Origin of the sequence: Streptomyces sp. NPDC005898, from assembly GCF_040629635.1 — a bacterium.
In the GTDB taxonomy this organism is placed as follows: domain Bacteria; phylum Actinomycetota; class Actinomycetes; order Streptomycetales; family Streptomycetaceae; genus Streptomyces.
On sequence record NZ_JBEXWC010000017.1, the window covers coordinates 1 to 111,236 of the forward strand.

At 72.5% G+C, this 111,236-nt stretch carries 109 protein-coding genes and 2 pseudogenes; 53 read left to right on the plus strand and 58 right to left on the minus strand.

Going from position 1 to position 111,236, the window contains the following annotated elements; all coding sequences use genetic code 11:
* Window positions 1–637: HAD-IA family hydrolase (locus ABZ385_RS22150; RefSeq protein ID WP_358912773.1), on the plus strand; the 637-nt coding region annotated here is incomplete at its 5' end.
* A gap of 197 nt (window positions 638–834) precedes the next feature.
* Window positions 835–1,494, plus strand: coding sequence for a helix-turn-helix domain-containing protein (locus ABZ385_RS22155; protein WP_358912775.1), 660 nt, complete (start codon window positions 835–837; stop codon window positions 1,492–1,494).
* Here the strand turns inward: ABZ385_RS22155 and ABZ385_RS22160 are convergent.
* Window positions 1,482–2,984 (minus strand): hypothetical protein, encoded by a 1,503-nt coding sequence (locus ABZ385_RS22160; RefSeq protein ID WP_358912777.1) that lies wholly within the window; start codon window positions 2,982–2,984, stop codon window positions 1,482–1,484. The genes ABZ385_RS22155 and ABZ385_RS22160 overlap by 13 nt on opposite strands.
* Before the next feature lie 213 nt (window positions 2,985–3,197).
* Between ABZ385_RS22160 and ABZ385_RS22165 the strand changes: the two genes are divergently transcribed.
* Window positions 3,198–3,833: a DUF305 domain-containing protein gene (locus ABZ385_RS22165; RefSeq protein WP_358912914.1), complete on the plus strand. Its 636-nt coding sequence runs from the start codon at window positions 3,198–3,200 to the stop codon at window positions 3,831–3,833.
* Window positions 3,834–3,930: 97 nt separating this feature from the next.
* Window positions 3,931–5,289: an FAD-dependent oxidoreductase gene (locus tag ABZ385_RS22170; protein ID WP_358912779.1), complete on the plus strand. Its 1,359-nt coding sequence runs from the start codon at window positions 3,931–3,933 to the stop codon at window positions 5,287–5,289.
* A gap of 4 nt (window positions 5,290–5,293) precedes the next feature.
* Here ABZ385_RS22170 and ABZ385_RS22175 read toward each other — a convergent pair whose 3' ends face one another.
* Window positions 5,294–5,659 carry a helix-turn-helix transcriptional regulator gene (locus ABZ385_RS22175; protein WP_358584438.1) on the minus strand — a complete coding sequence of 122 codons (366 nt, stop codon included), beginning with the start codon at window positions 5,657–5,659 and terminating at the stop codon, window positions 5,294–5,296.
* A gap of 141 nt (window positions 5,660–5,800) precedes the next feature.
* On the opposite strand from ABZ385_RS22175, the gene ABZ385_RS22180 reads away from it, so the two are divergent.
* Window positions 5,801–6,880, plus strand: a complete 1,080-nt coding sequence (locus ABZ385_RS22180; RefSeq protein WP_358699093.1) for an NADH:flavin oxidoreductase/NADH oxidase — start codon at window positions 5,801–5,803, stop codon at window positions 6,878–6,880.
* Window positions 6,881–6,913: 33 nt separating this feature from the next.
* Here ABZ385_RS22180 and ABZ385_RS22185 read toward each other — a convergent pair whose 3' ends face one another.
* Window positions 6,914–7,297 (minus strand): VOC family protein, encoded by a 384-nt coding sequence (locus ABZ385_RS22185; protein WP_358584436.1) that lies wholly within the window; start codon window positions 7,295–7,297, stop codon window positions 6,914–6,916.
* Window positions 7,298–7,383: 86 nt separating this feature from the next.
* Here ABZ385_RS22185 and ABZ385_RS22190 point away from each other — a divergent pair, with 86 nt between their 5' ends.
* The 6 genes from ABZ385_RS22190 (at window position 7,384) to ABZ385_RS22215 (ending at window position 12,493) form a co-directional block, all read left to right on the plus strand.
* Window positions 7,384–7,647: a WhiB family transcriptional regulator gene (locus ABZ385_RS22190; RefSeq protein WP_358584445.1), complete on the plus strand. Its 264-nt coding sequence runs from the start codon at window positions 7,384–7,386 to the stop codon at window positions 7,645–7,647.
* Between the two features lie 22 nt (window positions 7,648–7,669).
* Complete coding sequence (mmuM, locus tag ABZ385_RS22195) at window positions 7,670–8,575, plus strand: homocysteine S-methyltransferase (RefSeq protein WP_358699095.1); 906 nt, start codon at window positions 7,670–7,672, stop codon at window positions 8,573–8,575.
* A gap of 104 nt (window positions 8,576–8,679) precedes the next feature.
* Window positions 8,680–9,765 carry an exo-alpha-sialidase gene (locus tag ABZ385_RS22200; RefSeq protein WP_358584434.1) on the plus strand — a complete coding sequence of 362 codons (1,086 nt, stop codon included), beginning with the start codon at window positions 8,680–8,682 and terminating at the stop codon, window positions 9,763–9,765.
* Between the two features lie 33 nt (window positions 9,766–9,798).
* Complete coding sequence (locus ABZ385_RS22205) at window positions 9,799–10,476, plus strand: uracil-DNA glycosylase (RefSeq protein ID WP_358699096.1); 678 nt, start codon at window positions 9,799–9,801, stop codon at window positions 10,474–10,476.
* On the plus strand, window positions 10,473–11,453 hold the full coding sequence (locus ABZ385_RS22210; protein WP_358912781.1) for a BadF/BadG/BcrA/BcrD ATPase family protein: 981 nt from the start codon (window positions 10,473–10,475) through the stop codon (window positions 11,451–11,453). Before ABZ385_RS22205 ends, ABZ385_RS22210 begins: the two co-directional genes overlap by 4 nt.
* Before the next feature lie 95 nt (window positions 11,454–11,548).
* On the plus strand, window positions 11,549–12,493 hold the full coding sequence (locus tag ABZ385_RS22215; protein WP_358912783.1) for a hypothetical protein: 945 nt from the start codon (window positions 11,549–11,551) through the stop codon (window positions 12,491–12,493).
* A 96-nt stretch (window positions 12,494–12,589) separates the two neighbouring features.
* On the opposite strand, the gene ABZ385_RS22220 is transcribed toward ABZ385_RS22215, so the two are convergent.
* The 8 genes from ABZ385_RS22220 to ABZ385_RS22255 all read right to left on the minus strand — a co-directional run bounded on the left by ABZ385_RS22220 (window position 12,590) and on the right by ABZ385_RS22255 (window position 23,650).
* The gene (locus tag ABZ385_RS22220) at window positions 12,590–13,627 is read right to left on the minus strand and encodes a lactonase family protein (RefSeq protein ID WP_358912785.1); all 1,038 of its coding nucleotides are present in this window, start codon (window positions 13,625–13,627) and stop codon (window positions 12,590–12,592) included.
* A gap of 437 nt (window positions 13,628–14,064) precedes the next feature.
* The gene (locus tag ABZ385_RS22225) at window positions 14,065–15,576 is read right to left on the minus strand and encodes an FUSC family protein (protein ID WP_358912787.1); all 1,512 of its coding nucleotides are present in this window, start codon (window positions 15,574–15,576) and stop codon (window positions 14,065–14,067) included.
* 216 nt (window positions 15,577–15,792) lie between these two features.
* Window positions 15,793–16,407 (minus strand): dienelactone hydrolase family protein, encoded by a 615-nt coding sequence (locus tag ABZ385_RS22230; protein ID WP_358584428.1) that lies wholly within the window; start codon window positions 16,405–16,407, stop codon window positions 15,793–15,795.
* An 83-nt stretch (window positions 16,408–16,490) separates the two neighbouring features.
* Window positions 16,491–17,696, minus strand: a complete 1,206-nt coding sequence (locus ABZ385_RS22235) for an MFS transporter (RefSeq protein ID WP_358912789.1) — start codon at window positions 17,694–17,696, stop codon at window positions 16,491–16,493.
* A gap of 86 nt (window positions 17,697–17,782) precedes the next feature.
* Window positions 17,783–19,759, minus strand: coding sequence for a GAF domain-containing protein (locus tag ABZ385_RS22240; RefSeq protein ID WP_358912791.1), 1,977 nt, complete (start codon window positions 19,757–19,759; stop codon window positions 17,783–17,785).
* 99 nt (window positions 19,760–19,858) lie between these two features.
* A complete protein-coding gene (locus ABZ385_RS22245; protein WP_358912793.1) occupies window positions 19,859–21,262 on the minus strand; it encodes an MFS transporter in 1,404 nt (467 codons plus the stop codon).
* A 152-nt stretch (window positions 21,263–21,414) separates the two neighbouring features.
* On the minus strand, window positions 21,415–22,158 hold the full coding sequence (locus ABZ385_RS22250; protein WP_358699899.1) for a 3-hydroxybutyrate dehydrogenase: 744 nt from the start codon (window positions 22,156–22,158) through the stop codon (window positions 21,415–21,417).
* Between the two features lie 175 nt (window positions 22,159–22,333).
* Window positions 22,334–23,650, minus strand: a complete 1,317-nt coding sequence (locus ABZ385_RS22255) for a cation:proton antiporter (protein WP_358912795.1) — start codon at window positions 23,648–23,650, stop codon at window positions 22,334–22,336.
* A 395-nt stretch (window positions 23,651–24,045) separates the two neighbouring features.
* Here ABZ385_RS22255 and ABZ385_RS22260 point away from each other — a divergent pair, with 395 nt between their 5' ends.
* From ABZ385_RS22260 to ABZ385_RS22290, 7 genes are all read left to right on the plus strand, one after another.
* Window positions 24,046–25,026: an ABC transporter permease gene (locus ABZ385_RS22260; RefSeq protein ID WP_358912797.1), complete on the plus strand. Its 981-nt coding sequence runs from the start codon at window positions 24,046–24,048 to the stop codon at window positions 25,024–25,026.
* Between the two features lies 1 nt (window position 25,027).
* A complete protein-coding gene (locus ABZ385_RS22265; protein WP_358584423.1) occupies window positions 25,028–25,927 on the plus strand; it encodes an ABC transporter permease in 900 nt (299 codons plus the stop codon).
* Window positions 25,924–28,089, plus strand: a complete 2,166-nt coding sequence (locus tag ABZ385_RS22270) for an ABC transporter ATP-binding protein (protein WP_358912799.1) — start codon at window positions 25,924–25,926, stop codon at window positions 28,087–28,089. The genes ABZ385_RS22265 and ABZ385_RS22270 overlap by 4 nt, the downstream gene beginning before the upstream one ends.
* 117 nt (window positions 28,090–28,206) lie before the next feature.
* A complete protein-coding gene (locus ABZ385_RS22275; RefSeq protein WP_358912801.1) occupies window positions 28,207–29,895 on the plus strand; it encodes an ABC transporter family substrate-binding protein in 1,689 nt (562 codons plus the stop codon).
* A 127-nt stretch (window positions 29,896–30,022) separates the two neighbouring features.
* Complete coding sequence (locus ABZ385_RS22280; RefSeq protein ID WP_358912916.1) at window positions 30,023–31,258, plus strand: lycopene cyclase family protein; 1,236 nt, start codon at window positions 30,023–30,025, stop codon at window positions 31,256–31,258.
* Complete coding sequence (locus tag ABZ385_RS22285; protein ID WP_358912803.1) at window positions 31,255–31,977, plus strand: class I SAM-dependent methyltransferase; 723 nt, start codon at window positions 31,255–31,257, stop codon at window positions 31,975–31,977. Before ABZ385_RS22280 ends, ABZ385_RS22285 begins: the two co-directional genes overlap by 4 nt.
* Complete coding sequence (locus ABZ385_RS22290; RefSeq protein WP_358912805.1) at window positions 31,974–33,524, plus strand: FAD-dependent oxidoreductase; 1,551 nt, start codon at window positions 31,974–31,976, stop codon at window positions 33,522–33,524. The genes ABZ385_RS22285 and ABZ385_RS22290 overlap by 4 nt, the downstream gene beginning before the upstream one ends.
* Window positions 33,525–33,546: 22 nt before the next feature.
* On the opposite strand, the gene ABZ385_RS22295 is transcribed toward ABZ385_RS22290, so the two are convergent.
* From ABZ385_RS22295 to ABZ385_RS22335, 9 genes are all read right to left on the minus strand, one after another.
* Window positions 33,547–34,554 carry a DUF5914 domain-containing protein gene (locus ABZ385_RS22295; protein ID WP_358912807.1) on the minus strand — a complete coding sequence of 336 codons (1,008 nt, stop codon included), beginning with the start codon at window positions 34,552–34,554 and terminating at the stop codon, window positions 33,547–33,549.
* Window positions 34,551–35,543, minus strand: a complete 993-nt coding sequence (locus ABZ385_RS22300) for a phytoene/squalene synthase family protein (RefSeq protein ID WP_358912809.1) — start codon at window positions 35,541–35,543, stop codon at window positions 34,551–34,553. The genes ABZ385_RS22295 and ABZ385_RS22300 overlap by 4 nt, the downstream gene beginning before the upstream one ends.
* A complete protein-coding gene (gene crtI / locus ABZ385_RS22305) occupies window positions 35,540–37,030 on the minus strand; it encodes a phytoene desaturase family protein (protein WP_358586560.1) in 1,491 nt (496 codons plus the stop codon). Before crtI ends, ABZ385_RS22300 begins: the two co-directional genes overlap by 4 nt.
* A complete protein-coding gene (locus ABZ385_RS22310; RefSeq protein ID WP_358912811.1) occupies window positions 37,018–38,169 on the minus strand; it encodes a polyprenyl synthetase family protein in 1,152 nt (383 codons plus the stop codon). The genes crtI and ABZ385_RS22310 overlap by 13 nt, the downstream gene beginning before the upstream one ends.
* 199 nt (window positions 38,170–38,368) lie before the next feature.
* Window positions 38,369–38,815, minus strand: coding sequence for a MarR family transcriptional regulator (locus ABZ385_RS22315; RefSeq protein ID WP_358586591.1), 447 nt, complete (start codon window positions 38,813–38,815; stop codon window positions 38,369–38,371).
* 91 nt (window positions 38,816–38,906) lie between these two features.
* Entirely contained in the window at window positions 38,907–41,018 is a 2,112-nt protein-coding gene (locus ABZ385_RS22320) for an MMPL family transporter (protein ID WP_358912813.1), read from the minus strand.
* A 200-nt stretch (window positions 41,019–41,218) separates the two neighbouring features.
* Complete coding sequence (locus tag ABZ385_RS22325) at window positions 41,219–41,635, minus strand: peptidoglycan-binding domain-containing protein (RefSeq protein ID WP_358912815.1); 417 nt, start codon at window positions 41,633–41,635, stop codon at window positions 41,219–41,221.
* Between the two features lie 25 nt (window positions 41,636–41,660).
* Window positions 41,661–42,131 (minus strand): hypothetical protein, encoded by a 471-nt coding sequence (locus ABZ385_RS22330; protein ID WP_358586568.1) that lies wholly within the window; start codon window positions 42,129–42,131, stop codon window positions 41,661–41,663.
* Window positions 42,132–42,192: 61 nt separating this feature from the next.
* Window positions 42,193–42,720 carry a hypothetical protein gene (locus tag ABZ385_RS22335; RefSeq protein ID WP_358912816.1) on the minus strand — a complete coding sequence of 176 codons (528 nt, stop codon included), beginning with the start codon at window positions 42,718–42,720 and terminating at the stop codon, window positions 42,193–42,195.
* Between the two features lie 204 nt (window positions 42,721–42,924).
* Here ABZ385_RS22335 and ABZ385_RS22340 point away from each other — a divergent pair, with 204 nt between their 5' ends.
* Entirely contained in the window at window positions 42,925–43,875 is a 951-nt protein-coding gene (locus ABZ385_RS22340; protein WP_358912818.1) for an AraC family transcriptional regulator, read from the plus strand.
* A 44-nt stretch (window positions 43,876–43,919) separates the two neighbouring features.
* Window positions 43,920–44,558, plus strand: a pseudogene (locus tag ABZ385_RS22345) (dioxygenase); the annotation flags it as partial.
* Between the two features lie 216 nt (window positions 44,559–44,774).
* Here the strand turns inward: ABZ385_RS22345 and ABZ385_RS22350 are convergent.
* The 3 genes from ABZ385_RS22350 to ABZ385_RS22360 form a co-directional block, all read right to left on the minus strand.
* The gene (locus ABZ385_RS22350; RefSeq protein ID WP_358586573.1) at window positions 44,775–45,413 is read right to left on the minus strand and encodes a hypothetical protein; all 639 of its coding nucleotides are present in this window, start codon (window positions 45,411–45,413) and stop codon (window positions 44,775–44,777) included.
* 315 nt (window positions 45,414–45,728) lie between these two features.
* Window positions 45,729–47,234 carry a hypothetical protein gene (locus ABZ385_RS22355; RefSeq protein ID WP_358912820.1) on the minus strand — a complete coding sequence of 502 codons (1,506 nt, stop codon included), beginning with the start codon at window positions 47,232–47,234 and terminating at the stop codon, window positions 45,729–45,731.
* Between the two features lie 290 nt (window positions 47,235–47,524).
* Window positions 47,525–47,941, minus strand: coding sequence for an ATP-binding protein (locus ABZ385_RS22360; protein ID WP_358697999.1), 417 nt, complete (start codon window positions 47,939–47,941; stop codon window positions 47,525–47,527).
* 333 nt (window positions 47,942–48,274) lie between these two features.
* Here ABZ385_RS22360 and ABZ385_RS22365 point away from each other — a divergent pair, with 333 nt between their 5' ends.
* The 5 genes from ABZ385_RS22365 (at window position 48,275) to ABZ385_RS22385 (ending at window position 54,674) form a co-directional block, all read left to right on the plus strand.
* Window positions 48,275–49,450, plus strand: coding sequence for an alpha-hydroxy-acid oxidizing protein (locus ABZ385_RS22365; protein ID WP_358912822.1), 1,176 nt, complete (start codon window positions 48,275–48,277; stop codon window positions 49,448–49,450).
* Between the two features lie 133 nt (window positions 49,451–49,583).
* Window positions 49,584–51,104 carry an MFS transporter gene (locus tag ABZ385_RS22370; protein WP_358912824.1) on the plus strand — a complete coding sequence of 507 codons (1,521 nt, stop codon included), beginning with the start codon at window positions 49,584–49,586 and terminating at the stop codon, window positions 51,102–51,104.
* A 109-nt stretch (window positions 51,105–51,213) separates the two neighbouring features.
* A complete protein-coding gene (locus tag ABZ385_RS22375) occupies window positions 51,214–51,804 on the plus strand; it encodes a DUF2690 domain-containing protein (RefSeq protein WP_358586581.1) in 591 nt (196 codons plus the stop codon).
* Between the two features lie 221 nt (window positions 51,805–52,025).
* Window positions 52,026–53,390 carry a ricin-type beta-trefoil lectin domain protein gene (locus ABZ385_RS22380; protein WP_358912826.1) on the plus strand — a complete coding sequence of 455 codons (1,365 nt, stop codon included), beginning with the start codon at window positions 52,026–52,028 and terminating at the stop codon, window positions 53,388–53,390.
* A gap of 318 nt (window positions 53,391–53,708) precedes the next feature.
* On the plus strand, window positions 53,709–54,674 hold the full coding sequence (locus ABZ385_RS22385; RefSeq protein WP_358697049.1) for an aldo/keto reductase: 966 nt from the start codon (window positions 53,709–53,711) through the stop codon (window positions 54,672–54,674).
* On the opposite strand, the gene ABZ385_RS22390 is transcribed toward ABZ385_RS22385, so the two are convergent.
* Window positions 54,671–55,279 (minus strand): SGNH/GDSL hydrolase family protein, encoded by a 609-nt coding sequence (locus ABZ385_RS22390; protein ID WP_358586587.1) that lies wholly within the window; start codon window positions 55,277–55,279, stop codon window positions 54,671–54,673. The two genes, ABZ385_RS22385 and ABZ385_RS22390, sit on opposite strands and share 4 nt — an antisense overlap.
* A gap of 149 nt (window positions 55,280–55,428) precedes the next feature.
* Between ABZ385_RS22390 and ABZ385_RS22395 the strand changes: the two genes are divergently transcribed.
* Entirely contained in the window at window positions 55,429–55,551 is a 123-nt protein-coding gene (locus ABZ385_RS22395; protein ID WP_358586589.1) for a hypothetical protein, read from the plus strand.
* A gap of 30 nt (window positions 55,552–55,581) precedes the next feature.
* On the opposite strand, the gene ABZ385_RS22400 is transcribed toward ABZ385_RS22395, so the two are convergent.
* The 8 genes from ABZ385_RS22400 to ABZ385_RS22435 all read right to left on the minus strand — a co-directional run bounded on the left by ABZ385_RS22400 (window position 55,582) and on the right by ABZ385_RS22435 (window position 63,649).
* A complete protein-coding gene (locus ABZ385_RS22400) occupies window positions 55,582–55,752 on the minus strand; it encodes a GNAT family N-acetyltransferase (protein WP_358586593.1) in 171 nt (56 codons plus the stop codon).
* A 472-nt stretch (window positions 55,753–56,224) separates the two neighbouring features.
* Window positions 56,225–57,097, minus strand: a complete 873-nt coding sequence (locus ABZ385_RS22405) for a hypothetical protein (RefSeq protein WP_358912828.1) — start codon at window positions 57,095–57,097, stop codon at window positions 56,225–56,227.
* 657 nt (window positions 57,098–57,754) lie between these two features.
* Entirely contained in the window at window positions 57,755–58,444 is a 690-nt protein-coding gene (locus ABZ385_RS22410; RefSeq protein WP_358912830.1) for a restriction endonuclease, read from the minus strand.
* A 76-nt stretch (window positions 58,445–58,520) separates the two neighbouring features.
* Window positions 58,521–58,730, minus strand: coding sequence for a hypothetical protein (locus tag ABZ385_RS22415; protein WP_358585538.1), 210 nt, complete (start codon window positions 58,728–58,730; stop codon window positions 58,521–58,523).
* Between the two features lie 547 nt (window positions 58,731–59,277).
* Window positions 59,278–60,183 (minus strand): NmrA family NAD(P)-binding protein, encoded by a 906-nt coding sequence (locus ABZ385_RS22420; RefSeq protein WP_358697055.1) that lies wholly within the window; start codon window positions 60,181–60,183, stop codon window positions 59,278–59,280.
* A 236-nt stretch (window positions 60,184–60,419) separates the two neighbouring features.
* Window positions 60,420–61,232 carry an SDR family oxidoreductase gene (locus ABZ385_RS22425; RefSeq protein ID WP_358912831.1) on the minus strand — a complete coding sequence of 271 codons (813 nt, stop codon included), beginning with the start codon at window positions 61,230–61,232 and terminating at the stop codon, window positions 60,420–60,422.
* Window positions 61,233–61,379: 147 nt separating this feature from the next.
* Complete coding sequence (locus tag ABZ385_RS22430; protein ID WP_358585544.1) at window positions 61,380–62,810, minus strand: coniferyl aldehyde dehydrogenase; 1,431 nt, start codon at window positions 62,808–62,810, stop codon at window positions 61,380–61,382.
* Window positions 62,811–62,821: 11 nt separating this feature from the next.
* A complete protein-coding gene (locus ABZ385_RS22435; protein WP_358585546.1) occupies window positions 62,822–63,649 on the minus strand; it encodes an SDR family oxidoreductase in 828 nt (275 codons plus the stop codon).
* Window positions 63,650–63,722: 73 nt separating this feature from the next.
* On the opposite strand from ABZ385_RS22435, the gene ABZ385_RS22440 reads away from it, so the two are divergent.
* From ABZ385_RS22440 to ABZ385_RS22455, 4 genes are all read left to right on the plus strand, one after another.
* Window positions 63,723–64,313 (plus strand): TetR family transcriptional regulator, encoded by a 591-nt coding sequence (locus ABZ385_RS22440; RefSeq protein WP_358912833.1) that lies wholly within the window; start codon window positions 63,723–63,725, stop codon window positions 64,311–64,313.
* A 386-nt stretch (window positions 64,314–64,699) separates the two neighbouring features.
* Window positions 64,700–65,239 carry a hypothetical protein gene (locus ABZ385_RS22445; protein ID WP_358912835.1) on the plus strand — a complete coding sequence of 180 codons (540 nt, stop codon included), beginning with the start codon at window positions 64,700–64,702 and terminating at the stop codon, window positions 65,237–65,239.
* Between the two features lie 123 nt (window positions 65,240–65,362).
* Window positions 65,363–65,929, plus strand: coding sequence for a DinB family protein (locus ABZ385_RS22450; RefSeq protein ID WP_358912837.1), 567 nt, complete (start codon window positions 65,363–65,365; stop codon window positions 65,927–65,929).
* A 100-nt stretch (window positions 65,930–66,029) separates the two neighbouring features.
* A complete protein-coding gene (locus tag ABZ385_RS22455; RefSeq protein ID WP_358697060.1) occupies window positions 66,030–66,755 on the plus strand; it encodes an endonuclease/exonuclease/phosphatase family protein in 726 nt (241 codons plus the stop codon).
* A 53-nt stretch (window positions 66,756–66,808) separates the two neighbouring features.
* On the opposite strand, the gene ABZ385_RS22460 is transcribed toward ABZ385_RS22455, so the two are convergent.
* Together ABZ385_RS22460 and ABZ385_RS22465 are read right to left on the minus strand one after the other, a co-directional pair.
* Entirely contained in the window at window positions 66,809–67,336 is a 528-nt protein-coding gene (locus ABZ385_RS22460; RefSeq protein ID WP_358585556.1) for an SRPBCC family protein, read from the minus strand.
* A gap of 137 nt (window positions 67,337–67,473) precedes the next feature.
* Window positions 67,474–67,746, minus strand: a complete 273-nt coding sequence (locus ABZ385_RS22465; RefSeq protein WP_358912839.1) for a hypothetical protein — start codon at window positions 67,744–67,746, stop codon at window positions 67,474–67,476.
* Between the two features lie 113 nt (window positions 67,747–67,859).
* On the opposite strand from ABZ385_RS22465, the gene ABZ385_RS22470 reads away from it, so the two are divergent.
* Together ABZ385_RS22470 and ABZ385_RS22475 are read left to right on the plus strand one after the other, a co-directional pair.
* The gene (locus tag ABZ385_RS22470) at window positions 67,860–68,342 is read left to right on the plus strand and encodes an Lrp/AsnC family transcriptional regulator (RefSeq protein ID WP_358585557.1); all 483 of its coding nucleotides are present in this window, start codon (window positions 67,860–67,862) and stop codon (window positions 68,340–68,342) included.
* 46 nt (window positions 68,343–68,388) lie between these two features.
* Window positions 68,389–69,072, plus strand: coding sequence for an HAD family phosphatase (locus tag ABZ385_RS22475; protein ID WP_358912840.1), 684 nt, complete (start codon window positions 68,389–68,391; stop codon window positions 69,070–69,072).
* Between the two features lie 51 nt (window positions 69,073–69,123).
* Here the strand turns inward: ABZ385_RS22475 and aspA are convergent, their stop codons facing one another.
* Together aspA and ABZ385_RS22485 are read right to left on the minus strand one after the other, a co-directional pair.
* Entirely contained in the window at window positions 69,124–70,533 is a 1,410-nt protein-coding gene (gene aspA, locus ABZ385_RS22480) for an aspartate ammonia-lyase (protein WP_358701202.1), read from the minus strand.
* A 319-nt stretch (window positions 70,534–70,852) separates the two neighbouring features.
* Complete coding sequence (locus ABZ385_RS22485; protein ID WP_358912842.1) at window positions 70,853–71,872, minus strand: asparaginase; 1,020 nt, start codon at window positions 71,870–71,872, stop codon at window positions 70,853–70,855.
* A gap of 178 nt (window positions 71,873–72,050) precedes the next feature.
* Here ABZ385_RS22485 and ABZ385_RS22490 point away from each other — a divergent pair, with 178 nt between their 5' ends.
* Together ABZ385_RS22490 and ABZ385_RS22495 are read left to right on the plus strand one after the other, a co-directional pair.
* A complete protein-coding gene (locus ABZ385_RS22490; RefSeq protein WP_358700172.1) occupies window positions 72,051–72,506 on the plus strand; it encodes an Lrp/AsnC family transcriptional regulator in 456 nt (151 codons plus the stop codon).
* Between the two features lie 169 nt (window positions 72,507–72,675).
* Window positions 72,676–73,740 carry a chitinase gene (locus ABZ385_RS22495; RefSeq protein ID WP_358912918.1) on the plus strand — a complete coding sequence of 355 codons (1,065 nt, stop codon included), beginning with the start codon at window positions 72,676–72,678 and terminating at the stop codon, window positions 73,738–73,740.
* Here ABZ385_RS22495 and ABZ385_RS22500 read toward each other — a convergent pair.
* On the minus strand, window positions 73,718–74,533 hold the full coding sequence (locus ABZ385_RS22500) for a lysophospholipid acyltransferase family protein (RefSeq protein WP_358912843.1): 816 nt from the start codon (window positions 74,531–74,533) through the stop codon (window positions 73,718–73,720). The two genes, ABZ385_RS22495 and ABZ385_RS22500, sit on opposite strands and share 23 nt — an antisense overlap.
* Window positions 74,530–75,294, minus strand: coding sequence for a GNAT family N-acyltransferase (locus tag ABZ385_RS22505; RefSeq protein WP_358912844.1), 765 nt, complete (start codon window positions 75,292–75,294; stop codon window positions 74,530–74,532). Before ABZ385_RS22505 ends, ABZ385_RS22500 begins: the two co-directional genes overlap by 4 nt.
* A gap of 221 nt (window positions 75,295–75,515) precedes the next feature.
* Between ABZ385_RS22505 and ABZ385_RS22510 the strand changes: the two genes are divergently transcribed.
* Both ABZ385_RS22510 and ABZ385_RS22515 read left to right on the plus strand, forming a co-directional pair.
* Window positions 75,516–75,920 carry a RidA family protein gene (locus ABZ385_RS22510; RefSeq protein ID WP_358912846.1) on the plus strand — a complete coding sequence of 135 codons (405 nt, stop codon included), beginning with the start codon at window positions 75,516–75,518 and terminating at the stop codon, window positions 75,918–75,920.
* 111 nt (window positions 75,921–76,031) lie between these two features.
* Window positions 76,032–77,228, plus strand: coding sequence for a CaiB/BaiF CoA-transferase family protein (locus ABZ385_RS22515; RefSeq protein WP_358912848.1), 1,197 nt, complete (start codon window positions 76,032–76,034; stop codon window positions 77,226–77,228).
* A 21-nt stretch (window positions 77,229–77,249) separates the two neighbouring features.
* On the opposite strand, the gene ABZ385_RS22520 is transcribed toward ABZ385_RS22515, so the two are convergent.
* The gene (locus tag ABZ385_RS22520; protein WP_358585570.1) at window positions 77,250–77,834 is read right to left on the minus strand and encodes an XRE family transcriptional regulator; all 585 of its coding nucleotides are present in this window, start codon (window positions 77,832–77,834) and stop codon (window positions 77,250–77,252) included.
* Window positions 77,835–77,939: 105 nt separating this feature from the next.
* On the opposite strand from ABZ385_RS22520, the gene ABZ385_RS22525 reads away from it, so the two are divergent.
* Window positions 77,940–78,803, plus strand: a complete 864-nt coding sequence (locus ABZ385_RS22525) for a DMT family transporter (RefSeq protein ID WP_358585572.1) — start codon at window positions 77,940–77,942, stop codon at window positions 78,801–78,803.
* A gap of 169 nt (window positions 78,804–78,972) precedes the next feature.
* On the opposite strand, the gene ABZ385_RS22530 is transcribed toward ABZ385_RS22525, so the two are convergent.
* Complete coding sequence (locus ABZ385_RS22530; protein WP_358585574.1) at window positions 78,973–79,764, minus strand: acyltransferase; 792 nt, start codon at window positions 79,762–79,764, stop codon at window positions 78,973–78,975.
* Window positions 79,765–79,898: 134 nt separating this feature from the next.
* On the opposite strand from ABZ385_RS22530, the gene ABZ385_RS22535 reads away from it, so the two are divergent.
* Window positions 79,899–80,432, plus strand: coding sequence for a gamma carbonic anhydrase family protein (locus ABZ385_RS22535; protein ID WP_358585576.1), 534 nt, complete (start codon window positions 79,899–79,901; stop codon window positions 80,430–80,432).
* A gap of 1 nt (window position 80,433) precedes the next feature.
* Here the strand turns inward: ABZ385_RS22535 and ABZ385_RS22540 are convergent, their stop codons facing one another.
* Both ABZ385_RS22540 and ABZ385_RS22545 read right to left on the minus strand, forming a co-directional pair.
* Window positions 80,434–81,105, minus strand: a complete 672-nt coding sequence (locus ABZ385_RS22540) for a DedA family protein (RefSeq protein WP_358585578.1) — start codon at window positions 81,103–81,105, stop codon at window positions 80,434–80,436.
* A gap of 102 nt (window positions 81,106–81,207) precedes the next feature.
* On the minus strand, window positions 81,208–81,651 hold the full coding sequence (locus tag ABZ385_RS22545; RefSeq protein WP_358585590.1) for a DUF4442 domain-containing protein: 444 nt from the start codon (window positions 81,649–81,651) through the stop codon (window positions 81,208–81,210).
* A gap of 197 nt (window positions 81,652–81,848) precedes the next feature.
* Between ABZ385_RS22545 and ABZ385_RS22550 the strand changes: the two genes are divergently transcribed.
* Entirely contained in the window at window positions 81,849–82,952 is a 1,104-nt protein-coding gene (locus tag ABZ385_RS22550) for a hypothetical protein (protein ID WP_358585580.1), read from the plus strand.
* A 113-nt stretch (window positions 82,953–83,065) separates the two neighbouring features.
* Window positions 83,066–84,394: an MFS transporter gene (locus tag ABZ385_RS22555; RefSeq protein WP_358585581.1), complete on the plus strand. Its 1,329-nt coding sequence runs from the start codon at window positions 83,066–83,068 to the stop codon at window positions 84,392–84,394.
* Here the strand turns inward: ABZ385_RS22555 and ABZ385_RS22560 are convergent.
* The 4 genes from ABZ385_RS22560 to tuf form a co-directional block, all read right to left on the minus strand.
* Window positions 84,356–85,201, minus strand: coding sequence for a fused MFS/spermidine synthase (locus ABZ385_RS22560; RefSeq protein ID WP_358912850.1), 846 nt, complete (start codon window positions 85,199–85,201; stop codon window positions 84,356–84,358). The genes ABZ385_RS22555 and ABZ385_RS22560 overlap by 39 nt on opposite strands.
* Before the next feature lie 39 nt (window positions 85,202–85,240).
* Window positions 85,241–86,035 (minus strand): hypothetical protein, encoded by a 795-nt coding sequence (locus tag ABZ385_RS22565; RefSeq protein WP_358912852.1) that lies wholly within the window; start codon window positions 86,033–86,035, stop codon window positions 85,241–85,243.
* Window positions 86,036–86,099: 64 nt separating this feature from the next.
* Window positions 86,100–86,618 carry a hypothetical protein gene (locus ABZ385_RS22570; RefSeq protein WP_358590614.1) on the minus strand — a complete coding sequence of 173 codons (519 nt, stop codon included), beginning with the start codon at window positions 86,616–86,618 and terminating at the stop codon, window positions 86,100–86,102.
* Window positions 86,619–86,846: 228 nt separating this feature from the next.
* Complete coding sequence (tuf, locus tag ABZ385_RS22575; RefSeq protein ID WP_358912853.1) at window positions 86,847–88,016, minus strand: elongation factor Tu; 1,170 nt, start codon at window positions 88,014–88,016, stop codon at window positions 86,847–86,849.
* A gap of 486 nt (window positions 88,017–88,502) precedes the next feature.
* Here tuf and ABZ385_RS22580 point away from each other — a divergent pair, with 486 nt between their 5' ends.
* Window positions 88,503–89,210: a TVP38/TMEM64 family protein gene (locus tag ABZ385_RS22580; protein ID WP_358590608.1), complete on the plus strand. Its 708-nt coding sequence runs from the start codon at window positions 88,503–88,505 to the stop codon at window positions 89,208–89,210.
* 167 nt (window positions 89,211–89,377) lie between these two features.
* Here the strand turns inward: ABZ385_RS22580 and ABZ385_RS22585 are convergent, their stop codons facing one another.
* Window positions 89,378–90,547 (minus strand): thiolase family protein, encoded by a 1,170-nt coding sequence (locus ABZ385_RS22585; RefSeq protein WP_358590545.1) that lies wholly within the window; start codon window positions 90,545–90,547, stop codon window positions 89,378–89,380.
* Window positions 90,548–90,664: 117 nt separating this feature from the next.
* Here ABZ385_RS22585 and ABZ385_RS22590 point away from each other — a divergent pair, with 117 nt between their 5' ends.
* The 3 genes from ABZ385_RS22590 (at window position 90,665) to ABZ385_RS22600 (ending at window position 93,069) form a co-directional block, all read left to right on the plus strand.
* A complete protein-coding gene (locus ABZ385_RS22590) occupies window positions 90,665–91,126 on the plus strand; it encodes a helix-turn-helix domain-containing protein (RefSeq protein WP_358590543.1) in 462 nt (153 codons plus the stop codon).
* Window positions 91,127–91,412: 286 nt separating this feature from the next.
* Window positions 91,413–92,285, plus strand: a complete 873-nt coding sequence (locus tag ABZ385_RS22595; RefSeq protein ID WP_358590541.1) for an undecaprenyl-diphosphate phosphatase — start codon at window positions 91,413–91,415, stop codon at window positions 92,283–92,285.
* Window positions 92,286–92,496: 211 nt separating this feature from the next.
* The gene (locus tag ABZ385_RS22600) at window positions 92,497–93,069 is read left to right on the plus strand and encodes a Uma2 family endonuclease (RefSeq protein ID WP_358590539.1); all 573 of its coding nucleotides are present in this window, start codon (window positions 92,497–92,499) and stop codon (window positions 93,067–93,069) included.
* A 79-nt stretch (window positions 93,070–93,148) separates the two neighbouring features.
* On the opposite strand, the gene ABZ385_RS22605 is transcribed toward ABZ385_RS22600, so the two are convergent.
* The gene (locus ABZ385_RS22605) at window positions 93,149–94,597 is read right to left on the minus strand and encodes an MFS transporter (protein ID WP_358912855.1); all 1,449 of its coding nucleotides are present in this window, start codon (window positions 94,595–94,597) and stop codon (window positions 93,149–93,151) included.
* Between the two features lie 185 nt (window positions 94,598–94,782).
* Here ABZ385_RS22605 and ABZ385_RS22610 point away from each other — a divergent pair, with 185 nt between their 5' ends.
* The gene (locus ABZ385_RS22610; RefSeq protein ID WP_358580677.1) at window positions 94,783–95,214 is read left to right on the plus strand and encodes a DUF6153 family protein; all 432 of its coding nucleotides are present in this window, start codon (window positions 94,783–94,785) and stop codon (window positions 95,212–95,214) included.
* Between the two features lie 135 nt (window positions 95,215–95,349).
* Window positions 95,350–95,979 carry a DUF305 domain-containing protein gene (locus ABZ385_RS22615; RefSeq protein WP_358580674.1) on the plus strand — a complete coding sequence of 210 codons (630 nt, stop codon included), beginning with the start codon at window positions 95,350–95,352 and terminating at the stop codon, window positions 95,977–95,979.
* A gap of 114 nt (window positions 95,980–96,093) precedes the next feature.
* On the opposite strand, the gene ABZ385_RS22620 is transcribed toward ABZ385_RS22615, so the two are convergent.
* Entirely contained in the window at window positions 96,094–97,158 is a 1,065-nt protein-coding gene (locus ABZ385_RS22620) for an alpha/beta hydrolase (protein ID WP_358912856.1), read from the minus strand.
* Window positions 97,159–97,272: 114 nt separating this feature from the next.
* Between ABZ385_RS22620 and ABZ385_RS22625 the strand changes: the two genes are divergently transcribed.
* The 5 genes and pseudogenes from ABZ385_RS22625 (at window position 97,273) to lnt (ending at window position 101,465) form a co-directional block, all read left to right on the plus strand.
* Window positions 97,273–97,917, plus strand: a complete 645-nt coding sequence (locus ABZ385_RS22625) for a GNAT family N-acetyltransferase (protein ID WP_358912858.1) — start codon at window positions 97,273–97,275, stop codon at window positions 97,915–97,917.
* Window positions 97,914–98,789 carry a PaaX family transcriptional regulator C-terminal domain-containing protein gene (locus ABZ385_RS22630; RefSeq protein ID WP_358912860.1) on the plus strand — a complete coding sequence of 292 codons (876 nt, stop codon included), beginning with the start codon at window positions 97,914–97,916 and terminating at the stop codon, window positions 98,787–98,789. The genes ABZ385_RS22625 and ABZ385_RS22630 overlap by 4 nt, the downstream gene beginning before the upstream one ends.
* 91 nt (window positions 98,790–98,880) lie before the next feature.
* On the plus strand, window positions 98,881–99,060 hold the full coding sequence (locus tag ABZ385_RS22635; RefSeq protein ID WP_358912862.1) for a hypothetical protein: 180 nt from the start codon (window positions 98,881–98,883) through the stop codon (window positions 99,058–99,060).
* 75 nt (window positions 99,061–99,135) lie between these two features.
* A pseudogene (locus ABZ385_RS22640) lies at window positions 99,136–99,591 on the plus strand (nuclear transport factor 2 family protein); the annotation flags it as partial.
* Between the two features lie 218 nt (window positions 99,592–99,809).
* Window positions 99,810–101,465, plus strand: coding sequence for an apolipoprotein N-acyltransferase (gene lnt / locus ABZ385_RS22645; RefSeq protein WP_358912864.1), 1,656 nt, complete (start codon window positions 99,810–99,812; stop codon window positions 101,463–101,465).
* On the opposite strand, the gene ABZ385_RS22650 is transcribed toward lnt, so the two are convergent.
* On the minus strand, window positions 101,389–102,294 hold the full coding sequence (locus tag ABZ385_RS22650) for a Gfo/Idh/MocA family oxidoreductase (protein WP_358580658.1): 906 nt from the start codon (window positions 102,292–102,294) through the stop codon (window positions 101,389–101,391). The two genes, lnt and ABZ385_RS22650, sit on opposite strands and share 77 nt — an antisense overlap.
* Before the next feature lie 366 nt (window positions 102,295–102,660).
* Between ABZ385_RS22650 and ABZ385_RS22655 the strand changes: the two genes are divergently transcribed.
* Window positions 102,661–103,128 (plus strand): hypothetical protein, encoded by a 468-nt coding sequence (locus ABZ385_RS22655; protein WP_358912866.1) that lies wholly within the window; start codon window positions 102,661–102,663, stop codon window positions 103,126–103,128.
* 207 nt (window positions 103,129–103,335) lie between these two features.
* Entirely contained in the window at window positions 103,336–104,418 is a 1,083-nt protein-coding gene (locus tag ABZ385_RS22660) for a MerR family transcriptional regulator (protein WP_358912868.1), read from the plus strand.
* A 66-nt stretch (window positions 104,419–104,484) separates the two neighbouring features.
* Here the strand turns inward: ABZ385_RS22660 and ABZ385_RS22665 are convergent, their stop codons facing one another.
* The 8 genes from ABZ385_RS22665 to ABZ385_RS22700 all read right to left on the minus strand — a co-directional run bounded on the left by ABZ385_RS22665 (window position 104,485) and on the right by ABZ385_RS22700 (window position 111,090).
* Complete coding sequence (locus ABZ385_RS22665) at window positions 104,485–104,973, minus strand: hypothetical protein (RefSeq protein WP_358580652.1); 489 nt, start codon at window positions 104,971–104,973, stop codon at window positions 104,485–104,487.
* Between the two features lie 98 nt (window positions 104,974–105,071).
* On the minus strand, window positions 105,072–105,536 hold the full coding sequence (locus ABZ385_RS22670; protein WP_358912870.1) for a WYL domain-containing protein: 465 nt from the start codon (window positions 105,534–105,536) through the stop codon (window positions 105,072–105,074).
* A gap of 53 nt (window positions 105,537–105,589) precedes the next feature.
* A complete protein-coding gene (locus ABZ385_RS22675; RefSeq protein ID WP_358912871.1) occupies window positions 105,590–106,273 on the minus strand; it encodes a uracil-DNA glycosylase in 684 nt (227 codons plus the stop codon).
* A gap of 116 nt (window positions 106,274–106,389) precedes the next feature.
* Window positions 106,390–107,955, minus strand: coding sequence for an ABC transporter substrate-binding protein (locus tag ABZ385_RS22680; protein ID WP_358912873.1), 1,566 nt, complete (start codon window positions 107,953–107,955; stop codon window positions 106,390–106,392).
* A gap of 189 nt (window positions 107,956–108,144) precedes the next feature.
* On the minus strand, window positions 108,145–108,900 hold the full coding sequence (locus ABZ385_RS22685) for an SDR family oxidoreductase (protein ID WP_358580640.1): 756 nt from the start codon (window positions 108,898–108,900) through the stop codon (window positions 108,145–108,147).
* A 17-nt stretch (window positions 108,901–108,917) separates the two neighbouring features.
* Window positions 108,918–109,679: a 3-oxoacyl-ACP reductase FabG gene (fabG, locus tag ABZ385_RS22690; protein WP_358580638.1), complete on the minus strand. Its 762-nt coding sequence runs from the start codon at window positions 109,677–109,679 to the stop codon at window positions 108,918–108,920.
* Between the two features lie 239 nt (window positions 109,680–109,918).
* Window positions 109,919–110,302 (minus strand): DUF3037 domain-containing protein, encoded by a 384-nt coding sequence (locus ABZ385_RS22695; RefSeq protein WP_358912875.1) that lies wholly within the window; start codon window positions 110,300–110,302, stop codon window positions 109,919–109,921.
* Complete coding sequence (locus ABZ385_RS22700) at window positions 110,299–111,090, minus strand: HipA family kinase (RefSeq protein WP_358580632.1); 792 nt, start codon at window positions 111,088–111,090, stop codon at window positions 110,299–110,301. The genes ABZ385_RS22695 and ABZ385_RS22700 overlap by 4 nt, the downstream gene beginning before the upstream one ends.
* Window positions 111,091–111,236: the final 146 nt, after the last annotated feature.

Below are 111,236 nucleotides of genomic sequence, written 5' to 3' on the forward strand. Positions count from 1 at the left end.
CCCCCCCCCCCCCACCCCCACCCCCACCGCCACCGGTACACTCTTCCCCTCCACGCCGCTCTTCCGATCGGCGGCGGCCCTGGCGCGGGCGGGCGCGCGGCCGGGCGGGGCGCGGCCGGTCGAGGTGCCCGGGCACCTCGCCGAGCTGTGGGCGCACCGCGACCGCGGCGCCGAGCAGCACCGCGCCGCGTACACGGGCGCCGCCCGACAGGTGCCGCTGCCCGACCCCCGGCTCCACGACGCGCTGTACGACCGGCACATGGCGCCCGAGGCGTGGCGTCCCTACGGGGACGCGGCACAGGTGCTCACCGGGCTGCGCGAACGGGGGGTGAAGGTGGCGGTGGTCAGCAACATCGGCTGGGACCTGCGGCCCGTCTTCCGCGCCCATGGGCTCGACCCTTATGTCGACGCGTACGTCCTGTCGTACGAACACGCCGTCCAGAAACCCGACCCGCGGCTGTTCGCGACGGCCTGCGAGGCGCTCGGGGTCGATCCGCGGGACGCCCTGATGGTCGGTGACGACCGGCGGGCCGACGGCGGCGCGGCCGGTCTCGGCTGCGCGGTGCGCTTCGTCGACCATCTGCCGGTCGAGCTGCGCCCCGACGCCCTGCGGCCGGTGCTCGACCTCGTCGGGTGACGCGCCGGACGCGATCGGCGATGTGGGAGCCGCCCGGGTGCGGGGCGCCTCGGTGCAGACCACCTGTGAGCAGGCAACACTCCCCCGCGGTGCTGCCTGCTCCCAGGCCGGTCCGCCGGCGCGGGGCCCCGTGAGGGCCCCGGCACGGCACGCGCTGAGTATATTGGCTCGGAGCCAGTCAACGCAGGAGTTACAGCATGTCCCCGCGTAGCGCCTCGGTCAATGAAGAATTGCGCAGACGTTCCCGTGAGCGGCTGCTGCAGGCGACGGTCGAACTGGTCGGCGAGCGCGGCTACGAGGCGACGACCCTCGGGGACATCGCCGACCGGGCGGGCGCGGCCCGCGGCCTGGTGTCGTACTACTTCCCCGGCAAGCGCCAGCTTCTGCAGTCCGCGGTGCACCGGCTGATGCACCGCACCCTGCAGAGCGCCCTGGAGCGGGAGCCGGTCCCCACCGGCGCCGGGGGCGGCGAGGAGCGGCTGGCGCGGGCCATCGACGCGATCCTGGGCCTGGCGTGCGACGAGCCGCTGCTCATGCGCACGCATATGGCCGGAATCCTCCAGGCGGAGGGCTTCGTGCGGTGTCCCGAGCAGCAGCGGCTCGCGGAGCTGCTGCGCGAGACGGTCGAGCGGTTCGGGTCGGGCGATGTCGACAAGGACTATCCCCTGCTGCGCGCCCTCTTGATGGGCGCGGTGTTCGCCCTGCTCATTCCGGGGGCGCCGATGCCGCTCCCGACGTTGCGGGCCGAGCTGTTCGAGCGGTACGGACTGGAGTGGGGGCTGGGTGTTCCGCCGAGCGGCCTGCCGCCCGACGGGACACCGTCGACGCTGCCGTTCCGGTCGCCTCAGTCGAAGTAGTCGGGCTGTGTCTGGACGTTGAGCTCGCTCAGGCGGACCCGCTGTGCGGGGTGCGTCCGCTTGTCGTTGATCTTCAGGACGTCGAGGCCCATGGCGATGTCGTTGGAGTAGACATAACCGTTGTAGTAGTACGCCGACCAGGAACCGGCCGTCGTGAGCTTGTCGGTGGTGTGCGGGCCCCGCTCGAAGTAGCCGATCTCCTGGGGCCTGGTCGAGTCGGTGAAGTCCCAGACGGAGACGCCCCCCTGGTACCAGGCCTGGACCATGAGGTCCTTGCCCTTGACGGGGATCAGCGAGCCGTTGTGGGCCACGCAGTTCTCGGTGGCGGCCTGGTGGCGCGGGATCTTGAAGTAGCTCCTGAAGACCAGTTTGCGCTTGTCGCCCTTGCCCACGATGTCGTAGATGCCGTTGGCGCCGTGCTCGGGTCCGGTGGCCGCGTCGCAGGTGGCTCCGGAGCCGCCGCCCAGCTCGTCGGTGTAGACGACCTTGTCGGCCTTCTGGTTGAAGGTCGCCGAGTGCCAGAACGCGAAGTGCTTGTTGTCCTGGACCTGGTCGATGACCCTCGGCTTCTCGGGGTCCTCGATGGACAGGAGGATGCCGTCGCCCATGCACGCGCCGGCGGCGAGGTCCTTGGAGGGCAGCACGGTGATGTCGTGGCAGCCGGTGGTCTTGGAGACGCCCGGGTTGGTGGGCCCGCCCGGGTTGCCGCCGCCGTCCGGTCCCTCACCGGGGAAGAGGACGGGGAAGTCGATGACGGCGGCCTTCTCGGGGGCCCTGCGGGGCACCTTGATGATCGAGATGCCGTCGTGCGGCGGCCGGCAGTCGGGGAAGCTCGCGTTCGGCGAGTAGGAGGAGACGTACACGTAGACGGTGCGCCGCTCCGGCACCAGCGTGTGCGTGTGGGAGCCGCAGGCGGTCTCGACGGCCGCGACGTAGCGGGGGTTCGCCTTGTCGCTGATGTCGAAGATCTTCATGCCCTCCCAGGAGGATTTCTCCGTGGCGGGCTGCGAGGTGCTGTTGCAGGAGTTGTCGCTGCGCGAGGAGTCGGTGGAAAGGAAGAGCAGGTCGCCCGAGACGGAGACGTCGTTCTGGCCTCCCGGGCACAGGACCTGCGCGACCGTCCGCGGCTCCTGCGGCCTGCTGATGTCGAAGATGCGGAAGCCGTCGTAGTTGCCCGCGAACGCGTACTTCCCCTGGAAGGCGATGTCCGTGTTCGTGCCGGGCAGCGCGTCCTTCGGGATGTTGGCCAGGTGCTCGATGTTGGCCGAGTGGACCACCTCGTCCGGCGCCGGTATCTCGCCGCGCTCGATCGCCTCGCGTGCGGCGGCGGCGTCGCTCTTGGAGACGCTCCTGGGGGCGGCGGGGGCGTCACCGGGGTCGGGTGTGGCTCCCGCGGGGGCCGCGGTGAGCAGCGCGGCGAGGAGTCCGGCCGCCGCGGCACCGACGCCCAGGCGTCTGCGTCCAGTTCGGGATCTGTTCAACAGGGTCACTGCGTCCTCCCTTGTCGCCGTTCCGAGTGGAACGGTTCACGGACACCCGCAGTATCGTGCTCATCATGCACAGATCAACAGGGGGCGCCGCGTTCGTCGCGGAAGTCGGCGGACGCCGAGGCTCATTCCGGTTCCGGCAGGGCGAGACCCGCCCGCGTGTCGCAGGAGGTCGCTGTGCTGCTCAGCCGTCGTACGTCCACCCTCACCGCACTGATGACGAGCGCGGTCCTCGCCCTCGGGGGCTGTAGCTCGGGCTCCGGCGGCGGCTCGGCGTCCGGCGGCGGGCGCGAGGCGTCGCCGGGCCCCTCGGTGATCGCCCCCGGCAGGCCGGGCGAGACCGCGAAGAAGCTGACGGCGAAGGAGGCGGCCGGACGAAGGGCCGACGACGACACCCCCAACGCCGCCGACTTCACGTACACGCAGATGATGATCACGCACCACGGCCAGGCGCTGACGATGACCCGGCTCGTCCCGCGGCGGGCCGCCTCGGGGCAGGTCAAGCGGCTCGCGTCCCGTATCGCCGCCGCCCAGCGGCCGGAGATCGGCGCCATGAAGCGCTGGCTGAAGAGCCACGGCGGACCGCGCGGACACGCCGGACACGGGCAGGGGCACGACCACGCGGCGATGCCCGGGATGGCCACCGACGCGCAGCTCGCGCGGCTGCGCGCCGCCAAGGGCAAGGCGTTCGACCGGCTCTTCCTGAGGCTGATGATCACGCATCACGACGGCGCCGTGACCATGGCCACGGAGGTCCTCTCCGAGGGCAACAACGTCCAGGTCGAGGAGATGGCGAACGAGGTCGTGGCCCAGCAGACGAGCGAGATCGGCCGCATGCGGCAGCTGGACTGAACGCCCGGCGCGGGCGGCGGCCCGCGGTCCTGACAGCGGGCACCGCCGGTGCGATCCTGAAACCGTCCGCCGGTCACCTCGCGGAGGGAGCACCACCGTGCTGCAGGTCGCCGTGGTCGGTTCGGGTCCCAGCGGGGTGTACACCGCGCAGTCCCTCGTCCAGCAGGACCGCGTGCCGGACGTGCGGGTCGACGTCCTCGACCGGCTCCCCTGCCCGTACGGCCTCGTGCGGTACGGCGTCGCGCCGGACCACGAGAAGATCAAGTCCCTGCAGAACACGCTGCGCACGGTCCTCGAACACGACCGCGTGCGCTTCCTCGGGGGCGTGGAGATCGGCCCCGGCGCGCTGCCCCCGGCCCGTCTCCTCGGCCTCTACCACGCGGTGGTCTACTGCGTCGGCGCGGCGGCCGACCGCAGGCTGGGGGTGCCCGGCGAGGACCTGCCGGGCAGCCACTCGGCGACGGAGTTCGTGTCCTGGTACAGCGCGCATCCGGACGTCCCGACGGACGGTTTCGAGCAGGACGGCTTCGTACGGGGCGTGGAGTCGGCGGTCGTCATCGGCGTGGGGAACGTCGCGGTGGACGTCGCCCGGATCCTGGCCCGCGGCGTCGCCGAACTGCTGCCCACCGACATGCCGGACGCGGCGCTCGGCGTCCTCGCCGAAAGCCGGGTGCGCGAGGTGCACATGGTGGGGCGGCGCGGCCCCTCGCAGGCGCGTTTCACCACCAAGGAGCTGCGGGAGCTCGGCTCGCTGCCGGACACCGAAATCCTCGTGGACCCGGCGGAGTTGGCGCTCGACCCCGCTTGCACCGACCCCTCGGGGCTCTCCGGTGCGAGCCGCCGGAACGTGGAGGTGCTGCGCGGCTGGGCGGAGCGTCCGCTGCGGGGCCTGCCCCGGCGGATCCGGCTGCGCTTCTTCCTGCGGCCGGTGGCGCTGACGGCCGGGGCGACGGGCCGTGTCGCCGGGGTGCGGTTCGAGCGGACGCTGCCGGACGGCCGGGGCGGGGTGAGCGGCACGGGGCGCCACGAGGACATCCCGGCGCAGTTGGTGCTGCGCTCGGTGGGGTATCGCGGGGTTCCGCCGGAGGGGCTGCCGTTCGACCCGGAGCGGGGCACGGTGCCGCACGCGGACGGGCGGGTGCTGCGGGACGGGGCGCCGTCGCCGGGCGAGTACGTCGCCGGGTGGATCAAGCGGGGCCCGACCGGCGTCATCGGCACCAACCGCCCGTGCGCCAAGGAGACGGTGTGCTCCCTGCTCGACGACGCCCCCGATCTCGTACGCAGGGACGTCGCGGCGGAGCCCCTGGAGGGGCTGCTCGCCGCGGGTCTGCGGCCGGTGGAGTGGCCGGGGTGGCTGGCGATCGAGCGCGCGGAGGCCGAACTGGGGCGTTCGCTCGGCCGGGACGTGGTGAAGATCCCGGACTGGGCGGGGCTGTGGCGGGCGGCGCGGGGGTGAGGGGTCATCCGCCGTCGGCGCCGAGGCGGTCCGCCTGGCGGGTGGCCGCGTCGAGGACGCTGTCGAGGAGGCCGGGGAAGAGCGTGTCCAGGTCGTCGCGGCGCAGCACGCTCAGCTTGGCCGTGCCCCGGTAGATCTGCCGGATCACCCCGCTCTCGCGCAGCACGCGGAAGTGGTGCGTGCTGGTCGACTTGGTGACGGGCAGGTCGAAGTGCGAACAGGCCAGTTCGACCGCCTCCTCCCGGGCGAGATCCCGGACGATCCGCATCCGCATGGGGTCGGCGAGGGCGTGCAGCACCCCTTCGAGGCGGATGTCCCCGGCCTCGGGGTGGGCGAGCGTCCTGCTGCTCGCCGCGGCGGCGGTCGTCATGACGGCTCCACTTCGTCCGGTGTTCCTCTTCGTCCGGTATCCCTTGGCGTCATTGTACGAGAGACATCGTAGTTTGACATTCACCGTACTACGAGGTCTATCGTACGAGCAGTTGACCAGCCGCGAGGAATGGAGTCCGCCGTGAGCGCCCTGTTCGAGCCGTACACCCTGCGATCGCTGACGATCCCGAACCGGGTGTGGATGCCCCCGATGTGCCAGTACTCGGCGCTTCCCGAGGGGCCCGACACCGGCGTCCCGCAGGACTGGCACTTCGCGCACTACGCGGCGCGCGCCGCCGGCGGCACGGGCCTGATCATCGTCGAGGCGACCGCCGTCAGCCCCGAGGGCCGCATCAGCCCCTACGACCTGGGCATCTGGAACGACGCCCAGGCCGAGGCGTTCCGCCGGACCACGGCCTTCCTCAAGAGCCAGGGCACCGTCCCCGGCATCCAGATCGCCCACGCCGGGCGCAAGGCCTCCACCGGCCGCCCGTGGAAGGGCGGCGCCCCGGTGGGCCCGGAGGAGTACGGCTGGCAGCCCGTCGCGCCGAGCCCGGTCCCCTTCGACGAGGGCCACCCCGTGCCGACGGAGCTGTCCGTCGAGCGGATCCACGAGATCGTGGCGCAGTTCGCCGACGCCGCGCGGCGCGCGCTGGACGCCGGTTTCGAGGTCGCCGAGATCCATGGCGCGCACGGCTATCTGATCGGCGAGTTCCTCTCCCCGCACAGCAACAAGCGGACCGACGCCTACGGCGGCTCGTACGAGAACCGCACCCGCTTCGCCCTCGAAGTGGTGGACGCCGTACGGGCCGTGTGGCCCGAGGACAAGCCGCTGTTCTTCCGCATCTCGGCCACCGACTGGCTCCAGGAGGCCGGCTGGACGGCCGACGACACCGTCCGCTTCGCGACCGACCTCAAGGAGCACGGCATCGACCTGCTCGACGTGTCCACCGGCGGCAACGCGGCGGGCGTGCGCATCCCCGTCGAGCCCGGCTACCAGGTCCCGTTCGCGGCGCGCGTGAAGGCCGAGACCGGGCTGGCGGTCGCCGCGGTCGGCCTGATCACCGAGGTGGCACAGGCCGAGAAGATCCTCGCCAACGGCGAGGCGGACGCGGTTCTGCTGGGCCGGGAGCTGCTGCGCGACCCCTCGTGGGCGCGGCGCGCCGGACGCGAGCTCGGCGCCGAGGTGCACGTGCCGGACCAGTACCACCGGTCCGTCTGAGCGCACCACCGGTCCCTCCGGGCGCCGCGCGGATCACTCGGGGATGGCCGCCAGCGTGAAGGAGTGGCCCGCTGGGTCGGAGTACGTCCGCGTGTCCCGGGGGCCGCTGTTGTTCTTGGTGTCCACCGGGCGCGCGCCGAGGCCGATCGCCTCCCGCTCCGCCTCGTCCATGTCGTGGCGGGCCACCATGATCCGCAGGTGCGCCTGCTGCGAGTCCTCGGGGCGGGGCCAGCTCGGCGGGATGTAGTCACGCTCCCGGTGCACGGCCAGGCAGACCCCGGTGTCGTTGGTGACCTCGACGTAGTCGGGGTCCTTGCTCAACTGGACGTCCGCGCCGAGCAGTCCGGCGTAGAACTCCGCCAACTGCTCGGGCTCCGAGCAGTCGAGCACGAGCACGGTGCGCTTGTGAACGGTCATGGGATCCGGGTCCCCCGGCCGGAACCCGCCAAACAGCGGCGGGCCGCGTCTGTTTCCCCATGCGGACCATGGGCACCCGCGCCACCATGGAGTGGATGCGATCGGCCGCCTGTGCCGAAGAAGACCCGGAACTGTTCTTTCCCGTGGGCTCGACAGGACCCGCGGTACGCGACATCGCCGACGCCAAGGAGGTCTGCGCCCGCTGCCCGGTGAGCGGGGAGTGCCTGGCGTACGCCCTGAGCACCGGACAGGCGTCCGGCGTGTGGGGCGGCACCTGCGAGGAGGAGCGGGTGGCGCTGCGCAAGAGGCTGTCGCGGGCGCTCACCTCGGACGCGTCACGCGCTCGTTGACCGTCCGGGTAGCGTCGGCAGGATGAGACTCGTCGACGCCCTCGCCCGCCGCCCCGTCGTCCTGGACGGCGGTCTCGCCCACCAGCTGGAGGCCGGCGGGCACGACCTGAGCGACGCGCTGTGGTCGGCGCGGCTGCTCGCGGACGAACCCGCCGCGATCGAGGCCGCCCACCGCGCGTACTACGAGGCGGGCGCCGAGGTCGCCATCACCGCCAGCTATCAGGCCACCTACGAAGGATTCGCGCGGCAGGGCATCGACGCCCGCCGCACCTCGCACCTGCTGCGCCTGAGCGTGGAGCTGGCCCGCCGCGCCGCAAGTGGGCTCGACCGCGAGGTGTGGGTGGCCGCGTCGGCCGGCCCGTACGGCGCGATGCTCGCCGACGGCTCGGAGTACCGGGGCCGGTACGGGCTCACCGTGGACGAGCTGGAGCGCTTCCACCGGCCCCGCCTGGAGACCCTCGCGGCGGCCGGGCCCGACGTCCTCGCCCTGGAGACGGTCCCGGACACCGACGAGGCGCGGGCGCTGCTGCGTGCGGTGCGCGGGCTCGGCGTGCCCGCCTGGCTCTCGTACAGCGTCGCGGGGGAGCACACGCGTGCGGGTCAGCCGCTCGCCGAGGCCTTCGCGCTCGCCGCCGACGCGGACGAGGTGATCGCGGTCGGCGTGAACTGCTGCGATCCGCGCGACGCCGATACGGCCGTGGCGACGGCCGCCCGCATCACCGGCAAGCCCGTCGTGGTCTACCCCAACAGCGGGGAGACGTGGGACGCCGCGGCCCGGACCTGGCGCGGCCCCGCGCGGTTCGCCGCCGGCCGGGTGGCCGGCTGGCGCGCGGCCGGGGCGCGGCTGGTCGGCGGGTGCTGCCGGGTGGGCCCCGAGGTGATCGCCGAGGTCGCGCGGGAGCTGGCGCCGCCCGGGCCCGCGGCCTGAGGAAACAGGCGTCGACCTGCGGGGTCGCCGCGTCGGACAGTGACTGTCAGTGCCCGGGTGCACACTGACGGTACCTGAGACCACGACGTCCGGAGGTGGCCGCCATGGCCGAGCTTCTTCTGACCGTAGGCACCCGCAAGGGCCTGTTCATCGGCCGCAGGCGCGGTGGCGCCTGGGAGTTCGACGACAGCCCGTACTTCAACGCCCAGGCGGTGTACTCCGTCGCGATCGACACCCGGGGCCGCACGCCGCGCGTGCTGGTCGGCGGGGACAGCGCGCACTGGGGCCCGTCCGTCTTCCACTCCGACGACCTCGGGCGGACCTGGACGGAGCCCGCGAAGCCCGCCGTGAAGTTCCCCAGGGACACCGGGGCCTCGCTGGAGCGGGTGTGGCAGCTGCACCCGGCGGCGGCCGAGCCCGACGTGGTGTACGCGGGCACCGAACCGGCGGCGCTGTACCGCTCGGAGGACCGCGGCGAGACCTTCGGGCTCGTGCGCCCGCTGTGGGAGCACCCCACCCGCTCGCAGTGGATGCCGGGCGGTGGCGGCGAGGGGCTGCACACCGTCCTGACCGACGCGCGCGACGCCCGCGCGGTGACGGTCGCGGTGTCCACCGCCGGCGTGTTCCGCACGCGGGACGGCGGCGCGAGCTGGGCCCCGGCGAACCGCGGCGTCTCCGCGGTGTTCCTGCCGGACCCCGACCCGGAGTTCGGGCAGTGCGTGCACAAGGTCGCCCGGGACGCGGCCGACCCGGACCGGCTGTACCTGCAGAACCACTGGGGTGTGTACCGCAGCGACGACGGGGGCGGGCGGTGGACGGACATCGGCGGGGGCCTGCCCTCCGACTTCGGCTTCGCGGTGGTCGCGCACCCGCACCGGGGCGGCACGGCGTACGTCTTCCCGATCACCGCCGACAGCGACCGGGTCCCCGCCGACCGGCGCTGCCGGGTCTACCGCACGGCGGACGCGGGCGGCAGCTGGGAGCCGCTGACCGCCGGCCTGCCCCAGGGCGACCATTACGGCACGGTGCTGCGGGACGCCATGTGCAGCGACGGCGACGACCCGGCGGGCATCTACTTCGGCAACCGCAACGGCGAGCTGTACGCCTCGGCGGACGACGGGGACAGCTGGCGGCTGCTCGCCTCGCACCTGCCGGACGTGCTGTGCGTGCGGGCCGCGGCCATCGGTTGATCGACGCCGCCGTTACGGCAGTAGGGTGACGCCGTGGCACCACGACCCTTGCATGAGATCGTCGAAGCCGGCTGGGCCAAGGCCCTGGAGCCGGTGGCCGAACGGATCGCCGGGATGGGCGAGTTCCTGCGCGCGGAGATCGCCGCGGGACGCACCTACCTGCCGGCGGGAGCGAACGTGCTGCGCGCGTTCCAGCAGCCCTTCGACGACGTCCGCGTCCTGATCGTCGGCCAGGACCCCTATCCCACGCCCGGTCACGCGGTGGGGCTGTCGTTCTCGGTCGCGCCCGAGGTGCGGCCGCTGCCCGGCAGCCTCATCAACATCTACCGCGAGATGGGTGACGACCTGGGGCTGCCCCCGCCGTCGAACGGCGACCTGACGCCGTGGACGCGGCAGGGGGTCCTGCTCCTCAACAGGGCACTCACCACGGCCCCGCGCAAACCGGCCGCGCACCGCGGCAAGGGCTGGGAGGAGGTCACCGAGCAGGCGATACGGGCGCTGGCCGCGCGTGGAAAGCCGCTGGTGTCGATCCTGTGGGGCCGCGACGCGCGCAATCTGCGGCCCCTGCTCGGGCAGTTGCCCGCGGTGGAGTCCGCGCACCCCTCCCCCATGTCGGCGGACCGGGGCTTCTTCGGCTCGCGGCCCTTCAGCCGGGCCAACGACCTGTTGGTGCGCCAGGGCGCGGAGCCGGTGGACTGGCGGCTTCCGTGACGGACACGGCGTTCGTGCTGGGTGTCGACTCGGGGGGCTCCGGACTGCGGGCCGCCCTGGCCGCGCCGGACGGTGCGCGCCGCGCCGAGCCGGTGCGGTCGGACGAGCCGGTGCGCGCCGGCGCCGGGGGCATCGACGCCGGTCACTTCATCGTGCGGCTCGCGCCCCTGGTGCGGGAGTTGCTGGAGCGGGCGGGCGGCGGCCGGATCACGGCCGCGGCCGTCGGCGCCGCGGGGATGGCGTCGCTCGGCGACGGCCTGCGCGCACAGCTGCCGGCCGCGCTCGCCGCCGCGCTGGGCGTACGCCGGGTGGCGCTCGCCTCGGACGCCGTGACCGCGTACGCGGGCGCGCTGGGCGCTCGTCCCGGAGTGGTCGTCGCCGCGGGCACCGGCATGGTGGCGCTCGGCACGGATCTCACGGCCTGGCGTCGCGCCGACGGCTGGGGGCAGCTGCTCGGCGACTGCGGCGGCGGTGCCTGGATCGGCCGCGCGGGCCTCGAAGCGGCGCTGCGGGCGCACGACGGCAGACGGGGCGGTTCGCAGGAGCTGCGGGCGCGGGCCGAGGAGCGGTTCGGCCCCTTGGCGGGGCTGCCGGCCCTGCTCCACTCGCGCGCGGACCGTCCGGCGGTCCTCGCCTCCTTCGCTCCCGAGGTGGCGCGGTGCGCGGCGGGCGACGCCGTGGCGAGCGGCATCCTGCGGGACGCGGCGCGGCACATCGCCGAGGCCGCGGCGGCCGCCGGCCCACCGGAAGGGGTCTGCGAAGTGGCTCTCACCGGCGGCCTGTTCAAGGTGGGCGAGCCGCTGCTCGGCCCGCTGCGCGAGGAGCTGGCCGGTCAACTGCCGCACGCCCGGCAGGTTCCGGCGGCCGGCGACCCGCTGGACGGCGCGCTACGCGTGGCGGTCGATGTCGCCCGGGGGGCGCTGCGGCTGCCGTACGACGCGCGCATGCTTTCCGTCCACGAGGAAGGCGACAGTTGACCTCTACGTAATTCATCAGACAAAAACGGACTTATACCGCCCACCTGCACCCTCCCCGAACGGCGGGGTCCCACAAGCCAGTAGCATGCGGGCGCATGAGCTCCCCCACTGGGCCCGCATCCGGCCTGCCCGTACGAATGCCGCGCCCCCGTCAGCCGGGCCGGCACCGCCGCCCGGAGCCCGTCGCGGCTCCTGAGGGCGCGCCCGCACTGGTCCTCGCCGTGCCGGGCGCCCCCAGCATCACCACGCGCGGTCTCGCCGAGGAAGTCGTGAGCATCGCCCGCTCCGAGCTGCCCGGCCTGGACGCCAGAATCGGTTACCTCGACGGTACGCAGGACGCCACCGTCACGTCCTTCCCCGAGTTCCCCTCGCTGCGCTCCGTGCTCGCGCAGGCGAGCGCCGAGCGTGCCGCCCGCTTCGAGCGGGCGCGGGCCGCCGGTGTCGGGACGGGCGAGCCCGAGGGCCCTGTCGTGGTGGTCGTGCCGCTGCTCGCCGGCCCGGACAGCACGCTGATCGAGCGCATCCGCCAGGCCGTCGCGGACAGCGGCGCCGCCGCCCGGCTGACCGATGTGCTCGGCCCGCACCCGCTGCTCGCGGAGGCGCTGCACGTGCGCCTGTCGGAGGCCGGGCTCGCCCGCGCCGACCGCGCCCGCCTGTTCACCGTGGCCACCGCGGCGGACGGCATCGTCCTCGCCACGGTTGGCGGCGAGGAGGCCGTGCAGGCCGCCGGGATCACCGGCATGCTGCTCGCCGCGCGCCTCGCGGTGCCGGTGATGGCCGCCGCGCTGGACGAGGAGGGCGCCGTCGCGGCGACCGCCGAGCAGCTGCGCGGTTCGGGCTCGGCGCAGCTGGCGCTCGCCCCGTACCTGATCGGCCCCGAGCTGGACCCCGGTCTGCTCGACGTGGCCGCCAAGGAGGCCGGCTGCTCGGTGGCCGAGCCCCTCGGCGCCTACCCGGCGATCGGCAAGCTGGCGCTCTCCAAGTACACGCTGGCGCTGGGCATCGCCCCGCAGCAGCCTTCGGGGACGCCCGTGCACTGAGCGTCTTCACCGGTACGCCGATGGGCCCGCCCCGATGTGGGGGCGGGCCCATCGGCGTACGTGCGTGTCCACGCACCTGGGTTTCGGCCCGCCGCGTCAGTCGAAGATGACGCAGGAGGCGGCCGGTGCCGCGATCGAACCGGCCCGGCGCGGGATGCCGGTGGCCTGGTCGACGGTGAACCAGGTGACGTCCCCGGAGCGCTCGTTGGCGGCGTACAGGAAGCGTCCGCCGGGGTGGAGGGCCAGGTCGCGGGGCCAGTGTCCGCCGCAGGGGACGGTCGCCGCGAGCCGTGGCGCCTCGCCCGCCGCGTCGAGCGCGAGGACGGAGATGACGTCCGCGCCGCGCGTGGCGGTCCACAGGAACCGCCCGTCGGGTGCGACGACGACTTCCGAGGGGTAGCTGTCGCCGTCCGGGACGTCGACGAGGACGGCGACCTCGGTGAGCGGCTTGAGCGTGCCGTCGTCGGCGTCCCAGGCGCAGACGGTGAGGGTCGGGGTCAGTTCGTTGAGGACGTACGCGCGGTCGCCGCGCGGGTGGAAGGCGAGGTGGCGCGGCCCCGAGCCGGGGCGGAGCGCCACTTCGCGGTGCAGCGTCAGTCCGTCGTCCCCGAGCGCGCAGACGCGCACGGAGTCCGTGCCGAGGTCGACGCTGACCGCCCAGCGGCCGCTCGGGTCCGCGAGGACCTGGTGGGCGTGCGGGGCCTGCTGGCGCTGCGGGTGCGGTCCGGAGCCGGTGTGCCGGAGTTCGCCCGCGGGGTCGGCGAGGCCGCCGTCGGCGCGCAGCGGGACGGCGGTGACGCTGCCCGAGCCGTAGTTGGCGGTCAGGACGTGGCCGTCGTACAGGGCGAGGTGGGTGGGCGCCGAGCCGACGGGCACGGGGCGGCCGGCGAGGCGGGGCAGGTCCCCTTCGACGCGGTACGCGGCGAGGGCGCCGTCCGAGGTCTCGCTCACCGCGTAGAGGGTGTCGCCGGTGGGCGAGAGGGCGAGGTAGGAGGGGTCGGGGACCGTGTCCGTGGCGCCGAGGACGGTCAGCGCGCCGGTGTCCTCGTCGACGGCGGCGGTGAGGACGCCGAGGCCGCCGGCCGCGGTGAAGGATCCGATGTACGCCCGTCCGGCGCGGTTGCCGTCGCCCACTGCTGTCCCCTCTCGACCCGGACGCCGTGGGGCCGGCGTCGCTGGTGCGGCCGACGCTAGCAGTCGGTCTAGACCAGGTGCGGTGCCGCTCACCCCGGCCGGTCCCCTGCCCGGCCCTGGACCGGACCGCCCGAGCCCGGCTGTCGTGTGGCGCAGGTCACCGCGGCGGGGGACGGCGGCCCGGAACAATGCCGTGTGGTTCACCGTTCATTCAAGTGTGGCCGCGGAGGGGACAGTGTCCCCGGGCCTCACCCACGGCCCATGGGGACGATCGTCCGGCTGAAGCCCCATGGAGCCTTTCGCCGAGAGGCGACCGCCCTCCGCACGCCACCACCGACGACCCCGGCTGGTCTCCCCCGTCCAGCCGGGGTCTTCTCATGCCCGGACCCGGCACGACCCGGACCCGGCAGGAAACCGGGCCCGGGCGGCGAGGCGGGCTAGGCGCCCATGAGGGGCGTCCGGGTGGGGCTGTGCAGGGGGTCGGCCAGCTCGGCGAGCGCCTTCTCCAGGCCGTGCAGATGGGCCAGCGCCGGTTCGGCCACGGAGCCGTGGGGCACGGTCGCGAGCCCGGTCAGGCGGCCGCGCGCACCCTCCGCCGGGCCGGTGAGCGCCTCCACCGCCACCTCCACGCGCCAGCACGCGGCGGCGAGCCGGTCGTCGTGGGAGGCCTCCGGGTCGGCGGCGATGGACGCCAGGCCGCGGACCTGACGAGCGCAGTCGTCGAGCAGCAGGAGCACCTGGCGGGCGCGCTCCTTGCGGGCGCGCAGCGGGCTGAGCGGGTGCACGAGCGGAGCGAGCGAGAGGCGCACCCGGCCGAGGAGCTGCTCCAGTTCGGCGACGCGGGGCGCGGGGTCGGCCGACTCGGACCCGGCGAGCCGGGCGGCGGCCTCCGCCGTGCAGGCGTGCACGCACCGCAGGGCGCGCTGGATCCAGGCGTTGGTGGTGGCGTGGGTGGTGACGGGCAGGATCAGCAGCACCGCGAGCGCGGCGCCGAGCGCGCCGACCCCGGTCTCGGCGACGCGCAGGGCGAGCAGGGCCGGGTTCAGCACGCCGAGCAGCCCATAGAGGACGCCGGCCATGATCGTGACGGCGAGCATCATCCACGTATAGGACACGGCGGCCGTGTAGAAGATCCCGAAGACGCTGACGGCGACGATGATCGCGGAGGGGACGGGCGCGCCGTGCAGCGGCACGGCGACGACGAGGCCGAGGGCGATGCCGATCACGGTGCCGAGCACCCTGCGGAAGCCTCGGACGAGGGTCTCCCCGCTGGAGGCGGTGTTCACGAACACCCACCAGGTGGCGCCGACGGCCCAGTACCACCGCTGGTCGGAGAGCACCTGCCCGACGGCCAGCGCGAAGGCGCCGCCCGCGACGGCCTGGATCGCCTGGCGGGTGGTCGTACGGGCCAGTCCGGTGCCGGCGGGCGCGGCGGGCAGGACGGGGGGCGGCAGCCGCCGCTCGTAGCACCAGGCGCCGAACCGCACGGCGGAGGAGGCGCACAGCGACACCAGGACGGCGGCGTACAGCTCGGGGAGCTGGGCGGGCACGGTGTGCAGGAACTGCGTCGCGAAGAACATCATGAACCCGAACACCCCGAGCGAGTGCCCGCGCGGCCCCCACCGCCGCGCGTAGACGCCGGCGCCCATCACGGCCAGGAAGGCGACGTCCCGGGCCACGGGCACGTCGTGCAGCACGGCGGCCAGGGCGAGGACGGGGAAGCCCACGGCCGGCAGCAGCGCGGTGGTGACCGCCTGCGCCCGCACGGTCGCGTCGGACACGGTGAAGAGCGCGAGCAGAGCGGCGAGCCCGCCGGCGATCGCCGGCACGAGCGAATGCCCGGCCAGCCCGCACACGGCCACCGCCAACGCGATGCCGACGACGGCCCGCGAGGCGAAACGCAACCGCGCCCGTCCCGGATCCGGCGCCACGAACACCCTCTTCAGCACGGTCTGCCCGCCCCTTTCCTGAGCTGTCGCCCGTCCACATGAAAAAGGCGCCACGGAGGGATCCCGCAGCGCCATCGACAGACCCATCAGACCATCCGGACCCTCTATGGCTCAACTGGACGCACTCTGACTGGACCAATGGCCCAGATCATGCGCCTAGCGGCGGCCGACGGGAAGGCCAACGGATCACAGCGGCACGCGCCCTGCCCGGGGGCGTCACACCTGCCGGGCTCGCCGCCCCCTGACGGTCGGCTGTGCGACGCGGTCGAGGAAGCCGAGCACCCGAGCGGTGACCTGCGTCGCGGCGTGTTCGTCGTACGACGGCAGGCTGCTGTCGGTGAACAGGTGCCGGTCGCCGGGGTAGAGGAACAGCTCGGCGTCCGCCGTCGACCCGGCGAGGGCGCGGGCCGCGGTCACGTCGCCCTCACCGGCGAAGAACGGGTCCGCGTCCATGCCGTGGACCTGGACCGGGATGCCGTCGGGCCAGGCATCGCCGAACTCCGAGGCCGGGACGCACGCCTCGATCAACACCGCGCCGTGCGCGCCCGGGCGGGTCTGAGCCAGCTTCTGCGCCGGCAGGACACCGAGCGAGAACCCCACGTAGACGAGCCCGGCGGGCAGCTCGTCGGCCAGGGCGGTTCCGCGCGCGACGAGCGTGCCGAAGCCGACCTTCTCGGCGTGGGCGACGCCCTCCTGGAGGGTGCCGAACACCTGTCCCTCGAACAGGTCCGGGACATGGACGGTGTGCCCGGCCCCCCGCAGCCGCTCGGCGAAGTCACGGACTCCGTCCGTCAGTCCGTGTCCGTGATGGAAAACCAGCACCTCTGCCATGTCGCTCCCCTCGCGCCGCGGACCCGGGTGGCGCGGCCACAGGAGTATGCCCCCCGGCACCGACAACCGCCTCGCCGGCGGGGCTAAGGCGTCCCGTCCGTCTGTGCCCCGGGCACCCGTCGCCGGAGCAGGTAGCCGCCCGCCATGGCCACCAGGAGCGTCATGCACGCGATGAACACCAGGCCGGCGCCCTCCAGGCCGATCGGTCCCGCCAGCAGTCCGACGCCGATGACCGGCACCGAGATGCCCGCGTAGGCCACCACGAACAGGGCCGAGACCACGGCCGCCCGCTGGTTCGCCCCGGACGCCGCGGCCACCGCCGCGAGCGACCCGCGAAACGCCAGCCCGTGCCCGATGCCGCCGACGACCGCGCTCAGCACGACCAGGGGCAGCAACTCCCACCACAGTGCGCCCGCCAGCAGTGCGAGCCCGGCGAAGAGTGCCGCGCAGCCCAGCGGCAGCGAACGGACCAATCCGGCCCGCCCGACGGCCAATTGGCCGGCGGTCGAAGAGAAGAAGGCCAGCGCGACGACCGACCCGCTCACCGCGTGGTTGTGCACGTCCAAGGACTGGGCGAGGAAGGACGGGCTGACCGACGTGAACACGCCGAACAGGGCGAACCCCACGAAGGTGGCGGCCGCCGCCGCTCCGAAGACCGCCCGCACCCCCGGGGGCAGGCCGGGACGCTGCGGACGGACGGTGCTCGGGGCGCACCGCTCCCGGACGGTCTCCGGCAGTCGCAGCAACACCAGGGCCGAGCAGGCCACCAGCGCGAGATGGACGGCGAACGGCAGGTACAGCGGCCGGTCGGCGTACTGGGCGAGCACCCCGGCGAGCAGCGGACCGCAGCCCAGGCCGCCCATGTTGGCGGCGGTCGCCATGAACGTGGCCCGCGACGTACCGCCGTGCGGCGCCAGCTCCATGACGTACGCCGTGGCGGCACCCGTGAACAGGCCCGCCGACAGACCCGACAGCAGCCGCCCCGCGTACAGCCAGCCCAGCGCGTCGGCGGACAGGAAGCAGACGGCGCTCAACGTCGCGCAGCCCAGACCGCACAGCAGCACCGGCCGTCTGCCCACGGCGTCCGAGGCGTTGCCCGCCAGCAGCAGGACTCCGATGACCCCGGCCGCGTAGACGGCGTACACGACCGTGATCGTCAGCTCGGAGAAACCGAACTTCTGCTGGTAGAGACCGTAAAGAGGGGTCGGCAGGGTCGTGCCGGCCATGCATACGGCGAACACCGCCCCACTGAGCAGGCACTGGCGCCGGCCTCGAAGGTCACCGTCCATACGGACGACGGTATCGCCCTGTTCCGCTCGCGGCCCGGTGCGCCGCCCGCCGTGGGCCCCGCTCCGCGGAAGGCGGCGCGCGATACCTAGTCGGCCGGCGGGATCGGCCGGTGGCCGCCAGGCGGGGAGTGGTCCTCGCGGCTGCTCAGGCGGTGCAGTCTCAGGGCCAGTTGCAGTTCGAGGGCGCTGGTGGGGTCGTTCCAGTCGGCGCCGAGCAGCTGGGCGACCCGGTCCAGCCGCTGCACGACGGTGTTGACGTGGACGTGCAGGGCGTCCTTCGCCCTGGACAGGCTCGCGCCCTGCGCGTAGTAGGCGTCGAGCGTGCGGACCAGTTCGGTGCCGCGCTGCTGGTCGTAGGCGAGAACAGGGCCGAGGTAGCGGCGCACGAAGCCGTCGAGATCCGCTCGGTCGCCGAGCAGGACACCGAGGAAGCCCAGCCCCGCGAGGTCGCTGCCGTCCCCGGTGCGGCCCAGGGCGTGCAGGGCGTTGAGGCAGCGGCCGGCCTCCGTGTACGCGCCCGGGAGCTGGTCGGGTCCCGTGGCCGGTCCCGCCGCGCCCACGGTGACGGGCGCGCCGGCGGCCTTGCCGAGGTCCTCGGCGAGGGCGGCGGCGAGCGCGCCGGGATCCGTCGACGGGACGAGCAGGACGATGTGGCCGTTGTGGACGCCCGCGAGCCCGCCCAGCGCGCGGGCGCCGCGCACGGCTTCCGCGAACAGGTGCGAGCGCGGTTCGCCGTCGGTGTCCAGGGCGAGGACGGCATGGGGCCGGGAGAGGTTGACGCCGAGTCTGCGGGCGCGCAGCGCCAGGCTTTCGCTGTCGTGGCGTCCGCCGGGCCGGTGGGAGGTGAGCAGGTCGTCGAGGAGCTCTCCCCGGACGCGGTCCTCGGCCTCGGCGACGGTGCGGCGCAGCAGCAGGAGGAGGGCGGCGACCAGGGCGGCGCGTTCGAACAGGCGGCGGTCGGCGTCGGCCAGGTCGGCGCGCCCGGTCAGGGTGATGCTGCCGAGGAGTTCCGGCCCGGCCAGCACGGCGCACACCCAGGCGCCGTCGACCGGGACGGCGCGGCCGCCGGTGCGGGAGGCCGTGATGTCCCGCGGGGAGGGGAGGAGGGGGTCGGTGCCGGCTCGGGCCAGCTCCGTGCCGTCCGGGTCGTGCAGGGCGATGCCGCCGCCGAGCAGCGCGGCGATCTCGCGGACCAGGTCGTTCACGGTCGCGCCGCGCAGGACCAGGTCGGTGAGGCGGTCGTGGGCGTCGGCGGCGCGGCGCAGTGCCGTGCTGTGGGCCCGGGCCCTCTCGTTGGCCGCGTTGAGGTCGACCAGCGCGGAGCGGGTCTCCTCCAGCATGCGCGCGCCGTCGATGGCGACGGCGGCGTGGTCGGCGAGCGAGGTGAGCAGGGCGATGGCGTCCGGCGGGAAGTCGCGGGTGGTGCGGTCGGCGGCGAAGAGCACGCCGATGACGCGTGTCCCGACGCGCAGGGGCACGCCGAGGATTCCCCGCAGCCCTTCCTCCAGGACCGCTTCGTCGATGGCCCGGGTGTGCTTGAAGCGGGAGTCGGTGCGGTAGTCGGCGCTGGTGTAGGGGCGGGCGGTCTGGGCGACGAGTCCGCCCAGGCCCTCGCCCATGCCGAGGCGCAGTTGCTGGAAGCGGGCGGAGACCGAGCCGTCGGTGACCCGCATGTAGGTGTCGTGGGCGACCGGGTCGTTGAGCGTGAGGTAGGCGGCGTCGGTGCCGAGCAGCGTTCTGGCGCGGTGGACGATGGCGCGCAGCACGGCGTCCAGGTCGCGCAGGGCGGCGAGGTCGCCGGCGGTGTCGAAGAGCGCGGCCAGCTCGGCCTCGCGTCTGCGGTGCTGGTCGAGGGTGCGGCGGATGTCCAGCGCGACCCTGGTGGCGTCCTCCAGGAGGGACCGCTCCTCGGGCGGAAGCGGGGCGGTGGAGGCGTCGTCGCCCGAGGGGCGGGTGAACTGCTCGGCGGGTGCCCCGGAGGCCAGCAGGGTCAGCAGTTGCCCGAGGGCCATCATCGCACTGTGTGCCGCCGCGCGGTACGAGCGGTCCTTCACGGTGCTCATGATGGCACTCCTTCCGTCATCCCGGGGACTGTCTTGCGGGAAGGCCGGGGCAAGTCCGGGGCGGCCGGGGCAAGTCCGGGGCGGCCGGGGCGTCTCCGGTCAGCCCCTGTCCGGGCCGGCGGGCGCGGGCGTCCGCCGGCGTGATCGCACCGGGGCGTCGGCCGTCGTGGCGAGGGTGAGGTCGCGGCCGCGGGTCTCCCTGGCGAAGGCGACGGTGAGGGTGGTGACGACCGCGGCCAGGCACAGGTAGAGGGCCACGGGGACGGCGGAGTCGTACTCCTTGAGCAGTTCGACCGCGATGATCGGTGCCGGCGCGCCGGCCACGATGGACGCGAGCTGGGAGCCCATGGAGGCGCCCGAGTAGCGGACCTTGGTGTCGAACATCTCGGAGATGAAGGCGGCCTGGGGTCCGTACATGGCGCCGTGCAGCAGCAGGCCGACGGTCACCGCGAAGGTGATGACGGCGAACGACCCGGAGTCGAGCAGGGCGAAGAAGGCGAAGGCCCACAGCGCCATGCCGGCCGAGCCGATCAGGGTGACCGGCCGGCGTCCGATCCGGTCGGAGAGCGCGCCCCACGCAGGGATCGTGACGAAGTGGATGGCCGAGGCGATCAACACGGCGTTCAGCGCGGTGCTCTTGGGCAGGTCCAGGTGGCTGGTGACGTAGACGAGGAGGAAGGCGGTGAGGATGTAGTAGGAGATGTTCTCGCCGAACCGGGTGCCGATCGCGGTCAGGACCTCCCGCCGGCTGCGGCGGAACACCTCGACCACCGGCGGCTGCTCCTTGATGCCGCGGGCGGCGTCGGCCTCGGCCCTGGCCTTGGCGGCGAGGAAGACGGGGGACTCGGAGACGGAGATGCGGATCCACAGGCCGACGACGACCAGGACGCCGGAGAGCAGGAAGGGGATGCGCCAGCCCCACGCGGTGAAGTCCTCCTCCGACTGGACCGCGGCGAGCAGGGCGAGGACACCGGTGGCCAGGAGGTTGCCGCCGGGGGCGCCGGCCTGCGGCCAGGAGGCCCAGAAGCCGCGCCGCTTGTCGCCGCCGTGCTCGGAGACGATGAGGACCGCGCCGCCCCATTCGCCGCCCAGCGCGAACCCCTGGACGAGGCGGAGCACGGTGAGCAGGATGGGCGCGCCGACGCCGATGGTGTCGTAGGTGGGCAGCAGGCCCATGGCGAAGGTGGCCCCACCCATCATGAGCAGGCTCACGACGAGCAGTTTCTTGCGCCCGACCTTGTCGCCGAAGTGCCCGAACACCACGCCGCCGAGGGGCCGGGCGGCGAAGCCGATCGCGTAGGTGACGAAGGCGATCAGGGTGCCCACGAGGGGGTCGACGGTGGGGAAGAAGAGGGTGTTGAACACCAGCGCGGCGGCGGAGCCGTAGAGGAAGAAGTCGTACCACTCGATGGTGGTGCCGATCAGGCTCGCGCCGACGATACGGGCGATGCCGGGAGAGCGGCCTGGCGGGGTGGGGCCGGTGGCGGCCGGGGCGTCGGGCATGTGTCACCACTTTCGGGGAGGGGCGGTGAGGGACGGGAGCGGTGCGTCGGAAGCGGGGCGTCGAGGGGCGGGGCGGTCAGCTCGCTCCCCAGCCGCCGTCGAAGGGCGGGGCGGTCAGCTCGCTCCCCAGCCGCCGTCGAAGGGCGGGGCGGTCAGCTCGCTCCCCAGCCGCCGTCGAGGGGCAGTGACGCCCCGGTGACGGAGCCGGTGTGCGGTCCGCACAGCCACAGGGCGGCGGCGGCCACCTCTTCGGGCTCCAGGAGCCGCTTGAGCGGAGCGCGGGTGAGCAGGACGTCGGACAGGACGTCGTCGGGGCTGACGCCGTGGGCGGCGGCCTGGTCCTGGATCTGGCCCTCGACCATCGGGGTGCGGACATAGCCGGGGTTCACGCAGTTGCTGGTCACCCCGTGCGGCGCGCCCTCGATCGCGGTGACTTTGCTGAGGCCCTCCAGGGCGTGCTTGGCCGTGACGTAGGCACTCTTGTAGGCGCTGGCGCGCAGGCCGTGGACGCTGGAGATGTTGACGACGCGGCCCCAGCCGGTGGCGTACATGTGCGGCAGCACCCGGCGGATCAGCAGGAAGGGGGCCGTGACCATCACCTGCTGCATGAGCGCGAAGCGCTCCGGCGGGAACTCGTGGAGCGGGGCGACGTGCTGGAGTCCGGCGTTGTTGACGAGGACGTCGATGGCGCGAGGCAGAGCGTCGATGGCGTCCGGGTCGGCCAGGTCGGCGGTGTGCGCCACTGCCCCGATGGCGGCGGCGACCGTCTTGGCCTTCTCGGCGTCCACGTCGACCACGTGGACCTCGGCGCCGGCCGCGGCGAGGGCGGCGGCGCACGCCCGGCCGATGCCGCTGCCGCCGCCGGTCACCAGAGCGGCCCGGCCGGACAGGTCCACGCCGCCCGTCCCCGGGAGGGGCGAGGCGGCCGGCCCCGACGGATGCGAGGTGGTGAATTGCCTGGTCATGGCCGGAACAGTAGAGACACCCCGGCGCCTCTCCTATGGGATCCGGCACCACAATCACCCGTCTCCGTATGGTGGTCGGCCCCATAACGGCCCAGGGCCGGTGGCGCTACGGCCGGGCGTGGGGGGACGGCGAACCGTGCGGCTCCTCGCCCCGCCGCTCCCCCGGCGCGGCCGGCTCCTCGGACCGCCGCCGGTCCAGGCGGGCCACCACCGGGCCGGCCGTGACACCGTGCAGTACGACGGAGACCAGCACCGTGAAGGTCACCACCGCCCACAACTCCCGCTCCGGGACCAGGAAGTCCTGCTGGCCCAGCGCGTAGGCGAGGTAGTACAGCGAACCGATGCCGCGGATGCCGTACCCCGCCACGACCCAGCGCTCCCGGCCCCGCAAGCGGCCGCCGAGCAGCCCGGCCCAGCCGGCCAGCGGCCGGATCACCAGCAGGAGCAGCAGGCCGGTCGCCGCGCCCCGCCAGGTCAGCGGCGCCAGGCCGCCCAGCGCGATGAAGGCGCCCAGCAGGAAGAGCAGGGTCGCGGTCAGCAGCCGCTCGACCTGTTCGACGAAGTCGTGCAGCACGTTGTGGAAGCCGTGGGCGCGCTCGGCCGCCCTGACGGCGCAGGCGGTGGTGAACACGGCGAGGAAGCCGTAGCCGCCGGCGAGTTCGGTCACCCCGTACGCCAGGAAGGTGGCGGCCAGCGCGACGAATCCCTCCCGGTACTCGGCCAGCCGCAGCACGGAGGAGCGGGTGCGGAAGAACAGCCAGCCCAGCAGTTTGCCGATCAGCAGCCCGCAGGCCACGCCGAGCACGCACTTGAGCACGACCTCCTTCGCCGCCCAGGCGCCGATCCACTCCCCCGACCAGCCGCCGCCCGCGGCGGCGGCCAGCGCGATGGCCGCGTAGGTGAGGGGGAAGGCGAGGCCGTCGTTGAGTCCCGCCTCGCTGGTGAGGGCGAACCGCACCTCGTCCTCGTCGTGTTTGTCCTCGGTGGGCTCCCCGACGCGCACCTCCGAGGCGAGCACGGGGTCCGTGGGCGCGAGGACCGCGGCGAGCAGCAGCGCGGCGGCCGGCGGCCAGTCCAGCAGCCACCAGGCCACCAGGGCGGTCGCGAGGACGCTCACCAGCATGGTCACGCCGAGGAGCCGCCAGGTCGAGGCCCACAGGCGCCGGCCCACCGGCCGGTTGAGCGCGAGCCCCGCACCCATCAGGGCGATGATGACGCAGATCTCGGTCACATGCTCCGTCAGGACCCGCTGCTCCACCGTGTCGACCGCCGGCAACGGCAGCGGGAGCAGGTACACGGTGATGCCGCTCACCAGGAACACCACCGGCAGCGACAGGGGCCGCCCCGCGACCACCCGGGGCAGCACCGCCGCGAGCAGCGCTCCCAGGCCCAGCCACGCGAAAACCACATCGGAAAGAGTCACCGCGTCTCACCCGTCCTGTTCACGTGCCCGGACGCGCGGCCGGGCGGCGGGCCGGACCCGGTGGACACTCGTCGGCCTGGTGACGCGGGCGGCTCATCTGCACTCCTCTGGTTCGTACGTCTGACCTACGTCTAACCCCAGGAACCACACCGACACCCGGTGATCTTTTGCTACGGCGGTGTTGCGATCTCTACGGCGGCATTGCGGGCTCATGGCGGAACCGGCCGATCGCTGGCGTGGCCACCTAATACGGATCAAGCTGCTGACAGCCGCCCTTCCGCGGCACCCTCCCGTACCCGTACGCCCGCAGAAAGCCCGACACGCATGTACGCGACCTGTCTTCCCGGCGCCGTCCCGGCGCACCTCACACATGGGGCGGGGAGGTGGTCGACGCCATGCGCCATGTGACGCGCAAGGCGGCGGGGTGGCTCCTGATGATCGCGGTGGCCACCAACGCCACGTACTTCCTGGCCAGTTGGTTCCTGGACCCGCGCGCCAACTACACGGAGGCGCGGCCCGTCCGCAGCGAGGCGCAGATAGCCCGGGCCCTCGCCCCCTACCACCTCGACCCCGGGGAGCCGCTGGCGCAGCGGTGGTGGCACTGGCTCACCTCGGTGGTCCTCCACTTCGACTGGGGCAGCTCCCCCACCGGCGTCTCCGTCAACGGCGAGGTGGGCCACCGCGCCCTCGTCAGCGCCGAGTTGGTCGTCATCGCGACCGTGCTGTCCGTCGTGGTCGGTGTCGCGCTCGCCGTCCACACCGCGTCCCGCCAGTACGGCACCGCCGACCGTGTCTCGCAGGCCGTGTCCATCGCGGTCCTCAACATCCCGACACCGGTCGCCGCGCTCGCCGTGGTCCTCGGCGCCATCTGGCTCAAGGAGCACGTCGGCCTCGGCTTCCTCTATGTGGCCGGAGAGAACTCACCCGACGTCGAAGGAGTGCTCCCGACGATCGGCGACCGCCTCCTCCACCTGATCCTGCCGACGCTCACCCTGACCCTGATGGGATACGTGGGCTACCACCTCACCCAGCGTTCCCTGCTGCTCGACACGATCAACGCCGACTTCGTGCGCACGGCCCAGGCCACCGGCCTCACCCGCGGCCAGGCCGTCCGCGGGCACGCCCTGCGCGCGGCGCTCATCCCGACGGCGGCGTCCGTGGCGTTCAGCGTGCCCGCCATCTTCACCGGCGCCGTCATCACCGAGACGATCTTCGGCTGGAACGGCATGGGCCGCTACTTCATCCAGACCATCGAGAAGAACGACGTGCACGGCACGGTGGCGACGGCCGCGTTCGCCGCGGTGCTCACCGCGATCGGCGCGATCCTCGCGGACATCGCCACGGTCTTCCTCGACCCGAGAGTGCGGGTGAGCTGACATGGCGACAGCGACCAGTACCGCCCGGCCGCGCGCGGACCTCGGCCGCGGCCGGCTCTTCCTGCGCCGCTTCCTGCGCAACCGCCTCGCCGTCGCCGGCGTCGCGATCCTCGCGCTGCTCCTGCTGTTCAGCGCCTTCGGCGGCCTGTTCACGTCCTACGCCCACACCGACGCCGACTTCACGGCCCTGACCCGGCCGCCGAGCGACCTGCACTGGTTCGGCACCAACCAGAGCGGCAACGACATCTACGCCTGCGCGGTGCACGGACTGCGGCGCTCGCTGGTGATCGCCGTGAGCGTGTCCGTCCTGACGGTCGCCGTGGCCACGCTGATCGGCTCCGGCGCCGCGTACTTCGGCGGCCGCGTGCAGAGCCTGACCCTCGCCGTCATCCACTTCCTGCTGATCGTCCCCTCGTTCCTCATCCTCGCCCTGGTCTCCCACCACCTCGCCGGCGACTGGCGCGCCCTCATCGCCGTGCTGACCGTGTTCGGCTGGATGTCCACCGCCCGGGTCATCTGGTCCGTCTCGACCTCGCTGCGCGAACGGGACTACGTGCGGGCGGCGCAGTTCATGGGCGTCCACCCGCTGGGCATCATCGTGCGGCACATCATCCCCAACCTCGGCTCCCTGATCATCGTCAACCTGACACTCGGCGTCGTGACGACCGTGCTCAGCGAGACGGCCCTGTCGTTCCTCGGCTTCGGCGTCCAGACACCGGACGTCTCCCTCGGCACGATGCTCGCCGACGGGGCGACCACCATCACCAGCGCCCCCTGGCTCTTCGCCTTCCCCGCGGGCCTCGTGGTCCTGCTCACCGTCTCCATGACCTTCATCGGCGACGGACTGCGCGACGCCCTCGACCCCACCTCCGTCACCGGCGCGGCGGGAGGCCGACGATGACACTCGCCATCCCCCGGTACGACGAACCCCTCTCCCCCACCGGCGCCGCCCCCGTGCTGTCCGTACGGGACCTGCGGATCTCCTTCCCCTCCGAGGCAGGCCCCGTCGAAGCGGTGCGCGGCGTCAGCTTCGACCTGCTGCCGGGCCGCACGCTTTGCATCGTCGGCGAGTCCGGCTCGGGCAAGTCGGCCACCGCGACGGGCATCATGGGTCTGCTGCCGCCGACCGCCGACGTGCGCGGCCAGGTCCGGCTCGACGGTCAGGAGCTGATCGGCCTCGACGACCGGGCGCTGTCGCGGATACGGGGCAAGTCCATCGGCATGGTCTTCCAGGACCCCCTGTCCGCGCTCACGCCCATCTTCTCCGTCGGCAGACTGCTGCGCGACGCGCTCCGGGTCCACCAGGACCTCAGCAGGAAGGCCGCCTGGGAACAGGCCGTCGAACTGCTCGACCTCGTCGGCATCCCCGACCCGCGCAACCGGGCCTCGGCCTTCCCGCACGAGTTCTCCGGCGGCATGCGCCAGCGGGTGGTCATCGCCCTGGCGATCGCCAACCGGCCGCGGGTGCTCGTGGCCGACGAACCCACCACCGCGCTGGATGTCACCGTGCAGGCGCAGATCCTCGACGTGCTGCGCCTCGCGCAGCGGGAGACCGGCGCCGGCCTCGTCCTGATCACCCACGACCTCGGCGTCGTCGCCGGCCACGCCGACGACGTCGCCGTCATGTACGCGGGCCGCTTCGTGGAGAAGGCGGACGTCCACGCGCTGTTCCGCCGCCCGGCGATGCCCTACACCGCGCGGCTGCTGGCCGCGGTGCCGACCGTGGACAGCGGGGTCCGCCGCCCCCTCGTCGCGATCGGCGGGGAGCCGCCCGCCCCGACGGACCTCGAAGGCGGCTGCCCCTTCGTGAGCCGGTGCGCCGTCGCCCTGGACGCGTGCCGCGCCGAGGAACCGGAGCTGCGCCGGATCGCCGGACACGGGGACGTGGCCTGCCTGCGCGCCGCCGAGACGGCCGCCGGCACGCTGGATCCCACCGGGGCGGTCACGCCCCCCGACCGGCGGACGGACCCGGAGCACGCCGGGCGCGGCGAGGTGGTGCTGCGCGTCGAGGACCTCGTCAAGACCTTCCCCGTCACCAAGGGGGCGTTCATCAAACGCCGGGTCGGCACGCTGCACGCGGTCAACGGGGTCGGCTTCGAGCTGCGTACCGGAGAGACGCTGGGCCTGGTGGGCGAGTCGGGCAGCGGCAAGACGACGACGCTGCTGGAGATCCTGCGGCTGCGCAGGCCGGAGGGCGGCCGGATCGAGATCGCGGGGAGGGAGGTCGGCGCGACGGCGGCCGCGGACACCGCACTCGGGGGCGCCGACGCTCAGGCCGGGTCCGGGTCCGGGTCCGGGCACGGCGTCCGGGCCGGTTCCGGCGGGCGCGGGCGCACCCTGCGGCACGACGTGCAGATCGTCATGCAGGACCCGTTGGGCGCCCTGGACCCGCGGCTGCCCGTCCACCAGCTGCTCGCCGAGCCCCTGCGGGCCGTGGGCCGTGACCGCGAGGCGATCCGCTCGCGCGTCCGGGAGCTGCTGGCGCTCGTCGGTCTCGACGCCTCGATGGCCGACCGCTTCCCGGCCGCGCTCTCGGGGGGCCAGCGCCAACGCGTCGGCATCGCCCGCGCGCTGGCCACGGAGCCGAGACTGCTCGCCCTCGACGAGCCGCTGTCCGCCCTGGACGTCTCGGTGCAGGCCGGAGTGATCAATCTGCTGAACCGGCTCAAGGGTGAGCTGGGGCTCGCCTGTCTGATGGTCGCGCACGATCTCGCCGTGGTCCGCCACCTGTGCGACCGGATCGCGGTGATGTACCTGGGGCACATCGTCGAGACGGGCGACACGGAGACGCTGTTCCGCGACCCGAAGCATCCCTATACGCGGGCCCTGCTCTCCGCGGTCCCCGTACCCGACCCGGTCCGCGAGCGCGCCCGGGAGCGGATCGTCCTGACGGGCGAGCAGCCCGACGCCACGGACCTGCCGCCGGGCTGCGTGTTCATCGACCGCTGCCCGGTGTACCGCCTCGCCGACGAGGGCGTACGGGAGCGCTGCCGCACGGAGCGCCCCGCGACCAGGCCGGTGCCGGGGCGGCCGGACCACGCGTACGCCTGCCACGCCGTGTGACCGGCGCCGACCCGCCGGACCCCCTCCCCGCCACGACCGCCGTCCCGCTTCCCTCTGCCCTTCTCTTCTTCTTCTCTTCCCCCCTCTCCGCGACTCTTCGACCCAAGGACGCTCTCCATGCGCGCAAGACTGGCCCTGCCCGTCGCCCTCACCGCAGCCCTCTCCGTCACCGCCACGGCATGCCAGTCATCCGCCGGTGACGCCACGGGCCCCGGTGGGAGGGGCACCCCGTCCGCCGCCTCGTCGGCCGCCGACTACAACCCGACCCCGTACGACAAGCTGAAGGACGGCGGCACCTACACGACGGCGGGGACGTTCGACGACCAGGGCAACCCCTTCCACGTGAACGCCACGCTGACGGCGTCCCGGGTGTGGGCCTGGTACAACGCGAACGCGATCACCTTCTCGCCGACCGGCGAGGTGCGGTACAACCCGGACTACTTCAGCGACGTGCGGGTGTCCGTCAAGGGCGGCCGCCAGAAGGTCACGCTGACGATCAACAAGAAGGCCGTGTTCAACGACGGGACACCCATCGACTGGACCGCGATCAAGGCCACGTGGCAGGCCAACAACGGCTCCGACAAGGACTACGCGGCCTCGTCCCCGGACGGCTACGCCCAGATCACCGATGTCGTGCGCGGCAAGGACGACAAGCAGGCCGTCCTCACCTTCAAGGGCGTCACCCCCTTCTGGCCCAGCCTGTTCACCACGTTCCTGCACCCGAAGGCGGCGCGGGCCGACAACTTCAACAAGGCATACGTGAAGAAGGCGCACCCCGAGTGGGGTGCCGGCCCGTACACGGTCGGCAAGTGGGACTCCCACTCGGGTGACATCACCTTCGTCCGCAACCCGAAGTGGTGGGGCAGGAAGGGCCGGCTCGACAAGCGTGTGTACGTGAACCTGGAGTCGACGGCGGCGGTCAACGCCTTCAAGAACGGCCAACTCGACTACGTCCCCGTGGGCGACGCCGAGAGCCTGCACCAGGTGAAGGGGCTCAAGGGCACCGAGATCCGCAGCGGCGGCAGCCCCTTCGAGTACTCGCTCCACCTCAACACCAGGTCGGCCGTCCTCGGCGACAAGGCGGTGCGCAAGGCGATCCAGGAGAGCATCGACCGCGGCCAGATCGCGAAAATCCAGTTCCAGGGCCTGGACTACAAGGAGCCGCTGCCCGGCTCGGCCGTGCTCTACAGCTTCCAGAAGGGGTACCGGGACAACGTCGCGGCTGTCCTGAAGTACGACCCCGACCAGGCGAAGAAGGAACTCGACGCGGCGGGCTGGAAGCCCGGGAGCGACGGCGTGCGGGAGAAGGACGGCAAGAAGCTCGAGGTCGGTTACACGCTGCTGGGCGACGACCCGCTGGCCAAGGCGACCGCCGGCGCGTTCGCCGCGATGCTCAAGCCGGTCGGTGTCCGCCTGACCATCAAGAAGGCCGCCCAGGCCGACTTCGCCACCATCCTCAGCGAGCGGAAGTTCGACCTGTTCGTCTCGGGCAACCGCTCCATGGACCCCTTCGGGGCCCGCTACCTGTGCGACTTCTACTGCTCGGACCGCGACTCCAACCTCACCGGGGCCGGCTCCCCGGCGCTGGACAAGGAGATCCGCGCCACGACGGGCATCGCCGACCCCGGCCGGCAGACGGCGGCGGTGAACAAGGTCGAGCAGAAGGCCCTGCGCGACCACGCGCTGCTGCCGCTGTACAGCGGCCCTTCGACGTACGGCGTCAAGAAGGGCCTGGCCAACGTGGGAGCGACGATCTTCCACACCCCGCTGCCGGAGACGGTGGGCTGGGTCGGCGCACGACCGTGACGCCGAAGCGGCCGCACAACTCCCGCCCGAGGGTGAAGCCGAGGCGTCCCCGCCCGCGAAAACCCCCGATGTCCGCGCGCCGCATCCGCGCACGGCACCCGCGCCGAAGAGATGATGCGGCGTGGACATCGACGGAGGGCGGGTGCCGGTGGACGACACGGCCGACGTGGTCATCGTCGGGGGCGGCGCGGCCGGGCTCAGCCTGGCGCACCAGCTGACGCGGACCGGGTCGCTCGCGGTCACGGTGGTGGAGCCGCCGCCGGGCCCGGCGCGGCCCGCCGAACGCACCTGGTGCTACTGGGACCAGGGCCTCGGCGACTTCGGCGAGGCGGTGAGCGCCTCCTGGTCCGGGCTGCGCGTCCACGGCGCCGACGGCCACCCGGTCACCGTCGACCCGGCCCCGCTGCGCTACCTCATGCTGCGGTCCGCCGCCTTCGAGCAGCTGGTGCACTCCCGGCTCGCCCGCTCCCCGCGCGGACGGATCCTGCGGGCGACCGCGGAGGCGGTGCGCGACGTGGCGCACGGCGCAGAGGTCCGCTGCACGACACCGGACGGCCGGACGCTGACCCTCGGCGCCCGGCACGTGTTCGACTCCCGCCCCCCGCGCACCCTGCCCGCGGCGCGCACCCGGCTGCTCCAGCACTTCCGGGGCTGGTTCGTGCGCACGGCCGGCGACCGGTTCGACCCGGCGGTCGCCGACCTGATGGACTTCCGCGTGCCGCAGCCCCGGCATGGGCTCGCCTTCGGCTACGTCCTCCCGCTCGCACCGGACCGGGCGCTCGTGGAGTACACCGCGTTCTCCCGCACCCCGCTGACCACGGCGGCGTACGAAGAGGCGCTCGGTGCCTACACCCGTACGACGCTGCGCCTCGGTCCGCTCACCGTGGAAGCGGCGGAGCAGGGCGTCATCCCGATGACGGATGCCCGCTTCCCGCGCCGCGTCGGACGGTCGGTCTTCCGCATCGGGACCGCGGGCGGCGCCACGCGTCCCGCGACCGGGTACACCTTCGCCGCCGTGCAACGGCAGAGCCGGGCCATCGCCGCCTCCCTGCTCCGCGACGGCCGTGCGAGGGTGCCCCCGCCACACGGGCGGCGCGCCCTGGCCATGGACGCCGTGCTGCTGCGGGCCCTGGACACCGGGCGGATCGACGGCCCCGACTTCTTCACGGGCCTCTTCCGCAGCACACCGCCGCACCGGCTGCTGCGCTTCCTCGACGGCGCCACCACGCCGTGGGAGGACTGGGGCATCGGCCTGCGCGTCCCGGTGGGCCCGATGCTCGGGACCGCCGTCGAGCTCCCCTTCCTGCGACGCCGTTCCCACCCGGCACCGGCCGCCGCCCCCCGACCCGAGGACAGCCCTTGACGACACTCCTGCGCGACCGCGAACTGGCCCACGCCTTCGACGACGCCGCGCGCTCCTACGACCTCCTCACCGCCCTCAACCCCGGCTACCGCACCGACCTGCTCCGCTCGGCGCGCCGGCTGCGGCTGCCCGACGAGGGGGCGGGGCTGCACGTCCTGGATCTGGGCTGCGGCACCGGCACCTCGACCCGCGCCCTGCTGCGGGCCGCGCCGCGGGCCCGGATCACCGCCGTCGACGCCTCGGCGGGGATGCTGCGCCGGGCCGCGGCCAAGACGTGGCCCGCGGGGGTGACCTTCCTGCACCTGAGCGCCGAGGAACTGGCGACGGCGGGCCACGGCCCGTTCGACGCGGTCTTCGCCGCCTATTTGTTCCGCAACGTGAGCGACCCGGACGCTGTCCTCGCGTCCGTGCGGGGCCTGTTGCGGCCCGGCGGGCGGCTCGCCGTCCACGAGTACAGCCTCAGCGGCTCGGCCGCCCACCGGGCCCTGTGGACCGCGATCTGCCACGGTGTGATCATCCCGGCCGGCACGCTGGGCGGCGACCGCGCGCTCTACCGTCACCTGTGGCGCAGTGTCCTCGCCTTCGACACCGCGCCGGCCTTCGCCGAGCGGCTGACCCGGGCCGGCTTCACCGGCGTACGGGCCGCCCCGGTGGCCGGATGGCAGACGGGCCTCGTGCACACCTTCCTCGCCGGCGCCGCCCCGGGGACCGCCCGATGACCGCGTCCCGGAGCGGCGCCCGGCGGGGCCGTGACCGCAAGGCCGAGACGCTGCTGCCCCCGCCGGGCGCAAGCCGTTTCGCGCCCCGCGACGCGCCGCGCGCGGCCGTGGTCGGCGGCGGGATCGCCGGGCTGGCCGCGGCCACCCTGCTGGCGGAGCGCGGCGCCCGCGTGACCCTCTACGAGCAGGGGGAGTCGCTCGGCGGCCGGCTCGCCGGGTGGCGCACCCGCCTGGCGGACGGTTCCACGGCGACCATGAGCCGCGGCTTCCACGCCTTCTTCCGGCAGTACTACAACCTGCGCGGCCTCCTGCGGCGCACGGACCCCGCCCTCGCACGGCTCACCGCCCTGCCCGACTATCCGCTGCGGCACAGCGGCGGGCTCACCGACAGCTTCGCCCGCATCCCGCGCACCCCGCCGCTCAGCGCCCTCGGCTTCGTCGCCCTCAGCCCCACCTTCGGCGCGCGGGACCTCGTCGGCATGAACGCCCGGGCGGCGCTGCCGCTGCTCGACGTGCGCGTCCCCGAGGTGTACGAACGTTTCGACGGGGTCAGCGCCACCGCGTTCCTGGACCGGGTCGGCTTCCCCGAGGCCGCGCACCACCTGGCCTTCGAGGTGTTCTCGCGCAGCTTCTTCGCCGACCCGCGCGAACTGTCCGCCGCCGAGCTGATCCTGATGTTCCACATCTACTTCCTCGGCTCGGCGGAGGGCCTGCTCTTCGACGTGCCGAACGAGCCCTTCCCGCAAGCCCTGTGGGAACCGCTCGGCGCCTATCTGGAGCGCCTGGGGGCGGACATCCGCACCGGCACGCCCGTGCACGGCGTCGATCCGCGCGACGGTGGGGCCGACGTGCGCGCCGGCCGGGCGGTGGACCGCCACGACGTCGTGGTCCTCGCCCTGGACAGCGCCGGGCTGCGCGGGGTGGTGGCCGCGTCGCCCGGGCTCGGCACCCCGGCCTGGCGCGAGGACATCGCGGCCCTGCGCACCGCCCCGCCGTTCCTCGTCTCCCGGCTCTGGCTCGACCGGCCGGTCCGCGCCGACCGCGCCGGTTTCCTCGGCACCAGCGGGTACGGCGGGCTGGACAACATCAGCGTCCTGGAGCGCTACGAGGACGAGGCCGCCCGCTGGGCGGCCCGCACCGGGGGCTCGGTGGTGGAGCTGCACGCCTACGCCGTGGACGAGCGGGCCGACCGGGAGGGCGTGCAGCGCGCGCTGGTGGAGCGGCTGCGCGAGGTGTACGCCGAGACCCGCGCCGCCCGGATCGTGGACGCCCGGCACGAATGGCGCGCCGACTGCCCGCTGTTCCCCACCGGCTCCTACCACCGGCGCCCCCGGGTGCGCGGCCCCCATCCGTGGCTGGCCCTCGCCGGTGACGCGGTGCGCTGCGACCTTCCCGTGGCGCTGATGGAACGCGCCGCCACCACCGGGTTCCTCGCCGCCAACGCCCTGCTCGCCGAGCGCGGGGTCCGCGGCCAGGTCCTGTGGACGGTGCCCAGGGCCGGGCGGTCCGCGGCGCTGCGGGCGCTGGGCGCGCTCGCGGCGCGGTGACCCGCCCGGCCGCCGGGTGCGCTCAGCCCGGGAACCGGCCCGTGTCGCGCAGCGCCCAGCGGCGCTCGGCGTAGGCGAGGTCGTCGCGCCACAGGCGGCCCGCCGTGCGGCGCATCAGTGGGCGCAGGAGGGGGGCGGCGGCCCGTGCCAGGGCGAAGCCCCGCCGGTCGGAGGCGGCGACGACCGCCTCGACCACCGCGGTGCGCGGCCGTGGTTCCGTCGGTGCGGTCAGCGGCGTGGCGTGGGTCTCGACCACGGAGGTCGTGCCTTCGCCCTCGGTGATGCGCATGACGACGGTACGGGGGCCCGGCGCCGTGAACTCGGCCCGTACGGGCACCACCAGACGGGCGGTCACCCGGAAGGAGACGTCGACGACGAAGGCGTCGTCGTCCTCGCCCCGTGGCGCGCGGGCCACCGTCAGGTCGACGAACGAGTACGGGTGGAACCAGGAGCCGTGCCAGGGATCGAGCCGGTTGGCGATCACGTCCTGCGGCTCGCACCGGCCGACCGCCGTGAAGACGGCGTCCATCCCCCGGCCCGGGGCGGGGCGCACCGGCACCGGCGGCCGCGGCGAGGGCTCCTCGCCGCCGACCGCGTCCAGCCGCACCCACACCAGCACCCCGTCGTCGTGGACGGGGTACGGCTCCCAGCCGGCGAACGGCGTCCCGTCCAGGGCCAGTCCGTGCCAGTGGCACACCAGCGTGCCGCACACCACCCGGCTGTCGCGCAGCGGGGCGCCGAGGTGCGGGCAGCTGCCGGGGCCGGCCCGCAGCTCCCCGGTGTCCGAGCGCCACAGCACGACCTCCTCGCCGCCCACCGTCCGGCCGAACGGGCCGCCACCGGGCCGGATGTCGCGGGACGCGCCGACGACGAACCAGTTCCCCGAGGGGCGGGCGCCGGCCCGCTTCAGCGCCTCCGCGATGAGGGCCGGGCGGGCCTCCTGCCAGGTGGGGGCCTGTTCCGCCCAGCCCGGGCCCCGGCGGCCGCGCAACGGCGGCGTCCAGCGGGCCCGTCCCCGCCCCGCGCTCACCGCCTGGTCCTCTCCCCGGCGGGGCGCGTCGGGCCGCTCGGCACCTGGCCGGCGCCGCGTGAGAGCCACCGCGCGCCGGCGACACGTACGAGCCCTGCCGCCGCCGTGGCCGCCCGGCGCCCCCGTGGGACGACCGCCCGTCCGTGCAGCACGTCGTACCGTCGGCGGGCGATGGCGTCCAGGATGCCGCCGTAGAGGACGAACGCGGTGCGGATGCAGGGGCGGACCCGTGGATCGAGCATGGCGATGCCCGGCTCCGCCTGCCGGTAGACGTCCCTCGTCATGGCCTCGGCGGCGACCAGTGCCGCGCGGATGCGCGGATCGCGGCGTCCGGTGCGCCGGCTCCACTCCAGCAGCGGGCGGTCCACCCCGTGCGCGGCGAGCAGGTCGGCCGGCAGATAGACGCGGCCCCGGTCCAGGTCCTCGCCCACGTCCCGCAGGAAGTTGGTGAGCTGGAACGCCACGCCGAGGGCCGCCGCGTGCGGGGCCGCCTCCTCGCGGGGCACGACGGTCCCGAGCACCGGCAGCATCTGCAGGCCGATCACGGCGGCCGAACCGTGCATGTAGGCGCGCAGGTCGGCGTAGGTCGGATAGTCCGTGACACTCAGGTCGTCGCGCATCGAGGCCAGGAAGTCGGAGAACAGCGTGGGTTCGATGTCGTACCGGGCCGCCGTGTCGGCGACGGCGCGGACCACCGGCTCGTCCCCGGCGCCCGTGCGCAGCCCCTGCGCGAGATCGCTCTCCAGCCGTTTCAGGAGGCGGTCGCGGGCCACCGGCGTCAGGCGCCCGTCGAGGTCGTCGACGATGTCGTCCGCCCAGCGGGCGAAGCCGTACAGCGCGTGCACGGCGGAGCGGCGCTCCAGGGGCAGCAGGCGGGTGGCGAGGAAGTAGGTGCGGCCGTGGCGGGCGTTGAGCAGGCGGCAGCGGGCGTAGTCGGCGCGCAGGGCGGGGTCGGTGATCCCCGCCGCGTCCAGTTCGCGGCGGGTCATCGGGGGCCCCGGCCGGGGAAGCGGGCGGCGGCGAGCTTGCCGCTGATGAGGACGGTCGGCACGCCCACGCCCGGCGTGGTCCCGCAGCCGGCGAGGACGACGTTGTCCAGGCCGCGCACGAGGTTGCGGGGCCGGAAGGGGCCGGTCTGGGCGAACGTGTGCGAGACGGAGAAGGGGCTGCCCGCCGCGTGGCCCTGTTCCGCCCAGTCCAGTGGGGTGACCAGCAGTTCCTCCTCGATGCTGGCCCGGAACCCGTCCAGGCCCCGGCGCTCCAGTTCGGCGGCCAGGTCGTCGCGGTAGCGCGGGCCCAGGTCGCGCCAGGTGGCGCCGGAGGGGCCGACGGCGGTGTTGGGGCACGGCGCGAGGACGTAGTGGAGGTGCCGGCCGGGCGGGGCGAGGGTGGGGTCGTGGGTCGTGGGCCGGGTGATCAGCAGGGAGGGGTCGCTCATCAGCTTTCCGGTGCGGGTCAGTTCGTCGAAGGTCCGCTCCCACTGCCCGCCGAAGGAGAGGGTGTGGTGGGCCAGGCCGGGCCAGGTTTGGTCGGTGCCCGCGTGCAGGACCACCGCCGACGGGGAGTGGCGCAGTGCCACCGGGCGCCTCGGGGCCCGGCCCAGGAGCCGGTGGGCGGTGGACAGTTCGCAGGACAGGACGAGCGCGTCGCAGGCGATGCGCTCCCCGGTGGCCAGCCGTACGGCGCGCACCCGGCCCGCCGACCGCTCCAGCGCGCTCACCTCGGCCCCCCACCGGAAGTCGGCCCCGGCGTCGCCGGCGGCGTCGGCCATCGCGCGGGGCAGCGCGTGCATCCCGCCCTTGGGGAACCAGACCCCGGCCACGGTGTCCATGTACGCGATCACGGCGTAGGCCGCGAGCGCCCGGGCCGGGGCGACCCCCGCGTACAGGGCCTGGAAGGAGAAGACCCGGCGCAGCCGGGGGTCGGAGAGGTGGCGGCCGATGCGGCTGTCCAGCCGTCCGAAGCCGCCGAGCGCCGCCAGGCGCGCCAGGTCGGGGTGGAGCAGTTGGAGGGGGGAGTCGAAGTTCGTGTCGATGAAACGCTTCATCTGCGCCCGGTAGAGCCGTTCGAGCCACTGCCGCAGCCCGCGGTAGCCGGCCGCCTGCGCCGGTCCGGCGAAGCGGCGCACCTCCGCTTCCATCGCCTCGCCGTCGGTGTGGACGTCCAGCGAGGTGCCGTCCGCGAAGTGCGCCCGGTAGGCGGGGTGCAGGGCGATCAGGTCCACGCGGCGGTGCAGGCTGTCGCCGACGGCGGCGAAGGCCTCGTCGGCCAGGTGCGGCATGGTCAGCACGGTGGGGCCGGTGTCCAGCTGGTATCCACCGAGCCGTACGCGCCCGGCCCGGCCGCCCGGACCCGCGTCCCGTTCGACGACCGTGACCCGGCGCCCGGAGCCCAGCAGGTGCAGGGCGCAGGCGAGCCCGGAGAGCCCGGCGCCGACGACGACCACGTGGTCGGTGCGCCCGGTCACCGTCCGCACGGCGCCTCCCCGAGGCGGGCGGGGCGGGCGCCCGAGGCGCGCTCGACCAGTGCGGCGAACTCCCGCCGTACGTCGGGCTCGGCGCCGCTCGCCTCGAAGTGCCGCAGACTCGCCGTCGCCAGTGCGGCGATCTTGGCCTCGACGGCCGCTTGCGCCCCGGTCCGCCGCAGCGCCTCGCGCATGCGCTCCACGGCGTCGTGCGGGCGGGCGGCCGTGCCGGGGGCGAGGGTGTGGGCGGCGGCCTTGTCCCCGGCGGCCCCGGCGAGCGTGAGGGCCACGGCGAGCAGGTAGGTGAGCTTGCGCGTCCGCAGGTCGTCGTCGGCCGGTTTGCCCGTCACGGCCGGGTCGCCGAAGGCGCCGTCGAGGTCGTCCCGGAGCTGGAAGGCCAGCCCCGCGCACCGGCCGGCGGAGCGCAGCGCGTGCAGGGTGCGGTCGTCCGCGCCGCCCAGGCAGGCGCCCAGCGCCAGCGGCCGTTCGACCGTGTACAGGGCGCTTTTGAGCGTGGCGATGGCCACCGCCTCGTCGAGGCCGGACGCGCCGGTCGCCTGGGCGTGGATGTCGCGGTACTGCCCGGCGACCATCTCGGTGCGCATCTCCCGCCAGTGGCGGTGGAGCCGTGTGCCGTGCGGGGAGCCCAGCGCCGTCTCGGTGAGCAAGTCGTCCGCCCAGGCCAGCGCCATGTCACCGGCGAGCACGGCGGCGGCCGTGGCGAACCCCTCCGGTGGGCCGGTCATCGCGGTGGCGCTGTGCAGGCGTTCGAACTCGACGTGCATGGCGGGCGCGCCCCGGCGCAGGCGGGAGCCGTCCATCACGTCGTCGTGCATGAGCGCGCAGGCCTGGACGAGTTCGAGGGCGGCGCCCGTGCGCAGCACCGCCGTGGCGTCACCGGAGCCGCCGGCGGCCCGCCACCCGCACCAGGCGAACGCGGTGCGCAGCCGCTTCCCGCCCTGGCGCACGAAGGCGGAGACCCGCTCGGCGAGGTCGCGGGCGAAGACGGGGTCGGTGCGGTGCGCCCCGTCCAGCCGCTCGCGCAGGACCTGCGCCAGGACCGTGTCCACCGACGCGGTGGCGTCGACGGCCGTACGGGGCGCGTCGACGTGTCGGGGCCGTTCGGCGGTGGTCGGCCGAAGTCCGAGCATGCACAGCCTCTTCTCGCTCTGGATGACCTGCCACCACTGCTTCTGCCGACGGCCCTGGGACGGATGCGCTCCCTCATGTATTGCCGCTCACACCATCTGTCGGACGCCCGTCACTCCATCGGCACACGGCTGTGAGCCTCATGGCGGTCATGGGCGGCGGTCCGGTGGGAGGGCGGCCGGGGACTACCGGGGCACGGCCCTACGGTCGGGGGGCGCGGCCGGGTGTCCGCAGCTCGGTCAGTTCGGCGCTCAGGCCGTCGAGGAAGCGCAGCACGACGGCGAGTTCGTCGTCGCTGAACCGCGCCCGGGTGGCCTCCGTCGCGGCGGCGAGCGGCCGGAAGAAGGCGCGGGCCACGGCGCGCGCCTCGGGCGCGTAGTGCAGGTGCACGACCCGGCGGTCCGCGCTCTCGCGCGTACGGCGGATGTGCCCGGCCCGTTCCAGCCGGTCCAGGCAGGCGGTGACGGCGCCGGAGGTCAGCCCGAGGCGGTCCCGCAGCCGTCCGGGGGTCATCGGCTCGTCCGCGTCCAGGATGGCCGCGAGGGCCTGGACGTCCGTGGCGTGCAGGCCCTGGCCGGCGGCGAAGCCGTGCACCACGCGGTTCACCTCGCCGGTCAACCGGCGCAGCCGGACGGCGAACGACTGCAGGTCCGTCCGCTCCTCGGGGTCCCGCCGCGTTCGCTCCTCGCCCGGAACCCCGCTCGCGGCGGACGCCGCGTCCTCTGTGCTGGCCACCCGCTCAGCCTATAGATCCCTGCCACGGCCACCAGGCCCGGCGGCCGAGGTCGCGCACCAGCGCCGGCACCAGGAGCGAGCGGACGACCAGGGTGTCCAGGAGGACGCCCAGCGCGACGATGAAGGCGATCTGGACGAGGAATGCCAGCGGGATGACGCCGAGCGCGGCGAAGGTGGCCGCCAGCACCACCCCCGCGGAGGTGATCACGCCGCCCGTCGTGGTGAGGCCGCGGAGCACTCCCTGACGGGTGCCGTGGCGCAGCGACTCCTCCCGGACCCGGGACATCAGGAAGATGTTGTAGTCCACGCCGAGCGCCACCAGGAAGACGAAGCCGTACAGCGGTACGGAGGCGTCCGTGCCGCTGAAGCCGAACACGTGCCGGAAGACGAGCGCGGAGACGCCCAGGGTGGCGAGGAAGTTGAGGGCGACGGTCGCCACCAGGAGCAGCGGCGCCACGAGGGAGCGCAGCAGTCCCACGAGGATGACCAGGATGATCGCGAGCACCACGGGGACGATGAGCGCGCGGTCGCGCTCGGCGGTGCGCTGGGTGTCGTACCGCTGTGCGGTGTAGCCGCCCACCAGGGCGTCGGCGCCGCTCACGGCGTGGACCGAGGTGCGCAGGCGCGCCACGGTCTTCTTGGCGGCGTCGCTGTCGGCGGCGTCCCGAAGGGTGGCGTTGATCAGGACCCGCCCCTCGACCACGCGGGGTTCCCCCACGCCGGGCCTGCCCGACGTGCTCGCCGGAGCGGCGGCGGCCACTCCCCGCGTGCCCGCCACCGCCGCCGTCACGGGCTTCAGCCGATCGGCGTTGGCGATCACGACGACCGGGTTGCCCGTGCCGCCGGGGAAGTGGTCGCCGAGCGTCTCCTGGGCGGCGACCGACGGTGCGTCGTTGACGAAGATCTCGTCCTGGGGCACGCCGTGGGAGGCGAGCGTCGGGGCGAACGCGGCACAGGCCAGCAGGGCGGCGAGCGTCACCGCCCAGACCTTGCGGGGCGCCCGGTCCACGAGGTCGGCGACCTTCGTCCAGACGCCGTGCGCCGCGGACTTCTCCCGCGCGGTCCTCGGCTTGGCCGGCCAGTAGGCGGCACGGCCGAGGAGGACCAGGACGGCGGGCAGGAAGGTGAGGCTGCTCAGGACGGCGCACGCGATGCCGATGGCGCCGACGGGGCCGAGGGCGCGGTTGTTGGTGAGGTCGCTCAGCAGCAGGGCGAGCAGCCCGAGGGCCACGGTGGCACCGCTGGCGGCGATGGGGCCGAACGACCGGCGCAGGGCCGCGCCCATCGCCCGGACCTTGTCCTCGCCGGCCGCCAGCTCCTCCCGGAAACGAGCGGTCAGCAGCAGCGCGTAGTCGGTGGCGGCGCCGATGACGAGGATGGAGAGGATGCCCTGCACCTGACCGTCGACGCGGACGACGTCGCGGTCGGCGAGGGCGTAGACGACCGCGCAGGCCAGCCCGAGTGCGAAGACCGCGCCGAGGATGATGACGACGGGGAGCAGCAGGCTGCGGTAGACGAGCAGCAGGATCACCAGGACCGTGGCGAGGGCCACCGCGAGCAGCAGGCCGTCGATCCCGGCGAAGGCGTCGGACAGGTCCGCCTGGGCGGCCGCCGGGCCCGCGATCCGCGCACTGGTCCCCGGCACCCGGGCCGCCGCGCGGTCGATCCGTTCCAGGGTCGGCGCCAGTTCGTCGCCGAGGTCGGGGCGCAGCCGTACGACACCTTGGAGGGCCGAACCGTCCTTGGACGCCACGGCGGGGGACGCCGTGCCGACGAGGCCCGGGGCCCCGCCGAGGGACGCCAGCGCCCGGTCGGCGGCCTCGCGCTGGTCCGCCGTCAGCCGCCGCCCGTCGTGGCTGCCGTTACCGTCGCCGTCGCCGTCATCGTCGCCGGTCCAGACGACGATCGCGGGCAGTGTCTCGTCCTCGTCGAACGCCCGTCGCGCGTCGATGACCTTGGTGGATTCGGCGTTCCGCGGCAGGAAGGCGGCCTGGTCGTTGGTGGCGACCTCGCCGAGCCTGCCCGCGTACGGGCCGAGCGCGCCGCCGATCGCGAGCCAGGCGAGGAGCATCGCTACGGGGACCAGCCGACGTGCGAGCCGGGTACGGGTGGACATGGCACTCCCAGGACGCTCGGAAGCGGTGGATCGCCACCTCCTGGCACGGCGGTGACGACTCGACGGTGAGTCGATGACGGCTCAATGACGGCTCAATGACGGCCCGACGACGGCTCGACGATGAACAATCTCAATCATTGAACCATCTGGGCGTGGATCCGCCTACCGCCCCTCCCGTCACACCCCCGGGCGTCGGTCCGTCAGGGGTGCAGCGCCGCCCATGTGTTCGGGCCCACGAAGCCGTCCGCGGTCAGGCCGACGCTCTGCTGGAAGTTCTTGACGGCGGCGAGGGTGCCGTCGCCGAAGATCTTGTCCATGGTGACGGTCTTGTAGCCGTACACCTTGTTGAGCACGCACTGCAGGTGCCCCACGGCGTCGTTCGCGTGGCCCTTGCCCAGTTCCGGGTGGGCCCCGGTGTAGGGGCAGTGGCGCCACTCACCGTCGGTGGCCTGCCTGGTGCCGATGTTCGCGGTGGCCGCTGTCCCCGTGCTCTGTCCGCCGGACGGGTCGGCGGAGGCGAGTGCCACGGCGGGGCCGGCCAGGAGGGCGCAGCCGAGCAGTGCGGCGGCGAGCGTGCGGACACGGGCGTGGCCGCGTCGGTCGAGTCGTGTGCTCACGGTGAACCTTCTCCCGAACTAGGGGTCAGAACCAGGGACAGCGGGGCAGCCCCGGGTACGGGTGCTTCTGCGTCTCCACGACCTTGGCCGGGACCATGCCCCAGCCCTTGATGCCGGGCAGGCTCACGACTTCGTCGCCCTGGGTGTAGTACCAGACCTTGTTCCCGTCGGGGGCCGCGTCGCCCTCGGTCCAGCACACGAACCAGCTCGGCGAGAACTTGAGGCGGCCGGTGACCGGGGCGTTGAAGGCGGGGCGGCCGAACGCGTCGGAGGCCCGGTTGTCGCAGTACAGGTCCAGGGTGAAGACGTTGCCCAGCGTGTCCTTGTGCGGTGTGTTCTGCCGCAGCGAGCAGGTCGCCGACGCGTCCGCCGGGCCGGGCGCCGGCCCGGAGGGGCTCGCCTGGGCGGCCGGGGTGAGCACGCCGGTCAGGGCCAGGCAGAGCGCGGCGCCCGCGAGGGCCGTGCGGCGGCTTCGGCCGGAGAGGGTGGGTCTCATGCGCGTACTCCAGGGGTCCGGGAGGGCGACGGAGTCATGGACGGTGTGCGGTGCCGGGCGCCTACGACCAGGTGCACTGCTTGAGCCCCGGCACCGGATGCGTGGCGGAGGCGAGTTCGGCGGCCGGGAGGTAGCCCCAACCCTTCGTGGTACGGCTGCCGGAGACGGTGTCGCCCTGCGTGTAGTACCAGATGTCCGCGCCCTGGTACGGGCTGCCGCGCTTCCAGCACACGAACCAGCTGGGCGAGAACGCGATCTGGCCGTTGACGGAGCTGTCGGTCGTGGACTGCACCCGGATCGAGCCGGTGGTGTGCGAGCAGACCGCGTCCCCGAGGAAGTGCATCCCGGTCCAGTCCGTGTGCCGGGCGTCGGGCCGCGCCTGGCAGCTCGCGGCGACCTCCATGGAGGCCGAGGCCGTGACCTGGGAGGCCGGTGACGCGGTGAGGGCGGCGGCACAGGCGAGGGCGCCCGCCAGGACCGTCCACCGGTCCCGGCCGCCGACCCGCCGCCCCCGGCTCGCGGGGCGAGAGCCCGTCGTACCGTGCGGCGTGTCCCCGGCGCGGCCGTCCGCGCGTCGTCTGCGGCTCATGTCCCACTCTCCCCCGGCGGCTCGGTCCTTCTCGCTCGTCCGCGGCGCTGCGGGCCCCCGGCCCACCGCGCTCCACGCGTACGTCCGATTGTGCCGAAGGGAGCTGACATGCTCCTGACGCATAGTCCCCTCCCGGGTGGCGGGCGCGCGTGCCATCGTGGGGAGGCGGCCGGTCCGGATGACGTCGGGATGAGGAGCGTACGTATGCGCGGCACCACGGTCCTGCCCGGCGAGGGGAACAACGGCGAGCCGACCGGGGAGGGCATGCCGACGCACCGTCTCGAGGTGCCGATGCCCAACGCGCTGCCGTTCGCCATCGGCACGTTCGACACCATCGGGCCGATGTCGCGCGCGTCGTTCCCGCACCGGCACACCTTCCACGAGATCGTCCATGTCACCGGCGGCACCGGCCGGCACGTCGTCGACCTCGCGGGGTTCGCCCTGCGCCCGCCCCACCTCTGCTTCATCTGCCCCGGCCAGGTCCACCACTGGGAGGGGGTGAGCGGCCTGCGGGGCCGGGTCATCCTCTTCACCGACGACTTCCTCGTGGACCACCCCGCGGACCGGGACACGCTGCGGGAACTCGGCCGACGCTCCTGGCTCGAACTGCCCGGCGAGGCGGCGGACCGGGTGGCGCGCCTGGTCGCGGAGCTGGACGACGAGTACCGCACGGGCGCCGACGGGTTCCAGGGCGTGCTGCGGGCCCTGCTGCACATCCTGGTGGTACGGGCCGCGCGGCTGCCCGCGCAGCGGCCGGCGTCCCCGCCGCCGCCCTCGCGCCCCGGGTCGGTGGCCGCCCGGTTCGCGGACCTGCTCGGCACGCCGGAGGGGGCGCCCCCCTCGGTGCGCACCTGCGCGGAGCACCTGGGCGTCTCGGTGAGCTATCTGAGCGAGGCGGTGAAGGCGTCCACCGGGCGGACGCCGGGCGAGCTGATCCGGCAGGCACGGGTGCACGAGGCCAAACGCCTGCTGCTGCGCACGGAGTTGTCGGTGCGTCAGATCGCCGGGCGGGTCGGGTTCGGGGATCCGGCCTATTTCTGCCGCTTCTTCCGCCGGGAGACGGGCGCCAGCCCCGGGGACTTCCGCCGGGGCACCGGCGATATTCACCACGACCACCGGCTCCAGTCCATCGCCCGGGCCCGCTCCCGCACATAGCTTCGTAGCCGATCCGGAACCCACCCCACCTTTCAGGAGGAGCGATGGACGACGAGACCGGCAACCCCAAGGGACCGAGCCGCAAGGCGGTACTGAGAGCCGCCGCCGCGGTCGGCATGGCCGTCCCGGTGACCCTCATGGGCGTCCCCGCGCTGGCCCGCACCGCGGGTGAGCGGGGCGAGGCGCCCGCGGTGACCCCGGCCTGCGACGACGGCGACGACCCGACGCCGCCGCAGATGGAGGGGCCGTACTTCAAGCCCAACTCCCCGCGCCGCACCTCGCTGATCCAGGCGGGCACGCCGGGCGTGCGGCTCACCGTCACCGGCTACGTCTTCGGGCGCGCCTGCCGTCCGATACCCCAGGTCCTGATGGACTTCTGGCAGGCCGACACCTACGGCACCTACGACAACACGGGGTTCCGCTTCCGCGGACACCAGTACACCGACGCGAACGGCGCGTTCCGGCTCACCACGGTCGTCCCGGGCCTCTACCCCGGGCGCACCCGCCATCTGCACGTCAAGGTGCAGGCACCGGGGAGTCCGGTGCTCACGACCCAGCTGTACTTCCCCGGTGAGCCGCGCAACAACACGGACCCGATCTTCGACGCCCGCCTGCTGATGAACGTCCGCACCGTCGGGAACGCCAAGGAGGCCGACTTCGACTTCGTCCTGAACGTGCCGCAGTAACCACACCCGCCCGCAGCGGCACCCTCGTACAACCATGGGCGGCTCCTGAAGGTCACGCGTCGGCCCAGGAAGCCGTAACCACGCGCTCCGCGCACCGCGCTGCCCTGCCCGTGAGTGGGGGCCGAGAGGCCACCGCCCACGAGCAGGGATGCGACGAGGCCGGCGCGGACCGCGCGGCGTGGCGACCAAGCCCTGCCGATCAGGGCTTGCTGGTTACCAGTCGGTGAGGTCCACGACGTGGGTGCTGTGCGGATCGGCGTCATCGTCTGTCCGGTACCGCTCCTCATCGAGGAGTGAGGGCAGGGAGGCGAGGAGGGCAGTGGTGGCATTTGACGGGCGTACGTCGACGGCGATGGAGCCGGGGGTCTCTTCGGGATCGAAGTAAAGACGCAGTCGGTCCTCTCCCAGAAAGCAGAATCCGCGGAGCAGAAGGTCTGGCTTCTCTTCCGTGTATGGCTGAGCGAAGCAGCGCAGGATCCCGAGAGCGTGGTCATCCGTGGTGAGGCCTGACGTGTCCAGGGCGGAGGGGTCCACGCGGACGAGGAGCATGCCCATCAGCCGGCTGACGTGATTACTTGAGAAGATGTGCGTACCGGTGACGAGGGTACGAAGAACCGCCGTAATGTCCTGCGCCGTGGCCGGTTCGTTGTCCCATTGCAGCGGGAGTTCGTAGGCGATCAGTTCGTCCGGCGTGTAAGCACCGGCTTCCCCCACGACAATGCGAATGACCTCGGGGGGTGCGGGCGGGGGCAGTACGCCTCTGATGAAGTGCGTGCCGGCGACAGGTGCATGGACATGGTGGAGCAGCAGACGAGTAATTTCCGCTTGCCGCTCCGCGATCTCGTCGCGCATGGATGTCATCGACCTATCCAATTGGGTCACGTACAAGATGTCTGCCCTCAGGCAGCGGTGTGCCGAGCTCGATGTCCACCGGTGGCCCCCACCGGAGGCCCGGTCGGGGCCATCGGTGTACGCGGGCTTCGGAAGGTCAGCCGGCGTCGGGGCGTTATCCACGAACTGGGTCAGGCCGGACACAGAACTGGGTCAGGCCGGACACAATGGGGACCCCCAGCAGATGTGGACGGTTCCCTGGCCTCCGTTGGGAGCGTTCCGGTCCGAGACCCAAAGGGGAGGTCTCGGACCGGGCCGTCACCGCTGCGGTGGCGTTCAGCGCAGGGCGCTGCCGAAGAGCGCCGTGGTGTTCGGGGCCGCGACGTCCTTCGGGCCGAAGGCGACGGAGTGCGTGGCGGTCAGGCCCGTGGACGTACCGCGCAGCGACCACACCGCGCCCGCCTGGGCGTTCTCCTGGACGGAGGAGGCGGCGAGGTCGGCGCGGCCGTCACCGGTGACGTCGAGCAGCGCGGTGGCCGCACCGAACGAGTCGCCCTTCTCGGCGACGCCGGGTACGCCCGCCGTGTTCTGGTGGAAGACCTGGGCCCCGGACCCGGTCACGCCACCGGCGCTGCCGCGTACCAGGACGACGGCTCCCGCGTCGGTGACGCTGCCGACGTCCTCCCCGATGACACCGACCGCGACATCCGCGTACCCGTCCCCCGTCACGTCGCCGACGGCGATCGCGCTGCCGAACCGGTCCCCGTCCTCCTCGGCGCCGGGCACGCCCGGCAGGTTCTGGTCGAACTTCTGCGTCTGCGCCGTGAGGCCGTCGGCCGAGCCGAAGGCGACCCTGACGCCCGGCTGGTAGTCGTCGTCACCGAGCACCAGGTCGTCGTAGTGGTCGCCGTTGACGTCACCGACGCCCAACTCGCCTCCCGAGCCCGGCGCCCGGCCGCGCTTGAAGCCGGTCGGGGTGCCGTACAGGACGCTGTTCCCCCACTCGCCGTCACCGTAGTAGTCGTTCATGGCGATGTCGGCGCGGCCGTCGCCGTTGATGTCGCCGACGGCCTTGGGGACGATCGGGCCCTGGACGGACGTGGGCCCGTCGATGCAGTCCCGGTCGGCGCAGGTCGGGTCGGGGCGCTGCTCGCTGTCGTAGTTCCACCACTGCGACTTGTCCATGAAGTCGAGGGTCTTGGCCGGGGTGCCGGTCCGCGCGACGGGGCCCTTCCAGAGGCGCGCCTGCTGGCTGATCGGGTCGTCTCCGTAGGAGCCCGCCCCGGAGAACAGGGCGAGGTCGGTGGTGCCGTCGCCGTCGAAGTCACCGGCCTGCGGGGTGAAACCGTGGGTGGCGATCTTGGTGCCGCCGGTCAGGCCGGACGCGGAGCCCCACAGCACCACGGCGCCCGCCGCGGAGCTCCTGCTGTCCACGCCGATGACCAGGTCGGTGTAGCCGTCGCGGTCCAGGTCGCCCTTGGTGAACGACCTGCCGAACGCCTGCTTGGCGGTGGCCGCCCCGGGCACCCCGCTGGTGGAGCGGCTGACGACCTTCTTGCGGGCCGGGTCGAGGCCGTCCTTCGACCCGTACGTCACCACCACGTACCCGGCCTTGGCCTGCCCGGAGACGGTGCCGCCCGGGGCGCCGACGACCAGGTCGCCGTACCCGTCGCCGTTGAAGTCGTCCGAGGGCTTGGCCGCCACATGCGCGCCGCCCGCGCCGCCGGCGGCGGCCTCCGCGCTGCCCTGTCCGAGGGTGAGGGCGGAGAGGCCGCCGCCCACCAGCAGGGAGGCGGCGATCACGGGCATGGTGAGACGGGCGGTGCGACGGGCACGCGACATACGACTTCCCTCGGTCAAGGTGCGGTTGAGCGGCCGCGGTGCGTGAAGCCAACGGTGGTTCCCCGCTGTTCACTGCGAGTCACCCGCTGGTTCACACCGGCCGATCATGTGACCTTCGACGGTGCGGGAAGGTTGTACGGGGCCTTGACCGCGGCACGTTCAGTTCGACGCCGAGGCATGTGGCTTCGCCGAGGACAAGCTCGTGCTCGTCCTGACCGAGTTCGATGGTTCCTCCTGGGACGTCAGGGCTGAGGATCGCGCTCACCCGCCCCGGCGGGTCACCCGCCCTGTCAGGCCAGCACCGCCCGTACCGTCTTGCCGCCGCGGCGGGTCTCCACGACCTCCAGGCGATGGGTGAGTTGGCGGACGAGCGCCAGGCCCCGGCCGCTCTCCCGTACGCTGCTCGGTTTCCGTACCCGGGGCCGGACCGGGCTCGTGTCGTGGACCTCGACGGTGACCCGGCCGCCGGAGACCTCCACGCGCAGCCGGCAGCCGCCGTGCGCGTGCTGCACGGCGTTGGACACCAACTCGGAGACGACCAGGGCGACGTCGTCCACGCGCTCGGCGGTCACCTCGCTCCTACGGCGGTGCGTTCTGACGAGGAACGCGCAGGCCAGCCTTCTCGCCCGGCCCGCCGACGCGGGTTCCTGCGGCAATGCGTACTCCACCCGTGCGGTGGGCCGATGGGCGCGCTGGTGCGCACGCATGGCAACTCACTTCCCCTCCCTGGGACAACCGGTCACCGCGATCTCTGTCGCCACCGGGGTCGCGGTGTGTCTTGCGCGACCAGTCCTGCCCCACGGTGATGCCCCCGCCGACTGATCGCCAATCCGCCCGTCCCCTACGCCGTACCGCACCTGACGCAGCCGCTCCGACAACTCCCCTAGCGGTGTGTGACGTTGTCATGTGCCCCGGTCCTCGGCGTTGACGTCGAGATCGGGTGCGACCAACACTGGCCTGGTCCTTCGCACCGGCGCGGGCGCGGGCGCGTACGTCCGGCCGGCCCCGGAAAGGCCGTCCACGAACCGGAAAGGCCGTCCATGCAGCAGCCGCCCCGCCCCTTCAAGGACTACCAGGACGAGATCTACCTCGACGGGCTGCGGGGCGTCGTCCCCCGGTTCCCCATGACCTTCGCCGAGCTGGAGTCCCGCGCGCACGCGGCGCTGCCGCCCTCGGTCATGTCGTACGTCGCGGGCGGGGCGGGCGACGAGCGGACGCAGGACGCCAACGTCACCGCGTTCGAACGCTACGGCCTTGTGCCCCGGATGTTCGTCGGCGCCACCGAGCGGGATCTGTCCGTCGACCTGTTCGGCATGACCCTGCCCTCTCCCCTGCTCATGGCGCCCATCGGGGTCCTCGGCATCTGCGCGCAGGACGGGCACGGCGATCTCGCGACCGCGCGGGCGGCGGCCCGGACCGGCGTGCCGATGATCGCCTCGACCCTGTCCGCCGACCCGATGGAGTCGGTGGCCGCCGAGCTGGGCGACACCCCGGGCCTCTTCCAGCTGTACACGCCGACCGACCGCGCGCTCGCCGAGAGCCTGGTCGCCCGCGCGGAGAAGTCCGGGTTCAAGGGGATCGTCGTCACGCTGGACACCTGGATCACCGGCTGGCGCCCACGCGACCTGAGCACCGCCAACTTCCCCCAGCTGCGCGGCCACTGCCTGGCCAACTACACCAGCGACCCGGTCTTCCGCGCCCTGCTGCCCGCCGACCCCGAACAGGACCCGCAGTCCGCGATCCTGACGTGGGTACGGGTCTTCGGCAACCCGCTCACCTGGGACGATCTGCCCTGGCTGCGCTCCTTGACCTCGCTGCCGCTGATCGTGAAAGGACTGTGCCACCCCGAGGACGTCCGCCGCGCCAGGGACGGTGGGGTGGACGGCGTCTACTGCTCCAACCACGGCGGCCGCCAGGCCAACGGCGGGCTGCCCGCGCTGGACGCTCTGCCCGGGGTCGTCGAGGCCGCCGACGGGTTGCCGGTGCTGTTCGACTCCGGGGTGCGCAGTGGCGCGGACGTCGTGAAGGCGCTCGCGCTCGGCGCTCGCGCCGTGGGCGTCGGCCGCCCGTACGCCTATGGCCTCGGCATCGGCGGCGCCGACGGCGTCACGCACGTCCTGCGCTCGCTGCTCGCCGAGGCGGATCTGCTGATGGCCGTCGACGGATACCCGAGCCTCGCGGATCTCACGCCGGAGGCGTTGCGGAGGGTGCTCTGAGGGGGCCGCGGGTGGGCTGACGGCTCGGCGGCCCCCTCTCCCATGACCGGTCAGTGGACCATCATCGGTCAGTGGACGCACGTACGTTCCATGTGAGACATTCATGTCTCATTCGAACTTGGAGTGTTCCACCATGACCCCGCAGCGTGACGCACGGCGCTGGGCCGTCCTCGCGATCCTCTCCGGCAGCCTGCTGCTGATCGCCATGGACACCACGATCCTGAACGTCGCCTTCCCCTCCCTCGTCGCCGATCTGCGGCCCAGCTCCGTACAGCAGCTGTGGATCATCGATGTCTACGCCCTCGTGCTGTCCGGGCTCCTGGTGACCGCCGGCGCCCTCGGCGACCGGTGGGGGCGCAAGCGACTGCTGCTCATCGGCTTCGGCGTCTTCGCCCTCGCCTCGCTGCTCGCCGTGTTCGCGACCGCCGCCTGGCAGGTCATCGCCGCCCGCGCGCTGCTCGGTGCCGGTGGCGCGGCGATCATGCCGGCCACCCTGTCGATCCTGCGGCACGTCTTCACCGACGCCCGCGAGCGCGCGCTCGCCTACGCCGTGTGGTCCGCCGTCTTCGGCGGCGGCATGGCGCTCGGTCCGGTGATCGGCGGCCTGCTCGTGGAGCACGACGGCTGGCACTCCGCGTTCCTCATCAACATCCCGGTGGCGCTGGTGGTCATCGCGCTCGGCCTGTGGATCCTGCCCGAGTCCCGTCAGCCCCGCCAGGGCCGCTGGGACTGGTGGGGTGTCGGCCAGTCGGTCCTCGGCATGCTCGCCCTCGCCGGCGGCATCAAGCAGCTCGGCAAGGGCGGCCCCACCGACCCCGCGGCCTGGGCGCTGCTCCTCGTCGCCGCGGTGACGCTCACCGTCTTCGTGCGCCGTCAGCTGCGCATCGAGCACCCGCTGCTCCGGGTGCGCCTCTTCGCCTCGCGGCCGTTCGCCATCGCGGCGGCCTCGATCTTCCTCGGCATGATCGCGCTGGGCTCCGCCCTGTTCCTGATCACCCAGTGGTTCCAGTACGGACAGGGCTACACCCCGCTGGAGGCGGGCGTCCGGCTGCTGCCCGCGCCGCTGGGCCTCGTCCTCACCTCGCTGGTGACGCCGATCCTGATGCACCGGCTGCCGATCCGGCACGTCATGGGCGGCGGGCTGCTGCTGATGACGGCGGGCCTCGCCCTGCCCTGGCTGTTCGAGCTGTCGGGTCCGCTCGGTTACGGCGGGATCGCCGTGGCCCTGGGCGTACTCGGCTGCGGCGTCGGCATCGCGACGACCGCCGCGTCCGTGACGCTGATGGCCGCCACGCCGGCGCGGGACGTCAGCGGCGCCGCGGCCGTCGAGGAGACCTGCTACGAGCTGGGCGCGGCCATGGGCGTGGCCATCCTCGGCAGTGTCGCCACGGCGCTGTATCGCCTGAACCTCCCCGATCTGGGCCTCGGGGCGGAGAGCGCCTCGGCGGTGCGCGACTCGATCGGCGAGGCCGCGCACGTGGCGCACGGGCTGACCGGCCCGGCCGGCACCGCCCTGCTGGCGAAGGCCTCCGAGGCGTTCACCTCCGGGATGACGCCGACGTTCCTGATGGCGGCCGCACTGCCGCTGGCCGCCGCGGCGCTGACCTGGGCGAAGATCCCGCGGGACCTGCGCCCCACGGAGAGCGCGCACTGACCCGCGGACGCCCTCGGTCCAGCTGACGGATGGCTGGATGTGCTGTATGCCCCACGCGCGCGCCCGGGTAGGAACACCACGCCGATTCAAGGGACTTGAGGACGGCGCGATGGCACATACCGATGACGACGGCACCCCCGCACCGCCCGAGCGGGACCCCTGGCACCGAAGGGCCCGCAGCTGGGTACGCGCGAAGAGAACCGCACTCTGGCAGTGGCTGAGCGACAGGACCCAGCACCCGCTGCTCATCGCGGTGGTCGTGGCTCTCATCGGATTGGCCGGCACGGTGGCCGCCGCGACCACGCCCCTGTGGTGGCCCACGCCCGATCCCCCGAAGTGCCCCGGCGCCGGATGCGCCGGCAAGGACCCGATCAAGGAGGCGTGCGTGGCGGACGCGGTGACCTGGAAGCCGCGGCGGAACAACCCGGTGGCCCTGGAGATGCGCTACAGCAAGCACTGCGGAGCCGTCTGGGGGCGCATCCGGCTGGGGCACCCGAGCGACCAGATCAGCATCCAGGTGGACGGCGGATCGGCCCAGAGCGCCCTCATCGGCTACGGCCGGGACCAGTACACGCGGATGGCGCCGGTCGAAAAGCACTTCCGGGCCAGAGTCTGCGCCGAGCCGAACAGCCCCGAGTCCCTCAAGGACTGGAAGAGGTACTGCATCCCCGTGACCGACGAGACGTCCTGGAAGGGATAGCCTCCCGCCCCGCAATAGGCCTCCCGCAGGTGGGCAACGCGAACCGCCCGGCGTTCCGCCGTGCCGTACTTGGCGGCACCGCGTTGACACGGAGTCCAACTCGTACCGCCCGCCCCGTCCTTCACGCCTATCATCGGTTCGACTGTTCCTCCCCGGAGTCGCCGCCCCGGTGGCGCCGCCCGGGGGCGGCACATGCTCTTCAGTGAGAGGACGACGGGGACTTGAGCTCGATACGCAAGCGCGCCGCACGCAGGCGCCGCAGGGTTGCCGCCGCCGTGGGCGCCGCGGTCGCCGTCGTCGCGGGGCTCCAGCTCTCGACCACCGCGTTCGGCACCGACGACAAGGAACCGGCGGACGCCCGGCCGGCCACCACGCCCGCGCCCACCGCCTCCAGCCGCGCGGAGCGGCAGGACTTCGGTTTCTCGGACGCCGACGGAACGCGGTTCCGCGACGGCGTCATGACCTTCCGGGCGCCTGACGCGCCGCCCTCGTCCGCCACCAGCCCCACGTCCCCCACGCCTCCCACCGCGCAACCGTCCAGGCTCGCCGCCCCCGCCCCGCACGGCGAGGGTTGGCGGTCGGGGGGCGCGACCAAGCTCCTGAACACCGGCTACACCATCAAGTTCCACGACCAGAAGACCGTCGACCGGCTGGCCCCCTACGTGCGGCGGTCGGCCGCCGACCTGCGGCGCGTCACCAACCTGCCGGTCACCGTGGACACGCGGCCGGTGGGCTGGGACTACGTCCGGCCCAAGGGCGAGGTCGTCATCGGCCTGCTGCACCGTCCGTGCGTACCGCCCACCGACGGCAGCGGCGACGACTGGCAGGTCGTCCGGGACGGCTCCGGCGGCAAGAGCCTGAGCTGCGGCTTCTACGCGTCCTCCGCGGCCGGCACGGTCACCGGCGGGCACGCGTACATCGACGACGAGTTCTTCACCGCCGACGGCGAACCCACCCCCTCCATGGGCGAGACCGATCTGCGCAATCACATCAGCCACGAACTCGGGCACACGATGGGCCTCGCGCACGCCCAGCGCGGCCCGGCGCGCGGCGACTGCGTCAAGGGCACCGACTCCGGCCAGTTCCCCGTGATGTGCACCCCCAGCCGCGCCTACCGGGACAAGCGCGCGGGCACCTTCGTCCAGCAGTACGACGTGCAGGGCCTGCGCCATCTGGCGCGCGCCGGCGGTGCCGTGCTGCCGCCACAGGGCAAGGTCACCGGCATCGGCCGCAAGTGCCTCGCCGTCGAGGGCGGCAAGGCGGCCAACGGCACCGGGATCCAGCTGAACGCCTGCGACGGCGGCGTCGCGCAGTCGTGGATCCTGCAGAAGGACGGCACGTTCCGCGCCTTCGGCAAGTGTCTGGACAGCCACCGCGCGGCGGCGACGGACGGCGACCGGGTCAGCCTGCGCGACTGCGACGGCGGGGCGTCCCAGCGCTGGGCGGTGACGGCCGGGGGCCAGATCGCGCACGTCGCGTCCGGCAAGGTCCTCGATCTCGCGGACGGCAGCACCGCCGACGGCACGCAGGTACGGCTCCACACGCCGAACGCGAGCAAGGGCCAGCGCTGGGTCACGCCCAAGTAGCCACGCGGCTTGGCGAACGCGTCGCGTCCCCCGGCTCTCACACGGCTGCGCAACGTTCGCTGAGTCCCTCACGGTGATTTCTCTCCGTCGCGTCGGCGGAGTTCTCGTGACCCGCGCCCTACCGCGCGACGACCCCGGATGTACCGGGCCGGCCGACCCCCGGCCATTGCGCGGGGCGACCCGCGCGGAACACCCGGGAGGCCTGACCCTTGGCCTTGGCCTTGGCCTTGGCCTTGCGCTGGAGCGCACTCCAGGCGCCAGGATCCGATCACCGCCGAGCGACGGCGGCTGCTCATGAACTTGAGGAGGGGGTCTTCCGTGCGTCATCACACCATGGGTTCTCAACGGGTTTCTGCGCTGTGCCTGGGCACACTGCCATTCGGCACGGTGGTCGACGAGGACATGTCCTTCGCACTGCTCGACCGGTTCGTCGAGAAGGGCGGCACGTTCATCGACACCGCGAACTGCTACTGCTTCTGGCGCGAGGGAAGCGACGGCGGCGACAGCGAGCGGCTCCTCGGCCGCTGGCTGGCCACTCGCGGCATCCGGGACGAGGTGATCGTGGCCACCAAGACCGGCGCACTGCCCGCCGGCGAGGGGACCTGGCCCGCCAACCGCGAAGGCTTGTCCGAGAAGGCCCTGCGGCACGCCGTCCACGGCAGCCTGCGGCGGCTCGGCACCGACCGGATCGACCTCCTGTACGGGCACATCGACGACCCGTCGACCCCCTTGGAGGAGACCGTCGGCGCGTACGCCGCGCTCGTCGCCGAAGGCCTGGTGGGCCAGGTCGGCATGAGCAACCAGAACGGGACACGGCTCGCCCGGGCCCGGAAACTGGCGAAGCGGCAGAACCTGCCCGCATTCACCGCGCTCCAGCAGCGGCACACCTATCTGACGCCGGCGCCCGACGCGGACTTCGACTACCAAGTGGCCCTGGACGAGCCGACGCTCGCCTACGCCGCCACGCAGCCCGATCTCACCGTGCTCGCCTACAGCGCGCTGCTGAACGGCGCCTACGCGGGCAGCAAGCCCGTCCCGGCCGAGTACCGGCACGACGGCACCGGGCCTGCCCTGAAGGCCCTCGCGAAGATCGCGGCGGAGACCGGGGCCACGCCCGGCCAGGTCGTCTACGCCTGGATGCTGCAGAGCTCGCCCGCCGTCATCCCGCTCGTCGGCGTCAGCCGCCTCGACCAGCTCGACGAGGCACTCGAGGCGCTCGACCTGGAGCTGACCGAGGAGCAGCGCGCCCGCCTGGACGACACACGGGCGGCCGCGCCGCGTTAGAGAGGGTTCATCTCGCCGAGCCCCATGACGCGCAGGGTGTGGTCGGCCATGTGGCGGTGGCCGACCGCGTTGGGATGGGCCGGGTCGTCGAGCCAGGCGATCGGGTCGTCCGAGCCGTGGTGCTCCCGCCAGTACGCCTCGTGGTCGACGAGCAGCGCGCCGGTGTCCGCGGCGATCTCCCGTACCGCCTGGCAGTACGCGGGAAGCGCCGCGCGCCGGTCCGAGCCCGAGGCGCTGACCAGTACCGGTGTGTGCAGGACGAGCTGGGTCGCGGGCCGCGTCCGCTCGATGATGCCCCGCACCGCGTCATGGAACCGAGGCAGTCCGGCCTCGCCCTCCAGACAGTCGTTGGTGCCGAACGACACCGAAAGCACGTCGGGCTCGTGGCGGCCGACGAGCAGGTCGTACGCCGCGAGCAGATCGGTGGCCGTCCACGCGGAGACGCCGGTGTTGATGACGACGTCCGTGAGGCGGTTCAACTGCCACCGGACGCGCTCGTGCAGATGCTCCACCCAGCCGCGGGCGCCGTGCGTGTGCAGCACTCCCTGGGTGATGCTGTCTCCGGTCGCCACCCAGGTCATGGGTGAATCGGCCAGCCGGATCATGCGCTGTCCCTTCCGGGTCCGGTCTCCGCGCATCCCTGATGAGCACGGTGTCCCGGCGGTACGACATGGTGCCTGGTCAAGATCGTTCGCACAACGTGGCGCTCCACCGCCTCATCAAGCCAACATGCCGTGACACCTGAACTTGTCGTTTGACCTTCGGCCTCGACCAGGCCGCGTGGCTGGGCGCCTGGGCAGAGGTGGAAGAGTTCGGGATCGCCTTCGTCCAGGCCGTGGAGCAGGCCGACCGGGCTCCAGCCGACTCGCTGCAGTAGCAGTTGCACGGGGTGGTTGGAGACGTCGGTCTAGGTGAACAGTTTCGAGCTGGTGCACGCGGCCTCGGTGGCCTTGAGGAGACGTGCGCCCACGCCTTGTCGGCGGGTGGTGGGCGCGACCGTCAGCATGGTGATGAAGCCTTGCTCGGGTCGTAGCCGGTGGCTGCGCTGGTCCGCCGGGACAGGGGTCACTGCCCGGATGCCGCCCGCGCAGGTGCTCGCGGATCGCGCGGAAGGAGTACGCCTTGTAGGTCAGAGATGATCCCAAGAAGCCTCCGCGGCGCCGAGAGGTCAGATCGGCCGGGACGCGATTTGCCGCCGGGCAGAAGCCCAGACTTCCGGCGAGTACAGCACCCATGAACTCGGCGTCCAACCCGACGCGTACGACCCGAAGCTCGACGTCGACTTCACACCGCTGCGCGAGCAGGATCTGATCGTCGCCGGTCTCGGCCAGGCCGCCTGACCGACTGTGAGCCTCCTTGTGTGAGCGCTGGCGGTACAGGCGAAGCAGCGCCCGAAGCGTCGGACGTCCGTCGTGGCCGGCCTCGGGGCGGGTGACCAGGAGGACGAGGCAGGTGTGGCAGTGACCAGCCGGTTCGCCGCGGTGCCGGAGATTCGAGCGCACTGTTCACCGGCTGGGGCGGCGAGCCGGCGACCTGCCGCGTTGGTGGGGTCAGGGGTTGGTGGTGACCTCGAAGCCCGCGCCGTAGACGTCGGCGGGGTCGGCGGCGTCGCGGGCTCGCAGGTCGGCGAGGATGTTGGCCGAGCTGGTGTAGACGTAGAACGGGAAGTGGAGAACGCGCGCCTTGGTGATGCCGGCCCAGGGCCCTTCCGCGTGATAGCCGTTGGCCTCGGACGGGTAGGCGGTGCCCGGCACGTGCCAGATGGCCGGGCCACCGGAGTCTCCGGCGTCGTGATGCGCGAAGGACTGGTAGATGCCGTCCGAGTTGTTCGTGATACGGCCGTACCAGACGCCCAACTGGCCGGAGACCACAAGCTCGTTGTTGTCGAAGAGGCCGGCGCCCAGCAGACGCTCGTCGGCGCGTGCGGGGCTCATGGCGTTCGGGCTGGGCGGTCCGCCGGGGACCTCCAGCTGCCCGGTCTGTTTCAGGGACGGTCCCTGCGATGAGGGCGTGACCTCCGGGACCAGTTCAATGATCATGTAGTCCTTGGTCGGGTGTCCCGTCGCCGAGCCTTCGGGGCTCTTGAAGTACCGTACGTACCCGATGGGGCCGAATGCGAAGTCCTTCCGGTCGTAGACGGGGTAGTTGTTGTCGTGGATCTCGCGATCGGCGATCGGACCGCCCCCGCAGTGGCCCGCCGAGATGGCGACCTTGCGCCCGTAGTCGTCCGTGCCCACCGCGCCGATCGTGCAGAAGGCGTCGGGATTGGACGGATCGGCTATCTGCATGGCGTTGTGGACGCGCTTGACCGCCTTGGCCCCGTCCTGCGCCTGGGCGCTTCCGGCGCCGGTGCCTAGGGTCGCGATGGCGGCGAAGGCAGCCACGGATGCGGAGAGGACTCGCAGGCGTCTGAGTCGGAACATGCACGATTCCTGTCTGTCTGAGGCGAGAAGCCTTCGGTTGCGGGTCCCGGCCGGCCGGCACGGGCAGCAGGGGAATGCTCGTACGACGCACATGGGTTCGGTGCCGCTTTGGGTGGCACTGGCCCATTCCCGCCCATACGGTGGCCTGGAACTTTGGCCGCCACCAGGCGGGTACTGCAGTGCCGGCGTCCACCTCGTCCGCCCGCGCTGCCGCCAGCTCGGCCAGGACCTCCGGCAGTGTCGGGTCGTCGTTCGCAGCGAGGGGAAGGCGGGTGGCTTCGCGCTTCGGCGGGCGAGCCTGGTCGCCGCGGGCTCGCCGGCGAACATCCACCCCCACGTCGAAATACGTCTCCCGCAGCGTCGCGCCGAGGGCCGGGAGTCCCCAGTACCGCTCGGTCACCAGCACCCCGAGCACGTCACCCAGGCCCATCGGTGCGTCCGTCGCATCGGGCCGCCCGTACGGCGCGGGGCTGGACGCCAAGAACATCGCCATGGTGGAGGTGCGGGTGGAAGGCGCCAGGACGTTGGCCGTCCGAACGTTTGCCTCGAGCACCACCTCGTTGGCGGCCCCGATGATGGAGTCTGCTCCAAGGTCTTCGTCGCCCAAACCGACGAATCCGCCGGAGCAGACCGGAAACCTACGGCAGCGTGTCGCGGTCAGGCGGAGGGGTGCCGCCGGGTGCCGCCGCCGTTGCCGTTCAGCGGGATGAGGCTCTCCAGGTGAGCGCCTTTGACCCAGGAGCCCAGCAGGTCGCGGTGCAGGGCCACGATGTCCTGGCGCAGCGCCAGGCCCAGCGCGGCCTTCGTGAACGCGCGGCAGGTGGTGACGAACAGGGCGACGTCCGCGCCGTGCTCGAGACGGGCGGTGCCGACGAACTTCTGCATGTCCTGTGAGGACACGCTCCGATGCGCCGCGTACTTCTTGCACTGGATGACCAGCTTGCGGCCGTCGGCCAGGTAGCCGACGACGTCCGCGCCCAGGTCGCCGCTCTTGCCGCTGACGACGACCTGTGTGCAGCCGTCCCGCCGGCACAGCTCCGCGATGTACTCCTCGAATTCCTGCCACGTCAGGGCGTCGACCTGGGCCATGGACAACTCGCGCGCCCGGGCCTCCTCCTGTGCCCGCCAGGCGTGGTCCCGGCTGACCTCCTGGCGGTGCGCCCGCAACAACGCCCAGCCGGCCCCGCCCAGCGCGGCCGTGGCGAGCACCGTCACCAGGACGGGCCACACCGTCGACCAGTTCGCGGCGACCCACACCGCTGCGGCCAGCGACGCCACCACGCCCCAGCCCTGCAGCTGCCTGCGGGTCTGCTTCTTCAAGCGTCGGCGCCGCCGACGTGCTGCCATCACTCCCCCGCCTCCTGGGGCCGTGATCCGCAGCGCGGGCCGGTGGTCGATGTCCGGACGGCGTGCGGGCGGGAGCTCATCGGCTGGCCTGAGTGACACCGCTCGTGAGCTGCCCCAGGACGTTCAAGATCCCCTGACCGACCGGGGTGGGGGCGAGCAGGACTCCCAGTGCCAAGACGATGACGACGGTCAGTTTCTCGTCGAAGCGGCTGCGGGCCTCCGTGCGCCGCCGCAACCGCCAGATGACGACGACTGCAAGCAGCACCGCCACGTTGATAGTCACCAACCGCCCTGTCCTCCCACCGTCCGGCTTCACTCCATGGACGGCTGAATGGTGCCGCCAGCCTTCTTGTGTAGCGGCACCTTCGTGATGTCGGAGGCGGGTTGCCGACGAATGGCACAAAGCCATCGGACCTGGCCGAATAGCGCGCGACGCAGCAGTTGTCGGCACCCACGGTGCCTTGCCGTCGCGACGCCCCGCATCAGCCGCGGGCAGCATCGAACTGCGGCCTCAGAAGCGCCGGGGTTGTCAGTGGCCAGGGGTATCGTCAATCCGCTGAGCGCCCGGCAGCGTGGCCGGGTACCGACCGGAGGCGGATCTCGTCTCCAGTACGGCTCGAGGTTGCATGGCCCTGGACAAACGCCGCGTGCAGACCGCAGTGATCGGCCACGCCGATTCCGAGCTCCCCGTAATTCTTCCGATGGAAGCGATAGAGCTTGACGACTGGAGGGCGCTGCTGGATATCGGTATGCCGTTTGCCTTTCGGGTCCACCGTCGACGTGCTCGACCGCGATTTCGGTGATGTCCCCTGCACCTGGGATTCCTGCGGCAGTCAGCCGAGGTAGAAGCCCTTGCGGACGGCGACGAATTCCTCGACGGTCAGAGGTCGCTTCCCGGTGATGCGCTCGACGTCGTTGGTCGCCCTGTCGTAACGGTTCGCGCGGTGCAGCTGCGCCATGGTCGCGATGTGCTGCTCGGTGTGCTGTGGCAGGCCCGCGTTCGCGAGTACCTCTGTGCGCCACCATTGCAGGGGGACGTCCAGATAGGTCACTGTGCGGCCGAGCGCCTTGGAGAACTCCTGGGCTACTTCGGTCATGTCGAGCGCCCGTGGTCCGGTCAGCTCGTACACCTTCCCGGCGTGTTCCCCGGGATCGCGCAGGATGGTCGCGACCACCTGGGCGACGTCGTCGGCAGCGACTGGCGAGGTGCGTCCGGTCCCGAACGGCAGCGCCAGCGTGCCGTTCTCGCGGATCGAACGCGCCGCGAGGGCTGTGAACAGCGGATTGTCGAGGAACGTTGTCGGGCGCACGTGCACCACGGGCAGGCCCGACCAGTCCAGCACCTGCTCCGCCAGCCAGTGCAGCCGCTGCTGGTGGGATTCCGCGGTGCTGGTGGCGGTCATCTGCGACACCGTCATCTGCGACATGTCCACCAGCAGGTCGAGTTCGCCGTGCGCCTTGGCGACAGTGGCCATGACGGTCGCCGCCAGCAGGTGGTCCGGGGACACACTGAGCCCGAGGTACGTCCGGCGGACGCCGTCGAGCGCGGCCGCCACTGTTTCGGGCCGGGTCAGGTCCCCGGTGACGACCTCGGCGCCCCATGCCCGCACCTCGGCCGCGCGGTCGTCCTCGCGGCGGACCAGGACGCGGACCGGCACGTCCTGCGCGCGCAGCCGCTCGGTGACGAGGCGGCCCATGCCGCCGGCGCCGGTGACGAGGACAAGGTCGTGATCAGCCATCGGAGGCTTCCTTTCGGAGGTGTTCGCCCCGGCCAGGTCCTGGCCGTTGCACGGGCGGCAGTGTTGGTGCTCGGCGTCGCCTGCGGTCAGATCGAGGTCGCGCCGTCGAGGCAGAAGTCGGGGCTCTCCACGGTCACCAGCACGTCCGGGAAGGGCGATGGATGATGTTCGGCGCCACCCGGAGGCCGTCGAGGGGGCGCTTGTCGATGTGGTGTGGCCGTGGCGCCCGGAGAGGGTCAGTGGTGGCTGGGTCGGCTCGAGCGCATCTGCCACTGGGTCATCGCGCCGAAGGCCAGAACGTTGGCTCGGCGGGTGGTGAAGCGCGAGGTCAGGGTCATCACCCAGTTGAAGGTGCCGGAGACGACGCTGGGCGGAGGGTTACGCCGGTCCAGCGTGCGCAGCGCGGTCGTGACCACCTGGCTCGGCGTCTGCAGCCGGACACCGCGGGCCATGTCGTCGGAGCCGGCCGCGTCGAAGAACTCGGTGCGGGTCGGACCCGGGGAGAGGGCGAGCACGCGCAGCCCGGTCCCTCGCGATTCCTGCCACAGCGCCTCGGTGAAGTTCAGCACGAACGCCTTGGTCGCCCCGTAGACAGCGGCGTTGGGCCACGGCTGGTACCCCAGGGAGCTGGCGATGTTGACCAGGACACCGGATAGCTGGCCGATGAACGCCCTGGTGACATCGACCAGGCTGGCCACGTTCAGGTGGACCTCCTGCTGGACCCGTGCCGGGTCCTCCTGCCGGAACGGGCTGTGGGTGCCAAAACCGGCGTTGTTGACGAGACTGGTGACGGTGATCCCACGCCGGGCCACCTCCTTGGCCAGCACTTCACCCGCGGCCGGCACGGTGAGGTCGAACGGCACCACCGTGACGGTGACCTTGTGCTTCGCGGACAACTCATCGGCCAGGGCTTCCAGGCGGTCGGCGCGGCGGGCGACCAGCACGAGATTCGAGCCGCGCGCGGCGAACTGACGGGCGAACTCCGCGCCGAGTCCGGCACTCGCCCCGGTGACCAATGTGGTCTGGGTACGGTAGTCGATCTTCTTCATGGCGGTCAGGGACACGGCGCCCTCGCGGGCCCTCTTCCCCTGCTCCTTTCAATCCTTGCGACGGTCAGCGACCGTCATCGCGTGCTCATCTGTTGCCCAGGCGGGCACGGAGCGCGTCTCGGCGATGGTCGTGACGTGCTGCCTTCTTCACCGGAGCAGGAAGTTGAGGAGGGTTTCGGTGCGCTTGTTGAAGGGGGCGCGCAGCATGCGGGTGGCGTTGAAGCGGCCGTGTACGTGGATGCCCTTGGGGTGGCTGAGCGTGCGGAATCCTTCGATGCCGTGGTACTTGCCCATGCCGCTGGCGCCGACGCCGCCGAAGGGGAGGTCGTCCTGGGCGACGTGCATGATGGTGCCGTTGACGGTGACGTTGCCGGAGGTCGTGCGGTCGAGGACCTTGCGCCGGTCGGGGCCGTTGTCGCCGAAGTAGTAGAGCGCGAGCGGCCGGGGCCGTGCGTTGACGTAGTCGATGGCGTCGCCGATGGCGCGGTACCCGAAGATCGGCAGGATGGGGCCGAAGATCTCCTCGTGGGCGATGCGCATGTCGTCGGTGACGCCGAGCACGACGGTCGGTGCGAGGGTGTGCGGACGGCGGGCCGCCTCTTCCGGCCGGTGCCCGACCTCGATGATCCGCGCCCCGTGGGCGCGGGCGTCCTCTATCAGGCCGGTGAGGATCTTGTACTGCTTGTCGTCGACGATCGACGTGTAGTCCTCGCCGGTCGGGCCGTCGGGGTAGGCGGTCTTCACCAGTCGGTCGTAGGCGGCGACGAACGCGTCGATCTCGGATTCGTGCACCAGGGCGTAGTCGGGGGCGATGCAGGTCTGCCCGCCGCTGAGAAGCTTGCCGAAGACGATGTCTGACACGGCCCGGTCGGTCACGTGTCCCTTGGCCACGATGGTCGGGGACTTGCCGCCCAATTCCAGCGTGACGGGGACGAGGTGGTCGCTGGCCGCCTTCATCACGGCCCGTCCGACCTCGGTGCTACCGGTGAAGACGAGGTGGTCGAACGGTAGGGCGGAGAACGCTGAACCGTCGCCGCTGACCATCGTGACCTGCTCCGGCGGGAAGAGCTCGCCGAGCATCTGCGCGAGCAGCGCGTTCGTCGTCGGGGTCAGCTTCGACGGCTTGAGCATCACACGGTTGCCGGCCGCGATCGCGGTGACCACGGGCATCAGCGACAGGTTGACCGGGTAGTTCCACGGCGAGATGACGCCGACCACGCCGAGCGGCTGGTATTCGATGCGATTACTGCCGAAACGCAGCAGCAGCTCGATGTGGCGGCGGGTCGGGCGCATGAACCGGCGAAGGGTGCGCTGCAGGTAGTCGATGCCCTGCACGACGCCCACGACTTCCATCAGCGCGGTCTCGTGTCGCGAGCGGTGTCCGAAGTCGGTGTTGATCGCCTCCTCGATGTCGCCGCGCCGGGCGATCAGCGCCGCCTTGAACCTGGCCAGATCGCTGCGCCGGGCCTGCAGGGAGGGTGCTCCGTCGCGGAGGTAGGCGGCGCGCTGAGTCTGGAGGATGTGGTGGAAGCGCTCCGCGTCGGTGGGCTGTGCGGTGATGTCGGTGCTGCTGTCCATGATCGTGTTCCTCAGCTGTGGGCATGAGTAAGGGCGACGGGGTGCTGGGGGCGCTGGCGGCGGTCCATCCAGCCCATGAGCCGGACCATCGAGCGGCGCGACAGGAGCCTTCCGAGGAGAGCGACTGACCGGCCGTTGGTGATCACCGACGGGGGCACGGACCGGCGGTCGAGCGTGTCGAGGGCGATCTTCACGACCTGCTCGGGGGTGGCCCGCTTCGTGCCGTAGTCGGCGGAGCTGCCGGCGACGTCGTAGAACTCGGTCCGGGTGGCGCCGGGGCACACGGCCAGGACGCGCAGGTTGGTGCCCCGGGCCTCCTCCCACAGCGATTCGGTGAAGTTGAGGACGAATGCCTTGGTGGCGCCGTAGGCGCTCATGTAGGGAGTCGGCTGGAAGCCCAGCAGGCTCGCGACGTTGATCAGGACGCCGGTGTCGGCGGAGGACAGCGGGCCGATGTAGGCGCGGCTGAGGTCGACCAGCGCGCTGACGTTCAGCGCGATCATGCTTTGCAGGCGGTCGGGGTCCTCGTCGGTAAACGCGTCGTGGGTGCCGAAGCCGGCGTTATTGACCAGTCCAGTGGCGTGGATGCCGCGGGATTCGAGTTCGGCGCGCAGCGTGCGGCCGGCGTCGGGCCGGCCGAGGTCGCGGGCGACGGCGGTCACCGTGACGCCGTGGGCACGGGTGAGGTCGGCGGCCAGGCTCTCGAGCCGGTCCGCCCGGCGGGCCACCAGCACGAGGTCCGCGCCGCGGCGGGCCAGCTGGCGGGCGAATTCGGCGCCGAGGCCGGAGCTGGCGCCGGTGACGATGACGGTCTGGCGGTGGTAGTCGATGGCGTTCATGACATTCACTCTAGGCACGCTTTTGCACTGAGTGCAAGTAAATGCACTGCGTGCTACGAAGTACCATCGGTGCATGACTCAGAAACCGGCCTCCATCCGGGCGCAGACCCGCTCCGTGGTCCGTTCGCTGCTGGCCCGGACCGCCATCGAGCTGTTCGGTACCAAGGGCTTCGACAACACGACCCTCGATGAGGTCGCCGCCGCGGCGGGCGTCTCCCGGCGGACCCTGTTCAACTACTTCCGCAACAAGGAAGACCTCGCGCTCAGTGGCCTGGACGAACAGGGCGAACTGATCGCCGCGCACCTCGCCGAGCGCCCGGCCGACGAGGATGCCTGGACGGCGCTGCGCGCGGCGTTCCAGGTGCTCGAGGAGATCGACATGACAGCCGAAGGGCGCCTGGAGTTCATCACGCTGCTGTTCGGCAACGATTCCCTGCGCGCCGGACACGCCGAGAAGCAAGCCCGCTGGCAAGACCTGTTTGCACCGCTGATCGAGCCCCGACTGCCCGACTCCGACCGCCGCACCCTGCAAGCCCGCGCGATCGCAGCCGCAGCGATCAGCTGCCTGCAGGCAGCCAACGAGGAATGGGTCCGCCTGGGCGGACAGGCCGACATGTTCGACCTCTACGACACCGCCGTACGGGCCATCCGCCGCCCCACCTGAAACCGGCCGCAGCCAGCTCCACCACGCTCGCCGGCGTGGGCACCAGGGCCCTGACCGGCCAACCCGCGCCAGCAGGACCGAACGATCCGGCCACCGTAGGCCGCGCAGCCACAAGTCAGCCCTGGGCGGGTAGCCGCAGCGGCTGGTAACCGTCGGCATCGGGCGTGGCCGGCTCGCCGTCAATGTCCACCGTGTGGGTGCCGTAAAACGAGCTGGGCCTCCGGGGGCCGGCTCGTGCCGGTGGAGTGTGCGCGTCATCGACCTGTAGCCCGCCGAGCGGGCGCGCTCGACTAGGGGGGCGGGGCCCGCCGCGAGTCCAGGAGCGGAAGGCCCTGCAGAAGGTCGATCGCCTGCTGGGCGTCCTCGCACGGCACAAGGCACACGGCATGGGCGTTACGCTCCGCCGGCGCAGCCAGCTCGCACAGGCCGCGGAGCAGGCTTCGGCCTGGCTCACCGACGACCAACGCTCCCAGGTGCAGGAGTGGCAGAACGCCCCAGAGCCCGCCCCCGCGCCGCGCACCCCTCAGCCGCCGGGTGGCCGCTCTCCGCGCATCCCGGCTCCCCGCCCGGAAACCTTCGACGGAGCCGGCCTCGCCGACGCCGTACGGGACGTGCTGGAGCATGCGGCCCGGCTGGGCAAGACCGTGCCCCTCACCGACCTCTGTGCCCAGGTCAAGGGCCTGGGTGAGCTGACGGGGCCCGATCAGGTGCAGGTGCTGCGCCGGGAAACGCCCACTGCGCGCCCCCGCAGTGCGAAACCTCAGCGTCCTGCCCTGCTCACTGCCCTGATCACTACGGAGGCGGGGACCATGCACCCGGTCTACCGGCAGCTCGCTGACCACGCCGGCCACCATCTGCCCCAGCAGGCCGACAATGCCTGGACCGAGACGGTCAAGATTCTCCACGACCGGTACCGCGCCCCCTAGGTCCTGTCCGGTGGATCACTGTGGGAGGGCTGCGTCGCCGAGACCGGCCCCTCATCCTGACGCCACCATGGCGGCACCTCGAAATGAGAACTCGGTAGCGGACTTGGGCTGCCGCAGATCAACATGCAACGCATGACTGATCAACTCGCGCGATGGACCCAGGCAACCGTCTACCCCGACATGTGGGCCGATCCGGCCGACGACCCCCGCAACAACGAGGACAGTCCGGAGGGCGAGCTTGCGACATTGCTGGACTTCCTGACGAACTACCGCACCACTCTGCGGATGAAGTGCGAGGGCCTGGATCCGGAGCAACTGGCCCGGCGGTCGGTTCCGCCGTCGACGATGTCGCTGCTCGGCCTGCTCCGGCACCTCGCAGAGGTGGAACGCGACTGGCGCAACTGGATCAACGAAGGCGACCCGCTGCCGAAGCTGTACGGCGAGAAGGACGCGGACTTCGACGGAGCTGTCGCCGAACAGGCCGTGGTTGACGCCGCGTACGCCGATCTGGAACGCGAGCAGGCCGCGACCGACGCCGCACTGGTCGGGCACCCGGACCTGGGGGAGCAGGTGGGGAGGGAGCGGATCGCAATTCGGGAGCTGATGGTGCACCGGGTCGAGGAGTACGCCCGTCACTGCGGGCACGCTGACCTGCTGCGCGAGTGCGTCGACGGAAGGGTGGGCCAGTGACGAGAGCCGGCCGCCACACCCGTTCCCACCAGCACGGCACTTCGAAGTGACTGGTCCATGCTTGTCTCGTTGACTCGGGCATGGGGCGGGGCGGTCTGAGATGTACGGCTACTCGGCGGACACATTTACCGACACCGTCACACAGCGGGCCACCGCCGCCCACGCCGATGTGATCTTCCTCCAGGAGTTCTGCGAGAAACTGGCCAAGCCCCTGGAGCACAAACTGGAGGCCAGGGACGGCGGGGCGGACACGTGGGATGTGCGGTTCGCGCCCATCCAGCTCAAGGTCGCCCCGGGTCACTTCGCGCAGAAGACGTGCACCAAGAACCGTGGGGCCTACGGTGTCGCCATCGCCGTACCCGCGGAGAACATCTGGTACAAGGCGATCGAACTGGATTCACCGGACAACAAGGAGCGCCGGACCGCCCTGTGCGCCGCCGTCCGCTCCTGGGCCGTCATGGCTTGCACAGCCCACTTCAGCACCGGCGGCCCCAACTACGACGACCCGGCACGACACATCCAGCAGGCCCAGGCCGCCCACATGGCCGAACGCTCCGCGGCATACTCGACATCGGGCTACCGAACCCTGATCGGCGGCGACCTGAACGCCACCCCCACCGTCACGCCCGATCAGAGCACGGTGCCCGTCCTGCAGCCGCTGTACGACCCGCACAAGGAATGTGACCAGCCTGCCAACCGACCCACGGCGAGCAGCTCCAAGCTGGACTACCTCTTCGCCACGTCCCCCGCAACCTGGTCTCCGGCTGCACCATCGGCACCGGCACCGACACCCCCTCGGACCACCGTCCGGTGTGGGGGACGGTGACGCTGCCGGCGCGGTAGGAACCGCGTCAGCAACGCCATGCGGCAGAGATTTCGTCAGAGGCCGGGGTCGCTCTCCAGTTCCCTCTTGAGGTTGCGCAGGGTCCTGTCGATGTTCCTCGCCTGGAACACCGCGAACGTGTGGCCGCCCGTGGCGATCCGGTCGAAGACAGCCGCCACGAAGTCCGGCCAGGAGCGGCGGTCGTCCGTCCAGGTCTCGGTCACCCGCGTCGACGTCCCCGCCGCGCCCGCCTCCTCGACCTCCTTGAAGCGGTACTCCCACGTGGCGATGGGAGCGCGCAGCCGGGGACGCTTCAGACCGATCGCGTGCACGCGGAAGGCGAACCGCCTGCCCGGCTCCGCCGCGGTGACCGTGCAGCGCGTGGTCCAGCGGAACGTGCCGCGCTTGTTGTGCCCCTCGAAGACCACGCCCGCCTCGGCCGGTTCGTCGGCGCCGGGCACGGTCGCGCCGCGGTTCTCCGGGCTCCAGCGGCCCATCTGCGCGGGCCGACTGACCTGCTCGTACACCACCGAGGGCGATGCCTTGACCACGATGCTGCGGGACACGGTGAATGTACGGGGCATAGGGAGCGCTCCATTTCTCGGCCCTGACCCTACCCGTCAGTAGGTTGGGCGGGAAGGGTACCGCTCCCCTAGTAGTGCCGTGACCGGGAAGGTTCACCGGGGTCAGTGCCCTGAGCTCGGCTGTGGTGGACGAGGAATTAGGACGTGACTTCGCCACCCCCCCCGTCGAGCAGGCGGAAGCCCTGCACGGCCTGCGCAAGCTGCTGGCCGAACAGCTCGCCGACCCGCACCTGATCAGCCGCTACGCCAAGACCATGGACGGGCGAGCCCCCGGACGCGCGCTTGGTGACCAGCGTGCCGATCGCCGCTCCGAGGCCCATCGGGTCGTGTCCGTCATGCCGCGCCGTCGTGACGGCCCGCAATTTCCGCATCGTCTTTTGGCCGTGGCCGTTCTTGCGCGCAGCCTCCATCGCGGCCCGCAGCGCGACCCGGGGCGGTCCGTCGGGCCTGGAGTTCGCCCTCGCCCTCGCCACGGCTACAGTCACCAGCGATCCGCCTCGCTCACCCGGGAGAACCTCCGACCATGGCCGTCGACGAACTCGACACCCGCATCCTCCGGCTGCTCCTCGAACAGCCCCGCACCAGCCTGCGCGAGTACGCGCGCGTGCTCGGCATCGCGCGCGGGACCCTCCAGGCGAGGCTGGACCGCCTGGAGCGGGACGGCGTGATCACCGGCACGGGCCCCTTCCTGTCGCCGGCCGCCCTCGGCCACCCCGTGCTCGCCTTCGTGCACATCGAGGTCACGCAGGGGTATCTGGACGAGGTGGGCGACGCGCTGGCCGCCGTCCCCGAGATCATCGAGGCGCACTCGATCACGGGCGGCGGCGATCTGCTGACCCGGGTCGCGGCGCGGGACAACGGTCACCTGGAAGACGTCATCCAGCAGTTGATCAAGCTGCCCGGCGTGGTGCGGACCCGCACGGAGATGGCCCTGCGGGAGCGGGTGCCGCACCGGCTGCTCCCGCTGGTCGAGTCGGTCGGCAGAGCGGCCGCCGGATCACGCTGAACCCCGCCCCACGGCCCCGACCTGGGGCTTTGGCATGCTGGACGGCATGAGCAGCTTCGGCAGGACCTCGGTCATCTTCGATCTGGACGGCACGCTCGTGGACAGCGAGCCCAACTATTACGAGGCGTCGCGTGCCCTGCTCGCCCAGTTCGCGGGCCGGGAGTACACCTGGGCCGACAACGAGCGCTACGTCGGCATCAGTTCCCGCGAGACGCTCGCCGCGTGGCGGCGCGAGTACGGCATCGAGGCCTCGGTGGCCGAGCTGCTCGCCGACCTCGACCGCCGCTATCTGGAGCTGGCGCGCGCGAAGACGCACGTCTATCCGCAGATGCGTCAGCTCGTCGAGCGGCTGCACGGGGCGGGTGTGCCGATGGCCGTGGCGTCGGGGTCCTCCCGCGCGGCCATCGAGGCGATCCTGGCGGGCACCGGCCTGGACGCCTGGCTGACCGTGCTCGTCTCCGCGGAGGAGGTGCCGCGCGGCAAGCCGGCGCCGGACGTGTTCCTCGCCGCGGCCGCGCTGCTCGGCGCGGAGCCCGCGGACTGCGTGGTCTTCGAGGACGCCGCGCCGGGAGCGGTGGCCGCGCGGGCGGCCGGCATGCGGTGCGTGGCGATCCCCTACGTCGCCGCCCATGCCGACGACGAGGCGTTCGCGGACGCGGAACTGCTGTTTCCCGGCGGCCACAGCGAGTTCACGGCGCGGGCGGCACTGGACGCACTGGCAGCGCGCTGAGCGCCCAAGGGACGCGGGGCGCCGCTGATCCGGCCCCATGCGCCCCGCCGCTCAGGCGGCGCCGGCCACCCGCTCGGGAGTGAGCAGCTCGGCCAGCCGCTCCGGCGGCAACAGCCCCTTCTCCAGCACCAGTTCGGCGACGCCCCGCCCCGTGGCGAGCGCCTCCCGCGCGATCTCCGTGGCCGCCGTGTAACCGATGTGCGGATTGAGCGCGGTGACCAGGCCGATGGAGTTCTCCACCGAGGCCCGCAACACCTCGGTGTTGGCGGTGATGCCCTCGACACAGCGCTCGGCGAGGGTCGTGCAGGCGGCGCGCAGCGAGGTGATGCTCTTGGCGAGCGAGTGCAGGATGACCGGCTCGAAGGCGTTGAGCTGGAGCTGGCCGGCCTCGGCGGCCATGGTGATGGTGACGTCGTTGCCGATGACCTCGAAGGCGACCTGGTTGACGACCTCCGGGATCACCGGGTTGACCTTGCCCGGCATGATGCTCGAACCGGCCTGCACCGGCGGCAGGTTGATCTCGTTGAGCCCGGCGCGCGGCCCCGAGGAGAGCAGCCGCAGGTCGTTGCAGCTCTTGGAGAGCTTGACGGCGATGCGCTTCAGGACGCCGGACAGGTGCACGAAGGCACCGCAGTCCTGGGTGGCCTCGACCAGGTTGGCGGCGGTCACCAGCGGCATGCCGGTGATGTCGGCGAGGTGGCGGCGCGCCGTCTCGGCGTATCCGGCGGGGGCGTTGAGGCCGGTGCCGATGGCCGTGGCGCCGAGGTTGATCTCGTGGATCAGCTCGACGGCCTCGGCGAGGCGCATGCGGTCCTCGTCGAGCATCACGGCGTACGCGGAGAACTCCTGGCCGAGCGTCATCGGCACCGCGTCCTGGAGCTGGGTGCGCCCCATCTTCAGGACGTCGCGGAACTCCAGGGCCTTGGCCGCGAACGCGTCCTGCACGTGTGCCATGGCGCGCAGCAGCCCGTGCACCGCGCTGATCGTCGCGATCTTGACGGCGGTCGGGTAGACGTCGTTGGTGGACTGGCTGAGGTTGACGTCCTCGTTGGGGTGCAGGTGCTCGTAGGCGCCCTTGGGGTGGCCGAGGAGTTCGAGGGCGCGGTTGGCGACGACCTCGTTGGCGTTCATGTTGGTGGAGGTGCCCGCGCCGCCCTGGATGACGTCGACCACGAACTGGTCGTGCAGCCGGCCCGCGCGGATCTCCCGGCAGGCGGCGACGATCGCGTCCGCCTTGGCCTTCGGGAGCAGCCCCAGTTCCTCGTTGGCGCGTGCCGCGGCTTCCTTGACGGCGGCGAGCGCGTCGATGAGCTGCGGGTACACGGAGATGGGGATGCCCGTGATGGGGAAGTTCTCCGTGGCGCGCAGGGAGTGGATGCCCCAGTAGGCGTCGGCGGGGACGTCGCGGTCGCCGAGCAGGTCGTGCTCGCGGCGGAGGGGGGCGGTGGGGGCGGCGGTCATGGGTGCTGTTCTCTTCCGGGGGTCGTACGCGGTGGGGCTGAGCGCCCCGACGGGGGCGCGAGGAACTGCGCGGCTGATCACGACGGTCCGCAGGCCGATCACGAAGACCCGCGGGCCGGGCACGGTCTTCGGCGGGACGCTCGGGCGGTCTTCGGCGGGACGCTGAGGCGGACTTCGGCAGACGCTCGGGCGGTCTTCAGCGGGACGCTGAGGCCGTCTTCGGCAGACGCTCAAACGGCCTACGGCGGACGCTCAGACGGCCTTCGGCGGTACGCCCAGGCGACCTTCGGCGGACGCTCAGACGGCCTTCGGCGGACGCTCAGGCCGCCGTCGCTTCCGCCGGGACGGCCGCCTCCCCGACGACGCGTCGCAGGGCGGCCGTACGCTCCCGCGGGCCGGTGGCGCCGAGCAGCGCCGCGAGGACCGCGCTGCGCGCCTGCCCGGCGCGCAGCGTGCCGGTCAGGACGGCGCCGGCGGCCGAGAGGTCGACGGCGCCGCCGTGGGTGTAGATCTCCGTGACGGGGCCGGAGGGGACGCGGGTGGTGAGGGCGACGAGCACGCCCCGCTCCACGGCGTCCGCGACGGCGGTGACGAACTCCGGGGTGGCGTTGCCCGCCCCGGTGGCGACCAGCACGATGCCCTGGGCGCCCGCCGCGACCGCCGTCTCCAGGAGCAGCGGGTCGGCGTCGACGTGGTGCATGACCATGTCGATGCGGGGCAGCGAGTCGGCGGTCGCGGGCAGCGGGAGCGGCTCGGGGCGCCACGGGCGGTGCGTGATCGACACCTTGCCGAAGCCGACCTTGCCGACGCGCGGCCCCGAGGGGTCCGCGAAGGCGTCGGCGGCGAGGGTCTGGGTCTTGACGGTGCCGCGCGCGGCGTGCACCTTGCCGTCGAAGACGACCAGGACACCGAGGTCGCGCACGGTGGCGGCGGTGAGCAGCGCGTCGTAGAGGTTGCCGGGCCCGTCGCCGTCCTCGGCGCCGAGCGGCTTCTGCGCGCCGGTGAAGACGACCGGGCGGGGGTCGTGGTGGTGCAGGTCGAGCAGGAAGGCGGACTCCTCCAGGGTGTCCGTGCCGTGCGTGACGACGATGCCGTCGACGCCGGGGTCGGCGAGCACCTCGTGCACGGTGCGCAGCAGGGTGAGCTGCTGGGCGGAGGTCAGTCGCGGGCTGTTCACGTTGAACAGGTCGATGACCTCGGAGGCTATGCCGTGGGGTATCGACGCCGAGGCGAGCACCTCGCGGCCGGGGGCGTCGGCGGCGAAGCCGGTCCCCTGCCAGCGGCTGGCGATCGTCCCGCCGGTGCTGATGACGACGACCCGTCGCGCCTGCGCTTCCACCTCTGTGTACCTCCCATGCGTCCCGAGGACTCCTCGGCCCTCCGACCGGCCCTCCGACCGGCCCTCCGAACGGCCCTCCGAACGGCGGGCGGCCTCTACGCAAGGTTAGTTCGAACACCGCGCAATGTGCTTGCCGAAATCCGCGCCTCGCGCAACACTCGTAGAGGATAATTGCGCCATGGACGAGATCGATCGCAATATTTTGCGCGAGCTGCAGAGCGACGGCCGGCTGACGAATCAGGAGCTGGCCCAGCGGGTCGGTCTGAGCGCGTCCCCGTGCCTGCGGCGGGTGCGCCAGCTGGAGCTGGATGGCGTGATCCAGGGCTATCGCGCCGTCGTCGACCCCGAGGCGGTGGGCCGGGGCTTCGAGGTGCTGGTCTCCATCGAGGTGCGCCGGGACCGCGCCACGGTCGAGGCCTTCGAGGCGGCGCTCCAGGAGATCCCGGACGTGATCGAGGCGTACCGCCTGTTCGGCAGTCCGGGGTGCCTGCTGCGCATCGCCGTCGCGGACCTCGCGGCGTACGAGCGGCTGTGGATCGAACGGCTCACGGCGCTCGCGGGGGTCACGGAGGTCAACTCGCAGATCATCATGAAGCGGATCAAGGACCCCGAAGGCCTGCCGGTGGACGGCTGACCGCCCCCACCGAAGGGCCACTTCGGGCGGGCTGGCCCCCCTTGGTGCGGACCCATTTGGTACAGACCTATTTGGTACAGACCTATTGACGGCGGGTCCGGTCCTTCCTACCGTGACGCTTCGCACCACGCACGTCTCCTCCCCCCTCGCACCCAAGGAGCACAGCGTGATCGGTCGGACGTTACGCCTGCTGGGGACCGCCCTGGCACTGGCCTGTGTCGCACAGCTCCCGGCGGCCGCGGCGGCCCCCTCCGCCACGCCCCGGGCCGACACCTGCGCCGTCAAGTCGAGACCCACCGGCAAGGTCCTCCAGGGCTACTGGGAGAACTGGGACGGCGCGGCCAACGGCGTGCACCCGCCCTTCGGCTGGACCCCCATCACCGACTCCCGGATACGCCAGCACGGCTACAACGTGGTCAACGCCGCGTTCCCCGTGATCCGCTCCGACGGGACGGTCCTGTGGGAGGACGGAATGGACTCGACGGTGAAGGTCGCGACACCCGACGAGATGTGCCGGGCCAAGGCGGACGGCGCCACGATCCTGATGTCCGTCGGCGGCGCGGCGGCCGGCATCGACCTCAGCTCCGCCAAGGTCGCGGACCGCTTCGTCGAGACGATCGTGCCGATCCTGAAGAAGTACAACTTCGACGGCATCGACATCGACATCGAGACCGGCCTCGTGGGCAGCGGCAACATCAACCAGCTCTCCGCCTCGCAGGCCAACCTCGTCCGCATCATCGACGGCGTACTGGCCCGCATGCCCGCGAACTTCGGCCTCACGATGGCCCCCGAGACCGCGTACGTCACCGGCGGCAGCGTCACCTACGGCTCGATCTGGGGCGCGTACCTGCCGATCATCAAGAAGTACGCGGACAACGGCCGCCTGTGGTGGCTCAACATGCAGTACTACAACGGCAGCATGTACGGCTGCTCCGGCGACTCCTACTCGGCGGGCACCGTCCAGGGCTTCACCGCCCAGACCGACTGCCTCAACAAGGGCCTGGTGGTCCAGGGCACCACCATCAAGGTCCCCTACGACAAACAGGTCCCCGGCCTGCCCGCCCAGCCCGGCGCGGGCGGCGGCCACATGTCGCCGAGCCTGGTCGCCCAGGCGTGGAACACGTACAACGGCGCCCTGAAGGGCCTGATGACGTGGTCCATCAACTGGGACGGGTCGAAGGGGTGGACGTTCGGGGACAACGTCAAGCGGCTCACCCAGCTCGCCGGCCGGTGACAGGAAACGCTGATGTGACCGCCTGCCTGGCGGTGGCGGCCAGTGTCCGCCGGTCCGCGCCCCGGACCGGCGGGTGCGCCGTGATCCGTACGGTCAGGCCGCGGGCGGCGGCCACCCGGCGCAGCGAGGTCGTGAAGTCCTCATCGCCGAGGAAGGCGGCCGTCGCGGTGGGCGCGCCGGCCTGCCGGTAGGCGACCGTCACCGGCCGCACGGGCGCGCCCGCGTCGGCCGCGGCCTGGAAGGCGGCCCGCCGGAAGCGGCCGCCCGCCGCGGCACACCACGTCGTCGCCTGGGGGAAGACGAGCACCGACGCGCCACCCCGGAGGTCGCCCGCCAACTCTTCGACCATGTCGGGGAGTCGGCGTGGGCTGCCGCCCCGGTCGATGAACCGCGTCCCCGCGCGCCGGGCCAGCGTGCCGACCACCGGCCACCGGCCGACCTCCCGCTTGGCGAGGACCCGCACCGGCTCCACGGCGAGCAGGGCGACGGCGTCGAGCCAGGAGATGTGGTTCGCCACGACGAGGGTGCCCACACCCGTGCCGTCCGGCGCGCTCAGGCACCTCGCGCCCCCTGTCTCCAGCCGCACCCCGAGTGCGCCGAGCACCGCCCGCGCCTCGGCCCGCAGCAGCCGGGGTTCGGCGAGCCGCTCGCCCCGCGCGGCGGCCCGGACGAGTACGCCGACCAACGCGACGTAGCGGCGGACCAGTTCGGCCCGCGGCACCCGGGTCACCGGGTCGGTGGCGCAGCTGGCCGGGCAGCCGGGGTCGAGCGCCCAGGGGCCGGCGGGGTTCACCGCGGCCCGCCCGGGGCGTCCTCGCCCAGGAAGTAGCGGCGGTGCCGCGCGCTGAGCCGCTCCGTGTCCAGGAGGACGAAGAAGTCCGCGACGTCGAACTCCGGGTCGTGGGCGGGTGCTCCGCAGATCCAGGCGCCGAGGCGGAGGTAGCCGCGCAGCAGCGGCGGCAGGTCGCCGGGGACGGGGCGCTCGGGGGCGGGCGCCGTGGGGGTCCAGGGGCGTCGGGGGCGGACGCGCAGCTCGGGCGGCGCGGCGTGCTTGGTGGTGCCCAGCAGCCAGGCGCTGGAGGCGGCCCGGCCGCCGTCGGCGAGCGGTACGGAGGCGCAGCCCGCCAGGTACCGGTGGCCCGCGAGCAGGACGTAGCGGGCGAGGGCGGACCACATGAGGTTGATGACGGCCCCCGAGCGGTGGTCGGGGTGGACGCAGGAGCGGCCCGCCTCGACGGTGGCGGACCGCAGCCCGGCGAGGGCGCTCAGGTCGAACTCCCCGTCGGAGTAGGACCGTTCGGTTCGGCCGGGCGGCAGCAGCCGGTAGGTGCCGACGACGCCGCCGGTCGCGGTGTCGCTGACGATGAGGTGGTCGGCGAGGTCGTCGTGGGCGTCGATGTCGTGGCCGGGCAGGGGCGTGTCGAGCGTCGCGCCCAGCTCCTCGCCGAACACGCGATGGCGCAGCCGCTGGGCGGCCCTGATCTGATCGGCGGTGTCCGCGATGGCGGTGACGTAGGAACCGGCGGCCGTCGAAACGACTGATGTCGAGGGCATGACACTTCCGTTCTCGGTTCGGTGCGAGGGGGACGCGGGGCGCGAGGCGCGTTCGGGGACGTTCGACTTTGGGGACGTTCAGCACGGTGGCGGCGCGGACTGAACTGCACGCTTCGGACGCGCGTCGCCCGCACGTCCGGCGCACGTCGGGAACGGCACGCCGCCGTGTGCCCGGCCCGCATTCGCGGAATGAGCGGGGCCCGCCGGGACGTTCAGCCGACATGACCAGCGATCAGCGCACGATCACCAATCCGGCCTCCCTCCACGACCCGAAGCCGTTCGGCTACAGCCATGCCGTAGCGGCCCCCGGCGAGCTCGTGTTCATCGCCGGCCAGTACGCCTCGGACGCCACGGGCGCCGCCGTGCCCGGGGACTTCGCCGCACAGGTGGAGCTGGCCCTGGACCGGCTGCGGACGGCACTGGAGGCGGTGGGCCTCGGATACGAGCACGTGGTCCGGCTCGGCACCTACATGGTGGACCACGGCCCGGACAGGCTCGCCCCGCTGGGCAAGGCGCTCCACGCCCGCTTCGGCGACCGCCTCCCGGCCCAGACCCTGAGCGGCGTGGCCGCGCTCGCCCTGCCCGGCATGCTGTTCGAGGTGGACGCGGTGGCGGTACGTCCTTAGCGGCGGACGCCGGTCGGGCGGTGCCGCGTTCGCCTCGCGGGGTGCGCGACTCCGGCCGTCGGCCGGGGGCCGCCATTGACCCGCTCGGGGTCAGCGCCGTACAAACGCCGCATGCCACCTCCCCTTCCCCTCGCCGGTATCACCGTCGTCAGCCTCGAGCAGGCCGTCGCCGCCCCCTTCGCCACCCGGCAGCTCGCCGATCTGGGCGCTCGTATCATCAAGGTCGAGCGGCCGGACGGCGGTGACTTCGCGCGGCGCTACGACACCACTGTGCGCGGCCAGGCCAGCTATTTCGTCTGGCTCAACCGTTCCAAGGAGTCGCTCACCCTGGATCTCAAGTCGGAGCGCGGCAGGCAGATCCTGGAGGAACTGCTCGCGGGCGCCGACGTGTTCGTGCAGAACCTCGCCCCGGGCGCCGCCGACCGCCTGGGCCTCGGCGCCGAGCGGCTCCAGGAGCGCCACCCCCGCCTCATCCCCTGCACGGTCAGCGGATACGGCACCGACGGCCCCTGGGCGGACCGCAAGGCGTACGACCTGCTCATGCAGTGCCAGACCGGGCTGCTCCAGCTCACCGGCACCGAGGACGAGGCGGTGCGCGTGGGCATCTCCGTGGCGGACATCGCGGGCGGCATGTACGCCTACAGCGGCATCCTGGCGGCGCTGTTCACCAGGGCGACGACCGGCCGCGCCCCGACCGTGGAGGTCTCCCTCTTCGACGCGCTCGCCGAGTGGATGAGCCAGCCCGCCTACTACACGCGGTACGGCGGCATCCAGCCGCCCCGTGTCGGCGCCCGGCACGCGACGGTCGCCCCGTACGGCCCGTTCACCGCGTCCGACGGCAAGGACGTGCTGCTGTCCGTGCAGAACGAACGCGAATGGGCCGCGCTGTGCGGGCAGTTCCTCGGCCGCCCCGAGCTGACGGACGATCCGCGCTTCGCCACCGGCTCGGACCGCGTGGCGCACCGCGAGGCGCTCGACGCGCTCATCTCCGTACGCTTTTGCCAACTCGGCAGCGAGGAGGCGATGAAGCTGCTCGACCGGGCCGGGATCGCCAACGCCGGAGTCAATTCGGTGCACGAGTTCCTCGCCCACCCGGTACTCACCGAACGGGGCCGCTGGCAGGACATCCGCGTGCCCGGCACGTCCGAGCCCGTGCAGGCGCTGCTGCCGCCGGCCGCCCTCTCCGGGGTCGTCCCGCGCATGGACCCGGTGCCGGAAGCGGGCGAGCACACCGGGGCGATCCTCGCCGAACTGGGCCACGGCCCCGACGACATCGCCCGGCTGCGCGCGGAAGGGGTCTGCGGGTGAGCGCCCTGGACGTCTGAGCCGTCAGTACGAGGCCGCGTGGGCGGGCGGCACCGAGACCGACATGGTCATCTCGACCGGTTCGGGCCCCTTGTTGTGGTAGCCGTGCGGCACGTTGGCCTCGAAGGTGGCGGCCGATCCCGCGGTGACGAGGTGCTCGACGCCGTCCACGACGAGGGTCAGCTCGCCCCGCGAGACGTGCAGCAGCTCGATGGTGCCCGGCGGGTGCGCGTCGGAGGCGCTGCCCTCGCCCGGCACCAGGTGCCAGGACCACAGCTCGAAGGGGCCGCGCGCCTCCGCCCCGACCAGGAGCGTGGTGCTGCTGCCCGCCTCGGTGGACCACATGCGCACCGCCTGCTCCGGCGGCACGAGCCGGACGTGCGGGCCCTGTTCGTAGTCCAGGAGCGTGGTGATGCTGACGCCCAGCGCGTCCGCGAGCTTGACGGTGATGCCGACGCTGGGGTTGGTCCTGGCCTGCTCGATCTGGATGATCATGCCGCGGCTCACCCCGGCGCGGGCCGCGAGGGCGTCGAGAGTGAAACCCCTCTCGTTGCGCCAGCGCTTGAGGTTGCGCGCGAGCGACTGGGTCAGCTGGTCGAGGTCCGACACATTCCGTCCAATATTTTGGATGACAGAGTTCAGGATATTGAACTACCGTGTGGTGCACCTGATGGTTCCCGATGGTTCACGACACTGTACTGCGAGGCCCTCTCCATGACCGCACTGTTCGCCCTGGCCACCAGCCTCCTGTGGGGCCTCGCCGACTTCGGCGGCGGTGTGCTGACCCGGCGCATCCCCGCCCTGACGGTGGTCGTCGCCTCGCAGGCGGTCGCCGTGCTCGTGCTGGGCGCCATCGTGGTGGCGACCGGCGGGTGGACGGAGTGGGGGCCCCGGCTGTGGTTCGCGGTGGGCGCGGGGCTGGTCGGCCCCGTCGCCATGCTCGCGTTCTACAAGGCCCTCGCGCTCGGCCCGATGGGCGTCGTCTCGCCGCTCGGCTCGCTCGGTGTCGCCGTGCCGGTCGGCGTCGGCCTCCTCCTCGGCGAGCGGCCCGGGCTCGCGCAGTTCGCGGGGATCGCCGTGGCGCTGGCGGGCATCGTGCTCGCGGGCGGGCCCGAGCTGCGCGGGGCTCCCGTGCGGCGGCGGGCGGTACTCCTCACGCTGCTCGCGGCGTTCGGCTTCGGCGGCGTCATGGCGCTGATCTCCGAGGCGTCGAGCAACCTGACCGGGCTGTTCCTCGCGCTCTTCGTGCAGCGGGTGACGAACGTGGCGGCGGGCGGTGTCGCCCTGTACGTCTCCGTGCGGCGCGGCGGCGCGGCGCTGCCCGAGGGCACCGGGTCCGGCGTCCTGTGGGCCGCGCTCCCGGCCCTCGCCTTCGTCGGCCTGGCGGACGTCGCGGCCAACGGCACGTACTCCGTGGCGGCCCAACACGGCCCGGTCACCGTCGCCGCGGTCCTGTCCTCCGTCTACCCGGTGGTCACGGCACTGGCGGCGCGGGCGGTACTGAAGGAGCGGCTGCGGGGGATCCAGGCGGCGGGAGCGGGCCTGGCACTGGTGGGAACGGTACTGCTGGCGAGCTGACAGCGCCCCGCGAGGAGCACGCGGCGAGGCGACTTCTGCGGTGCGATCAGCGGGGGAACCGCGCGGTGCGCGGCGGGCTGACAGCGGCCCACGAGAGGCGCCGGGACCCACGCGGCAAGCCACGGCGGCCGCGCGGCCGACACGAGACCCGACGCCGGCCTTGCCGGCCTCACCCTTTGCCCGACTCCCCCGGTTCCCCCAACTCTTCCAGCTCTTCCAGCTCCCCCTGATCCGCCAACTCCCCCAGCGCGACGAGCTGTTCCGGCGTGACCCCGTCGGGAATCGGCACCGGCGCCGGCGTACGCAGCGGCGGCTGCCAGCCCGCCTGCGCGTCCCAGGTCCGCACGACGCGGGCCGGCGCACCCGCCACCACCGCGTGGTCGGGGACCTCGCCCCGCACGACCGCCCCCGCGGCGACCACCACATTGCGCCCTATGCGGGCCCCCGGCAGGATCACCGCGCCCGTCCCCACCCAGCACCCGGGGCCGATCTCCACGGGGTCCATCCGCGGCCACTGCTTGCCGATGGGCGTGTGCGGATCGTCGTAGGAGTGGTTCGTGGACGTCACGTACACATAGGGGCCGAAGTAGCAGTCGTCGCCGATCGTCACCGCCGTGTCGGCGATGACGTGGCTGCCGCGCCCGAGCACGACACCGTTGCCGATACGGAGGATCGGGTCGGGTCCGAGGTCGAGGTCCGGCATCATCCCCGCGGTGAGTGTGACGTGCTCGCCCACGATGCAGTGGTCGCCGAGCCGTATCCACGGCTCACCGAAGACGGTGCCCTGGGGGAAGGCGAGCTTCGTGCCCTCGCCGATCGCGCCGAACCGCAGCCGTCCCGGGTGCGCGGCGGTCACCGCGCCCGTGCGCCGCACCCACGACCAGCCCGAGTGGACCGCGCGCTGCGCTAGACGGCGCGGCGCGGCGGCAAGGGATGAGAACGTGTTCTTGTTCGTCGGCACGCGCTCACGTTACTCAGTGCCACCCTGCCCCGCAGGCCCCCGGCCTGTGATCTTCACCCCACGCGGCCGCGCCGGCCCCCGCGTCCCGTACCGTGCCGTCAGGCGCGACGACGTACCGAAGAGGGAGACATCCGATGGGCCACGAGGCACTCATCGCCGGCATCGGCGGCAAGAGCCCGAAGATCGATCAGGACGCGTTCACCGCGCCGACGTCGGTCGTGCTCGGCGAGGTGACCCTGCACGCGGGGGCGAGCACCTGGTACGGCGCGGTGCTCCGCGCCGACGGCGGGCCCATCGTCGTGGGCGCCGACAGCAACATCCAGGACAACTGCAGTCTCCACGTCGACCTGGGCTTCCCCCTCACCATCGGCGAGCGCGTCTCGGTGGGGCACAACGCCGTCCTGCACGGCTGCACCGTCGAGGACGACTGCCTGATCGGGATGGGCGCCACCGTCCTGAACGGCGCGGTGATCGGCGCCGGCTCGCTGGTCGCCGCGCAGGCCCTGGTACCACAGGGCATGCGCGTGCCCCCGGGCTCACTCGTCGCGGGCGTGCCCGCCAAGGTGCGCAGGCCGCTCACCGACGAGGAGCGCGAGGGCATCTCGCACAACGGCACCATGTACGTCGAGCTGGCCAGGGCCCACCGCGACGCACACGCCGGAAGGTGACTCAGTCGGCGACCGGGACGTGCCGCGGCTCGGCGCCGGGAGCCTCGGCCGCCTCCGCCTCGATCTCGGCCGCCGCCTTCTTCGCCCGCCGCTTGACGAACAGCATCGAGCCGACGCCGATCAGCACGGCGATGGCGAGCCCCACGTAGGAGAAGCGCTTCAGCCAGTCCTCGGCCACCACGCCGATGTAGTAGATGACCGCGGTGGTGCCGCCCGCCCAGACGATGCCGCCGAGGACGTTGGCGACGAGGAACTTCCAGTACGGCATGCGCAGGACGCCGGCGAGCGGGCCCGCGAAGATGCGGAGCAGGGCGACGAAGCGGCCGAAGAAGACCGCCCACATGCCCCACTTCTGGAAGGACCGCTCGGCGCTCGCCACGTTGGCCGCGCCGAAGTGCTTGGGGAACTTGCGCTCCAGCCAGGCGAGCAGCGGCCGCCCGCCCTTGCGCCCGATGGCGTAGCCGATGGAGTCCCCGATGATGGCGCCCGCGGTGGCGCACGCGCCCAGGATCACGGGGTTGAGTTCCCCGTGCTGGGAGGAGAGGAGGGCCGCGGAGACCAGGACGATCTCACCGGGCAGCGGAATGCCCAGGCTCTCCAGGCCGATGACGATGCCCACCAGCGCGTAGATGCTGACGGCCGGTACCTGCTCCAGCCACTCCTGGACGTGCAACGCCGGCTCCTCCCGTAGTTCCCAGTGCCTGCCCCGGCGCACGCGCCCCTCGGCCGCGCACGCCGCGAGCCTACCCGCCCCGGTTCGCCGGAAAGGAACGCGTCAGCTCGGGTCGTTGGGCCGCAGGGTCCAAAGGACCGTCATCTCCCCGGTCACCGCGCCGTCCTCGCGCCGGATCTCGACGGCGACCGGGAACTCGGGGCGCTTGCCCGCGTCGAGCTCGGCGATCACGTCGTCGGCCGGGCGGCCGAGGGTGGCCGTCGCCGTCACGGGGCCCATGGCCAGCTTCTTGTACGCGATCTGGGCGCTGACGGCCAGCGGCACGGCGCGGGAGAGCTGCGCGCCGAACGCCGCGAGGACGATGGCCCCGCTCGCGGACTCGCCCAGCGTGAACATGGCGCCGGCGTGCGGGCCGCCGACGTGGTTGTGGTACTCGCTCTGGTCGGGCAGGGCCACCACGGCCTTGTCCGGCGCGGTCTCGCGGAACTCCAGGTTCAGGGTCCTGGCCATCGGCACGGTGGCGGCGAGCATCTCGCCGATCGACATCTGGTCTGCGCTCATGGCCGCGATGTTACCCATGAGTAGCCCCATTGGCCAGGCCCTCGGCCGGCCGCCCGACGGAAGGGAGCGGGAGGGAATCCTGACGCTTTTCCCCGCTTTCGCCGTACGTTCCCGCCGCGCGATCGGCGTAGGCGGGGACGCCCGTGGCACCTCTCCCCCGGGCACCTCTATGGTTACTGGCCATGTGGCCAGAACAGCAGCCGCCCGGGGGCGAGCAGAACCCGCAGGACCAGAATCAGAACCCGTATCAGCAGCCGGGTTACCAGCAGCCGAACCCCTATCAGCAGCCGGGGTATCAGCAGCAGCCGCCGGGGGGCTATCCGCAGCAGCCGCCGGCAGCGCCTGCGGGCGGCTACCAGCAGCCGCATCCGGGAGCGTTCTCGCAGCCCGAGCAGTCCCAGTGGTCCGCTCCGACACCGGCCGCCGGACTGCCGCAGCACAGCGGCGGCGGCCAGGGCGGGGGCGGCGGCAACAAGACGAAGATCACCGCCATCGTCGCCTCGCTGGCCGTGGTGGTGGCGGCCGGGGTCACCGGCTTCCTCGTCCTCGGCGGCGACAAAGATGACAAGGACGACAAGGCGGCCCCGGCAAAGCCGTCGAAGTCCGCCACCGAGAAGCCGAGCCCGACGCCCACCGGCGGCGGCAACGAGCGCGGTGAGGGCGGCGAGGACAAGCCGACGATCCCCGGCTGGCAGGTCGTGGTGAACCCCAAGTGGGGCACCGCCTTCGACGTCCCGGCGGACTGGGTGCTCAGGACCCCGGACACGTTCATCGGCTTCGACGACCGCAAGGACAAGGGCGCGAAGGCCATCATCGGCATGTCGGCGCCCGCCATCTACAAAGAGAAGTGGTGCACGTCCGACGACGACAAGGACGGCACGTCCGACGACACCGAGCTCGCCGCGGTCGGCACCAAGGGCCAGAACGGCGCGAAGAACACCAAGGACATCGCGCGCAACGACTCGGCCTGGTGGGTCTACGGCGGCTACACCGAGCAGACCAAGGCCGACAAGAAGAAGATCAAGATCGGCAAGGTGGAGGACTTCACCACCGAGTCGGGCATCAAGGGCAGCGTCGCCACCTCGACGACGTCCGGCACCGCCACGTCCGCCAAGTGCGACTCGGACGGCAAGGCCACCACGTTCGCCTTCAAGAACGAGGCCGGTGAGTACGTGGCCTGGACGCTGTACGGCGCCAAGGGCGTCAAGGACGAGCTGTCCGACGCGACGGTGAAGAAGATCCTCTCCACGGTCCGGTGGAGCGAGGCGGGCTCCGAGGAGTCGTGAGCCGACGCACCCTCCGGGCCCGTGCGGGCGCGGGCCGACGCCGAGCCGGTTCACCTCTGAGCCACTGAAGAATCGGTTTGGCAAGTCGGTCCACCGCCGGGGATAGTCCCCGGGTGACGACTCCCGCTCCCGCGCCGCGCCGCCGCCCCTCGTGGGCGGGCCGCAATTACACGCTGCTGACCGCCGCCGCGATCGTGACGAACCTCGGAAGCCACGGGGCGTTGATCGCGGCGGCGTTCGCGGTGCTCGACGCCGGGGGCGACGGCGGGGACGTCGGGCTCGTGGCGGCCGCGCGGACGCTGCCGCTCGTCCTGTTCCTGCTCATCGGCGGCGCGGTCGCCGACCGGCTGCCGCGCCACCACGTGATGGTCGCCGCGAACGCCCTCAACTGCCTCTCGCAGGCCGCGTTCGCCGTGCTGGTCGTCGCGGGCGAGCCGCAGCTGTGGCAGATGATGCTGCTCACCGGCCTCGGCGGCGTGGGACAGGCCTTCTTCGGTCCCGCGGCCGAGGGCATGCTGATGTCCTCGGTCAGCGGCGAACAGGTCAGCCGGGCGTTCGCGATGTACCGGATGGCGATGCAGGGAGCGGGCCTCGGCGGTGCCGCGCTCGGCGGGCTGCTGGTCGCGGCGATCGGCCCGGGCTGGGTGCTCGCCGTGGACGCGGTGGCGTTCGCCGTCGCGGGCGCGCTGCGCTCCTTCCTCGACGTCGGTCACATCCCGGCGCGCGCGCCCGGCGGCGGGCTCCTCTCCGACCTGCGGGAGGGCTGGCGGGAGTTCACCGGGCGCCCCTGGCTCTGGTCGATCGTGGCGCAGTTCTCGGTCGTGGTGGCGGTGGTGGGCGCCGCCGAGTCGGTGTTCGGGCCGCTGGTCGCGCGGGACGAGCTGGGCGGCGCCGGGCCGTGGGGCCTGGCGCTCGGCGCGTTCGGCGCGGGTACGGTCGGCGGCGCGTTCCTGATGACGCGGTGGCGGCCGCGCCGGCTCCTGCTCGCGGGCACCCTCTGCGTCTTCCCGCTGGCCGCGCCCTCGGCGGCGCTCGCCGTGCCGCTGCCGGTGGCCGGGCTCGCCGCGGTGATGTTCGTCAGCGGCGTGGCGATCGAGGTGTTCGGCGTGTCCTGGATGACCGCGATGCACCAGGAGATCCCGGAGGAGAAGCTGTCGCGCGTCGCCGCCTACGACTGGTTCGGCTCGATCGCGATGGTCCCGCTGGCGACGGCCCTCGCCGGTCCCGCGGAGTCCGCGTTCGGGCGCTCCGCGTCGCTGTGGGGGTGCGCGGTGCTGGTGGTGCTGGTGACGGCGGCCGTCCTGTTCGTTCCCGACGTGCGCCGCCTGACGCGCCGTACGAAGGAGATGGCACCGGTGCCCGCGCCGCGTGCCGGCGGTTCCGCGGACGCCATCGCCGGGACCTCAGCCGATGCCGAAGGCGCCGCCGGGCGGCTCGGGTGAGGGGACGGCGTCCTCGTCGCGGACGGCACGCGCGTCCCCGATGAGGCGCCGCAGCGGTTCGCCGTGCTCGACGCGGGCGGGGAAGGCGTCGGCGGCCGCGCGCCGGGCGAGGGCGGCGACGTCGATGGGGGTGTGCGCGGCGACGAGGACCGTGTTCCCGAAGCGGCGGCCGCGCAGCACGGACGGTTCGGCGATCAGCGCGAGCTCCGCGAAGACCTCGGCGAAGGTGGCCAGTTGGGAGCGGAGGAAGGCGAAGGGGGCGCCGTCGGCGAGGTTCGCCGCGTAGATCCCGTCCGGGCGCAGCACGCGGTCGGCGGTGCGGGCGTAGGCGACCGTGGTGAGGTGCGCGGGTATCCGGGAGCCGCCGAAGACGTCGGCGACCAGGAGGTCGGCGCTGTCGTCGGGGGCCGCGTCGAGCCACTGCCTGGCGTCCGCCCCGTGCACGTCGATCCCCGAGTCCGGCTCCCACGGCAGCCGTTCGGCGACCAGGCGGAGCAGCCCGCGGTCGGCCTCGACGACGTCCTGGCGGGAGCCGGGGCGGGTGGCGGCGACATAGCGGGGCAGGGTGAGGGCGCCGCCGCCGAGGTGGAGGACGTCGAGCGGCCGGCCCGGTCCGGCGGCGGTGTCGAGGACGTGGGTGAGCCTGCGCGCGTACTCGAACTCCAGATGGGTGGGCTCGTCCAGGTCGACGTACGACTGGGGCGCACCGTCGACGGTGAGCAGCCAGGCCCGTGCCCGGTCGACGTCGGGCATCAGCTTGGCGACGCCATGATCGACGTCGCGGGTCACGGGGATGTGCTCGTCCACGCGCTCCATTGTGCCCGCCCGCCGGCCCGGTCCCGTCCGTCATGGCGTGACCTCGGCCAGGCGCGGGGCGGCGAAGCACCAGCGCAGCCACAGCGTGGACTCGATGTCCCAAAAGGGTGCGGCGGCGAGGCCGGCCGGCACCCGGACGCGGAAGCCCTGGGCCGCGACGATCGCCCGCAGCGTCATGTGGATCCCGGCGTGATCCCGGGCGGCGGCGGCCCAGTCGGGGTGGACGTCGTCGCCGTGCACGAGGGGGTAGCGCCCGACGAAGGCGGCCCAGTCGCCCGCGCCGCCGATGTCGAGGATGTCGCCGGCGGGGGCGGTGACCGGCAGGTGCCAGGTCTGCCAGGGCCGGGGGTGGAGGGTGGAGCCGATGTCGAGGTAGGTGCGCCACATGCCGGGCCCGTCGTGCCGTGCCGTGGAGGTGTAGAGCCCCAGGTGGAACGGTTTCGTGCCGGGTGGTCCGGGGTGTTCGCCGGGCGCGGTGAACCGGCCCGGGTCGGGGGCGGGGTGCCGGTGCGGCGCCAGGGCGTGGGGGGCGGTGCCGATCCAGTGCTGCCGGGTCCGGTCGAGGGGCCCGCGGACCAGGCTCTCCTCGTCGCGGGCGAGCCGGGCGAGCAGCAGGCAGGTGGCGGCCAGTTCGTCCGCCTCCCCCACCTCCGCGGGGGTGAGGACGGCCGGGCCGCCCGCCAGGGCCGTCATCTCGGGCTCGGTCGAGGCCGTCATGACGGAGGTGAAGTGGCGGAGCCGGGCGCCCGTGCCGGCGCCCGGGTCCGCCGCCGCGTCGAGCCGGGTCACGCGGCGGCGCAGGATCTCGATGGAGGTGAGGGGCACGCCGGCACTCCTTCCCCGGCGGCGGCCCGCACGCCGGACGCCGCGCTCGCGGCGCAGGTGCGGGTCAGCAGGAGAGGGCCACTTCCTGCCCGAAGCCGTTGGAGGACCCGGTCGGCGGGCGGTAGCCGGGCGGGAAGACGACCTTGAAGTACATCCAGCCGCGGTAGTTGCCGGGGCTGCACCGCACGGCCGCGTTGTTCTGGCCGCCGCGGGTGTTGCGCTGGGTCCTGAGCGCGGATTGGTTGACGAGGCGTCCGTTCTTGTAGAGGGCCGCCCGCGTGGTGATCTCCGGCACCGGTCCCGTGCACGAGACCGTCACGACGACGTTGACGGTGCCGGGCACGTGGGTGGAGTTGTGCGGGCGCTGGACCTGGCCCTCGCAGCGGATCACCGCCGAGGCGGCCGCGTCCGAGCCGGACCTGCCGGCTTCCGCGTGCCCGGACGCGGGCCTCTGCCCGGCGGGCACGGCGGCCGGGGCGGACGGGTCGGGCCCCGCCCCGCGCGCCGCGCCGGGTGAGGTGCCGCCGATGAGTGCCAGGACCGCCATCGACGCCGAGGCGGCCGCCGTCTTCCAGGTGCGCATGTCTGCTCCCGCGAGTTCGCCTGCTCCGGACTTGGTACGGGCTCGACGCTACCGTACGTAGTCACTTCGGCACATTGGGCAACAGGCGCTCTCCCCCGGCGCGTTGGAGCACACGGCGCACACCAGAGACCTCAGGGCTCGAAAAGGGGGTTGCCGCTCAACGCGCCCGGGGGGGGCGGGCAGTGCTCGTGCGCACTGCCCGCCCCTGGGACGTGGCCTGACCGAGCGTCAGGCGACCTCCGTGACGGTGCCCGCGCCGATCGTGCGGCCGCCCTCGCGGATGGCGAAGCCGAGGCCCGTCTCCAGCGGTACGTCGCGCCCCAGTTCGACGGTCATCGTGACCGTCTCGCCGGGGCGGGCCACCGCCGTCCCGCCGAGGTCGACGGCACCGACCACGTCCCCGGTGCGGATGTAGAACTGCGGCCGGTAGCCGGTGGTGATCGGCGTCGCGCGGCCGCCCTCCCGCGCCGACAGGACGTACACCTGCGCGGTGAAGCGGCGGCGGGGGCTGACGCTGCCGGGCGCCGCGACCACGTGGCCGCGGCGGACCGCGTCGCGTGGCAGGCCGCGCAGCAGCAGCGCGACGTTGTCGCCGGCCTGCGCCTCCTCCATCGGCTTGCCGAAGGTCTCCAGGCCGGTGACCACCGTCTCGGTGTCCGCGCCGAGGATCTCCACCCGGTCGCCGAGGCGGACGGTGCCGCGCTCGACGGCGCCGGTGACCACGGTGCCCCGCCCGGTGATGGTGAGCACGTTCTCGACGGGCAGCAGGAACGGCGCGTCGAGATAGCGCTCGGGCACCGGCACATACGTGTCCACGGCGTCGAGCAGCGCCTGGATGGCGGCGGTCCACCGGGGCTCGCCCTCCAGCGCCCGCAACCCGGAGACGCGTACGACAGGGACGCTGTCACCCCCGTACCCGTGCGCGGAGAGCAGGTCGCGGACCTCCAGCTCGACCAGGTCGGTCAGCTCCTCGTCCCCGGCGTCGGCCTTGTTCAGGGCCACGACGACGTGGTCGACGCCGACCTGACGGGCGAGCAGCACGTGCTCGGCGGTCTGCGGCATGATCCCGTCGAGCGCCGAGACGACGAGGATCGCCCCGTCGAGCTGGGCGGCGCCGGTGACCATGTTCTTGACGTAGTCGGCGTGGCCCGGCATGTCCACGTGCGCGTAGTGCCGGGTGTCGGTCTCGTACTCGACGTGCGCGATGTTGATGGTGATGCCGCGCTGGGCCTCCTCCGGCGCGCGGTCGATGCGGTCGAAGGGCACGAACGTGCCGGCGCCGCGCTCGCTGAGGACCTTGGTGATGGCGGCGGTCAGGGTGGTCTTGCCGTGGTCGACGTGGCCCATGGTGCCGATGTTGAGGTGGGGCTTCGTGCGGACGTAAGCCGTCTTGGGCATGGTGGTTCCTTCTCGGGAACTCGAAGCTGTTGTCCCGGACCGGTGTGTACGCGGTCGGGACGGGGACCCCGGGGGCCGGACCGACCCTCCCCCTGCGGGGTCCGCCGGTGTGTCCGGGGAGGGTCAGCCTCGGGCGCCGTCGAAGGCGTCGAGTGCGGGGACGGCAGCCGTCGCAGCGCCCGCGACTGCGGGCGTGGCTGCGAGGAGGGCGTACCGGGACATGCCTCAGATCCTCACCGAAGAGGACGCGGGCGTCGAATGGTTTTCCGCCCGAACTGCGCGCACCGTGCGGGTGGTTGCCGCCGCGACCCACCGGGTGCCGTCAGGGGTACTCCAGGGCTTCCCGCACGGGCCGGGACGAGGGGGCGAGCGCGCTGTGGACCGCGTCACTTCCCGGGAGCGCGACGCTTGTGCGACCTCGGGACTGTGACGCCCGTGAGACGCACCATACGGCGATCAGACACATCAGCCGGTTAGTCTTCCCGGATGTTCGAGACCGCAACCGCCCGACCCCAGGGCCTCGCCGTGCGCTGCACCAAGGCGCTGCTGTCTCCGTGGTCACGCCTGTCGCTGCTCGTGGTGCTGCTCGCGGCGGCCGCGACCTGCGTGCTGCTGTTCCAGCCGCAGAGATACCTGTCCGACGGGTGGCCCGCGCAGTTGGGCGGCGCCACGGCGGTGGCCCTGTTCGCGGTGGCGTACGGGGTGTGCACCGCCGCGTTCGTCCCGCGGCCGCTGCTCAATCTGGCGGCGGGCGCGCTGTTCGGCTCCCAGGCGGGGCTCGGGGCGGCGATCGCGGGCACGGTGTTCGGCGCCGGGATCGCCTTCGGGCTCGGCCGGATGCTGGGCCAGGACGCGCTGCGGCCGCTGCTGCGGGGCCGCTGGCTGAAGGCCGCGGACGGCCAGCTCAGTCGGCACGGCTTCCGGTCGATGCTGGCCGTGCGGCTCTTTCCCGGCGTGCCGTTCGCCGCGGCCAACTACTGCGCGGCCGTCTCCCGCATGGGCTGGCTGTCCTTCCTCGTCGCCACGGGCCTCGGCTCGATCCCGAACACGGCGGCGTACGTCGTCGCGGGTGCCCGCGCCTCGACGCCGACGTCGCCCGCGTTCCTGATCGCGATGGGCTTCATCGCGGTGACGGGGCTGGCGGGGGCGGCGGTCGCCTGGTTCAAGCGCCACCACTTGCGCGGCGCGCGCTGAGTTCGGACGGCGTGGCGGGTCGGCTTCGTGCCCGCGCGGGGCGCCGCTGAGTGCGGGCGCTGTGTCGGCGGGACCGGCGCCGAGCCCGAGCCCGGGCAGGGCCGGTGGCGGGCGGCCGCCGATCTCCGCCCGTCGGCCCCGCCCGGCCCGCCGCCGGCCCCGCCGGATCAGAGCGCTTCGAGGATCGTCGCGTTGGCGAGTCCGCCGGCCTCGCACATCGTCTGCAGGGCGTAGCGGGCACCCCGGGCGCGCATCGCGTGGACGAGCGTGGTCATCAGCCGGGTGCCGCTGGCGCCGAGGGGGTGGCCGAGCGCGATGGCGCCGCCGTGCACATTGACCTTCTCGTGGTCGGCGCCGGTCTCCTGGAGCCAGGCCAGGACCACGGCGGCGAAGGCCTCGTTGACCTCGAACAGGTCGATGTCGTCCAGCGTCAGCGATGCCTTGCGCAGCACCTTCTCGGTGGCGGGCAGGATGCCGGTGAGCATCAGGAGCGGGTCGGAGCCGGTGACGGCGAAACTGTGCAGGCGGGCGAGCGGGCGCAGGCCGAGGCGGGCCGCGTGCTCGCTCGTGGTGATGAGGACCGCGGACGCGCCGTCGTTGATGGGGCTGGAGTTGCCCGCCGTGACGGACCAGTCGATCTGCGGGAAGCGCTCGCCGAAGTGCGGGTCGTAGTAGGCGGGCTTGAGACCCGCGAGGACCTCGGGGGTGGTGGCGGGGCGCACCGACTCGTCGCGCGTGAGGCCCGCGATCGGCGCGGTCTCGGCGTCGAAGAGACCCGCGTCCCAGGCGTGTGCGGCCCGCTGGTGCGAGGTGGTGGCGAAGGCGTCCATCCGCTCGCGGCCCAGGGACCACTTGGCGGCGATCAGTTCGGCGCTGATGCCCTGCGGGACCAGGCCCTCGGGATAGCGCTCGGCGACGCCGGGCCCGAACGGGTCGGCCCCGGCGGGCACGTTCGACCACATCGGCACGCGGCTCATCGACTCCACGCCGCACGCCACCGCCATGTCGTACGCGCCGGACATGACGCCCTGCGCCGCGAAGTGCACGGCCTGCTGCGAGGAGCCGCACTGCCGGTCGACGGTGGTGGCGGGCACGGACTCGGGGAAGCCCGCCGACAGGACGGCGTAGCGCGTGGTGTTCATGGCCTGCTCGGCGACCTGGTCGACGGTGCCGCCGATCACGTCGTCCACGAGGGCCGGGTCGATGCCGCTGCGGTCGACGAGGGCGCGCAGGGTGTGGGCGAGGAGTTCGACGGGGTGGACACCGGCGAGGGCGCCGTTCGGCTTGCCCTTGCCGACGGGGGTGCGTACGGCTTCGACGATGACGGCGTCGCGCATGATGCGGCCTCTTTCGGCTACCGAGGGAGCTACCAGTGAGTAGGAAATCTGGACTCACCATAACTCCGCGAGTTGGAAAAACAAACCCTCTCGGCGCGGGGCCCCTAGACTGCCCGCATGAAGGATCCGCGCCCCTGCTCCATCGCCGACGCCCTCGCCCTCGTGGGCGAGAAGTACTCCCTGCTCGTGCTGCGCGAGGTGTGCCTCGGCAATGAGCGCTTCGACCAGCTCGTACGCAACATCGGGGCGCCCCGCGACGTCCTCGCGACGCGCCTTCGCCGGCTGGTGGAGGCCGGCGTCCTGGAGAAGGTGGCCTACAGCGAGCGCCCGCAGCGCTTCCTGTACCGGCCGACCCCTGCGGGCCTCGAACTGGAGCCGGTCCTGGTGACCCTCATGGCCTGGGGCGACCGGCACCTGCGCGGGGACGCCGGCCGCCCGATGGTCCTGGAGCACTCCTGCGGCCACGAGCTGGTCCCCGTGGTGACCTGCTCGGCCTGTGGCGACGCGGTCCGCCACGAGGACCTCACCGCGCATCCGCAGACCCCGGGCTGGACGGCGGCGGGGCCCTCGGCGGCGTAGGGAGCGCCACGGCCCCGTGCTTTTCGGCGGCGGCCAGGTGCCGCGTGCCGATGGAGACGGCCCTCCCAGCGTTCTCGTAACCCAAGGCCGCTACGCTGCCCCACGACGAGGGGGGTGATCCCCTCTCGCGTCCGGGCGTACCGCCTCCGCGGCGCCGCTCACGCATCCCGTAAGCCTCAGCCACGCACCGCTATGACTCCTGTAACCCCTATAACCGCTATAACCCCTATGACCACTGTGACCGCTCGCGCGGTCTGATGATCAGTACTTGGACGGCGCAGTTTTCATGTCTTGGCTTGAATCCTTCATCCTCGGGCTCGTCCAGGGACTGACCGAGTTCCTCCCGATCTCCTCCAGCGCGCATCTGCGGCTGACGGCGGCGTTCGCGGGCTGGCACGACCCCGGTGCGGCGTTCACGGCGATCACGCAGATCGGCACCGAGGCGGCCGTCCTGATCTACTTCCGCAAGGACATCGCCCGGATCATCTCGGCGTGGTTCGGTTCGCTTCTCGGGAAGGTGCCGCGTTCGGACCACGACGCGCAGATGGGCTGGCTGGTCATCGTCGGCTCGATCCCGATCGGCGTCCTCGGCGTGACGTTCAAGGACCAGATCGAGGGCCCCTTCCGCGATCTGCGGCTCATCGCCACCACGCTGATCGTCATGGGCGTCGTCCTCGGCATCGCCGACCGCCTGGCGGCCCGCGACGAGACGGGCGGCAAGCACCGCGCCGTACGCGAGCGCAAGGGCCTCAAGGAACTGGGCGTCAAGGACGGCCTGATCTTCGGCGTCTGCCAGGCGATGGCCCTGGTCCCGGGCGTCTCCCGCTCCGGCGCCACGATCAGCGGCGGCCTCCTCATGGGCTACACCCGCGAGGCCGCCGCCCGCTACTCCTTCCTCCTGGCCATCCCCGCCGTCCTCGCGTCCGGCGTCTTCGAACTGAAGGACGCGGGCGAGGGCCACGTCTCGTGGGGCCCCACGATCTTCGCGACGATCATCGCGTTCGTGGTGGGCTACGCGGTGATCGCCTGGTTCATGAAGTTCATCACCACCAAGAGCTTCATGCCGTTCGTCTACTACCGGGTCCTGCTCGGCATCGTGCTGATCGCCCTGGTCGCCACGGGCACGCTGAGCCCGCACGCGGGCGAATCGGCGGGGTGAACCAGGGCCGCGCAGGTAACACCGGGGAGCCGGGATACGCCCACCAGGACGCCCGGATCCACCCCAAGATGATCACCGGCTGCCGGCTCCTCGGCTCCCCACGGGCCGAGTGAGGGGCCCGGTCGCCCGACTATGCTGACACCAGCGTTGCGCCCGTGTCCGCGATCCGGGATGAGGGCCCCTGACCTCTTCGAGGCGCCTGGAGGAAGCCGTGACCGCCGAACTCCCCGACTGGATGATCCCGCCCAGGATCAGCGGCTGGGAAGCCGATGACCTCGACCTCCTCACCCAGGCACCGCGGCACACGGAACTCATCGACGGAGCCTTGATCTTCATGATGTCGCCGCAGCGGTCCTGGCACGCCCGGCTGGTGGAGAACCTGACCTTCGCCCTGCGCCAGGCCGCCCCCGTCGGGTTCGACGCCGAGCGTGAGATGACGGTCAGGCTCGACAAGAAGAGCCGCCCCGAGCCGGACATCCTGGTCACGACCGCCCCGTACGACCCCGACCGGACGTGGTACGCGCCCGAGGACGTCGCCCTGGTCATCGAGGTCGTCTCGGAGGAGTCGGCGGACCGCGACCGTTCCCTGAAGCCCTTCAAGTACGCACAGGCCAGGATCCCCCACTTCTGGCGCGTCGAGGACGAGAGCGGCGCCCCCACCGTCCACACCTACGAACTCGACACCATGACCAGCACCTACGTGGCCACCGGCATCCACCGCAACCGGTTGAAGGTCTCCGTCCCCATCCCCCTCGACATCGACCTCGACGGCCTCGTGCCCTGACCGCCCCTCCCGGAAGCCGCTCGACCCACACGGTGGTGTCGTTTCCGCCGCGCAGAACCGTCTTCTGGTCGAGTTGCCCTCAGGCTGCGGCGTGGTGTTCGGGCGTGTCACCGGCGACTTCGGCGCCGGCGGCGGGCGGGGTGCGCAGGGTGAGCAGTGCGGCGACGGCGCCGACGGCGGCCAGGAGCGCGGCGCCCAGGAACGCGGCGGAGAAGCCGTTGGTGAGAGCGGTCGGATGTCCGAGCCGGTTGGCACCGTGGGCGGCGGCGGCGGCAGTCATGGCGGCGAGGCCGAGGGCGGAGCCGACCTGGTAGCTGGTGTTGACGATGCCGGAGGCCAGGCCGCCTTCTTCGGGGCGGGCGCTGGACAGAGCGGTGCCGAGGGAGGGGATGAAGGCCAGGGACATGCCCGCGGCCGCCAGGAGTGAGGCGGGCAGGACATCGACGGTGAAGCTGCCCTCGGGGCGGGCGAAGGACAGCCAGAGCATGCCGGCGGCCAGAGTGAGGAGCCCGGTGACGATCAGCGGCTTGGGGCCGAAGCGGGCGATGAGACGCGGCGCCAGGACGATCATCATGATCATGATGGCGACCGTCATGGGCAGCAGCGCGGCTCCGGAGGCGAACGCGCCCAGGCCGAGGACCTGCTGGAGGTAGAGGTTGAGGAAGAACCACATGGGGATCCAGGCGGCGGCCATCAGCAACTGAGCGATGTTGGCTCCGGCCAGGTTGGGGGTGCGCCAGATCCCGAGGCGCATCAGTGGCACCTCGCGCTTGGACTGGAGGGCGACGAACGCGGCGATCAGCGCCAGGCCGCCGAGCAGGACCAGCCAGGTCCGGGCCGAACCCCAGCCGGTCTCCGGGGCGCGGACGACGGCGTAGACGGTGGTGGCCAGGCCCGCGGTGACGGTGAGTGCGCCGGCGAGGTCGATGGAGCCGCGCCGGGCCGCAGCGGCAGGCAGGACGGCGGGAGTCAGGGCCAGGACGATCGCCGCGACGGGGATGTTGACGTAGAACACCCAGGGCCAGGAGGCGTACTGGGTGATGACGCCGCCGAGGAACACTCCGGCGGTGCCGCCGGCCGGAGCGGCCGCGCCGTACAGGGCGAACGCCTTGGTCAACTCCTTGGGGTTGGCGCCGAAGAGCATCATCAACAGGGTGAGGGCGGACGGTGCGATCAGCGCGGCGCCGACGCCCTGCAGGGCGCGGCCCGTCAGCTCGACCCAGACCTGGCCCGCCAGGCCCGCGGTGAGGGACCCCGCGGCCAGGACGGTCCAGCCGGCAGTGAAGATCCGCTTGGCGCCGAACAGGTCGGCCAGGCGCCCGCCGAGCAGGAGCAGGCCGCCGAAGGCGACGACGTAGGCATTGAAGACCCAGGACAGATCCTCCTGGGAGAAGCCAAGGTCGGTCTGCATCTTGGGCAGAGCCACACCGATGATCGATGTGTCCATGATCACCATGAACTGGGCCAGGGCGATGAGCGCGAGCGCGGTCCAGCGACGTGGATGCGCGGGCGTGGCCGATGTCGACATCACAGACTCCTATACCGGTAGGGGGTATTGCCAGGGCAGAAACATACCCCCTAGGGGTATCAATGGCCAGTCCCGGAAGGAAGGGACGCGGCGGTGAGCTCGTCGCCGTAGCCCCGTCATGTGGTCGGTGGATCCCGACCAGCGGGGGGAGGTTGCGCCGCAGGGCCGGGCCGTACGATGACCGCATGCCCCGCACGCAGCAGCCATCGAGTCGCCGCCCCGCCGGGCGCGGCTTGACGCTGCTGGTGCTGGCCGTGCTGGCCGGTGTGCTGGCGATGCACGGTCTCGGCCCGGGCCCCGCACCCACGTCGGCGCCTGCCAGTGGCCACGTCATGGTGACGGCACACGAGGAAGCCGCCCAGCACGTGACGGCCCACGAAGCCGCCCAGCACATGACGGGCGCCTGCTCGCACACCGATGGCGGAGCAGGCCACGCGGACCACGCGGACGCCACGTGCGCGGCGGCCGGTGTCGGCGCTTCATACGCGCCCCCCGTCCTGGGCGCGGCCCTGGACGGGGGATTCGTGTCCGCGGGGCTGCCCGGCGGCGCGGCGGGGACCCCGGAGAGTGGCCGGGCGCCGCCCGATCTGGCCGAGTTGCAACTCCTGCGGATATAGGACCGCCCGCACGGCATCTCCTCGCCCCGGCCCCGGCCCCGGCCGGCGGAGATGCCGTGCTCCGGCACGTCCTCATGTCCTCATTCCGCATCGGCACCCGCCCGCTCGGGTGGCGCATCAAGGAGTCACACCGCCATGAACACCCACCGTTTTCTCATCCGCCGCGGCGCCGCCGTCGCGACCGCCGCTGCCGCCGCGCTGGCCCTCGCCGCCTGCGGGTCCGACGGCGACGGCTCGGCCGGCCACGACGGCCACGCCTCGAAGTCACCGGCCGCCTCGGCTTCGGCCGCGCGGGGGCAGCACAACGCCGCCGATGTCGCGTTCGCCAAGGGGATGATCCCCCACCACCGTCAGGCGGTGGAGATGGCCGGCCTCGCGCCCACCCGCGCGGAGTCCGCCAAGGTCAAGAAGCTCGCCGGTGAGATCAAGAAGGCACAGGACCCCGAGATCAAGACGCTCTCCGGCTGGCTGACCTCCTGGGGCGAGCAAGTTCCCGCCGAAGGCGCAATGGACCACTCCATGCACGGCGCCGGCGGCGGGATGATGACGGCCGAGGAGATGGACGCGCTCAAGGCGTCCTCGGGCAAGGCGTTCGACACCGCCTTCGTGGAAATGATGATCAAGCACCACGAAGGCGCTGTGTCGATGGCGAAGACGGAGAAGGCCGACGGCGCTTTCCCTGACGCCAAGACCATGGCCGACGCCATCATCACCTCGCAGACCGCCGAGATCGCCGGGATGAAGAAGCTGCTCGGCAAGAGCTGACCACCCCGGCGCGGGGGGTGCCGGGCCGTGACGGTCCCGGCACCCCCCGCGCCCTTCTCCTGACCCTCACACCCGGTGACCTGGTGAGCAGCCGCTGTCGGCGTTCGTTTCACGTCATGGCGTGGAGTTGCCGCCGTGGCCGAGATGGTCGAGGAACTGCCGTTGGTCGTCCAGGAATCCGTCCGCGAAGAGTGAGCGGGGGGAGAAGAGCGCGGTGAGTGTGATCTTGAGGTTCGACTGCTCGATGGACCGTTTGAGCAGTGAATGGGTCGCGTCCGGGTATCGCTTGACCGTCAACACACCGCCTGCGTCCAGCGCACCGCGGTAGCCGCGCTCCGTGTCGGCGGTGTCCACGTTGGTGTCGTGGCCTGCGAGGGTGAGCAAGACGGGTACGCCGCGCAGAGCGCGGAGATCCCGCGTGGCGTCCGCGGTGTAGTTCCTGGAGATGAAGCCCCAGCGGTCGGCGGTCATGCCGTCCGCGTCGCCGCCCATCGCCCTGACGTACTCCGTGAAGGTCGCGCCGCGTTCCAGCAGCCGGCGGGTCGTCTCGCTCCTGCTGATCTCTTCCTTGATGCGGGCCGCCGACGCTCCGTCGGCGCGCAGCTCGGCGAGAAGGTTGTAGCGGCCCTGCTGGAGCCAGTTGATCGCGGGCGAGACGGCGATGACGAAGCTCACGGGCGTCTTGGCGGCGATCTTCGGCAGGACCCAGCCCGCTTGGCTGGCGCCCCAGAGCCCGATCCGGTCGCCGTCGATGTCCGGTCGGGCGCGCGCCCAGGCGATGGCGGCGGCGGCCTCCTCGGCCCGGTCGTCCATGGACTGGTCGAGCCAGTTGCCGGGTGCGCCCGCGACTCCGGGCTTGTCCCAGGACAGGGAGGCGTATCCGGCCTTGGCGTTCGCTTCCCACATGGGCTGGTAACCGTCGTCGTGGGTGGCGCTGACAGGTCCGTCGCCGTGGACGTACACGACCAGGCCGTGCCGCTTGCGGCCGTCTTTGGGAGTGGCGAGGACTGCGTGGAGGGTGTGGCCGCCGTGGCGTATCGACACCCGTTCCTCCTCCAGGTCGTAGGTGTTCTGCCACAGCACCACGCCGACGAGACCAGCGGCCACGACCAGCACCGCGACGAGGGACCACACGGCGATGCGGAGCCCGCGCCGTCGGGGCTGGATCTTTGCGCACATGAGATCAGACCGCCTCTGTTCGATTCACACGGAACGAAACTATCACTGCTGGAACGTTCGTTTGCCAAGTGATAGTTTTGAGGGGAGGTTACAGCGACAAGAGGGGGGCATCGCATGGGATTCGACGTGACCGATACCGGCACCGGGCCGGTGACGGTCCGGCGGGGGATACCGGAGGGAGCCGAGCGGCGGGCGGCCGAGCTGTACTGGGACGCCTTCGGCCGCAAACTCGGCCCCGCCCTGAACCCGCCGGACAAGGCGGTGCCCTTCCTCGCCGCCCATCTGAACGCCGACCGCGCGGTGTGCGCGATCCTCGACGGGCAGCTCGTCGGCCTCGCCGGCTACCAGCTCGGCGGGCGGGCCCTCACCGGCGGCTCGGCGGCCGCCGTACTGCGCACGTACGGGCACCTGCGGGGACTGCGCCGACTCGTGCTCCTCGCCCTGTTCGAACGCCACCCGGCCCCCGGGCAGCTCGTCATGGACGGCATCGCCGTGGACCCGGACATACGGGGCCGCGGTGTCGGGAGCCTGCTCATCGAAGAAGTCGCCGCGGTCGCCGCCGAACAGGGCTGCCGGAAGATCCGACTGGACGTGATCGACACCAACCCGCGTGCCAGGGCCCTGTACGAGCGGCGCGGCTTCACGGCCGTACGGACCGAGCACACGCCCTGGCTGCTCGGGCTCATGGGTTTCGGCGCGGTGACCACCATGCACCGCCCTGTCGTGGCGGACGGGCCGGGAAGACTGAGCACATCATGACCGAACACATCGAGATCCCCACCCGCATGCTCGTCCATGCGCTGATCCGCGAGGACGGCACGGTCCGCGCGGACGAGCTCTACACCGTGGCCAACACCCTGGGCATGAGTGACCAGCAGGTGCGGCTGTGCGTCAAACGCCTCGTGGCGGAAGGCCGCTTCACCCACGAGGGCCGGGGCCGCAAGGCTGAACTGCACGCCACCGCGGACACCATGCGTGCCCTCGCCCCCAACGCGGACTTCCTGCGGCACGCCTTCCAGCAGGACGCCGGGCTCGCGCCCTGGGACGGCGTCTGGCACCTCGCCGCCTTCGCGGTGCCCGAATCGGCGCGCACGGCCCGCGACTCCCTGCGCGAGACCCTCGTCCACCTCGGCGGCGCCCCACTTCAGGGCGGACTGTACGTCTGCGCCAACCCCTGGGAACCGTACGTCGAAGAAGCGGCCCACCACCTGGGCGCCCATGACGCGCTCACCCTCCTCACCACGACGGACCTGCGCAGGGGTGCCACCCAGGAACCCGCCGAGCTCGCCCGCCAACTGTGGCCCCTGCAGGAGATCGCCGAGCGCTACCACCGCCTCAGCCGCCTCGCCCGGCCCCGCCTCGCCGCGCTCACCGGCCCCGAGCGGCTCTCCCCCTCCGCACTCCTCACCATCGCGGTCGAACTGGCCGCCGAACTCACGCGCGCCATGGAGCCCGACCCGCTCCTGCCGCCCCCACTCCTGCCCCAGCCATGGCCCGGCACCCAGGCCCGGGAACTCGTCACCCGGTGCTGGGCCGCCCTGCACCACCAAGAACACGACGAAGCCCGCCCGGTCCTCTTCCGCCTCTACGCCGACATCACCCAAGAGGCAGCGGACGGCGCCGCGCACTGAACAGGGGCCCGGCGGTCGGGATGATCACGGGGCGCAGGTGTGTGGTAGCTGACAGTTCCGAATGTCAGAGCGATCCCCTAGGCTGGGCGCCATGCCCTTAAACCCATCCCCTCATGGTTCCGTGCGCTCCTCTGTCGAACTGAACGAGCGGATCCGCGGCCTGTGGCTGCGCGCCTCCGGACGTCTCTCCGCCGAGCAGCGCAGAGAGTACGAGCAGTTGGTGACGGAGTGGGCGCAGGCGGTCCGGGCGGAGATGGTGAAGGCCGCTTAGGGGTTCCCGCCGCGCCGAGCCCCTCGTTTCCGCACGGCCCTTGGCTCGGACCCGGTCGTACCCAACACTGAGCCGATGACGCAGCGCGTGGAACTCGCCGCCGTGCTCGACCGGCTGGCCATCGATTCCCTCATCACCGAGTACGCGGTGACCGTCGACGACGGTGACTGGCCCGCCTACCAGCGGTTGTTCGCTCCCGAAGGACGCGCCGACTACCGCTCGGCGGGCGGCATCGAGGGAGGATCCGCCGAGATCGCCACCTGGCTGGCCGAGACGATGCGCGTGTTCCCGATGCGCCAGCATCTGATCGTCAACCGCCGCCTGGAGTTCGGCACGCTCGACCAGGACATCGGCGACACCGCGCGCGTAGCGGCCGACTATGTGAACCCCATGCGGTTCGCGGACCGTGCCGGTGACGCGCCGTCCACGGCGCCGGACTTCGTCTGCGGCGGGCGCTACGACTTCACGCTGCTGCGCACCCCCCGAGGCTGGCGGCTGCGCGGGGTGACCGTACGGGAGAAGTGGCGCCGCGCCGAGGACCGGCCCGCGCGGCCCCCACCGGGGGCTGAGACCGGCCACGCCCATTACGCCGCCCGGCGTCGTCCCCGTCACTCACCGTCCCCACCGCTCCCTGACGCTCACTCCCGCCGGCGCTCGAACAAATGCCCACTGTCAGAGATCGTCGGCGGCCCGCACACTGGGTACACCTGCGGGCATCGGGGATCTTCGGGGAGCTGGGGAGGCGCTGCATGGCTCGGTTCGGCGACGATGGGCGAGGGCGGCTCCGGTCCCGCGTCGAACGGCTGCTCGCGTCACCCCGGTGGCGGAGTGCCCTTGCCGTCCCGGCGGGAGCGCTCCCCGCCCTCGCGTTCCCCGCCCCGTCCCTGTGGTGGTTCGCGTACGTCGCGCTGGTGCCGTGGATGCTGCTCGCCCGGACGGCGCCGACCGGGCGGCGGGCCATGCTCGACGGGTGGCTCGGTGGCCTCGGTTTCATGGTCGCCGTGCATCACTGGCTGCTGCCGAGCCTGCATGTGTTCACGGTCGTCATCGCCGCGCTGCTCGGCCTGCTGTGGGCGCCCTGGGGCTGGCTGGTGCGGCGGCTCCTCGCGGGCACGCCCTCGCCGCGACGGGCCGCGGCCGCTCTGGTGGCCCTACCGTCCGGCTGGCTGATGGTGGAACTGGTCAGGTCATCGGAGGGCCTGGGCGGGCCGTGGGGACTGCTCGGCTCCAGCCAATGGCAGCTGCCCCCGGCCCTGCGGCTCGCCTCGGTGGGCGGGGTGTGGCTGGTGAGCGCGGTGGTGGTGTGCGTCAACACCGCGCTCGCGCAGTTGGCCGTCGCCTGGGCCCGGCGCGGGCCGGTCGGCGCGGGAGCGGCTTCCCGTATCTCCTGGCGGGCCGCCTCCGGTCCCGCTCTCGCCGGCCTCGTCGCCGTGGTGGCCCTCTCCTGCGCGGCCTGTGCCTGGGCTCCCCGGCCCGAGCCGGCGGGGCGGGTCCGGGTGGCCGTCGTACAGCCCGGCGTCATCGAGGGCGCCTCTGCTCCGGACAAGCGGCTCGCCCGCGAGGAGGAGCTGACCCGCTCGCTGGCGGGCCGGGACACAGACCTGGTCGTGTGGGGCGAGAGCAGCGTCGGCGTCGATCTGGCCGACCGGCCCGACGTGGCCCGCCGCCTCGCCGCGCTCTCCCGCGAGGTCGGCGCCGACATCCTGGTCAACGTGGACGCCCGCCGCTCCGACCGCCCCGGCATCTTCAAGAGTTCCGTGCTCGTGGGCCCGGACGGTCCGACCGGCGACCGCTACGACAAGATGCGGCTCGTCCCCTTCGGGGAGTACATACCGGCGCGTTCCCTGCTGGGCTGGGCCACCTCCGTCGGCAAGGCCGCCGGCGAGGACCGCAGGCGCGGCGACCGCCAGATGGTGATGGACGCCGGGCACGGGCTGCGGGTGGGTCCGCTGGTCTGCTTCGAGTCGGCGTTCCCCGACATGAGCCGCCGACTGACCCGCGACGGCGCCCAGCTGCTGCTCGCCCAGTCCGCGACGTCGTCGTTCCAGGCCAGCTGGGCCCCCGAGCAGCACGCCTCGCTGGCGGCGCTACGCGCCGCCGAGACGGGCCGCCCCATGGTGCACGCCACCCTCACCGGCGTCTCGGCCGTCCACGCCCCGGACGGCTCACGCGTCGGCGCCCCGCTGGGCACCTCGGCGAGCGCCGCCGCCGTCTACGACGTACCGCTCGGTCGGGGCGTCACCGCGTACGTCAGGTGGGGCGACTGGCCCCTGCGCGGCGCTCTCGTCGTGCTCGTGGCGCTGTGTGCGGCCGAGGGGGCGCGGGCTCTCAGGCGGCCTGTCCCTGAGCGGCGAGGACCACGCGCTCGCACAGTTCATGGGTCGCCAGCGCATCCCGGGCGCTGAGGACCTTGCCCGCGCGGACGGCGTCGAGGAAGGCGAGGACGACCTGTTCGATGCCGCGCTGCCGGGCCACCGGCACCCAGTCGCCGCGTCGCCGCGTGCTCGGCTGGCCCTTGTGGTCGATGACGTCGGCGAGGTTGAGCACCTGGCGCTTGGTGTCCTGCCCGGAGATCTCCAGGATCTCCTCCGTCGAACCGCTCAGCCGGTTCATCACGCCGATCGCGGTGAAGCCGTCGCCCGCCAGTTGCAGCACGACGTGCTCCATGAGCCCGTCGACGACCCGGGAGCGCACGCCGACGTGGTCGATCGGCCCCGGCGCCAGGAAGCGAAGGGTGTCCACGACGTGGATGAAGTCGTCGAGGACGAGCGTGCGCGGGGCCTCGGGCAACCCGACGCGGTTCTTCTGCATGAGGATCAGCTCGCGCGGGTGCTCGACACATTGGGCGTAGCCGGGCGCGTAACGGCGGTTGAACCCGACGGCGAGGCTGACGCCCCGGTCCTCGGCGAGGCCCACGAGACGCTCGGAGTCGGCGAGTTCGTACGCGAGGGGCTTGTCGACGTACGTCGGCACACCCGCCTCGACGAGCCGCGTGACGATCTCGGGGTGCACGGCGGTCGGCGCGTGCACGAAGGCGGCGTCGAGGTCCTGGGCGAGCAGCGTGTCCAGGTCGGTGTGGCAGCGGGCGTCGGGAATGTGGTGGACGCCGGCGACCCGGGCGAGCGTCGCGGGCGTGCGGGTCTGCAGGTGCAGCTCGACCCCGGGCTGGGTGGTGAGAACCGGCAGGTACGCCTTCTGCGCGATGTCACCGAGTCCGATGCAGCCGATCTTCACCACTGTCTCCCTACCGCCCACCACTGGGTCCACCGCTGTTCCGGCCCACGTCCCGAGCCCTCCGCCCGTCCGCACGAGGGTTCACCGGCCGTTCCCGCAGCATACGGTGCCCGTGCGGGCCGCCCTCGGGCACGGGCGCCGAAGGCGCACGGAACGGGGCCGGAGCCTTGCCGGGGCGCCCCGACGCTGGGGGTGCGGAGGTCGCTGGGGGTGCGGAGGTCGTTGGGGGGCTTGGCGTGCGGAGGTCGCTGGCGTGCCCAGGAGTCGCCGTCGCGTCAGCCAGGGCGTACCGCCCCGTCACCCGTGCGGGGCAACCTCTGCCGCGTTCCTGCCCCAAGGGGGTCTACGGCCAGGAGAGTTGGGCGCGTGCACCGATCGTCCGCAGCCGGTTCCGTCACCGCCGCGTTCCTCGTCTCCGTGGCCGTCTCGGTCACCGCCTCCGGTTGCGTCGGGGTCGAGCGGCCGAGCGGGCCCGCGCCGACGACGACACCGGCGTCCCCCTCCGCTTCCCCCGGCCACGGGAAGAGCCGACCGCAGACCGAGCAGGGCCCCGGCCGGGAAGTGCTGCAGCGCATGACCCCGCCCCCTCGCCCCGCGCCTCGGAAACCGGCCGTCGACGTCCGGCCCGTCGTCCCGCCGCCCCGCCGCGAGCAGCCGCCGCCTCCCCCGGCACGCAGGCCGCCCGTGGCCCGGCGGGACGCGGGCGCCGCCCGGCCCGCCCCACCGGTGGTGAAGCCGCTGATCCCGGATGTGTGCGCGCTCGGCGAGACCTACGGGGGCTGGCAGCCGGGCAGCCCGGAGTCGACCATCTGCCACAAGGCATACGGTCGTTGAGCCTCACCCCCATGGAGCCTCACCTCGTCCGGACATCTCCTGGCAGAGCGGTGATCGCACTCCCACCGCACCTTGCACCGACCGCGTCCAGGCCCTGAGAGGAGCCCGTCCCGCCGCTGTACCCGCATGCTGTGCAGTGGTTCGAGTCGGCCGGCTGTTGACCCTCGACTTGGTGGAGGGCCCAGAGTCCTGGGTGTGGAGAGCGAGATGCGCAGTATTGGTGAGATGGCCCGGGACAGTGGACTGAGCGTGAGCGCTCTGCGGTTCTACGACGGTGCCGGCGTGCTGGTCCCGGCCTGGGTGGATCCGGTGAGCGGCTACCGCTGGTACGGCCCCGAGCAGCTTGCGGAGTCCCGGTTGCTGGCCCGGCTGCGCCGGGCCGGCATGCCGTTCGCGGACATTCGGCTGGTACTGGCCGGATGGCCCGGGGCGGACACCGACCTGGTGCACAAGTTGCTCCAGGCCCATCTGCGCCGTCTCGAACGCGGGCTGTCCGATGCCCGCGACGAGTTCTCCACGATCCGCGCACTACTCGCATGCAGGGAGAACCCCATGACTTCGCTCCGCACCACGACCGTCCGGTCGGCCGTCTCCGCACCCGAGCTGGCCGCCGCGCTGGACGCGGTCCGCTTCGCCGCCGGCGCCGACCCGGAGCTGCCGATGCTCGACGGTGTCCTGTTCGACATCGAGGGCGACCAGCTCCGTGTCGTGGCCACCGACCGGTACCGGATGGCTGTCGCACAGGCCGCCGCCACCGGCCATGACGGGCCCCGGGTGCAGGCCATCGTGCCGTCCCCGCTCGCCGACGCGATGCGGGCGCTGCTGAGTGACGACGCGTCCGTTCAGCTCACTGTCGAGGGTGACCGCGTGGCCTTGGAGACGGGGGACCGTCAGGCGGCCGGCCAGTGCCTCGATCACGACTTCCCTGACTACCGTCGCCTCGTCCGCGTGCCGGCAGGACGCCGTGCCCTTGTCGATGTCCCGGCTCTGCGGGAGATGGTGGAGACCGGCCCCGTCCGGGCGAGCGAGGTGCGCGAGCAGGACGGCGTGCCCGCTGATCTCAGCGTGCTCAAGGTGACGGCCGACGGCGTGGTGACCGTCTGCGAGGACGGTGACGACGACCAGGACCACATCGCCGTCAACCGCGAGTTCCTCCTGCAGGCCCTCGCCGCCGGGGCCCGGGACCAGCTGATTCTGGAGGTCGGCGCCCCCACAGCGCCCCTGGCGATCCGCCGGACCGACACCGAGGACGCCTTTTCGCTACTGATGCCTGTCCGCCTGGAGAACTGACCCCTCGGGCAGTGGCCACCGGGGAGCGAAGCCGTGACAGCGGGATCTCGAAGCCGCCGCAGCGCCTCACTCCACCTCGCTCCCCTCCCCCACCTCTGCCTCCAGCCTCGCGATGGCCGCCCTGATGCCGTTCCCGTAGCCGTCGTCCTCCAGGGCGTCCACCGCGCCGCGGGCCCGGCGCAGATGGCTGCGGGCCGCTTCGGGGCGGCCCAGCTTCAGGTAGTCCGCGGCGAGGTTGAGGTGCAGGGAGGGGTAGAAGCCACGCACCGCGAGCGACTGGTGGTGCGCGGTCAGGCGCTCGTCCGTCAGCTCGTCCGCCGCGGACAACGCCCGCAGGTCCCACGCCAGTTCGACCGAGGGGTCTTCCTGCGTGTCCGCCATGTAGTGCGCGAGCGTGCACCGGTGCAGCGCGTCGCCGTCCTCGCCGATCTCCCCCCAGAGACCGAGGAAGCGGTCCTGGGCCTCCTCGCGGTCACCGCCGTGGTGCAGCATGACCGCTTGTCCGATCCGCGTCATCATGGCGTCCTCCGCCGTCTGCTCCTGCTGCTCCGCCACCGGGTCCTCCATGGTCGTACGGCCATCGCCCCCATCCCTCACGACGCTAACCGCAGCCACCGGCAATCGCGGTCAGGCACGTTCGCCGACGGGGGTGCTCACGCGTAGCGCTGGGCCAGCCCGGTGACGCGCCTGGCCACCTCGGCCCGCAGCTCGGGCGGCCCGAGCACCTCCGCCTCCAGGCCGAGCCGCAGCACGTCGCCCGCCGCCACCGGCGGCTTCTCCACTTCGAGCCCCACTTCGACCCAGCCGTCGGCGTCGGGCGCGGCCGCCGCCCACACAACCCGCTCCCCCGCCGCCCCGAACATCGCGGGCAGCAACCGGAGCCCGGTCCTGGACACCCTCAGCCGCGCCGTTCCCCACAGCACCCGGGCCTCCAGGCCGCTCGACGCCGTCGCCCAGTACGCCGCCAGGTCGAACCCGGCGGGGCGGGCACTGGTCTCCTCCGTCACCGTCGCCATCAAGAACCGCGACACCCGGTACGCACGTACGCTGCCACCGCAAGCCTCGGCGGCTGCCCGGTTCCGGCACCGGCGAGCTAGGGCGTGTTCACCGCGCGGCACGGCGAGAAGTCCGCCGCGTACACCTTCGACCGCTCGATCGGCGGCTGAGCGGCTCAGCCGATGTCCGGGATCCGCCAGTCGATCGGCTCGTGCCCCTGCGCCGCCACCGCGTCGTTGATCTGCGTGAAGGGGCGGGAGCCGAAGAACTTCTTGGCGGACAGCGGCGAGGGGTGCGCGCCCTTCACGACGACATGCCGCCCCTCGTCGATCAGCGGCAGCTTCTTCTGGGCGTAGTTCCCCCACAGCACGAAGACGGCGGGGTCGGGGCGGTCGGCCACCGCGCGGATCACCGCGTCCGTGAACTTCTCCCAGCCCTTGCCCTTGTGGGAATTGGCCTCACCGGCGCGGACCGTGAGCACCGCGTTCAGGAGCAGGACGCCCTGGCGGGCCCACGGCATCAGATAGCCGTTGTCCGGGACCGGGTGGCCCAGCTCCTCCTTCATCTCCTTGTAGATGTTCCGCAGGGAGGGCGGGGTCTTCACGCCGGGGCGCACGGAGAAGCACAGGCCGTGGCCCTGGCCCGCCCCGTGGTAGGGGTCCTGGCCGAGGATCAGGACCTTCACCTGGTCGTACGGCGTCGCGTCGAGGGCGGCGAAGACCTCCTCGCGCGGCGGGTAGACGGGGCCCTTCGCCCGCTCCTCCTCGACGAACTCGGTGAGTTCCTTGAAGTAGGGCTTCTGCAGCTCCTCGCCGAGGACTCCGCGCCAGGACGCGGGCAGCATGGCGATGTCGGTCACGTCAACAACCTCCGGTGTGCGGTCACTTCTCACGAGAGAACCTACCGGTGACCACTGACATCCGACGCGGCCCCCCGACCCCGCCCCACAAGGCCCCCGGGCCGGGGCCAACCCCCCTACCAGCTGGTTTTGCGCTGCAGCTCCCACATCATCATGATCGCCGAGGGGTCCAGCGCCCGCTCGCCGCCCGCGATCTCCTCGCTGGACATGATGTACTGCTTGCCCTGCCACAGCGGCAGCAGTCTGACGTCGTCGACGAGGATCTCCTGCGCCCGTTCGAACTCGTCGATGACCGCGCCCCGGTCGGTCTCCCTGCGCTCGCGCGGCAGCAGCTGCTCGGTGATCTCCTTGGACACGTACGGCGTGCTGAGCGCGTTCTTCGGGCCGACGAACGGCGCGATGAAGTTGTCGGCGTCCGGGAAGTCGGGGAACCAGCCGCGTCCGAAGACGGGGTACTCGCCGTTGCCGTAGCCCTCCTGGAACTGTGTCCACGGGCGGCTCTTGAGCGTGACCTTGAAGAGCCCCGAAGCCTCCAGCTGCCGCTTGATCTCGGCGAATTCCCGCTCGGTCACCGATCCGTAGCGGTCGGTGGTGAACCAGAGGGTGAGCGGGACGGGCTCGTTGATGCCGGCGTCGGTGAGGATCTTCTTGGCCTTGGCGACACTGGGGTCCCCGTAGTCGTCGAAGAACCCGGTGGCGTGACCCGTGAGGCCTCTCGGCACCATGGAGTAGAGCGGCTCGACGGTGTCCTTGTAGATCTTGTGGGCGATGGCGCCCCGGTCGAGTACCTGCGCGAAGGCGCGCCGGACGGGCAGCTTCCGCACCCAGGGGTCCTTGGTGTTGAACACCAGGTAGCGGATCTCGGTGCCCGCGCCCTCGACGAGTTCGATCTCCTGTTCGCGCCGGCCCTTGTTCTGCATGGCGACGATGTCCTCGGAGGCCAGCCCTCGGAAGGTGACGTCGATCTGCTTGTCCTTGAGGGCCTCGACCATGTCCGAGGACTTGTTGAAATAGCGGATGGTGACGGCGTCGTTCTTGATGTCGGCCGCACCCTTGTAGTGGCTGTTCTTGACCAGTTCGGCCTTCTCGTTCGGCGTGTAGGCCTCAAGCGCGTACGGCCCGGACCCGGTGATCTCGTTGCCCGTGCGGAGCTTGTCCGCCGGATACTCGTTCGGGTCGACGATCGACATGGCGGGCGTCGACAGCACGAACGGGAACGTCGCGTCCGCCTTCTTGAGGCGGAAGACCACGGTCCGCTCGCCCTTGGTCTCGACCCGGTCGAGCGAGCCGAGCAGCCCCGTGGGACCGCCCTTGACCACGCCCTTCGCCTCGATCTTGCGCATGCGGTCGAAGGAGTACTTGACGGCGGCCGCGTCCAGTCCGTCCCCGTCGGAGAACTTCAGGCCCTCGCGCAGGTCGCAGGTGAAGACGGTGTTGGAGGCGTCGGCGAACTCGCAGGACTCCGCGGCGTCCGGCTCGGGCTCGGTGGCCCCCGACGGGAAGCTGAGCAGCGTCTGGAAGACGTTCCGGTACAGCTCCCAGGAGCTGTCCCAGGCCTTGGCCGGGTCCAGGGTGGTGGGCGCACTCATGGTGCCCACGGTGATCCGCTGCTCCCCGTCCGGGCCGTCGGAGGACAGTACCCCGCATCCCGCGAGCAGCGAGACGGACGCGAGCGCCGCCATGGGACGCAGACCCCTCATACGCTTCGCAAGGGGAACTTCACTGAACACGCGCACGCTCCTCGATCGGCCATGCCATGGGGTCGGCAGACAATATCGCAGTGCCCCGCCGGGCCAACTGCTGGCGCCGACAGGGCACTTGATGCGTGCGTACGTCACTTTCGCGGCGTACCCGAAGGTGTGGGGCCTTCGTCAGCCGACGCCCGCATTGAGGAAGATGCCGCCATCGACCACGAGTGTCTGGCCGGTGATCCAGTCGGACTGGCCGGAGGTCAGGAAGGCGGCGGCGCCCCCGATGTCCTCGGGCACACCGAGCCTGCCGAGCGGGTAGGCGGCGGCCGCCTCCGCCTCGCGGCCCTCGTAGAGCGCCTGGGCGAACTTGGTCTTGACGACCGCCGGCGCGATGGAGTTCACGCGCACCTTCGGCGCGAATTCGTGCGCGAGCTGCAGGCTGAGGTTGACCATGGCCGCCTTGCTCATCCCGTACGCCCCGATGAAGGGCGAGGCGGAGACGCCGGCGACGGAGGCGATGTTCACGATGGCGCCGCCGTGCTCGCTCTGCCAGGCCTTCCAGGTCTGCTGGGCGAAGCCCAGGGCCGAGATGACGTTGGTCTCGTAGACCTTGCGGGCCACGTTCAGGTCGAGCTCGGCGAGCGGCCCGAACACGGGGTTCGTGCCGGCGTTGTTGATCAGGAAGTCGACGCGGCCGAAGGCCTCCATCATGCGCTCGACCGCGGCCGCCTGGTGCGCCTCGTCGTGGGCCTTGCCCGCGACGCCGATGACCCGGTCGGAGCCGAGCTTCTCGACGGCCTCCTTGAGCGCGTCCTCGTTGCGTCCCGTGATGCAGACGCGGTCGCCCCGGGCGACCAGGGCCTCGGCGATGCCGTAGCCGATGCCGCGGCTCGCGCCCGTGATGAGCGCGGCCTTCCCGCTGTCCTGTCCAGTCATGATCTGAGCCCTCCCGGTCAGTTGAGCGGTCCGCCGGCGACGTACATGACCTGCCCGGAGACGAAGCCCGCGGCGTCGCCGGTGAAGAAGGCGATGGCGTTGGCGATGTCCTCGGGGCGCCCGACGCGCTGCACCGGGATCTGGGTGGCGGCCGCCGCCTGGAACTCCTCGAAGTCCATGCCGACGCGGTCGGCCGTGGTCTTGGTCATCTCGGTGACGATGAAGCCGGGGGCGACGGAGTTGGCGGTGACGCCGAACTTGCCGAGTTCCTTGGCGAGGGTCTTGGTGAAGCCCTGGAGCCCGGCCTTGGCGGCGGCGTAGTTGACCTGGCCGCGGTTGCCGAGCGCGGAGGACGAGGAGAGGTTCACGATCCGGCCGAATCCCGCGTCCACCATGTGCTTCTGGACGGCGCGGGACATCAGGAACGCGCCGCGCAGGTGCACGTTCATGACCGTGTCCCAGTCGCCCGCGCTCATCTTGAACAGGAGGTTGTCGCGCAGCACACCGGCGTTGTTGACCAGGATCGTCGGCGCGCCGAGCTCCGCGGCGATGCGGGCGACGGCGGCCTCGACCTGGGCCTCGTCGGACACGTCGCAGCCGACCGCGAGCGCCTTGCCGCCGGCCGCGGTGATCCGCTCGACGGTGTCCTCGCAGGCGGCCTCGTCGAGGTCGATGACGGCGACGGCGCGGCCTTCGGCCGCCAGCCGTACGGCCGTCGCCGCCCCGATGCCTCGCGCTCCGCCCGTCACGATCGCGACGCGCTGCTCTGTGGTGGACATGCTGGTTCTCCTCGCCCTTGGGATGCGGCTCTACGGGATGCGGCTCTACGGAACGCGCTCGCTCCGGAGTGCGGCTCCATGGAGCGCGGCCCTACGGAACACTGCCCCGCGGAACGCCGCTCCACGTGATCCACTCCACGGTACGCCCGATAGTGAGCGACCGCTTAGTACCTTCAGCTGGACGTGACGCTAGAAGCCCTGGCACCGGGTGTCAACGGCACCGGGCGAGCTGTGACGCGTTACCTCACCAGGAGGTCGAGGAGGCGGTCCACCTCGGCCGCGGGGTCGGCCGTCAGACCGGTGTGCACGGGCCCCGGCTGGACCACCGTGGAGCGCGGCGCGATGAGCCAGCGAAAGCGCCGCCCCGCGTCGTCGCGCTCGGCCTGGCCGGCCGCTTCGCCGCCCTCACAGATCCGCTCGACGGCGGCGAGCGCCGCCTTGACGCCACCGACGTCGGCCGCCGGGTCGAGCGCCAGCAGCTTGTTCGCGTCGAGGTGCGTGCGGGCGGCGACGAAGGACTTGGCGCGGCAGTAGAGCACCACGCCCGCGTTGAACTGCTCGCCGCGCTCCACCCGGGGCACGACACGCACCAGCGCGTACTCGAAGACGTCCCGGTCTCTCACTTGGTGGCCCCCTTCGGCCGCGGCTCGCCGAGGGCGATGCGCTGGTGGATGGTCTCGGCGCGCGGCAGCAGCGCCGCCACGTAGGCGCGGCGCACGTCGTCGGGGCCCTCGAAGCCGGGCTCGTCGACCAGCCATACGTCGGGCACCTGCGCGGCGACCTCGGTGAGCAGTTCCTCGGTGACGAGCGGGGCGAGTTCGGCGGCGGCCGAGGCCACGTCGGGCCCGAAGGGGGCGAGGACGTGGTCCGAGGCGTCGTACGGCTTGGTGGCGGCGCTGTGGGCCGTGCGCCAGTTGTGGTGCCAGATCATGCTGGCGCCGTGGTCGATGAGCCACAGGTCGCCCCGCCGGACCAGCAGGTTCGGGTTGCGCCAGGACCGGTCGACGTTGTTGATCAGTGCGTCGAACCACAGGACGCGTCCCGCCTCGCCGGGGTCGACGTCGTGGGCGAGCGGGTCGAAGCCGAGCGCGCCCGACAGGAAGTCCATGCCGAGGTTGAGCCCGCCGCTGGACTTGAGGAGTTCCTGCACCTGCTGGTCGGGCTCGCCGAGGCCGATCACGGGGTCCAGCAGGATCTGCGCCAGCCGGGGCACCCGCAGCCCCAGGCGGCGCGCCAGCTCTCCGCAGATCACCTCGGCGACGAGCGTCTTGCGGCCCTGCCCGGCGCCGGTGAACTTCATGACGTACGTCGCGTACGCGCCGTCGGCGTCGGCGGTCTCGACGACGCCGGGCAGCGATCCGCCCTCCCGCAGGGGCGTGACGTAGCGGACCGCGGTGACTTCGGTGAGCATGGCCCCAGGTTACGTCTGCGAAGGGCCTGTTCGATCACCTGCCCCGCTGCCCGCAGCGCCCGCCCTGGACTTCCCGCACACCGTCGCGGCGGGAGTCGGACTTCGCGAGAGATCGCCCGGGCGCGTGAACGCGGCGCCCGGTGGAT

Bases quoted from the DNA above. Each gene is read 5' to 3' on its own strand.
- ABZ385_RS22155 (WP_358912775.1), top strand. From the start codon at position 835: ATGTCCCCGCGTAGCGCCTCGGTCAATGAAGAATTGCGCAGACGTTCC.
- ABZ385_RS22165 (WP_358912914.1), top strand. From the start codon at position 3,198: ATGACGAGCGCGGTCCTCGCCCTCGGGGGCTGTAGCTCGGGCTCCGGC.
- ABZ385_RS22175 (WP_358584438.1), bottom strand. From the start codon at position 5,659: ATGACGACCGCCGCCGCGGCGAGCAGCAGGACGCTCGCCCACCCCGAG.
- ABZ385_RS22185 (WP_358584436.1), bottom strand. From the start codon at position 7,297: ATGACCGTTCACAAGCGCACCGTGCTCGTGCTCGACTGCTCGGAGCCC.
- ABZ385_RS22190 (WP_358584445.1), top strand. From the start codon at position 7,384: ATGGAGTGGATGCGATCGGCCGCCTGTGCCGAAGAAGACCCGGAACTG.
- mmuM (WP_358699095.1), top strand. From the start codon at position 7,670: ATGAGACTCGTCGACGCCCTCGCCCGCCGCCCCGTCGTCCTGGACGGC.
- ABZ385_RS22200 (WP_358584434.1), top strand. From the start codon at position 8,680: ATGGCCGAGCTTCTTCTGACCGTAGGCACCCGCAAGGGCCTGTTCATC.
- ABZ385_RS22215 (WP_358912783.1), top strand. From the start codon at position 11,549: ATGAGCTCCCCCACTGGGCCCGCATCCGGCCTGCCCGTACGAATGCCG.
- ABZ385_RS22230 (WP_358584428.1), bottom strand. From the start codon at position 16,407: ATGGCAGAGGTGCTGGTTTTCCATCACGGACACGGACTGACGGACGGA.
- ABZ385_RS22235 (WP_358912789.1), bottom strand. From the start codon at position 17,696: ATGGACGGTGACCTTCGAGGCCGGCGCCAGTGCCTGCTCAGTGGGGCG.
- ABZ385_RS22240 (WP_358912791.1), bottom strand. From the start codon at position 19,759: ATGAGCACCGTGAAGGACCGCTCGTACCGCGCGGCGGCACACAGTGCG.
- ABZ385_RS22245 (WP_358912793.1), bottom strand. From the start codon at position 21,262: ATGCCCGACGCCCCGGCCGCCACCGGCCCCACCCCGCCAGGCCGCTCT.
- ABZ385_RS22260 (WP_358912797.1), top strand. From the start codon at position 24,046: ATGCGCCATGTGACGCGCAAGGCGGCGGGGTGGCTCCTGATGATCGCG.
- ABZ385_RS22265 (WP_358584423.1), top strand. From the start codon at position 25,028: ATGGCGACAGCGACCAGTACCGCCCGGCCGCGCGCGGACCTCGGCCGC.
- ABZ385_RS22270 (WP_358912799.1), top strand. From the start codon at position 25,924: ATGACACTCGCCATCCCCCGGTACGACGAACCCCTCTCCCCCACCGGC.
- ABZ385_RS22275 (WP_358912801.1), top strand. From the start codon at position 28,207: ATGCGCGCAAGACTGGCCCTGCCCGTCGCCCTCACCGCAGCCCTCTCC.
- ABZ385_RS22290 (WP_358912805.1), top strand. From the start codon at position 31,974: ATGACCGCGTCCCGGAGCGGCGCCCGGCGGGGCCGTGACCGCAAGGCC.
- ABZ385_RS22300 (WP_358912809.1), bottom strand. From the start codon at position 35,543: ATGACCCGCCGCGAACTGGACGCGGCGGGGATCACCGACCCCGCCCTG.
- ABZ385_RS22310 (WP_358912811.1), bottom strand. From the start codon at position 38,169: ATGCTCGGACTTCGGCCGACCACCGCCGAACGGCCCCGACACGTCGAC.
- ABZ385_RS22320 (WP_358912813.1), bottom strand. From the start codon at position 41,018: ATGTCCACCCGTACCCGGCTCGCACGTCGGCTGGTCCCCGTAGCGATG.
- ABZ385_RS22330 (WP_358586568.1), bottom strand. From the start codon at position 42,131: ATGAGACCCACCCTCTCCGGCCGAAGCCGCCGCACGGCCCTCGCGGGC.
- ABZ385_RS22335 (WP_358912816.1), bottom strand. From the start codon at position 42,720: ATGAGCCGCAGACGACGCGCGGACGGCCGCGCCGGGGACACGCCGCAC.
- ABZ385_RS22340 (WP_358912818.1), top strand. From the start codon at position 42,925: ATGCGCGGCACCACGGTCCTGCCCGGCGAGGGGAACAACGGCGAGCCG.
- ABZ385_RS22350 (WP_358586573.1), bottom strand. From the start codon at position 45,413: ATGCGCGACGAGATCGCGGAGCGGCAAGCGGAAATTACTCGTCTGCTG.
- ABZ385_RS22355 (WP_358912820.1), bottom strand. From the start codon at position 47,234: ATGTCGCGTGCCCGTCGCACCGCCCGTCTCACCATGCCCGTGATCGCC.
- ABZ385_RS22360 (WP_358697999.1), bottom strand. From the start codon at position 47,941: ATGCGTGCGCACCAGCGCGCCCATCGGCCCACCGCACGGGTGGAGTAC.
- ABZ385_RS22365 (WP_358912822.1), top strand. From the start codon at position 48,275: ATGCAGCAGCCGCCCCGCCCCTTCAAGGACTACCAGGACGAGATCTAC.
- ABZ385_RS22370 (WP_358912824.1), top strand. From the start codon at position 49,584: ATGACCCCGCAGCGTGACGCACGGCGCTGGGCCGTCCTCGCGATCCTC.
- ABZ385_RS22375 (WP_358586581.1), top strand. From the start codon at position 51,214: ATGGCACATACCGATGACGACGGCACCCCCGCACCGCCCGAGCGGGAC.
- ABZ385_RS22390 (WP_358586587.1), bottom strand. From the start codon at position 55,279: ATGATCCGGCTGGCCGATTCACCCATGACCTGGGTGGCGACCGGAGAC.
- ABZ385_RS22405 (WP_358912828.1), bottom strand. From the start codon at position 57,097: ATGTTCCGACTCAGACGCCTGCGAGTCCTCTCCGCATCCGTGGCTGCC.
- ABZ385_RS22410 (WP_358912830.1), bottom strand. From the start codon at position 58,444: ATGGCAGCACGTCGGCGGCGCCGACGCTTGAAGAAGCAGACCCGCAGG.
- ABZ385_RS22420 (WP_358697055.1), bottom strand. From the start codon at position 60,183: ATGGCTGATCACGACCTTGTCCTCGTCACCGGCGCCGGCGGCATGGGC.
- ABZ385_RS22425 (WP_358912831.1), bottom strand. From the start codon at position 61,232: ATGAAGAAGATCGACTACCGTACCCAGACCACATTGGTCACCGGGGCG.
- ABZ385_RS22430 (WP_358585544.1), bottom strand. From the start codon at position 62,810: ATGGACAGCAGCACCGACATCACCGCACAGCCCACCGACGCGGAGCGC.
- ABZ385_RS22435 (WP_358585546.1), bottom strand. From the start codon at position 63,649: ATGAACGCCATCGACTACCACCGCCAGACCGTCATCGTCACCGGCGCC.
- ABZ385_RS22440 (WP_358912833.1), top strand. From the start codon at position 63,723: ATGACTCAGAAACCGGCCTCCATCCGGGCGCAGACCCGCTCCGTGGTC.
- ABZ385_RS22445 (WP_358912835.1), top strand. From the start codon at position 64,700: ATGGGCGTTACGCTCCGCCGGCGCAGCCAGCTCGCACAGGCCGCGGAG.
- ABZ385_RS22450 (WP_358912837.1), top strand. From the start codon at position 65,363: ATGCAACGCATGACTGATCAACTCGCGCGATGGACCCAGGCAACCGTC.
- ABZ385_RS22455 (WP_358697060.1), top strand. From the start codon at position 66,030: ATGTACGGCTACTCGGCGGACACATTTACCGACACCGTCACACAGCGG.
- ABZ385_RS22460 (WP_358585556.1), bottom strand. From the start codon at position 67,336: ATGCCCCGTACATTCACCGTGTCCCGCAGCATCGTGGTCAAGGCATCG.
- ABZ385_RS22465 (WP_358912839.1), bottom strand. From the start codon at position 67,746: ATGGAGGCTGCGCGCAAGAACGGCCACGGCCAAAAGACGATGCGGAAA.
- ABZ385_RS22470 (WP_358585557.1), top strand. From the start codon at position 67,860: ATGGCCGTCGACGAACTCGACACCCGCATCCTCCGGCTGCTCCTCGAA.
- ABZ385_RS22475 (WP_358912840.1), top strand. From the start codon at position 68,389: ATGAGCAGCTTCGGCAGGACCTCGGTCATCTTCGATCTGGACGGCACG.
- aspA (WP_358701202.1), bottom strand. From the start codon at position 70,533: ATGACCGCCGCCCCCACCGCCCCCCTCCGCCGCGAGCACGACCTGCTC.
- ABZ385_RS22490 (WP_358700172.1), top strand. From the start codon at position 72,051: ATGGACGAGATCGATCGCAATATTTTGCGCGAGCTGCAGAGCGACGGC.
- ABZ385_RS22505 (WP_358912844.1), bottom strand. From the start codon at position 75,294: ATGCCCTCGACATCAGTCGTTTCGACGGCCGCCGGTTCCTACGTCACC.
- ABZ385_RS22510 (WP_358912846.1), top strand. From the start codon at position 75,516: ATGACCAGCGATCAGCGCACGATCACCAATCCGGCCTCCCTCCACGAC.
- ABZ385_RS22515 (WP_358912848.1), top strand. From the start codon at position 76,032: ATGCCACCTCCCCTTCCCCTCGCCGGTATCACCGTCGTCAGCCTCGAG.
- ABZ385_RS22525 (WP_358585572.1), top strand. From the start codon at position 77,940: ATGACCGCACTGTTCGCCCTGGCCACCAGCCTCCTGTGGGGCCTCGCC.
- ABZ385_RS22535 (WP_358585576.1), top strand. From the start codon at position 79,899: ATGGGCCACGAGGCACTCATCGCCGGCATCGGCGGCAAGAGCCCGAAG.
- ABZ385_RS22545 (WP_358585590.1), bottom strand. From the start codon at position 81,651: ATGTCGATCGGCGAGATGCTCGCCGCCACCGTGCCGATGGCCAGGACC.
- ABZ385_RS22550 (WP_358585580.1), top strand. From the start codon at position 81,849: ATGTGGCCAGAACAGCAGCCGCCCGGGGGCGAGCAGAACCCGCAGGAC.
- ABZ385_RS22570 (WP_358590614.1), bottom strand. From the start codon at position 86,618: ATGCGCACCTGGAAGACGGCGGCCGCCTCGGCGTCGATGGCGGTCCTG.
- tuf (WP_358912853.1), bottom strand. From the start codon at position 88,016: ATGCCCAAGACGGCTTACGTCCGCACGAAGCCCCACCTCAACATCGGC.
- ABZ385_RS22580 (WP_358590608.1), top strand. From the start codon at position 88,503: ATGTTCGAGACCGCAACCGCCCGACCCCAGGGCCTCGCCGTGCGCTGC.
- ABZ385_RS22585 (WP_358590545.1), bottom strand. From the start codon at position 90,547: ATGCGCGACGCCGTCATCGTCGAAGCCGTACGCACCCCCGTCGGCAAG.
- ABZ385_RS22590 (WP_358590543.1), top strand. From the start codon at position 90,665: ATGAAGGATCCGCGCCCCTGCTCCATCGCCGACGCCCTCGCCCTCGTG.
- ABZ385_RS22595 (WP_358590541.1), top strand. From the start codon at position 91,413: ATGTCTTGGCTTGAATCCTTCATCCTCGGGCTCGTCCAGGGACTGACC.
- ABZ385_RS22605 (WP_358912855.1), bottom strand. From the start codon at position 94,597: ATGTCGACATCGGCCACGCCCGCGCATCCACGTCGCTGGACCGCGCTC.
- ABZ385_RS22610 (WP_358580677.1), top strand. From the start codon at position 94,783: ATGCCCCGCACGCAGCAGCCATCGAGTCGCCGCCCCGCCGGGCGCGGC.
- ABZ385_RS22615 (WP_358580674.1), top strand. From the start codon at position 95,350: ATGAACACCCACCGTTTTCTCATCCGCCGCGGCGCCGCCGTCGCGACC.
- ABZ385_RS22620 (WP_358912856.1), bottom strand. From the start codon at position 97,158: ATGTGCGCAAAGATCCAGCCCCGACGGCGCGGGCTCCGCATCGCCGTG.
- ABZ385_RS22625 (WP_358912858.1), top strand. From the start codon at position 97,273: ATGGGATTCGACGTGACCGATACCGGCACCGGGCCGGTGACGGTCCGG.
- ABZ385_RS22630 (WP_358912860.1), top strand. From the start codon at position 97,914: ATGACCGAACACATCGAGATCCCCACCCGCATGCTCGTCCATGCGCTG.
- ABZ385_RS22635 (WP_358912862.1), top strand. From the start codon at position 98,881: ATGCCCTTAAACCCATCCCCTCATGGTTCCGTGCGCTCCTCTGTCGAA.
- lnt (WP_358912864.1), top strand. From the start codon at position 99,810: ATGGCTCGGTTCGGCGACGATGGGCGAGGGCGGCTCCGGTCCCGCGTC.
- ABZ385_RS22660 (WP_358912868.1), top strand. From the start codon at position 103,336: ATGCGCAGTATTGGTGAGATGGCCCGGGACAGTGGACTGAGCGTGAGC.
- ABZ385_RS22680 (WP_358912873.1), bottom strand. From the start codon at position 107,955: ATGGCGGCGCTCGCGTCCGTCTCGCTGCTCGCGGGATGCGGGGTACTG.
- ABZ385_RS22685 (WP_358580640.1), bottom strand. From the start codon at position 108,900: ATGACTGGACAGGACAGCGGGAAGGCCGCGCTCATCACGGGCGCGAGC.
- fabG (WP_358580638.1), bottom strand. From the start codon at position 109,679: ATGTCCACCACAGAGCAGCGCGTCGCGATCGTGACGGGCGGAGCGCGA.
- ABZ385_RS22700 (WP_358580632.1), bottom strand. From the start codon at position 111,090: ATGCTCACCGAAGTCACCGCGGTCCGCTACGTCACGCCCCTGCGGGAG.